General features: G+C 58.8%; 64 protein-coding genes, 4 tRNA genes and 2 pseudogenes. 25 read left to right on the forward strand and 45 right to left on the reverse strand.

Annotated features, from left to right (window positions below; translation table 11 throughout):
* Nucleotides 1–279: 279 nt before the first annotated feature.
* From JSY17_RS17075 to JSY17_RS17090, 5 genes and pseudogenes are all read left to right on the forward strand, one after another.
* Nucleotides 280–1726: pseudogene (locus tag JSY17_RS17075) on the forward strand (ATP-binding protein); the annotation flags it as partial.
* A 62-nt stretch (nucleotides 1727–1788) separates the two neighbouring features.
* Nucleotides 1789–2178 (forward strand): annotated as a pseudogene (locus JSY17_RS26090) (response regulator); the annotation flags it as partial.
* A gap of 225 nt (nucleotides 2179–2403) precedes the next feature.
* Entirely contained in the window at nucleotides 2404–2919 is a 516-nt protein-coding gene (gene fabA / locus JSY17_RS17080) for a 3-hydroxyacyl-[acyl-carrier-protein] dehydratase FabA (RefSeq protein WP_117164269.1), read from the forward strand.
* A gap of 10 nt (nucleotides 2920–2929) precedes the next feature.
* Nucleotides 2930–4150 carry a beta-ketoacyl-ACP synthase I gene (gene fabB, locus JSY17_RS17085; protein ID WP_122371221.1) on the forward strand — a complete coding sequence of 407 codons (1221 nt, stop codon included), beginning with the start codon at nucleotides 2930–2932 and terminating at the stop codon, nucleotides 4148–4150.
* Nucleotides 4151–4248: 98 nt separating this feature from the next.
* Nucleotides 4249–5103: a pirin family protein gene (locus JSY17_RS17090; protein WP_122371220.1), complete on the forward strand. Its 855-nt coding sequence runs from the start codon at nucleotides 4249–4251 to the stop codon at nucleotides 5101–5103.
* A 69-nt stretch (nucleotides 5104–5172) separates the two neighbouring features.
* Here JSY17_RS17090 and JSY17_RS17095 read toward each other — a convergent pair whose 3' ends face one another.
* Together JSY17_RS17095 and htpG are read right to left on the reverse strand one after the other, a co-directional pair.
* Nucleotides 5173–5901 (reverse strand): dienelactone hydrolase family protein, encoded by a 729-nt coding sequence (locus JSY17_RS17095; RefSeq protein WP_206402509.1) that lies wholly within the window; start codon nucleotides 5899–5901, stop codon nucleotides 5173–5175.
* An 82-nt stretch (nucleotides 5902–5983) separates the two neighbouring features.
* Nucleotides 5984–7891: a molecular chaperone HtpG gene (htpG, locus tag JSY17_RS17100; RefSeq protein WP_117186864.1), complete on the reverse strand. Its 1908-nt coding sequence runs from the start codon at nucleotides 7889–7891 to the stop codon at nucleotides 5984–5986.
* 365 nt (nucleotides 7892–8256) lie between these two features.
* Between htpG and JSY17_RS17105 the strand changes: the two genes are divergently transcribed.
* Entirely contained in the window at nucleotides 8257–8514 is a 258-nt protein-coding gene (locus tag JSY17_RS17105) for a hypothetical protein (RefSeq protein ID WP_117164265.1), read from the forward strand.
* A gap of 108 nt (nucleotides 8515–8622) precedes the next feature.
* On the opposite strand, the gene brnQ is transcribed toward JSY17_RS17105, so the two are convergent.
* The 10 genes from brnQ to sdhC form a co-directional block, all read right to left on the reverse strand.
* Entirely contained in the window at nucleotides 8623–9936 is a 1314-nt protein-coding gene (gene brnQ / locus JSY17_RS17110) for a branched-chain amino acid transport system II carrier protein (RefSeq protein ID WP_206402510.1), read from the reverse strand.
* Between the two features lie 434 nt (nucleotides 9937–10370).
* Nucleotides 10371–11255 (reverse strand): succinate--CoA ligase subunit alpha, encoded by an 885-nt coding sequence (gene sucD / locus JSY17_RS17115; protein ID WP_025260628.1) that lies wholly within the window; start codon nucleotides 11253–11255, stop codon nucleotides 10371–10373.
* Nucleotides 11255–12421: an ADP-forming succinate--CoA ligase subunit beta gene (sucC, locus tag JSY17_RS17120; protein ID WP_117164263.1), complete on the reverse strand. Its 1167-nt coding sequence runs from the start codon at nucleotides 12419–12421 to the stop codon at nucleotides 11255–11257. Before sucC ends, sucD begins: the two co-directional genes overlap by 1 nt.
* Before the next feature lie 208 nt (nucleotides 12422–12629).
* Nucleotides 12630–14066, reverse strand: coding sequence for a dihydrolipoyl dehydrogenase (gene lpdA, locus JSY17_RS17125; protein ID WP_117164262.1), 1437 nt, complete (start codon nucleotides 14064–14066; stop codon nucleotides 12630–12632).
* A gap of 171 nt (nucleotides 14067–14237) precedes the next feature.
* Nucleotides 14238–15467 (reverse strand): 2-oxoglutarate dehydrogenase complex dihydrolipoyllysine-residue succinyltransferase, encoded by a 1230-nt coding sequence (gene odhB, locus JSY17_RS17130; protein WP_206402512.1) that lies wholly within the window; start codon nucleotides 15465–15467, stop codon nucleotides 14238–14240.
* A 41-nt stretch (nucleotides 15468–15508) separates the two neighbouring features.
* Nucleotides 15509–18340: a 2-oxoglutarate dehydrogenase E1 component gene (locus tag JSY17_RS17135; protein WP_117164260.1), complete on the reverse strand. Its 2832-nt coding sequence runs from the start codon at nucleotides 18338–18340 to the stop codon at nucleotides 15509–15511.
* 259 nt (nucleotides 18341–18599) lie between these two features.
* Nucleotides 18600–19304 (reverse strand): succinate dehydrogenase iron-sulfur subunit, encoded by a 705-nt coding sequence (locus JSY17_RS17140; RefSeq protein ID WP_117164259.1) that lies wholly within the window; start codon nucleotides 19302–19304, stop codon nucleotides 18600–18602.
* Between the two features lie 11 nt (nucleotides 19305–19315).
* Complete coding sequence (gene sdhA / locus JSY17_RS17145) at nucleotides 19316–21088, reverse strand: succinate dehydrogenase flavoprotein subunit (protein WP_117164258.1); 1773 nt, start codon at nucleotides 21086–21088, stop codon at nucleotides 19316–19318.
* A gap of 3 nt (nucleotides 21089–21091) precedes the next feature.
* Nucleotides 21092–21460 carry a succinate dehydrogenase, hydrophobic membrane anchor protein gene (gene sdhD, locus JSY17_RS17150; RefSeq protein ID WP_117164257.1) on the reverse strand — a complete coding sequence of 123 codons (369 nt, stop codon included), beginning with the start codon at nucleotides 21458–21460 and terminating at the stop codon, nucleotides 21092–21094.
* On the reverse strand, nucleotides 21454–21828 hold the full coding sequence (gene sdhC / locus JSY17_RS17155) for a succinate dehydrogenase, cytochrome b556 subunit (RefSeq protein WP_025260636.1): 375 nt from the start codon (nucleotides 21826–21828) through the stop codon (nucleotides 21454–21456). The genes sdhD and sdhC overlap by 7 nt, the downstream gene beginning before the upstream one ends.
* A gap of 365 nt (nucleotides 21829–22193) precedes the next feature.
* Here sdhC and gltA point away from each other — a divergent pair, with 365 nt between their 5' ends.
* On the forward strand, nucleotides 22194–23483 hold the full coding sequence (gene gltA, locus JSY17_RS17160) for a citrate synthase (RefSeq protein ID WP_025260637.1): 1290 nt from the start codon (nucleotides 22194–22196) through the stop codon (nucleotides 23481–23483).
* Nucleotides 23484–23547: 64 nt separating this feature from the next.
* On the opposite strand, the gene JSY17_RS17165 is transcribed toward gltA, so the two are convergent.
* The 9 genes from JSY17_RS17165 to JSY17_RS17205 form a co-directional block, all read right to left on the reverse strand.
* Entirely contained in the window at nucleotides 23548–24153 is a 606-nt protein-coding gene (locus JSY17_RS17165; RefSeq protein ID WP_117182475.1) for an START domain-containing protein, read from the reverse strand.
* Between the two features lie 60 nt (nucleotides 24154–24213).
* A complete protein-coding gene (locus JSY17_RS17170; protein ID WP_117182473.1) occupies nucleotides 24214–24471 on the reverse strand; it encodes a YkgJ family cysteine cluster protein in 258 nt (85 codons plus the stop codon).
* A gap of 90 nt (nucleotides 24472–24561) precedes the next feature.
* Complete coding sequence (locus JSY17_RS17175; RefSeq protein ID WP_232849517.1) at nucleotides 24562–25254, reverse strand: translation initiation factor 2; 693 nt, start codon at nucleotides 25252–25254, stop codon at nucleotides 24562–24564.
* Between the two features lie 76 nt (nucleotides 25255–25330).
* A complete protein-coding gene (locus tag JSY17_RS17180; protein ID WP_117182472.1) occupies nucleotides 25331–26770 on the reverse strand; it encodes an aminotransferase-like domain-containing protein in 1440 nt (479 codons plus the stop codon).
* A 219-nt stretch (nucleotides 26771–26989) separates the two neighbouring features.
* Nucleotides 26990–27805, reverse strand: a complete 816-nt coding sequence (locus JSY17_RS17185) for an OmpA family protein (protein ID WP_117164254.1) — start codon at nucleotides 27803–27805, stop codon at nucleotides 26990–26992.
* Complete coding sequence (locus JSY17_RS17190) at nucleotides 27802–28155, reverse strand: DUF4398 domain-containing protein (protein ID WP_117164317.1); 354 nt, start codon at nucleotides 28153–28155, stop codon at nucleotides 27802–27804. The genes JSY17_RS17185 and JSY17_RS17190 overlap by 4 nt, the downstream gene beginning before the upstream one ends.
* A gap of 11 nt (nucleotides 28156–28166) precedes the next feature.
* Nucleotides 28167–28997, reverse strand: a complete 831-nt coding sequence (locus JSY17_RS17195; RefSeq protein WP_117182470.1) for a substrate-binding periplasmic protein — start codon at nucleotides 28995–28997, stop codon at nucleotides 28167–28169.
* 104 nt (nucleotides 28998–29101) lie between these two features.
* Nucleotides 29102–30031, reverse strand: coding sequence for an electron transfer flavoprotein subunit alpha/FixB family protein (locus JSY17_RS17200; RefSeq protein ID WP_206402513.1), 930 nt, complete (start codon nucleotides 30029–30031; stop codon nucleotides 29102–29104).
* Entirely contained in the window at nucleotides 30032–30781 is a 750-nt protein-coding gene (locus tag JSY17_RS17205; RefSeq protein WP_122371212.1) for an electron transfer flavoprotein subunit beta/FixA family protein, read from the reverse strand.
* A 518-nt stretch (nucleotides 30782–31299) separates the two neighbouring features.
* Here JSY17_RS17205 and JSY17_RS17210 point away from each other — a divergent pair.
* Nucleotides 31300–32955: an electron transfer flavoprotein-ubiquinone oxidoreductase gene (locus JSY17_RS17210; RefSeq protein ID WP_206402514.1), complete on the forward strand. Its 1656-nt coding sequence runs from the start codon at nucleotides 31300–31302 to the stop codon at nucleotides 32953–32955.
* A 66-nt stretch (nucleotides 32956–33021) separates the two neighbouring features.
* Here JSY17_RS17210 and JSY17_RS17215 read toward each other — a convergent pair whose 3' ends face one another.
* Nucleotides 33022–33927, reverse strand: coding sequence for an AraC family transcriptional regulator (locus JSY17_RS17215; RefSeq protein ID WP_206402515.1), 906 nt, complete (start codon nucleotides 33925–33927; stop codon nucleotides 33022–33024).
* A 177-nt stretch (nucleotides 33928–34104) separates the two neighbouring features.
* Here JSY17_RS17215 and JSY17_RS17220 point away from each other — a divergent pair, with 177 nt between their 5' ends.
* A complete protein-coding gene (locus JSY17_RS17220; RefSeq protein ID WP_117182458.1) occupies nucleotides 34105–35157 on the forward strand; it encodes an NAD(P)-dependent alcohol dehydrogenase in 1053 nt (350 codons plus the stop codon).
* 91 nt (nucleotides 35158–35248) lie between these two features.
* Here the strand turns inward: JSY17_RS17220 and JSY17_RS17225 are convergent, their stop codons facing one another.
* Nucleotides 35249–36058 carry an IclR family transcriptional regulator gene (locus tag JSY17_RS17225; RefSeq protein ID WP_117182456.1) on the reverse strand — a complete coding sequence of 270 codons (810 nt, stop codon included), beginning with the start codon at nucleotides 36056–36058 and terminating at the stop codon, nucleotides 35249–35251.
* A gap of 300 nt (nucleotides 36059–36358) precedes the next feature.
* Here JSY17_RS17225 and JSY17_RS17230 point away from each other — a divergent pair, with 300 nt between their 5' ends.
* Together JSY17_RS17230 and JSY17_RS17235 are read left to right on the forward strand one after the other, a co-directional pair.
* Nucleotides 36359–41233, forward strand: coding sequence for a PAS domain S-box protein (locus tag JSY17_RS17230; RefSeq protein WP_206402516.1), 4875 nt, complete (start codon nucleotides 36359–36361; stop codon nucleotides 41231–41233).
* Entirely contained in the window at nucleotides 41230–42168 is a 939-nt protein-coding gene (locus JSY17_RS17235; RefSeq protein WP_206402517.1) for a diguanylate cyclase, read from the forward strand. Before JSY17_RS17230 ends, JSY17_RS17235 begins: the two co-directional genes overlap by 4 nt.
* A 57-nt stretch (nucleotides 42169–42225) precedes the next feature.
* Here the strand turns inward: JSY17_RS17235 and JSY17_RS17240 are convergent, their stop codons facing one another.
* The 9 genes from JSY17_RS17240 to leuC all read right to left on the reverse strand — a co-directional run bounded on the left by JSY17_RS17240 (nucleotide 42226) and on the right by leuC (nucleotide 51924).
* On the reverse strand, nucleotides 42226–43536 hold the full coding sequence (locus tag JSY17_RS17240) for an MFS transporter (RefSeq protein ID WP_117164238.1): 1311 nt from the start codon (nucleotides 43534–43536) through the stop codon (nucleotides 42226–42228).
* Nucleotides 43537–43628: 92 nt separating this feature from the next.
* Nucleotides 43629–44777: a galactonate dehydratase gene (gene dgoD / locus JSY17_RS17245; RefSeq protein WP_117186840.1), complete on the reverse strand. Its 1149-nt coding sequence runs from the start codon at nucleotides 44775–44777 to the stop codon at nucleotides 43629–43631.
* Nucleotides 44778–44825: 48 nt separating this feature from the next.
* Nucleotides 44826–45452, reverse strand: a complete 627-nt coding sequence (locus tag JSY17_RS17250) for a 2-dehydro-3-deoxy-6-phosphogalactonate aldolase (RefSeq protein ID WP_206402518.1) — start codon at nucleotides 45450–45452, stop codon at nucleotides 44826–44828.
* A gap of 1 nt (nucleotide 45453) precedes the next feature.
* Nucleotides 45454–46458 (reverse strand): 2-dehydro-3-deoxygalactonokinase, encoded by a 1005-nt coding sequence (locus JSY17_RS17255; protein WP_206402520.1) that lies wholly within the window; start codon nucleotides 46456–46458, stop codon nucleotides 45454–45456.
* A 202-nt stretch (nucleotides 46459–46660) separates the two neighbouring features.
* Nucleotides 46661–47773: an aspartate-semialdehyde dehydrogenase gene (gene asd, locus JSY17_RS17260; protein WP_117164234.1), complete on the reverse strand. Its 1113-nt coding sequence runs from the start codon at nucleotides 47771–47773 to the stop codon at nucleotides 46661–46663.
* A gap of 75 nt (nucleotides 47774–47848) precedes the next feature.
* A complete protein-coding gene (gene leuB / locus JSY17_RS17265) occupies nucleotides 47849–48931 on the reverse strand; it encodes a 3-isopropylmalate dehydrogenase (RefSeq protein ID WP_095066920.1) in 1083 nt (360 codons plus the stop codon).
* 68 nt (nucleotides 48932–48999) lie between these two features.
* Nucleotides 49000–49764, reverse strand: coding sequence for a class I SAM-dependent methyltransferase (locus JSY17_RS17270; protein ID WP_117182443.1), 765 nt, complete (start codon nucleotides 49762–49764; stop codon nucleotides 49000–49002).
* Between the two features lie 83 nt (nucleotides 49765–49847).
* Entirely contained in the window at nucleotides 49848–50489 is a 642-nt protein-coding gene (gene leuD, locus JSY17_RS17275; RefSeq protein WP_122371206.1) for a 3-isopropylmalate dehydratase small subunit, read from the reverse strand.
* Between the two features lie 10 nt (nucleotides 50490–50499).
* Complete coding sequence (gene leuC, locus JSY17_RS17280) at nucleotides 50500–51924, reverse strand: 3-isopropylmalate dehydratase large subunit (RefSeq protein WP_117164231.1); 1425 nt, start codon at nucleotides 51922–51924, stop codon at nucleotides 50500–50502.
* Between the two features lie 148 nt (nucleotides 51925–52072).
* Here leuC and JSY17_RS17285 point away from each other — a divergent pair, with 148 nt between their 5' ends.
* Both JSY17_RS17285 and JSY17_RS17290 read left to right on the forward strand, forming a co-directional pair.
* On the forward strand, nucleotides 52073–52942 hold the full coding sequence (locus JSY17_RS17285) for a LysR family transcriptional regulator (protein ID WP_117164230.1): 870 nt from the start codon (nucleotides 52073–52075) through the stop codon (nucleotides 52940–52942).
* Nucleotides 52943–53048: 106 nt separating this feature from the next.
* Nucleotides 53049–55223 carry a putative bifunctional diguanylate cyclase/phosphodiesterase gene (locus JSY17_RS17290; RefSeq protein WP_122371205.1) on the forward strand — a complete coding sequence of 725 codons (2175 nt, stop codon included), beginning with the start codon at nucleotides 53049–53051 and terminating at the stop codon, nucleotides 55221–55223.
* Nucleotides 55224–55265: 42 nt separating this feature from the next.
* Here JSY17_RS17290 and JSY17_RS17295 read toward each other — a convergent pair whose 3' ends face one another.
* From JSY17_RS17295 to uvrB, 10 genes are all read right to left on the reverse strand, one after another.
* Nucleotides 55266–55709 carry an Hsp20 family protein gene (locus JSY17_RS17295; protein ID WP_025260662.1) on the reverse strand — a complete coding sequence of 148 codons (444 nt, stop codon included), beginning with the start codon at nucleotides 55707–55709 and terminating at the stop codon, nucleotides 55266–55268.
* Nucleotides 55710–55820: 111 nt separating this feature from the next.
* Nucleotides 55821–56780: a tRNA dihydrouridine synthase gene (locus JSY17_RS17300; protein ID WP_122371204.1), complete on the reverse strand. Its 960-nt coding sequence runs from the start codon at nucleotides 56778–56780 to the stop codon at nucleotides 55821–55823.
* Between the two features lie 28 nt (nucleotides 56781–56808).
* Nucleotides 56809–57267 carry an acyl-CoA thioesterase gene (locus JSY17_RS17305; protein WP_117164227.1) on the reverse strand — a complete coding sequence of 153 codons (459 nt, stop codon included), beginning with the start codon at nucleotides 57265–57267 and terminating at the stop codon, nucleotides 56809–56811.
* A 48-nt stretch (nucleotides 57268–57315) separates the two neighbouring features.
* Nucleotides 57316–57855 (reverse strand): TetR/AcrR family transcriptional regulator, encoded by a 540-nt coding sequence (locus JSY17_RS17310; RefSeq protein ID WP_201013972.1) that lies wholly within the window; start codon nucleotides 57853–57855, stop codon nucleotides 57316–57318.
* Nucleotides 57856–58050: 195 nt separating this feature from the next.
* Nucleotides 58051–58126, reverse strand: a tRNA-Glu gene (locus tag JSY17_RS17315).
* Between the two features lie 45 nt (nucleotides 58127–58171).
* Nucleotides 58172–58247: transfer RNA gene (locus JSY17_RS17320), tRNA-Ala, on the reverse strand.
* Nucleotides 58248–58299: 52 nt separating this feature from the next.
* Nucleotides 58300–58375 (reverse strand) — tRNA-Glu (locus JSY17_RS17325).
* Nucleotides 58376–58459: 84 nt separating this feature from the next.
* A tRNA-Ala gene (locus tag JSY17_RS17330) sits at nucleotides 58460–58535 on the reverse strand.
* A gap of 179 nt (nucleotides 58536–58714) precedes the next feature.
* Nucleotides 58715–60196 (reverse strand): glutamate--tRNA ligase, encoded by a 1482-nt coding sequence (gene gltX / locus JSY17_RS17335; protein ID WP_206402521.1) that lies wholly within the window; start codon nucleotides 60194–60196, stop codon nucleotides 58715–58717.
* A 150-nt stretch (nucleotides 60197–60346) separates the two neighbouring features.
* Nucleotides 60347–62362 carry an excinuclease ABC subunit UvrB gene (gene uvrB, locus JSY17_RS17340; RefSeq protein ID WP_117164224.1) on the reverse strand — a complete coding sequence of 672 codons (2016 nt, stop codon included), beginning with the start codon at nucleotides 62360–62362 and terminating at the stop codon, nucleotides 60347–60349.
* A gap of 356 nt (nucleotides 62363–62718) precedes the next feature.
* On the opposite strand from uvrB, the gene JSY17_RS17345 reads away from it, so the two are divergent.
* The 6 genes from JSY17_RS17345 (at nucleotide 62719) to JSY17_RS17370 (ending at nucleotide 70332) form a co-directional block, all read left to right on the forward strand.
* The gene (locus tag JSY17_RS17345) at nucleotides 62719–63915 is read left to right on the forward strand and encodes an amino acid aminotransferase (RefSeq protein WP_122371203.1); all 1197 of its coding nucleotides are present in this window, start codon (nucleotides 62719–62721) and stop codon (nucleotides 63913–63915) included.
* 190 nt (nucleotides 63916–64105) lie between these two features.
* Nucleotides 64106–64522, forward strand: coding sequence for a hypothetical protein (locus JSY17_RS17350; protein ID WP_117186848.1), 417 nt, complete (start codon nucleotides 64106–64108; stop codon nucleotides 64520–64522).
* Between the two features lie 134 nt (nucleotides 64523–64656).
* Entirely contained in the window at nucleotides 64657–65661 is a 1005-nt protein-coding gene (locus JSY17_RS17355) for a nucleoside hydrolase (RefSeq protein ID WP_206402523.1), read from the forward strand.
* A 131-nt stretch (nucleotides 65662–65792) separates the two neighbouring features.
* Complete coding sequence (locus tag JSY17_RS17360; RefSeq protein ID WP_117186850.1) at nucleotides 65793–66965, forward strand: efflux RND transporter periplasmic adaptor subunit; 1173 nt, start codon at nucleotides 65793–65795, stop codon at nucleotides 66963–66965.
* On the forward strand, nucleotides 66966–68933 hold the full coding sequence (locus JSY17_RS17365; RefSeq protein ID WP_117186851.1) for a MacB family efflux pump subunit: 1968 nt from the start codon (nucleotides 66966–66968) through the stop codon (nucleotides 68931–68933). It begins immediately after the preceding gene.
* A 7-nt stretch (nucleotides 68934–68940) separates the two neighbouring features.
* The gene (locus tag JSY17_RS17370) at nucleotides 68941–70332 is read left to right on the forward strand and encodes an efflux transporter outer membrane subunit (protein WP_201012162.1); all 1392 of its coding nucleotides are present in this window, start codon (nucleotides 68941–68943) and stop codon (nucleotides 70330–70332) included.
* Between the two features lie 126 nt (nucleotides 70333–70458).
* Here the strand turns inward: JSY17_RS17370 and pvdP are convergent, their stop codons facing one another.
* On the reverse strand, nucleotides 70459–72102 hold the full coding sequence (gene pvdP, locus JSY17_RS17375) for a pyoverdine maturation tyrosinase PvdP (protein ID WP_122370626.1): 1644 nt from the start codon (nucleotides 72100–72102) through the stop codon (nucleotides 70459–70461).
* Between the two features lie 180 nt (nucleotides 72103–72282).
* Between pvdP and pvdM the strand changes: the two genes are divergently transcribed.
* From pvdM to JSY17_RS17405, 6 genes are all read left to right on the forward strand, one after another.
* On the forward strand, nucleotides 72283–73626 hold the full coding sequence (gene pvdM, locus JSY17_RS17380; protein WP_117164216.1) for a pyoverdine-tailoring dipeptidase-like protein PvdM: 1344 nt from the start codon (nucleotides 72283–72285) through the stop codon (nucleotides 73624–73626).
* 42 nt (nucleotides 73627–73668) lie between these two features.
* Entirely contained in the window at nucleotides 73669–74949 is a 1281-nt protein-coding gene (gene pvdN, locus JSY17_RS17385) for a pyoverdine-tailoring periplasmic protein PvdN (RefSeq protein ID WP_201012164.1), read from the forward strand.
* 41 nt (nucleotides 74950–74990) lie between these two features.
* The gene (pvdO, locus tag JSY17_RS17390) at nucleotides 74991–75851 is read left to right on the forward strand and encodes a dihydropyoverdine dehydrogenase (RefSeq protein WP_122370629.1); all 861 of its coding nucleotides are present in this window, start codon (nucleotides 74991–74993) and stop codon (nucleotides 75849–75851) included.
* Between the two features lie 160 nt (nucleotides 75852–76011).
* On the forward strand, nucleotides 76012–77676 hold the full coding sequence (locus JSY17_RS17395; RefSeq protein ID WP_206402524.1) for a cyclic peptide export ABC transporter: 1665 nt from the start codon (nucleotides 76012–76014) through the stop codon (nucleotides 77674–77676).
* 307 nt (nucleotides 77677–77983) lie between these two features.
* The gene (locus JSY17_RS17400; protein ID WP_232849512.1) at nucleotides 77984–80422 is read left to right on the forward strand and encodes a TonB-dependent siderophore receptor; all 2439 of its coding nucleotides are present in this window, start codon (nucleotides 77984–77986) and stop codon (nucleotides 80420–80422) included.
* 310 nt (nucleotides 80423–80732) lie between these two features.
* Nucleotides 80733–83057, forward strand: a complete 2325-nt coding sequence (locus JSY17_RS17405) for a TonB-dependent siderophore receptor (RefSeq protein WP_232849520.1) — start codon at nucleotides 80733–80735, stop codon at nucleotides 83055–83057.
* Nucleotides 83058–83174: 117 nt separating this feature from the next.
* On the opposite strand, the gene JSY17_RS17410 is transcribed toward JSY17_RS17405, so the two are convergent.
* Nucleotides 83175–91811: a non-ribosomal peptide synthetase gene (locus JSY17_RS17410; RefSeq protein ID WP_206402526.1), complete on the reverse strand. Its 8637-nt coding sequence runs from the start codon at nucleotides 91809–91811 to the stop codon at nucleotides 83175–83177.
* Nucleotide 91812: 1 nt separating this feature from the next.
* A partial coding sequence (locus JSY17_RS17415) for a non-ribosomal peptide synthetase (protein ID WP_206402527.1) occupies nucleotides 91813–95547 on the reverse strand: 3735 nt, incomplete at its 5' end.

Here is a 95547-nt window from a genome sequence, read left to right on the forward strand (position 1 = left end):
CAGGGCCATTCAACTGGCGATGACGCATTATACGGAGCGTTGACGCATCGGCCAGCGGCAAACGCTCCCCCCATGGACCTGAGCGCATTGCAGTCACACAAGTTCCATGGAAATTGCCGTCATCTCGGTTAACATGCGCCGATGCAGCATGGATTATCGTGGCAAACGGCTTTGACGCTGTGCCGATGCAAATGCTATGACCCGAACCACAGAGCGCAGAAGCATGGACGCCACACTCCACTTCCTGGATTGCCACACGGCCCAGAAGGCACGCAGCCAATGAAACTGCGTCACTGGGATATTCATACCCGCACCCAGATCATAAGCCTGGGCCCGGCACTGATCCTGACACTGCTGCTGGTCAGCTTCTTCACTTTCGTGCGGATTCAGGACCTGCGTCAGGAACTCAATCATATCGGGCAACTGATCGCCAACCAGTTGGCACCAGCGTCGGAAACCGGGGTCATTCTAGGGGATATCGAAACCCTCAAGAGCCTGATGCGGGCGACCCTGTCCATGCCCAACGTCCGCTATGTGGAAATCCAGGACAGCAACAACAATGTGCTGATCTACATCGAACAGCCACACCAGAGCGCCAACCACTCGCTGCAGACGGAAACCTTCCAGGCCCCCATCCACTCGCAACATGCGAGTGTGAATCACAATATCGCGACCTCGGGAGGCTATCTGGGCCGAGTACTGGTGGGCATGTCCAGCGAGGCGTTCAGCCAGCGCCAGCAGGAAATCCTGCTCAAGGCCGGCATACTGGCGCTGTTCGCGCTTCTGTTTACCTTTCTGCTGGCCAGGCGTCTGGCCCTGAGCCTGTCGCAACCGATCAGCGACATGGGCGAAGCGCTCAAGGCCATTCAACAAGGCGACTACCATACACCCCTGCCCGTCAGCGACGATGCCGAGCTGGGAGCCCTGGCCAGACACATCAACAATCTGGCCTCGAACCTGGACAAGGCCAGTACCGAGCAGCAGCGCTCCATGGCTCAGTTGATCCAGACCCGGGAGGAAGCCGAACAGGCCAACCGGGCCAAATCCGACTTTCTGGCGATGATGAGCCATGAACTGCGCACCCCCATGAATGGCGTGCTGGGCATGCTGCAATTACTGGAAACCACCCGCATGACTGACGAGCAGGCCGAATACGCGGCGCTGGCTACCGAGTCTACCGAACACCTGCTGCGGGTCATCAATGACATTCTCGACTTCTCCCGTATCGAACGCGATGCCCTGCAGATCGAAGGCATCACCTTCAATCTGGCCGAACTGGTCAACGCCTCGATCCAGGCCTTCATCCACAGCGCCCAGCAACGCAATCTGCTGCTGGAACGACAGATACAACCGGGCCTGGAGTCGCTGAACGTAGTGGGCGATCCCACCCGTATCCGCCAGATTCTGGTCAACCTGATCGGCAATGCCCTGAAGTTCACAGAAGTGGGCAGCGTGCGCATAGAAGTGGGCTGGGAAGACCTGGACAACGATCAGGTACGCTTCATATGCACCGTACGCGACAGCGGAATCGGCATTCATGCGGATCGGCTGGAGTCCATGTTCGATGCCTTCAAGCAGGCCGACAGTTCCATTTCCCGGCGCTATGGCGGCACCGGGCTGGGCCTGCCGATTGCCCGCACGCTTGCCGAGCGCATGGGCGGCACCCTGCATGCACAGAGCGAAGAAGGCATCGGCTCCATCTTTACTTTGCAGATCCCGCTGCCGTTATGCAGCATGACGGCCGCAACCAAGGCGCAGCCACTGCCGGGTATCGAGTCCTGCAACCGGGAACGCTGTGTATTGCTGGTCGAGGACAACCCGGTCAACCGTACCGTGGTCACGGCCATGCTGCACAACATGGGCTGCAAGGTGGATGTCGCGCTCGACGGCGCACAGGCCGTCATCAAGGCTGCCGCAGGAAATTACGCGCTGATTCTCATGGATTGCCGACTGCCGGTCATGGATGGCTATGAAGCAACCCGCAGAATCCGGCAACTTTCGGGGCTGGGCGAGTTGCCGATCATCGCTCTGACGGCTAATGTCCTGCAGGGTGATCGTGACGCCTGTTTACAGGCGGGCATGAACGACTATCTGGCAAAACCCTTCAAACATGCTGATTTACAGCAGATTTTGCAGCGTTGGCTATCCTTTCGAGCGGCTGCGACTGGCGATAAATGATAAATTGCGGCAGTCTTGGGGATCGGACCGCCCAATGATATCGGTCGAATGACGTATTTCAGTGCACAGGTGTACTTTGATTTTCCCTTGCGCTGTGACTTTCACTTCAACGCAACAGTCTATGAGTAGGCTGCCGGACAGAGTCCTGGCGAATTAGTCCGCCAGGACTGGCGATAGGGCCAGTGGCGCCCCATCTTGCCGCACAAAGATTATTGAGGAGCTCGCATGACCAAACAACACGCCTTTACCCGGGAAGACCTGCTGCGCTGCAGTCGCGGCGAGCTGTTCGGACCAGGTAACGCGCAACTGCCCGCCCCCAACATGCTGATGGTTGATCGCATCACCCACATCAGCGAGGAAGGCGGCAAGTACGGCAAAGGTGAATTGGTCGCCGAGCTGGATATCAATCCAGACCTGTGGTTCTTCGCCTGTCACTTCGAAGGCGACCCGGTCATGCCAGGCTGCCTGGGCCTCGATGCCATGTGGCAGCTGGTAGGTTTCTTCCTGGGCTGGCAGGGTCTGCCAGGCCGTGGCCGTGCACTGGGCTCGGGCGAAGTGAAGTTCTTCGGCCAGGTCCTGCCGAGCGCCAGCAAGGTCACCTATAACATTCAGATCAAGCGCGTCCTCAAAGGCAAGCTGAACCTGGCCATTGCCGATGGTTCGGTGACTGTCGACGGCCGCGAGATCTACACCGCCGAAGGCCTGCGGGTCGGCGTCTTCACTTCCACTGAAAACTTCTAAGGGTAATCGCATGCGCCGCGTCGTTATCACTGGTCTGGGCATTGTTTCCTGCTTGGGCAATGACAAAGAGACCGTCACCGCCAACCTGCGTGCCAACCGCCCTGGCATCCGGTTCAATCCGGAATATGCCGAAATGGGTCTGCGCAGCCAGGTTTCCGGCTCCATCGACCTCAACCTCGAAGAACTGATCGATCGCAAGATCTTCCGTTTCGTCGGCCACGCGGCAGCCTATGCCTACCTGGCGATGAAAGACGCCATTGCCGACTCCGGCCTGAGCGAAGAACAGGTTTCCAACGTGCGCACCGGCCTGATCGCCGGCAGCGGCGGCGCTTCCACTCTGAACCAGATGGAAGCACTGGACACCCTGCGCGAAAAAGGCGTCAAGCGCGTCGGTCCATATCGCGTCACCCGGACCATGGGCAGCACCGTTTCGGCGTGCCTGGCCACTCCGTTCAAGATCAAGGGCGTGAACTATTCCATCTCGTCCGCCTGCGCCACCAGCGCCCACTGCATCGGTAACGCAGTCGAGCAGATCCAGCTGGGCAAGCAGGACATCGTCTTTGCTGGCGGCGGTGAAGAAGAGCACTGGACCCAGTCTTTCCTTTTCGACGCCATGGGCGCTCTGTCCACCCAGTACAACGAAACCCCGGAAAAGGCCTCCCGCGCCTACGACGCCAAGCGTGACGGTTTCGTCATTGCCGGCGGTGGCGGCATGGTAGTTGTCGAAGAGCTGGAACACGCTCTGGCACGTGGCGCCAAGATCTACGCTGAAATCGTCGGCTACGGCGCGACTTCCGATGGCTACGACATGGTCGCTCCAAGCGGTGAAGGCGCTATCCGCTGCATGCAGATGGCTCTGTCCACCGTTGACGGCAAGATCGACTACCTCAACACCCACGGCACCTCGACTCCGGTCGGCGACGCCAAGGAAATGGAAGGTGTTCGCGAAGTCTTCGGCACCGACGCTCCAGCCATCAGCTCGACCAAGAGCCTGTCCGGTCACTCCCTGGGTGCTGCCGGCGTGCATGAAGCCATCTACTGCCTGCTGATGATGGAAAACAACTTCATTGCCGGTTCCGCCAACATCGACGAACTGGACCCGGTTGTCGCCGACATGCCGATCCTGCTCAAGACTCGCGAAGATGCCAAGCTCGACCTGGTCATGAGCAACAGCTTCGGCTTTGGTGGCACCAACGCCACACTGGTCATGAAACGCTGGCAGGGCAAGTAATACGCCCATCGCCACGTAATAGAGAAGGCGCCTTTCGAGGCGCCTTTTTCATGTCTGCGATATGCTTGGGCATTGCCCCGACTGCAGAGACAAGCCACATGCTCACTATCAAACCACGCGCCGAAGACGTGGAAGGACAACCGATCCTGCGCCCCCTGCCCTCGGCAAAATGCAGAAACGTCGGCCCCTTCGTGTTTTTCGATCACATGCTGGAAAACGAGTATGCGCCGGGCACGGGCATGGATATTCGCCAGCATCCGCACATCGGCCTGTCGACCCTGACCTACCTGCTTGAAGGCCAGCTACAGCACAAGGACAGCCTGGGCAGCGACCAGTTGGTCGGCCCCGGCGACGTCAGCTGGATGACCTCCGGCAGCGCCATCGCCCATATCGAACGCACCCCCTCCTCCCTGATGGCCAGCGGCTCGCGCCTGCATGGCCTGCAGGTCTGGCTGGCTTCTCCAAGAGAACACGAACAGGGAAATGGTCATTATGGCTACTACCCGGCACAGAGCCTGCCATGCAGCGAAGCGCAGGGAATCCGCATTCGCATGATCGCAGGCAACGGTTTCTGCCTGACCTCGCCTGTAGCGGTGCAGTCCCCCACCCTGTACGCCGAATTGCATCTGCAGAATGCCACAACCCTGCGCATCCCCACCGAACATGAAGAACGGGCACTTTACGTGCTGGAAGGTGAAGCATCGCTGGATGGCGAACCGGTCACACCTCGCAGTCTGGTGGTGCTGGAACCAGGCACTGAAATGAACCTCTGCGCAGAAAGCGACTGCCATGCGGTACTGATAGGAGGCGCACCACTGGACGGCCCACGTCGCATGAACTGGAATTTCGTGGCCAGCGACAAGGCCCTGATAGAACAGGCAAAAACTCGTTGGGCAAGCGGAGACTGGCCGACCGTGCCGGGGGAAGTTGGCAGGATTGAACTGCCTGGATGAACTTCGCGACTGAAGTGGCTCCCATTCAATGGGTAGAAGCGAATTCAGTCGCGAAAGGCCCTTTACGACTTAACCGAACACTTCACCCAACAGGTTATGCATGGCAGTAAACGCACGCCTCGATACTTTTGCGTCGTACATCATCATGCCCGGCACATTGGCGCCCGGATCGGTGAACGAGTGGAACGCGCCGCCGTAGCTCAGCAACTGCCAATCCACACCCGCGGCATTCATTTCGTCTTCGAACGCTGGCAATTGCTCTTTGGGCACCAACGGGTCGGAAGCGCCGTGCAGGACCAGTACCGCTCCCTTGATGTTGTTCGCATCGGCAGGGTTCGGGGTGTCCAGGGTGCCATGGAAAGAGATGGCGGCTTTCAGTTCTGCACCGGTACGCGCCAGCTCAAGGGAGCAGCAGCCGCCAAAGCAGAAACCGAAAGTTGCGATCCGGCTCGTATCCAGCGACACATCGCCCTGGTCCAGCAATTGATCGAGAGCGGCCTGCATGCGCTTGCGCAGCAAGGCGCGGTCATTCTTGAGGGGGGTCATGGCGGCGCCCGCCTCGTCATTGTTGGACGGACGAATGCTCTGGCCATACAGGTCGGCCAGCAATACGACATAACCCTGTTCGGCAACCGACCTGGCGATGGCTTCAGCGCCCTGACTGACGCCCATCCAGTTGGGTGCCATCAATAATCCCGGACGCGCAGAGCTTGCAGCTGCGTCGTATACCAGACGGCTCTCATAAGGCTGTCCATCGATCTGATAGACCACGGAACGGACAGTAATAGTGCTGCTCATTGCTGACTCCTGCTCATTGAAGGGAAGTGATAAACCGTAAAATCAGAAAACCCGCCGAAGCGGGTTTTCTTTCAACCGGTGATCAAACCGACAGTTCGACCAGCAACTTGTTCAGACGGCGCACGTAGGCAGCCGGATCTTTCAAGCTGTCGCCAGCGGCCAATGCCGCCTGATCGAACAGGATGTGCGACAGGTCGCCGAAGCGCTCTTCGCTCTGCTCTTGATCGAGCTTGCCGATCAGAGGATGAGACGGGTTGAACTCGAAGATAGGCTTGGAATCCGGGACCTTCTGGCCACTGGCTTCCAGGATCTGACGCATCTGCAGACCCAGATCCTGCTCACCGATGGCCAGAATCGCCGGAGAATCGGTCAGGCGATGGGAAACCCGGACTTCGCTCACAGACTCGCCAAGCGCAGTCTTGAGGCGCTCGATCAGGCCCTCCTTCTCCTTGGCGATCTCTTCCTGAGCCTTCTTGTCCTCTTCGGAATCAAGCTTGCCCAGATCCAGATCGCCACGCGCTACATCGACAAAACCCTTGCCATCGAAATCGCTCAGGTAGCTCATCAGCCACTCGTCGATACGATCGGTCAGCAGCAGCACTTCGATGCCTTTCTTGCGGAAGACTTCCAGGTGCGGGCTGTTCTTGACCTGAGCGTAGGACTCACCGGTGAGGTAGTAAATCTTGTCCTGACCTTCCTTGGCGCGAGCCAGGTATTCGGCCAGGGAAACGCTCTGCTCGCCGCTGTCGTCGCTGGTAGAGGCGAAGCGCAGCAAGCCGGCGATTTTTTCCTTGTTGGCGAAGTCTTCTGCCGGGCCTTCTTTCAGCACCTGGCCAAAGTTCTTCCAGAAGCCCTTGTATTGCTCAGGCTCGTTCTTGGCCAGTTTTTCCAGCATGTCCAGCACGCGCTTGGTCAGCGCGGACTTCATCGAATCGATGATCGGGTCTTTCTGCAGGATTTCACGGGATACGTTCAGCGACAGGTCATTGGAGTCGACCACGCCCTTGATGAAACGCAGGTACAGCGGCAGGAAGGACTCGGCCTGATCCATGACAAACACGCGCTGCACGTACAGCTTCAGGCCGCGAGGCGCTTCACGCTGGTACAGATCGAACGGCGCACGCCCGGGGACATACAGCAGCGAGGTGTATTCCAGCTTGCCTTCGACCTTGTTGTGGCTCCAGCTCAGCGGATTCTCGTAGTCGTGAGCAACGTGCTTGTAGAACTCCTGATATTCCTCGTCCTTCACATCAGTGCGCGAACGGGTCCAGAGTGCACTGGCACGGTTGACGGTTTCCCACTCCAGCTCGGGAGCCTCTTCGCCTTCGGCAGCCGGAGCCTGCTCTTTGGGCAGCTCGATCGGCAAGGCGATATGGTCGGAATACTTCTTGATGATATTGCGCAGACGATAACCATCGGCGAACTCGTCTTCACCGTTCTTCAGGTGCAGGACGATACGGGTACCGCGCTCGGCCTTCTCGATGGTAGCGACTTCAAACTCGCCCTCGCCCCTTGAGGACCAGTGCACGCCCTCACCTGCTGGCAGACCGGCACGACGGCTGAACACTTCGACCTTATCGGCAACGATGAATGCCGAGTAGAAACCCACACCGAACTGACCGATCAGGTGCGAATCCTTCTTCTGGTCGCCCGACAGGTTTTTCATGAAATCTGCGGTACCGGATTTGGCGATGGTACCCAGATGGGTAATCACATCGTCACGGCTCATACCGATGCCGTTGTCTTCGAGAGTGACGGTCTTGGCGTCCTTGTCGAAGGTGACGCGAATCTTCAGCTCGGAGCCACCTTCCAGCAGCTCAGGCTTGGACAGGGCTTCAAAGCGCAGCTTGTCGACCGCGTCGGAGGCGTTGGAAATCAATTCGCGAAGGAATATTTCCTTGTTTGAATACAGCGAATGGATCATGAGGTGCAGCAGTTGCTTTACCTCGGTCTGGAAGCCCAGGGTTTCCTTTTGAGTTTCCACACTCATGGTCATCAAACTCCAAGTGGATGATATAAGCCACCACGTCCAGACTCAGGCCTGTGTGGCAGCGGGTAGTCATCAAAGTGGGGGCTGGGACCTGGATTTCAAGAGCGCAAAAATATCCGGCGCAATTCTTTGCCGAAAAGCTCGTAGCAAAAAACTGAAGCCAAGGTGCGCACCACCTGCACAACGCCCCGTTGTTTCATGGCCAAGACGGATATTCCATGAACGCAATCCCGAGTCGTCGACGGTGAACTCATACCTGTAAGGATGAAGGAACAGGCGCATTGGATATTCCGATAATCCGTTGGAACTTAACTTACAGGCCCGTGCTCTGAGGCAAGTAGTTAATCAATAAGGAGAAATACCCCATGCGTAAATCTTTAGCCTATGCCTTGATGCTTTCTGCCACATTGGGTCTTGCTGCCTGCGACAAGAAATCCGAAAACACCCAGCAAGAAGCCAACAAGGCAGCTCAACAATCCCAGGAGTCCATGGAGAAGGCTCAGGAAAAAGTGAATGATGCGGCCAAGGAAAGCCAGGAAGCTGCTCAGAAGAATGCGGAAGCCGCACAACAGCGCGCCGCTGAAGCTCCTGCTCCGGCGCCAGAGACAGCGCCAGCCAAATAAGCCACGCCCGAGGGTCTCCGTAAAAACAATAAAGCCCGTTATTCAACGGGCTTTATTTTGTCCAGCTGTAAAACAGCTATTACAGCAGCGTATCAACTCATTACAGCATCATGCCAACGCTTCGCTGCGCTTGCCGGCGATGCGATCGAATACTACAGCACCGAACAGGGTAATCACCGAAGGCACCAGCCAGGCCAGCCCCTGCTCGCTCAGCGGCAGATTAGCCAGTACACCCGGCAGATACTCGGCAAGTCCGGCACCCTTCACGGCATCGATAATGCCGAACAGCAGGGAAACCAGCATGACCGGCGCGATGACCCGCCCCTGACTGTTCCACAGCCCTTTGCAGAAGCTCAGACCGACCAGCACGATGCACGGTGGATAGATCGCCGTGAGAACCGGAATCGAGAACTGGATCAGATTGGTCAGGCCAAGGTTGGACACCAACAGGGAAAACAGCGCCAGGATGATGACCAGCGCCTTGTAGGACAGCGGCACAATACGGCTGAAATACTCGGCACAGGCACAGGTCAGGCCCACAGCAGTCACCAGGCAGGCCAACGAAATCAGCACCGCCAGAAAACCACTGCCCAGCGAGCCCGAGGTGTGTTGCACATAAGCATGCAGCACCGCCGCGCCATTGCTCGCCCCTGCCGCGACTGCATGGCTGCCGGAACCCAGGCGGAACAGACTGATGTACACCAGCGCCAGACCCACGCCCGCGATAAGACCGGCAATGATTGCATAGCGGGTAATCAGACGTGGTGACTCGACGCCTCGCGAGCGAATGGCATTGACGATGACGATACCGAACACCAGCGCCCCGAGCGTATCCATGGTCAGGTAGCCATTGATGAAGCCTTGGGAAAAGGGTGCAGCCACATAAGCTGCCTCGGCAGGACCGACATCACCGGCTGGCAGCATGAAGGCTGCAACACCGAGCACCGCCAGAGCAATGATTTTCAAAGGGCCCAGGAAACGGCCAACGGTATCCAGCAAACGCCCTGGGTACATGGAAACCCAGAACACCACCAGGAAATAGACCAGGCTGTAGAGGAACAGCGCCAGCGGGCTCTCCCCTGTCAGCGGGGCCAGACCGACTTCAAACGACACAGTGGCGGTACGCGGAGTCGCGAAGAGCGGACCGACGGCCAGATAACAGACCGCCGCCAGAATGCCGCCAGCGACCTTGCCGATAGGGCTGCTCAGGTCGTCCATCGCACCGCCGACCTTGGCCAGGGCAATAACGGTGACGACCGGCAAGCCTACAGCGGTAACCAGAAAGCCCAGCGCTGCCATCCACACATGGTGTCCGGCATGCAGGCCTACGATAGGCGGGAAGATGATGTTACCAGCGCCCACAAACAGGGCGAATGTCATGAAACCCAGTGCCAGGATGTCCTGGCCTTTCAACACTTTCATCGAGGGAAACCACACTGCCAAATCAGGATTAAAAGAGAGGATTCCCGAGGGTCAGGGAAGCAATGCCCACCCTTTTAAGGCTGGCAATAAAGCGCCAGGTTTCCTTGTGGGAAACGGACGACGCGAAAGGTTGCTAGCCTAACGAAACGCCCGATAAAACGCACTAGAAAAGAGCGCAGGAGCGACGAGACGCACTTGAATGTAGCGATTTACTATTCATTCGTGCATGAAACTCGCGAAAAGATGGATGCTCCGACAAACAGCCAAGAGTAGTGCCGAGTAATTGAGATCACATTGTGGGAGGCAGCTTGCTGGCGACCTCACGCTGGGAATACTGCCTCGCAGACAAGTCCGCTCCCACAAAGTGGCGCCCCAAACGCACAAAGGCCACCCGAAGGTGGCCTTTGCTGAAGCATCAATCAGTCAGCCGGAGCTTACTTCTTGACTTCCCAACCAGTCAGCTCAGCCAGGGCTTTGCCGATGTCTGCCAGGGAACGTACGGTTTTCACGCCAGCGTCTTGCAGAGCAGCGAATTTCTCGTCTGCAGTGCCTTTACCGCCGGAGATGATTGCACCTGCGTGGCCCATGCGCTTGCCCGGAGGAGCAGTCACACCAGCGATGTAGGAAACAACCGGCTTGGTCACGTTAGCCTTGATGTAGGCAGCCGCTTCTTCTTCAGCCGAACCGCCGATCTCACCGATCATGACGATCGCTTCGGTCTTCGGATCTTCCTGGAACAGTTTCAGGATGTCGATGAAGTTGGAGCCAGGGATCGGGTCACCACCGATACCGACGCAGGTGGACTGACCGAAACCGGCGTCAGTGGTCTGCTTGACCGCTTCGTAGGTCAGGGTGCCGGAACGCGACACGATACCGACCTTGCCTGGCAAGTGGATGTGACCTGGCATGATGCCGATCTTGCACTCGCCCGGAGTGATGACGCCTGGGCAGTTAGGGCCGATCAGGACCACACCCAGCTCGTCGCACTTGACCTTGGCTTCCAGCATGTCGATGGTAGGAATGCCTTCGGTGATGCAGACGATCAGCTTGATACCGCCGAAAGCTGCTTCAAGGATGGAGTCCTTGCAGAAAGGAGCCGGAACGTAGATGACCGATGCGTCAGCGCCGGTAGCCGCTACAGCTTCTTTCACGGTGTTGAACACTGGCAGGTTCAGGTGAGTGGTGCCACCTTTGCCTGGAGTCACGCCGCCAACCATTTTGGTGCCGTAGGCAATGGCTTGCTCGGAGTGGAAGGTACCTTGCGAACCAGTGAAACCCTGGCAGATAACCTTGGTGTCTTTATTGATCAGAACGCTCATTACTTGCCCTCCGCAGCTTTGACAACTTGTTGAGCAGCGTCGGTCAGGCTGGTAGCCGCGATGATGTTCAAACCGCTTTCTGCCAGTACTTTAGCGCCCAGCTCAGCGTTGTTGCCTTCAAGGCGAACAACAACCGGGATTTTAACGCCGACTTCTTTCACTGCACCGATGATGCCTTCGGCAATCATGTCGCAACGAACGATGCCGCCGAAGATGTTGACCAGTACTGCTGCGACATTGGTGTCGGACAGAATGATCTTGAACGCTTCGGTAACGCGCTCTTTGGTAGCACCGCCGCCGACGTCCAGGAAGTTGGCTGGCTTGCCGCCATGCAGGTTGACGATGTCCATGGTACCCATGGCCAGACCGGCACCGTTGACCATGCAGCCGATGTTGCCTTCCAGCGCTACGTAGTTCAGTTCGAACTTGGCAGCGTGCGCTTCGCGCGGATCATCCTGGGATGGATCGTGGAAAGCCTTCAGCTTTGGCTGACGGTACATGGCGTTGGCGTCGATGTTGATCTTGGCATCCAGGCAGTGCAGATCGCCGTCAGCCTTGATTACCAGCGGGTTCACTTCCAGCAGGGCCAGATCGTGATCCTGGAACAGCTTGGCCAGACCGGTGAAGATCTTGGCGAACTGGGCAACCTGTTTGCCTTCCAGACCCAGCTGGAAAGCCAGCTCGCGACCCTGGAATGGCTGAGCGCCAACCAGTGGATCGATAGTAGCCTTGAGAATCTTTTCAGGAGTGTCGTGAGCGATCTTCTCGATGTCCACGCCACCTTCGGTGGAAGCCATGAACACGATACGACGGCTGGAACGATCGACTACAGCGCCCAGGTACAGCTCTTTGGCGATGTCAGTGCAGGATTCGACCAGGATCTTGGTCACTGGTTGACCGTTGGCGTCGGTCTGGTAAGTCACCAGACGCTTGCCCAGCCACTGCTGTGCGAACGCTGCTGCGTCCTCTTTGCTGCGAACCAGCTTGACGCCGCCCGCTTTACCGCGACCACCAGCGTGAACCTGGGCCTTGACGACCCACTCGGTACCACCAATCTTGTCGCAAGCTTCTGCTGCTGCTTCCGGGGTGTCTACTGCGAAGCCTTTGGATACTGGCAGGCCGTATTCAGCGAACAGCTGCTTACCCTGATACTCGTGAAGATTCATGCTTATTACCGTCTTCGTTTAGGTACTGCGCATTCGGTGCTGCACATTCATTGTGCCGCACCACCTGTGACCGCTACTCCCGGATGGCTCCAGAGTGTCATTCAACACACCTGAAGCCGCCTGAGAGGTCGAGTCCGGCGGACTTTCCGCGGTGAGTCTTGCTCGCAAGGCTCACGACGGGCAGTCCGTCGTGGTTTCTCTTGTTGTCTTAACGCTTTTTGCGGTTCTGGATGTGGATGGCACCGCCATTCACCGCCAGGGCCGCTTCGTGAAGCGATTCGGACAGGGTCGGGTGCGAGAAGACCATCATGCCGATGTCTTCTGCACTGCTACCGAATTCCATTGCAATCGCGCCTTGCTGAACCAGCTCGGCAGCGCTTGGGCCAATGACATGCACGCCCAGTACGCGGTCGGTCTTGGCATCGGCGATGACCTTGACGAAACCGCCAGTGTCGTTGGCGGCCAAGGCACGACCACTGGCTGCGAACGGGAAGGTGCCGACATTGACTTCAACGCCTTCGCTCTTCAGGGTCTGCTCGGTTTTACCAACCCACGCGATTTCCGGGTGAGTGTAGATAACCGAAGGAATCAGATTGTAGTTCATCTGAGCCTTGTGGCCCTTGATGCGCTCGACAACCATGATGCCCTCTTCCGAGGCTTTATGCGCCAGCATCAGACCACGAACCACGTCACCGATGGCGTAAACGCCCGGTACGCTGGTGGTGCAGTAGTCGTCGACGTAGATGAAGCCACGCTCATCCAGGTCCACGCCACTGTCGGCAGCCAGCAGGTCGGTGGTCACAGGGCGACGACCGACGGCAACGATCAGACGATCGAAAGTGATGGTCTGCTCGCCGGTTGCGTCGGTGTAGCTGACCACAACTTCTTCGCCATCGACCTTGGAGCCGGTCACGCGAGCACCCAGCTTGATATCCAGGCCCTGCTTGGTGAAGGTTTTCAGCGCTTCCTTGGAAACGGCTTCGTCAGCAGCAGGGATGAACTTGTCCAGAGCTTCCAGAACGGTTACCTGAGCGCCCAGACGAGCCCATACCGAGCCCAGTTCCAGACCGATGACGCCAGCGCCGATCACGCCCAGACGCTTTGGTACGGCCTGGAATTCCAGAGCACCGGTGGAGTCGACGATGACTTTCTGGTCGACCGGAGCCGGCGGAATGTCGATCGGACGCGAGCCGGAAGCCAGGATCACGTGCTCGGCTTCGATGATTTCAACGGTGCCATCAGCAGCAGTCAGCTCGACTTTCTTGCCGGCCAGCAGTTTGCCGTGGCCTTGCAGAGTGGTCACGCCGTTAGCCTTGAACAGGCTGGAAACGCCGCCAGTCAGGTTCTTGACGATGGTGGTCTTGCGGCCAACCATCGCAGGAACGTCAATGGATACTTCCGAAGTCGAAATACCGTGAACGCCGAAGGCGTTCTTGGCTTCGTAGAACTTCCAGGAGCTGTCCAGCAGAGCCTTGGAAGGAATGCAACCAACGTTCAGGCAGGTACCGCCCAAGGCCAGTTTGCCTTCCTTGTCCTGATACTTCTCGATGCAGGCAGTCTTGAAACCAAGTTGCGCAGCCTTGATGGCGGCAACATAACCGCCAGGGCCTGCGCCAATCACTACCACGTCGAATTTCTGGGACATAAAAAAGATTCCTTTTTAGCTGCGAGCTTCAAGCTGCAAGGCACAAGCCGATCTGCATTGTTCTGCAGAACAGGCTTGCAGCCTGTTAATTAGATGCAACATACCGCCCCAGGCTGCAGGTCGTTGCGCTTCTGTCTCGAAGCTTGCGACTTGCAGCTTGAGGCTGCGCCATCAAATATCCAGCAGCAGACGAGCCGGATCTTCCAGCAGGTTCTTGATGGTAACGAGGAAGGTTACCGCTTCTTTACCGTCGATCAAACGGTGATCGTACGACAGAGCCAGATACATCATCGGACGAATCACGACCTGACCATTGACCGCCATAGGACGCTGCAGAATGTTGTGCATGCCCAGAATTGCGGCTTGTGGCGGGTTCACGATCGGCGTCGACATCATCGAACCGAAGGTACCACCGTTGGTGATGGTGAAGGTACCGCCGGTCATCTCGTCCAGGGACAGCTTGCCGTCACGAGCCTTCTTGCCGAAGGTGGCGATGCCGCCTTCGATTTCAGCCAGGCTCATCAGCTCGGCGTTACGCAGAACCGGTACGACCAGGCCACGATCGCTGGAAACGGCAACACCGATGTCGGAGTAACCGTGGTAAACGATGTCGTTGCCGTCGATCGAAGCGTTGACTGCCGGGAAGCGCTTCAGCGCTTCGGTAGCGGCCTTGACGAAGAACGACATGAAGCCCAGGCGCACGCCATTGTGGGACTTCTCGAACAGATCCTTGTACTTGGCACGCAGCGCCATGACTTCGGTCATGTCCACTTCGTTGAACGTGGTCAGCATCGCCATGTTCGACTGAGCTTCGACCAGACGCTTGGCAACGGTGGCACGTACGCGAGTCATCGGTACACGCTTCTCGACGCGATCGCCGGCAGCCAGTACAGGAGCGGCAGGTGCCGCGGCAGCAGGCTTGGCAGCAGGAGCAGCAGCCGGTGCGGATTTCTTGGCTTCTACAGCGGCAACCACGTCTTCCTTGGTTACGCGACCGTCCTTGCCAGTGCCTTTGACGCTGGCCAGGTTGATGCCGTTTTCTTCAGCCAGCTTGCGAGCGGCAGGAGCTGCGATTGCATCTTCGTCAGCAGCCGATGCAGCAGCCTGGGCCGGTGCAGCAGCAGGTGCCGCGGCAGCAGGCGCAGGAGCGGCAGATGCGGTAGCGCCGGCATCCAGAGTTGCAACCACTTCGTTGGACAGGACGATGTCGCCCTCGCCTTTCACGATCGATGCCAGCACGCCGTCTGCTTCGGCCAGGACTTCAAGTACAACCTTGTCAGTCTCGATATCGACCAGCAGCTCGTCACGTTTTACCGCTTCGCCCGGTTGCTTGTGCCACTTGGAAATGGTGCCGTCGGCAACGGATTCCGGGAAAGAGGGGGCTTTGATCTCGATAGCCATTATCTGTAATTCCTTAATTCGGTTTCTAATGCTCGAAGGCGTTAAACAGTGAAGGCATCTTGCAGGAGTTTTTCCTGCTGCTCGGCATGCATCGAAGCATAACCACAGGCTGGAGCGGCAGAAGCGTCACGACCGGCATACTCGAGAACGAGGCTGCGGTTATGGTTGCTCATGCTGCGACGCAAGTGGTGTTGACTGCTGTACCAGGCACCCTGGTTCATCGGCTCTTCCTGACACCACACTACATTCTGCAGGTTGGTGTAAGGCGCGATCGCTTCCATGAGATCATCTTCAGGGAACGGATACAGCTGTTCGATACGTACGATTGCGATGTCTTCGCGGCCTTCGGCACGGCGTTTTTCCAGCAGGTCGTAGTAGACCTTGCCGCCACACAGAACCAGACGGGTCACCTTGGCCGGATCGAGAGCATCGACTTCCGGGATCACGGTCTGGAACGAGCCTTCGGCCAGTTCTTCCAGAGTCGAGACCGCCAGTTTGTGGCGCAGCAGCGACTTCGGCGTCAGCACGATCAGCGGCTTGCGCAGCGGACGAATGACCTGACGACGCAACAGGTGGTAGATCTGCGCCGGAGTAGTCGGGACACATACCTGGATGTTGTGCTCGGCACACAGTTGCAGATAACGCTCGAGACGTGCCGACGAGTGCTCAGGCCCCTGCCCTTCATAACCGTGAGGCAGCAGCATGGTCAGACCGCACAGACGGCCCCACTTGTGCTCGCCGCTGGTGATGAACTGGTCGATGACCACTTGCGCGCCGTTGGCGAAGTCGCCGAACTGGGCTTCCCAGATGACCAGAGCGTTAGGCTCGGTGGTCGAGTAGCCGTATTCGTAAGCCAGTACCGCTTCTTCGGAGAGGAACGAGTCGTACAGGTCGAAACGCGGCTGACCGGCGAACAGGTTCTTCAGAGGAATGTAGGTACTTGCGTCTTTCTGGTTGTGCAGCACGGCATGACGGTGCGAGAACGTACCGCGACCGATGTCCTGACCCGTCATGCGGATCGGGTGACCTTCGAAAGCCAGGGTCGCGTACGCCATGGTTTCGGCGTAACCCCAGTTGATCGGCAGGCCGCCGGCTTGCATCTTCTGACGGTCTTCGTAGATCTTCTGGACCTGACGCTGAACGACGAAGCCTTCTGGCAGCTCCATCAGCTTGGCAGACAGTTCCTGCAAGGTCTTGAGGTCGAAACGGGTGTCGTGACGCGCAGTCCAGGCATGGCCCAGATAAGGACGCCAGTCGACGAACAGCTCCTTGTTCGGCTCCTTGACCAGACTCTTCACAACATGCAGACCGTTATCCAGCGCATTGCGATAATCATCGACCTTGGCCTGGACACGCTCTTCAGTGAGAACACCGGCCTTGATCAACTGCTCGGCGTACAACTCACGGGTCGTGCGCTGCTTGGTGATCTGCTGGTACATCAAAGGCTGGGTGCCGCTAGGCTCGTCCGCTTCGTTGTGACCGCGACGACGGTAGCAGACCAGATCGATCACGATGTCACGCTTGAACTGCATGCGGTAATCGATAGCCAGCTGGGTCACGAACACCACGGCTTCCGGGTCATCGCCATTCACATGGAGAATCGGAGCCTGGATCATCTTGGCAACGTCGGTCGCGTACTCGGTGGAACGCGAGTCCAGCGGGTTGCTGATGGTGAAACCAACCTGGTTGTTGATAACGATATGGATGGTACCGCCAGTCTTGAAGCCGCGGGTCTGCGACATCTGGAAGGTTTCCATGACCACGCCCTGACCTGCGAACGCAGCGTCACCGTGGAGGGAAATCGGCAGAACCTTGTCACCGTTCGGATCGTTGCGACGATCCTGACGCGCACGCACGGACCCCTCGACCACCGGAGAAACGATTTCCAGGTGAGACGGGTTGAATGCCATGGCCAGGTGGACTTCACCACCTGCGGTCATTACGTTGGAAGAGAAACCCTGGTGATATTTGACGTCACCGGAGCCCAGCTCCACTTTCTTCTTGCCTTCGAACTCGTCGAACAGCTCGCGCGGGTTCTTGCCGAAGGTGTTGACCAGCACGTTCAGACGGCCACGGTGGGCCATGCCGATCACGACTTCCTTGGTACCGTAGGAACCGGAGCGCTGAATCAGTTCGTCCAGCATCGGAATCAGGCTTTCGCCGCCTTCCAGACCAAAGCGTTTGGTGCCCGGGTATTTGGTACCCAGGTATTTTTCCAGACCTTCAGCTGCCGTGACACGCTCAAGCAGGTGGCTCTGGATTTCAGCAGAGAACGCAGGACGGCCACGTACGCTTTCAAGACGCTGCATGAACCAGTTGCGCTGCTCGGAATCAACGATGTGCGTGAACTCCGAACCGATGGTGCGACAATATGTCTGCTGCAACGCTTCGTGAATTTCGCGTAGGCTCGCTTCCTCTTTGCCGATGAACAGGTCGCCGGCACGGAAAGTCGTATCAAGATCGGCATTGGTCAAGCCGTAGTGATTGATCGACAGATCGGCCGGAGCAGGACGCTGCCACAGGCCCAGCGGATCGAGCTGGGCAACCTGATGGCCGCGCATACGATATGCCTGGATCAGTCGCAATACTTCAACTTGCTTCTTCTCGTGCTCGCTGCTCACGCTCCCGGCAGATACCGGCTGGGCGCGGCGCTGGTTTTTGGCCAGCAACACGAAATGATCGCGAATCGTGGAATGCGATACATCGGTGGCAGAGTTGCCGTCTGCTGGCAACTTCTGAAAGTAGGTGCGCCATTCTTCTGGCACAGCGTTAGGGTCGTGCAGGTAGAGCTCATAAAGCTCTTCCACATAGGCAGCGTTACCACCGGATAGGTGGGCACTGTTCCACATGCGCTGCATCACGCTTTCTTGCATGCTTGGTCACCCTCGGTAAGGGGACACCACCGGCGAAGACGCCATAGCAAACATGAAACAGTCGTGTGCAGCGACCATATCAAGTCACTAAGGATCACGCAGATAGCCCGGGTACCAGCCCGGATGCCCCTGCTGGTCTCATTTCTTCAAAATAAGAGCGGCAGCCTTGCGAGCCACTGCTCAGGTTAAAGCCACGACGCCGGTTGAAGCCTGCGCCGCGGCTACTTTACGTGCAACGGTGTTACGGTACAGCGATAAATCAGACGCCGCTTTGCAGAAGCATGTTGCGTACGTGACCGATTGCCTTGGTCGGGTTGAGACCTTTAGGGCAAACGTTCACGCAGTTCATGATCCCGCGGCAGCGGAACACACTGAACGGGTCATCAAGCGAAGCCAGACGCTCGGAAGTCCGGGTGTCACGGCTGTCAGCCAGGAAGCGATAGGCTTGCAGCAGAGCAGCCGGGCCCAGGAACTTGTCCGGGTTCCACCAGAAGGACGGGCAGGAAGTCGAGCAGCAAGCGCACAGAATACACTCGTACAGACCATCCAGCTTCTCGCGCTCTTCCGGGCTCTGCAGACGCTCGATGGCCGGAGCCGGAGTGTCATTCTGCAGGAAAGGCTTCACCTTCTCGTATTGCTTGTAGAAGATGCTCATATCGACTACCAAGTCACGAATAACCGGCAAACCAGGCAGTGGACGCACGACCAGCTTGTTATTCTTGACCACGGACGACAGTGGAGTGATGCAGGCAAGACCGTTCTTGCCGTTGATGTTCATGCCATCGGAACCACACACGCCTTCACGGCAGGAGCGACGGTACGAGAAACCTTCATCCTGTTCCTTGACCAGGGCCAGTACGTCAAGAACCATCAGGTCCTTGCCGCCGGTATCAACCTGGAACTCCTGCATGAACGGCGCTGCGTCCTGATCAGGGTTGTAACGATAAACACTGACTTGCAACATATCGGTCACCCTTAATAAGTCCGAACCTTGGGTTCAAAAGTCGGAACAGTTTTTGGCGAGAAGTTCACGTCACGCTTGGCTACGCGCTTTTCACCCGGGAAGTACAGGGTGTGGCACAGCCAGTTATCGTCATCGCGATCTTCAAAGTCTTCACGGGCGTGGGCGCCGCGCGATTCCTTACGATGTTCTGCTGCAATCGCCGTGGCTTCGGCAACTTCCAGCAGGTTTTGCAGTTCAAGCGCTTCGATACGGGCAGTGTTGAATGCCTGGCTCTTGTCGTTGATCTTGACGTTGGCGATGCGCTCGCGCAGACCAGCCAACTGGGCAATCCCCTTCTGCATGTATTCGCCGGTACGGAATACACCGAAGTAGTTCTGCATGCAGCTTTGCAGCTCTTTACGCAGCGAAGCGACGTCTTCACCGGTGGTACGCTCGTTGAGGCCGGACAGACGCGCCAGGGCAGCGTCGACATCGGACTCGGAGGCACGACGGTAGTCGACACCTTCACGCAGGCTCTGCTCCAGGTGCAGACCGGCAGCGCGACCGAAGACCACCAGGTCGAGCAGCGAGTTACCGCCCAGACGGTTGGCGCCATGCACGGATACGCAAGCCACTTCACCTACAGCGAACAGACCCGGAACGATCTTGTCGGCGCCGGTGGCATCCTGGGTGATCGCCTGACCATGAATGTTGGTGGCGATGCCACCCATCATGTAGTGGCAGGTCGGAACGACCGGGATCGGAGCCAGAGCAGGATCGACGTGGGCGAAAGTCTTGGACAGCTCCATGATGCCCGGCAGACGGCTGTGCAACACTTCTTCGCCCAGGTGATCGAGCTTGAGCATCACGTGATCGCCATCCGGACCACAACCGTTACCGGCGATGATCTCTTTGACCATGGAACGGGCAACAACGTCACGACCGGCAAGGTCCTTGGCGTTCGGAGCATAACGCTCCATGAAACGCTCGCCATGCTTGTTGATCAGGTAACCACCTTCACCACGGCAGCCTTCGGTGACCAGTACACCTGCGCCGGCAATACCGGTCGGGTGGAACTGCCACATTTCGATGTCCTGAACAGGAACACCGGCACGCAGGGCCATGCCCACACCGTCGCCGGTGTTGATCAGGGCGTTGGTGGTGGAAGAGTAGATACGACCTGCACCGCCGGTGGCCAGTACGGTTGCATTGGCGCGGATGTAGGAGGTTTCGCCTGTTTCGATGCAGATAGCGATGATGCCGACAAAGGCGCCATCCTGGTTCTTCACCAGATCCACTGCATAGTATTCGTTCAGGAATACGGTGCCAGCCTTCAGGTTGGCCTGATACAGGGTGTGCAGCAGAGCATGACCGGTACGGTCGGCAGCAGCACAGGTACGTGCAGCCTGACCGCCTTTACCGAAGTCCTTGGACTGACCACCGAAAGGACGCTGGTAAATGCGGCCCTGCTCGGTGCGGGAGAACGGCAAGCCCATGTGCTCGAGCTCGAAGACTGCTTCCGGACCTACGGAACACATGTATTCGATAGCGTCCTGGTCACCGATGTAGTCGGAGCCTTTGACGGTATCGTACATGTGCCAGCGCCAGTCATCGTTCGGGTCGGCCGAAGCGATGGCGCAGGTGATGCCGCCCTGTGCGGATACGGTATGCGAGCGAGTCGGGAATACCTTGGTGACAACAGCGGTCTTGTGACCACCCTGGGCCAGCTGCAAGGCAGCGCGCATGCCAGCGCCGCCGCCACCGATGATGATGGCGTCGAAGGAAAGTGTATTTGTGTTAGCCATGAATCAGATACCCCAAAGAATCTGCACGCCCCAGACGAAGTAAGCGAACATCGCAACGCCGCAGACTGCCTGGAAGAGAAAACGTACTGCAGTCGCGGACTTGCCCATCGCCATCGGCGTCAGGTAGTCGGTCGCGATGGTCCACATGCCGACCCAGGCGTGAGCGCCCAGGGCAACGAAGGCCAGCAGACTGAAGATACGCATTCCGTTGTGCGAGAACAGCTCGTGCCACTGGGCATAGGTCAGGCCAGGGTGAGCGACGAGGTAGCCGATCAGGAAAATGAAATAAGCCGCGAGGACGACCGCTGAAACGCGCTGCGCCATCCAGTCATAGAGGCCCGAACGCGACAGGTTAGTGACGTTAGTTACCATATCCATACTCCTGCCAGGATGATCACCACCACGGAGACGGCGATAACGATTTTCGAGCCCAGTTTCCCGCCTTCCAGCGTTTCACCGACACCCGCGTCCATGATCAGGTGGCGAACACCGGCCACCAGGTGATACAGCAGGGCAGACAGCAGCGCCCAGATTACAAACTTGGCCAGCGGGCTGGTCAGACACGCTTTCACTTCACCGAAGGTCTCTTCGGAAGCCAGCGACTTGTCCATTGCATAAAGCATGATTGCAATGCCGACAAAGAGGATGACACCGGAGATACGGTGAAGGATGGACGTGTAAGCAGTGACTGGGAGCTTGATGGTCCTTAGGTCTAGATTTACAGGTCGTTGGCTTTTCACGGCTTTTTTTTCACACTGAAGAGCCCCTAACAATCAGGGCAAGTTGTTGGGAAGTGCACTGGTCAGGTACCCACCACCCAGGAAGTGACAACCCCCTTTAAAACGGGCCCAAAAGCCCTTGGCGGTCGGACGCCGAGTATAGACAGTTAGGCAACTAATGACAACGCGCAGACTTGCAGCAAATAGCGGATTGCGCAGATTGAATAAAAGGCGTAAACGGCTGCAATGGCTTGAAGAAACATCAACATAAAGGCCTTGCGGAACACGACTTTAGGCAAATTGACTTTAGAATTTATCTAACTATAGTGGTGCGGGCCCTGCGTGGGGGGCCTGTCTGATGATTTGAAGCATAAATAGGAGGCCACATGGCTGACAAAAAAGCGCAGTTGATCATCGAGGGCACAGCCCCCGTCGAGCTGCCTATACTGACCGGCACCGTGGGTCCTGACGTGATCGACGTGCGCGGACTGACCGCCACCGGCCGCTTCACATTCGACCCTGGCTTCATGTCGACCGCCTCTTGCGAGTCGAAGATCACCTACATTGATGGTGACAATGGCATTCTGCTGCACCGCGGTTATCCGATCGAGCAACTGGCCGAACAGTCCGATTATCTGGAAACCTGCTACCTTCTGCTCAACGGCGAATTGCCGACCAGCGAACAGAAAGCCCAGTTCGTTGCCGTGGTCAAGAACCACACCATGGTTCACGAACAGCTGAAGAGCTTCTTCAACGGCTTCCGCCGCGACGCCCACCCGATGGCTGTCATGTGCGGCGTGGTTGGTGCCCTGTCCGCGTTCTACCACGACTCGCTGGACATCAATAACCCGCAACACCGCGAAATTTCTGCAGTGCGCCTGGTCGCCAAGATGCCGACCCTGGCAGCGATGGTTTACAAGTACTCCATGGGCCAACCCATGATGTACCCGCGTAACGACCTCAGCTACGCCGAAAACTTCCTGCACATGATGTTCAACACCCCTTGCGAGATCAAACCGATCAGCCCGGTTCTGGCCAAGGCAATGGACAAGATCTTCATCCTGCATGCCGACCACGAGCAGAACGCTTCGACCTCCACCGTGCGCATGGCCGGCTCGTCGGGTGCAAACCCGTTCGCCTGTATCGCAGCCGGTATCGCGGCACTCTGGGGCCCGGCTCACGGCGGTGCCAACGAAGCCGTACTGACCATGCTCGATGAAATCGGCGATGTCTCCAACATCGACAAGTTCATCGCCAAGGCCAAGGACAAGAACGACCCGTTCAAGCTGATGGGCTTCGGTCATCGCGTCTACAAGAACCGCGACCCACGCGCCACGGTCATGAAAAAGACCTGTGACGAAGTACTTCGCGAGCTGGGCATCACCAACGACCCGCAACTCGAACTGGCCATGCGCCTGGAAGAGATCGCCCTGACCGATCCGTACTTCATCGAGCGCTCGCTGTACCCGAACGTCGACTTCTACTCGGGCATCATCCTCAAGGCCATCGGCATTCCGACCAGCATGTTCACCGTAATCTTCGCCCTGGCGCGGACTGTCGGCTGGATCTCGCACTGGAAAGAAATGCTCTCCAGCCCGTACAAGATTGGCCGCCCACGCCAGCTGTACACCGGCAACGTGACACGCGACATCGTCCCGCTGGAAGATCGCAAGTAAGCGACCTGCCAATGAAAAGGGCTGCCAATGGCAGCCCTTTTTTATTGTGCAATCAAACGAGAATCTATTTCTGCGACCGGTCTCTAAGCGCTTTCAGGGTATTGAACGGCGCATCCACAACGAACTTGTTGGCCACCCAGGACGGCACACTGCCGCCCGGATCGGTATGCACCTGATAGGTGACTTCCGTCTGATTCGGCCCCTTGGGCACCAGCTTCCAGAAACCCTTGACCTCGGCAACACGCACAAAGCCCTTTTCTTCGGGCAGATAGTCTGGCTGCTCATCGATATGGCGCGTCAGGCTGCCATCGGCACCCTCCTCGCTGGTAATCAACAGAATCGAGTCACGAGGCGTTACAGGCCATGGCGTATTGAACCGGGTGTAGGTCCAGGCCTTGTTGCCTTCATGCTTGAGCAGCTTCTGTGACTGGCATTCATGAATCCAGGCGCAAGCCCCCACGACATCCTCTTGCAGGGCGCGCAGCCTGGCCACACTGGCATTGATGGTCGTCACACCGCGATAAGCCTTGTATTTGGAGCCCGGCACATCACTCAGAGATACCTTGATCCCCTCCTCGTCCTTGGCCACCTGCCAATCCTCAGCCTGGGCCACACCTGCCAGCAACACAGTCAACCCACAGACAACAGCCATGCGATGCAGCGTATTCATTGTTTATTCCTTGTTGTTGATATTCTGATAAAGCAATTCCGCCCAACGACACCCTTCAGTTCATGCAACCGCCGTAGCCTTTTCCCACCAGCCAATCAGACGAATAGCATCAGCCTGATCGACACCGCAAACATCTTCCGCCGCCTTGAACTGACTGCACACAGCAGGTCGCTCAGCCTTGCCAAACAGACCGCAGAGCAACTCAATGGACAAATGCAGACAACGCTCACCCGCTGGCTTGCCGTGCGGCATGCCTGGAATGGGAGAAGTAATAGACGGAGCGATGCAACACGCACCACAACCGGAGCGGCAGTCCATGACCAGGCACCTTTGCTGAATATGAAAAAAGAAGATTTTAGCGGCTAAAACGGACGTTTCAAAATGCCATATCAGATGAGAAACAGGGCCTTACTGCTTGAATTTGAAATCCAGCGCAGCCCCTTCGATATCGCGCCGACTTTCGTTGCGCATTTGCAGCTGCATTTCGTTGCTCAGCAAGCGCCCATTCAGCTCAAAAGGACTCGGATCGGACGATGAACCCTTGTTGCCAAACATCTGTGGAAGCAGAGGCTTGCGCTTGGCCGTGATGATATTGGCAGGAGGAGAAAGCTCTTTGACCATTTCCGGCGGCAGGCTCAGGTCAAGCTTGGGCTGCGGCAGTCGAACATCCTTGACCGGAGTCTTGGCCGCCTTGCTCTTTTCACGCTTGGCAGCAGCAGCGACGGCCTTCTCCTTGACGGGAGCGGCCTTGACCGCAGGGGCCTTTGCAGCGTCGGACCGGACCTGTCCAGGCTTGGATTCAGGCGTTTTAGCGCTCGAAACAGGACGCGGCGGCGTTACCTCGCCTTTACCCGCAACCACAGGAACAACCGGTACACCGGGCTTCAACTCATGCACTGGCTCGGAAGGTCTGGTCGGCACAGAATCTCCAGCGGCAGCCGCAGCTGGTTGCACAGCGGGAGCAACAGGTGCAGCCACACCTGCCTCAACCTTCGGCTTTGGAATCGGCGCGTCCTGAGAGTCACAAGCACTCAACAACACCACGACGAATAATCCGAGACAACGAAACGTATTATTCATAAAAGTAAATGGCTGAAACATAAAGATCACATGCTGTCCCTTTGAGGCACACCTGACAAGACAAGAGTTCCAGCGATCGGATAAAAAGCACAGCCGATCAATAAGCTGGCACCGTTTCCTGACACAATTGCTTGGCCAGCATCCCCAGCGTCATCAACGCACGCTCCGCCTCACGATTCCAGGGCATGCCACAGTTCAGCCGAATGCAGTGATTGAACTGTTCTGTATTACTGAAAATAAGGCCTGGCGCGATACTGATCCCCTGCTCCAGCGCCCTCACATGCAACTCCTGAGTATTGACGCGCCCCGGCAGGCTGACCCAGAGAATAAAACCACCGGCCGGACGACTCATCTGCGTCCCCTCGGGAAAGAACTGCTGCACCGCCAACTGGAAAGCACTCAGATTCTTGCGATATTCCAGGCGAATAAAACGCAAATGCCGGTCATATCCGCCGTTTTCCAGATAAGCCGCAATCGCCATCTGCGTGACGCTACAGGCCGAATGAGTGCTGAAAGTCTGCAGGCGCTGGATTTCCGCCTGATATTTCCCGGCAATCATCCAGCCGATACGCACACCTGGCGACAAAGTCTTGGAAAAACTGGAGCAATAAATCACTCGCCCCAGGCGATCGAAGGCCTTCAAGGCCTTGGTACGCCCTACTTCAAACATCAGCTCGCCATACACATCGTCTTCGACGATCTGGATATCAAAATCCGACGCCAGTCGCAGCAGGTTCTTCTGCCGCTCTTCCGGCATGGTTCCACCCAGCGGATTGCTCAAGCGCGCGGTGAGCACCAAAGCCTTGATCGACCATTGGTTGGCCGCCAGTTGCAAAGCCTCGAGGCTGATGCCCGTCGATGGGTCACTTGGAATCTCGATGACCTTGAGCCCCAGAAGATCCGCCAGTTGCAACAGACCGTAATAGGCCGGCGACTCGGCCGCGATCAGGTCGCCGGGTTGGGTCAGCACCCGCAAGGCCATTTGCAGGGCATCGACACAACCGTGGGTAATCACCACTTCATAGGGATCGACAACGACACCCGCATCGCGCATGCGGATAGCAACCTGCCTGCGCAATGGTTCGAAACCGGGGCTGAACATGTAGCTGAATGCGCGCGGGCTGTGAAAACGCGTCACCTTGGCCAGTTGCTGATGCAGGGCGCGTACCGGCAGATAATCCACATGCGGCACGGCGGCACCGAGTGCAAATACCCCTTCGCGGCGCGACTCTTCCAGCACCTGCTGGATGATGCTGCTACGGGTCACCAGACCTGGACGTTCCACCCGCGCAATATCCGGCGTCGACGCCGTCAGTGCAGGCGTCTGATGCACGTAATAGCCAGACTGAGGACGAGCCCGGATCAGACCCTGATCCTCCAGATTCGCGTAGGCCTGCAATACCGTTGCATGGCTGACATTGAGCTGCGAGCTCATTTTGCGGACCGATGGCACACGTTCGCCGGGCTGATAGACACCACGCCGGATGTCTTCCGCCAACTGCTGAGCGATGCGCTGATAAAGCAAAAGATTGGTCATGACACAGCCTCGAACCGACCCGCAATTTGTTTTTGTAGGGGAGATAATAGCCTAAAGACCGGAACAGTCAGAAAGTGTACGGGGACAGTTTATCTTCAGGCCCATCATTGTGCGCTCTGACAAAAAATATTGTCAGGCAAAGATGCCAAATTCACGGCTTTTCAAGCCAAAAAAAGCCCGAGGCCGTTTCCGACGTCGGGCTTTTTTGGCAGATTTTTCTTAACGTGCAGCGCCTAGCTGACCCTTGTCGTCGGAAAAGACGATTTCCACCCGACGATTCTGTGCTCGCCCACGCTCGGAAGCGTTCACATCGACCGGATATTGCTGACCATAGCCCTCGACCTGGATGCGTTTGTCGTCCACCCCGAGATCGATCAGCACGTCGGCAACCGATTGCGCACGATCCCGGGACAGTTTCAGGTTTTCCTGCCGGTCCCCGGTACTGTCGGTATAGCCTTCAATCCTTACCGTGCGGCGAGGGTTGAGCAGCAGAAACTGTACGACCTTGAGCACCGTGCGATTGGCAGAGCTTTTCAGCTCGGCATGACCCGGATCGAACAGCACATCGCCCAGCGTCATGACCAGACCACGGTCCGTCTGGGTTGTCGCCAGGCTGAGGATCTGATCTTCCAGCCATTTGCCATGCTGCTGCGCGCTGGCCAGCTTGGCTTCGCGCAACGCCAGTTGCAGACGCTGACGCTCCATCTCCAGCCTGGCCAGTTGCTCCTGAGCCAGCAGCAGATTGCTGTGCTCGCGGGCAATCTCGCTGTATCGGGTACTCAGATAGGCGTAATGACTGACATCGGCACCGCTGCCCAGATAACTCGACAGGCGTTCCGCCCGCGCCAGCGACTCACCGGAACGAATCACGTCCTTGGGCGCACTGCGCAGTACATCCGGGTCTTCTTTCACTTTCTGGAAATCTGTACCGGCCTGACGCAGAGCCTGCTCACTGTCCTGATGACTGGCGCAACCAGACAGTCCTGCCAAACCCAGCAAAACACATCCACTCAATACACGGGCAGCACGGTTCATTGAGCCTCCCCCAACTGTTTGCGCAGACGATTGAGACGAACATTCAACTGATTGATCTGCTCCTGACTTTTCAGGGTCAACACCCGCGCCTCGGCCAGACGCGCATCAAGCTCGGCACGCTCGGCATTCATACGTGCATCCTTGTAGGATTTATCGGCCATATCGGCACGCGCCTGCTCAAATGCGGATTGCGCAGTGACCAGTTCGGGCTGCTCATCGGTAGCGCCGACAGCCTTGGCCTGCTCCAGAGCCTGCTCGGTCAGCTTGAACTGTTCGATCGGGGCCGGATCATTGGCACAACCGGCCAACGTGGCGATGGCCACGAATGCAATTAAAGGGCGAATACTCACAAAAAACATTCCTACTTGTTTGGGGCGCTGGTGCTGACAGGTTGCAGCAACTGGGCTTTCCACACGTCCAGATTGCGCTGGATGGCTTGACCTGCAAGGCCAGAAGCCGCCGATTCTGTCATCTTTTTCACCAGCTGTCCGCGCAACCATGGATCGTTGCAGGCCGAATTCATCGACAAAGCCAGGTACAGGCCCGGTTTATCAAGGGGCTCAGGCTCAGCGACCAGATCGGACGACAAGCCCAGCGTCTGCATCATGACCATGCCTGAATATCGTCCAGCCAGCACATATTCGACCTGCCCCAATGCCAGCTTCTGAAAGGCCAGGGTCAGATTGGGCAAGCGCTCCAGCGTCAGATGCTCCTTCACGGTCGCATCGAACGACTGGGTCAGACGGGTTCTTTCAGAGATAGCACCCGACCGCCCATGCAGGTCCGCCAGGGACTTGAAAGGCAAGGCATGATCGTGACGGGTCCAGACCAGGATTTCATTGTGCGTGACAGGCGGCTGGATATAGTCGAACGAATCCACCAGAGCCTGATTCAATGGTGCATCGATCAGGATATCCATGCGGCCGGTACGCACTTCCTCCAGCGCCTGGCTGCGCTTGCCCGCGTATAGAAACTCGACATCCAGCCCCAGAGAATCGGCCGCCTGCCTGAGCAGATCGGCATTGGCCCCCATCAAATGCCTTGGGTCCTGCGGATCGCGCCACAGGTAAGGCGGCGCATCCGGGCTGCCGGTAACGATCAGTCGCTCGCATTTGCCCGCCGCAGAAACAAGCGACGGCAACACAAGCAGCCCCAGAAGAAGCGAAGACACATACAACCTTGGCTGCCCCATGGATAATCCTTTTTCGACACAACAAAAAACCCGTTCACTCAGGCCACGCGCCCTGTCAGGGACAGGAGTGCACAGCCGGATTGAACGGGTTCTCGAAAGCCGGTTTAGACCAGCTTTTCCAGCTCAGGCACAGCTTCGAACAGATCCGCAACCAGACCGTAATCGGCTACCTGGAAGATCGGAGCCTCTTCGTCCTTGTTGATCGCCACGATCACTTTGGAGTCCTTCATACCGGCCAGATGCTGGATCGCGCCGGAAATACCCACCGCGATATACAGCTGAGGCGCAACGATCTTGCCGGTCTGTCCGACCTGCATGTCGTTGGGTACGAAACCGGCATCGACCGCAGCACGGGATGCGCCCACCGCAGCACCCAGTTTATCCGCCAGGGCGTACAGGTGCTTGAAGTTGTCGCCGTTCTGCATGCCGCGACCGCCGGAAACGACGATCTTGGCAGCGGTCAGTTCCGGACGATCGGACTTGGCCAGCTCTTCACCGACAAAGGACGATTTGCCAGCATCATGAGCAGCGGAAACCGCTTCGACCTCAGCCGAACCACCTTCTGCGGCTACCGGATCGAAACCGGTTGCACGAACGGTAATGACCTTGATCGACGCGCTCGATTGCACGGTGGCAATGGCGTTACCGGCGTAGATCGGACGCTTGAAGGTGTCAGCCGATTCGACCGAAACGATTTCGGAGATCTGGTCCACATCCAGTTGCGCTGCAACGCGGGGCAGAATGTTTTTACCGTTGGAAGTCGCGGCCGCCAGGATATGGCTGTAGCCGGTTGCCAACTCGACGACCAGCGGCGCAACGTTTTCCGGCAACTGATGCGCATAGGCAGCATTGTCGGCAACCAGCACTTTGGCAACGCCAGCGATTTTGGCAGCATCTGCGGCGACAGCACTGATGCCGGAACCGGCCACCAGGACATTGATATCGCCACCGATCTTCTGGGCAGCGGCAATGGTGTTCAGCGTGGCAGGCGCCACAGCTGCATTGTCATGTTCAGCGATAACCAGGATCGTCATTTAGATTACCTTCGCTTCGGTTTTCAGTTTTTCGACCAGTTCGGCCACCGACTTCACCTTGATACCGGCGCTACGTGCTGCCGGTGCTTCGACCTTCACTGTCTTGTTGGTCGAAACCGTGGAGACGCCCAGAGCATCCGGGGTCAGGGTTTCAAGCGGCTTTTTCTTGGCCTTCATGATGTTGGGCAGCGACGCATAGCGAGGCTCGTTCAGACGCAGATCCGTGGTCACGATAGCCGGCAGGCTCAGGGATACGGTTTGCAGACCGCCGTCGATTTCGCGAGTCACGGCAACCTTGTCGCCCGACACTTCGACCTTGGAAGCAAAGGTGCCTTGCGGGTAACCGCTCAGGGCAGCCAGCATCTGGCCAGTCTGATTGTTATCGCTGTCGATGGCCTGTTTGCCCAGGATCACCAGTTGTGGCTGCTCCTTGTCGACAACAGCCTTGAGCAGCTTGGCGACAGCCAGAGAAGTCAGGTCCTCGGCGGACTCGACCAGCACGGCACGGTCGGCACCCAGCGCCAGAGCGGTACGCAGTTGCTCCTGGGCTGTGGTCGGGCCGATGGTGACCACGACGATTTCGCTCGCAACGCCCTTTTCTTTCAGGCGGACAGCCTCTTCCACGGCAATTTCGCAGAAGGGGTTCATGGACATTTTGACGTTGGCAAGATCGACGCCGGAGTTGTCCGCCTTGACGCGAACCTTGACGTTGTAGTCGACCACTCGTTTGACAGCTACAAGAACCTTCATGGATTCCTCACTCTCCGGTGAAAAGAAAGTCGCCCGGCATGGCCAGACGATCGATAGGTGTGTCCTCAACAAGCAATCGTTCAGTGCAGGCATCGGGGCTGCTTATCAGAACAGCCGCCAAAAAACCGTATATAAGGCCAGATCACACCCATCAAGCGCCTCCAGGGTGTGTAAAATGCGCCGCGCGCGATGGCCGGACTGCCTGCACTACGCTCACCCGATACCTTTTCGGAGGTTTCATTGAACCTCGCTTCAGCCTACGGCGAGCGCAAAACCGCCCGTATCTTGACCGCAACGCCTTTTCCGGTCAATACGACAGATCGGCCAGTCCTGAGTCTCGCGTCTTTGATTTATCAGGCCTGCGGCCAATTCAAACAAACGTTTGTATTGGACCTGCAAAGTGGTGTAGATATAATGCGCTCCTTGAAAAAGACGGGCAGGCATCACATGCCTCCGCACGTCGGCCTGTACGCTTCATATAAAAAAATACCGTGAGCCTTGAGAGTAGGAGATAGCCTGTGGAACGCGAATACATGGAATTCGACGTCGTCATCGTCGGAGCCGGCCCTTCCGGGCTTTCTGCCGCGTGCCGCCTCAAACAGAAGGCAGCCGAAGCGGGCCAGGAACTCAGCGTCTGCGTGGTGGAAAAAGGCTCCGAAGTCGGCGCACACATTCTGTCCGGCGCGGTATTCGAACCTCGCGCCCTGAACGAGCTCTTCCCGAACTGGCAGGAACTTGGCGCGCCACTCAACACGCCGGTCAAGCGTGACGACATCTATATGCTGCGCAGCGCCGAAAAGTCCGTGAAAGTGCCAGACCTGTTCGTGCCCAAGACCATGCACAACCAGGGCAACTACATCATTTCCCTGGGTAACCTGTGTCGCTGGCTCGCCCAGCAGGCCGAAAACCTGGGTGTCGAGATCTATCCGGGCTTTGCTGCCCAGGAAGCCCTGATCGACGAAAACGGCGTGGTACGCGGGATCATCACCGGCGACCTGGGGGTTGATCGCGAAGGCAATCCGAAAGAAGGCCTGTACACCCCGGGTATGGAGTTGCGCGGCAAGTACACGCTGTTCGCCGAAGGCTGCCGTGGCCATATCGGCAAGCAACTGATCAAACGCTTCAATCTCGACAGCGAAGCCGATGCCCAGCATTACGGCATCGGCCTCAAGGAAATCTGGGAAGTCGATCCGGCGAAGCATGAACAAGGCCTGGTGGTGCATACCGCTGGCTGGCCGCTGGACGACGAGAACATGGGCGGTTCCTTCCTGTATCACCTGGAAAACAACCAGGTGGTGGTCGGCCTGATCGTCGATCTGTCCTACAGCAACCCATATCTGTCGCCTTTCGACGAATTCCAGCGTTACAAGCACCATCCGGTCATCAAGCAGTATCTGGAAGGCGGCAAACGCATCAGCTACGGTGCCCGTGCGATCTGCAAGGGCGGCCTGAACTCGCTGCCGAAAATGGTTTTTGCGGGCGGCGCACTGATCGGTTGCGATCTGGGTACCCTGAACTTCGCCAAGATCAAGGGCAGCCACACCGCCATGAAGTCCGGCATGCTCGCTGCCGAGTCGGTGGCCGACGCCCTGCTCGCTGGCAAGGAAGGCGGCGATGTGCTGAACACCTACGTCGACGCATTCAAGGCCAGCTGGCTGCATGAAGAGCTGTTCGCCAGCCGTAACTTCGGCGCGGCGCTGCACAAGTACGGCACGGTCATGGGCGGTGCCTTCAACTTCATCGACCAGAACATTTTCGGCGGCAAGATCCCGTTCACCCTGCACGACACCAAGCCGGACTACGCCTGCCTCAAGCTGGCAGCCGACTCGAAGAAGATCGACTACCCGAAACCCGACGGCAAGCTCAGCTTCGACAAGCTCAGCTCGGTCTTCCTCTCCAGCACCAACCATGAAGAGGAACAACCTTGCCACCTGAAGCTGGCCGATCCGAGCATTCCGATCACCAGCAACCTGCCCCTCTACGACGAACCTGCGCAGCGCTACTGCCCGGCCGGCGTCTATGAAGTGATTACTCAGGAAGATGGCGAGAAACGCTTCCAGATCAACGCCCAGAACTGCGTGCACTGCAAGACCTGCGACATCAAGGACCCTGCGCAGAACATCACCTGGGTGGCACCGGAAGGGGCTGGCGGGCCTACTTACCCGAATATGTAGGGAACAACAAGCGGCAAGTTTTAAGCTGCAAGCTGCAAGAGAAAGCCCCTTCGGGGGCTTTTTTGTTTAGGCGGGGATACGCAGATAGCTGCTTTCTTCTACGGGATTGCGCTCGAAGTAGCGTTTGTATTCGCGACTGAATTGAGACGTGCTCTGGTAGCCGACGCTGTGCGCGACCTGGGCCACGCCCATTCCCTGGGCAACCAGCATATGCTGGGCCTTGAGCAGGCGCAGGCGCTTGAGGTACTGCACTGGCGACAATAAGGTGCTGCGCTTGAAGTGCTCGTGGAAGGTCGAAGCGCTCATGTTTGCCTGTCGCGCCAGGATGTCGATATTCAATGGCTCGGCATAATGGCTGTGCAGATACGCCAGAGACGCTGCGACACGGGCGAAATGGCTCTGCTGCGCAACCAATGCCCGCAATACACCCGCCTGTGGACCGCGCAGTGCCGCATACAGCACTTCCCTCAGTCGTGATTGCCCCATGACATGACAATCCAGCGGATCATGCAGGCAGCGCAACAACCGCTCCACACTCTCGCGCATCGGGGCATCCAGCACCGCCGACGTCATGGACTCAGGCGTCTGCGCCTCGATGGCGTGATCGGGCACCGGCCCCATCAACTGCACCAACTCACCCAGCACTACCCGGTCAATCGCCACCGAGACGCCCAGCAACGGAGCCTCAGGCGTGGCAAAGGTTTCACACATGAAAGGCACGGAAAGCGCCTGCACCAGGTAATGTCCGGCACCGTAATCCAGCGTGCGCGCCCCCAGACTGGCCAGCTTGCCGCCCTGAGCGACGATCATCAGGCTCGGCTCATAAATCTGCGGGCTGCTGGCCACATACTCATAAGCCGAGACCACCTTGACCTCCGGCAGCAGCGTCGGCATGAAACCGGGGCGCGTGGCCAAGGGCTTTATCAGGGAAACGAGGGTGGCATTGGTATCGGCAGGATGAGGGAGTGACATGGAGCACCGGGTAGAGAATCAGACATGTGCATCATCGCAGATATCAGCCTTTCAGCCATCTCCGATAGCCATTTTTCGGAGGAATAGGCATGACTCGCGGAGGAATGCTCATAGCCCTCGACGCCCCGTACCAGGAAAATAGCCAGCACTATCCACCCTTGATCTGCGAGGAACAACATGTACACAGCCATCGGTTACGCCGCCCAGTCAGCCACCGCTCCCCTCGCCCCCATGACCTTTGAACGTCGCAGCCTGCGCGCCAACGACGTTGCCATCGAAATCCTCTACTGCGGCGTCTGCCACTCCGACATTCACCAGGCCCGCAACGAATGGGGTATTGCCGTCTACCCGCTGATGCCGGGCCACGAAATCGTCGGCAAGGTCACAGCTACCGGCCCGCAAGCAGGCAAATACAAAGTGGGCGATCTGGTGGGCGTCGGCTGCATGGTCGACTCCTGCCAACAGTGCTCGGCCTGTCAGGCAAATCTGGAGCAGTACTGCCTGGAAGGCCCGACCATGACCTACGCCACCCCTGACCGCGTGGACGGCAGCAACACCATGGGCGGCTATTCCAACAGCATTGTGGTGCGCGAGGAGTTCGTGGTCAGCATCCCGGAAAAACTCGACCTGGCGGCTGCAGCACCCATTCTCTGTGCCGGTATCACCACTTACTCGCCGCTCAAGCACTACGGCGTCAAGGCGGGCGACAAGGTCGGGATTCTCGGCATGGGCGGTCTGGGCCATATGGGTATCAAGTTCGCCAAGGCTATGGGCGCCGAAGTCACCCTCTTCACCCGCTCGGCATCAAAAGCCCAGGAAGCCCGTCGCCAGGGTGCGGATCATGTGATCGTCTCCACCGACGCCGAACAGATGAAAGCCGCCGCCGGTCGCTTCGACTTCCTGCTGGACACCATTCCGGTACAACACGACCTGAACCCCTACCTGGAAACCCTGAGCTTTGACGGCGTGCATATTCTGGTCGGCCTGATCGAGCCGGTAGAACCGCCCATCCACGCCGCCCATCTGGTCATGAAGCGTCGTGTGATTGCCGGTTCGCTGATCGGCGGGATCGCAGAAACCCAGGAGGTTCTGGACTTCTGCGCAGCAAACGACATTACCTGCGATATCGAAATGCTCGATATCCGCAATATCAACGAGGCCTACGAGCGCATGCTCGCGGGTGACGTGAAATACCGTTTCGTGATCGATATGGCGACTCTGAAAGCATAAATCGACATAAATCACTTTGTGGGAGGCAGCTTGCTGGCGAAAAGACCCAGCAAGCTGCCTCCCATAAGTTTTGTTTGTACCTTAAACACACTTACCCACCCAGCTCCGCCGAAAGCCTTGCCGCCGCTTCCTTGATGACCGGCACCAGATCGGCCATTTTCTCCAGCGGCATGTACGGCACGGTACTGGCAATACTGATCGCCGCAACAATCTGCTTGCCCGCATCGCGAACCGGTGCCGCCACGCAGCGAATCGATGGTTCGTTGTCCTCCAGATCGAACGCATAGCCTCCCTGCACATACTCTTGTCTGCGCTGACGTAGCTGCTCCCAGGTCTGCTGCTCGTGAGTCGGCCACTGCGGGTTCTTTCCGGCAACCGGCAGGCTGATTTCATACAGCCTTTGCCACTCCTGCTCCTGGCTATCCAACAGCAACGCCTTGCCAATGCCCGTACGTACCAACGGCATGCGGTGTCCTACCCGGGAACGCATCTCAGGACCATTGCGGCCAGGGTTCTTGTGCAGGTAAAGCACGTCGTCAGCGTCGCGAATCGCCAGATGCACAGTGTCGCCCGTCAGTTCCGACAATTCGTCCAGATAAGGCCGGGCCAGAATCGCCAATGGCACCTCTTCCCGAGCCTGGAAACCCAGCTCGATCAACTTGGGACCCAGCAGATAACCCACCTGAGGCAGCACCCGCAGATATCGCTCATCCACCAGGCAACTGACCAGGCGATGGGTCGTGCTGCGGGTGGTGCCGATCAGGCTGGAAATCGCTTTCAGGTCGCGGGCACCGCTGGCCACGGCCTGCACCACCGCCAGACCACGCAACAGGGTCTGAGTCCCGGTCGGCGCGGAGTCCTTGCCTGTATTGCTCACAGGCGAGTGTGGATCATTGTGCATATCAGCCCTTATAGATCGGAAAGCTGACGGCATTATCCCCATCAGCTCTCGTGCATGCCAGTCACCCGCCTTCGACACAGGCTGACAGTTTTCGCAACAAGACTGGCTTTCATTGGCCATGTGGTGCTTATCGCCGGGATAAAGGAGAAGACTCTCAGCTGAACGCCAGATTTTTCATACAAAGGAGAGGACAGGCGGCAGGATAAAAGAATGCGAACTATGCTCAAGGCAAAATGGAAAGCAGAAAGCCCCCATTACCGCAGAGTCGCATGACAGGTCATTCGCGAATGGACACGCCCAGTGGTCAAGAACCTGAGTATTCCCCGGCTGCGCCCTTCTCTCTACCTTACACTCGCAGTCGGCATCACCGTGTCGCTGCTGAGTGCCTGGGTGGTAGACATACAAAACAGAAAATACCTCCTCACACGCCTGAACAACGAAGCAGAAAACCTTGCACAAGCAACAGTGGAAAGAGTCGATCTCTACCAGTACGGACTTCGCGGGGTCCGGGGCGTAATCCTTACTGCCGGTGAAAACATAAGCCGCGATCTATTTTACCGCTACAGCCAGACCCGAGATATCAACAAGGAGTTTCCCGGTGCTCGCGGGTTCGGATTCATTCGCCGTGTGCCCGTCGAAGATCAGGCGTCCTTTCTGGCAAAAGCTCGAGCAGACGACAGACAAGACTTCAATATCAGAGAACTCTCGCCCAATACAGGCGAGCGATATGTCATTCAGTACATAGAGCCCGTTGATCGAAACTTATCCGCGATAGGACTGGACATAGCATCGCAAGACACTCGCCGCCAGGCTGCCCTGAGCGCGATGAAAACAGGAAATACAACCCTCAGTGGCCCCATTACTCTGGTTCAGGAGTCAGGAAAACCACAGCAATCGTTTCTGATACTTCTTCCCATCTATGAAGAAGGTCAAACACCAGAGGGTGAAAAAAACCGCGAAAGGCATTGCATAGGCTGGAGTTATGCCCCGCTCCTCATGTCCGAAGTATTGGCCGGACTGACCATCGACCCACAAAAACTGGCCATTACTCTCAATGACATCACCGAGAGTAATGACTCATCGCCCTTTTACACGACCGACAACCTCACCCATGAAACACCCGACGAGATCGAAGTCGAGAAAACAATCCAGCTATATGGCCGCACCTGGAAACTGACTACCGCTGCTCACCCTGCCTTTGCCAGCAGTCTGAACCTGACTTCACCGCGCTCGGTCATGGTGAGCGGGCTGTTGATCAGCGCCTTGCTGGCATTGTTAGTCAGCCTGATGGAAACGGCATCCATCAGGCGCAGACAGTTTTCCAATCAGCAGGCACGGATAAGCGCCATCGTTGAAAGTTCGACCGATGCAATTATCGGCAAGGATCTTCAAGGAAGGGTTACAAGCTGGAATCATGGTGCAGAAATCATGTTCGGCTACTCCTCCAGGGAGGCCATAGGTAAAACCATCCGGGAACTGGTAACGCCGGACACACTTGCTCAGGAAGAAACGGAAATATTATCCAGAATATCGGGGGGTGATCGCTTTACCAATCACCACACCATACGACGACATAAAGACGGTCACCTCATTGATGTATCCGTCAGCGTATCCCCCATATTTGCTCCCGATGGCTCAGTAGCTGGTGCCTCCAAAACCGTACGAAACATTTCCGGGCAGAAAGCTGCCGAAGCCAGGATTCATGAACTGAATGCCGATCTGGAGCGCCAGGTATCCGAGCGGACCATCGAACTGGAAAATCTCAATGTGCTGCTGGGCAGTATTCTTGAATCGGCTTCGGAAATATCGGTTGTCGTCACCGACACACAAGGCATCGTAAAAATCTTCAATCACGGTGCCCAGAACATGCTGGGTTATAGCGCAGATGAAGTCGTCGATCGCATGACTCCTGGCCTTTTCCATCTGGAATCGGAGGTGCTCGAAAGGCAAGCCGAACTGTCCGCTCAATTTCACAAACCCATCGAAGGCATTCGAACCTTTGTTGAGGTTGCAGAACAGCAAGGGTCGGAGACCCGCGAATGGACTTATGTACGCAAGGATGCATCCCACATTACCGTTTCATTATCGGTCACGGTGGTTCGCAATCTTGACGGCACCATTGCCGGTTATCTGGGCATTGCCACAGATATCACTTCACGCAAAGCCTTTGAAAAGGAACTGGCCAGCAGTCTGGCAACCACTCGTGCCATTCTCGCCACCGCAGTCAACCCGGTCATCACCCTGGATGGCGAGGGTATGTTGAAAACCTACAACCCTGCGGCCGAACGTGCATTCGGATATGGCGGTAACGAACTGGAAGCTATCCATGCAATCGACTTGATGCCCAAGCTGTTTGAGGAACAGGGCCCCGCTTCTACCAGTGAGTTTCTCAGTCGGCTATGTATCGAAAACTACAACTCCGGTCAGGAAGTTGAAGTATTGAGAAAGGATGGCAGTTCATACCCGGCGCAAATGAGCCTGGGGATCATGGACTCATCCGAAGAACCCATGTTCGTGGCAATCGTAGCGGACCTTACCGAACAACGACGACAGCGCGACGAAATCCTCGCAGCTCACGACCATACGACACTGGCGGCAGAAGTTGCCAATCTGGGGATCTGGAACTGGGATCTGGTCAAGGCGCACCTTGAATTCAACGACCAGATGTACAAGCTCTATGCGCTGCCACATGACCTGCAGAACGGCGCGCTGAAATATGAGCACTGGAGAAACCGAGTCCACCCCGACGATATCGAAGAAACCGAACGCAAACTCAATAACGCCATACTGGGTATCGGCGTCTACGACCCGATATTCCGTGCCCTTCTACCCAATGGCGAAATTCGTTTCATCCAGGCCGCAGCGCGTGTTCATTACGATGCCACAGGCACGGCAACGCGCATAACCGGCATCAATCTCGACATAACCGAAGAGCGAAGGCTTCAAACCTCGCTGCGCGAAGCCAAGGATCTGGCAGACGCCGCAAGCGCGGCCAAGTCATCGTTCCTGGCCAATATGAGCCATGAAATCCGCACCCCCATGAATGCCGTGCTGGGCATGCTGCATCTGGTCAAGCAGACCGATCTCAATGTGCGCCAGCACGATTACGTCAGCAAAGCCCATTCGGCGGCAACATCATTATTGGGCCTGCTCAACGACATCCTGGATTACTCCAAGGTCGAGAGCGGAAAACTGATTCTGGATATCCATGCCTTTGAAGTGGATTCGCTGTTGCAGGAACTCTCGACCGTGCTGTCCGGCAATCAGGATGGCAAGGATGTCGAGGTCCTTTATGACCTGGATTACAACATTCCGGGCGTCCTGATCGGAGACCGGATGAGACTGCAGCAGATTCTCATCAATCTTGCAGGCAATGCGTTGAAGTTCACCCATCAGGGTCAGGTAACCATCGGTATCAAAGAGGTGCTCAGAAAACCTGAAAGCATTCGCTTGTGCATCTCGGTCAAGGACACAGGGATCGGTATAAGCGAGGCACAGCAAAAGATTATCTTTGATGGCTTTACACAAGCAGAAGCCTCTATTTCTCGCAGGTTCGGAGGTACAGGGCTTGGGCTGGTCATTTCAAGACGCCTGGTCGAATTGATGGGAGGAAAATTGCAGGTCGACAGCACGCTGGGACAAGGAAGCTGTTTCTGGTTCGAGATTGAACTGGTGATTGACAGCAATAACTCCCTGATAGATCTGTGCGGCCCCCTCAAGGAAACCCTGAATATTCTGATCGTGGACGACAATCAGGAATCTGCTGTTTCATTGACCCAGATGATTACCGCACTTGGGTGGCAAGCCGATTGTGTCAACAGCGGAAGCAAGGCTGTGGCGCAAGTACGCAATGCCCAATCAAAGAACAGGCATTACGACATTGTGCTGATGGACTGGCAAATGCCGGAACTTGACGGGCTGGAAACCGCACAGATCATTCAAGGCATGACGGATAAGCCCCGAATCATAATGATTACGGCCTTCGGTCGCGAAGTATTGGCCCAGGAACAGAATAATCTGACGTCTGTTTTTTCTGATGTTCTGACGAAACCCGTCACCCCCTCCCAACTGTCAGGGGCCATCACCCGGTCACTCGGAACCTCTGCAGCAAACCCGCCTCCCGCCAGCGACAGAAAGAAAAAGAACAAGAGGCTCGAAGGCGTCCGTGTACTGGTGGTGGAAGACAACTTTCTGAATCGCCAGGTCGCCTCCGAATTGCTCGCTGCCGAGGGCGCTATCGTCGCAATGGCAGAAGGTGGACTGGAAGGCGTTCAAGCTGTATTGCAGTCCAGACATCCTTTTGATGCAGTCCTGATGGATATGCAAATGCCTGACATCGACGGGCTGGAAGCAACCCGCAGAATCCGCGAAGACCAGAGATTTACCACACTCCCCATTCTGGCGATGACCGCCAATGTAACCCGTGACGATCAAGTGGCATGCCTGAAAGCCGGCATGAATGACCATATAGCCAAGCCCATAGATAACGAGCGTCTGGTTTCATGCCTGCTGAGCCATATTTCGGGCGTTGCCCCGCCCCTTCGTGACGAGCCCGTGTCTGCTCGCTCATCCGGCTCGGCCGTGGAGGAGAAAGAACATATTCTGGCGCGATTCGGTAATAACACCTCACTTATCAGGCAGGTTCTGAGCAGTTTCCTGACCAACACGGAAACTCAATTAACGGCTCTGGAAACAGCACTGGCCGACCAGAACCGCCCTTCTATCCTTAACCTTCTGCACACGCTCAAGGGCAGCGCATCGACCATGGGAGCAAAATCGCTTTCCGAACTGGCAGCTTCATCGGAAAAACTATTGAAATCCGGCCCGCCAGACGATGCAGTCCATGGGATATCGCAAATCGATATCCCGACATTTCGTAAAGCACTTCACGAAAACGAACAGGCCCTGCAAGCCATGTTCCACGAAACAGAAAGTCGTCCTGCCGCCCTTGTTGCGACATCGGATACCGAAGGCTGGGAAACCCGGCTGAAAACACTCAGGGAATTACTCTGCGCTGGAAACCTCGACGTCCTTGAGCAGGCCGATACGCTTACCCGGGGAATTCCCTATATGGACAAGTCTCAACTTCAGTTGCTGCTTCAACGAATAAACGAGCTCGACTTTCGCTCAGCGCTGAACATTCTCGATGACCACAGCCGGAAACCGGAAGAATGAATTTCACTCATGACGTGTGGGGGCCCGGGATCACTGCCAGGCCCAAGATTCTTATTGTCGATGACCAGGCAAGCAACATTCTGATTCTCAGAGAAATATTTCGAGAGTCCTGCGACATCATCATGGCGACCGACGGGCAGCAAGCGCTGATGTTGTCTGCAACTCAACTTCCTGACCTCGTATTGCTGGATGTCGTCATGGAAGGGACCGATGGACATGAAGTCTGTCGCCAGATGAAAGACTCGCCACTGACGCAACACATCCCCATCATTTTCGTAACAGCCAACAGAGATGAACTCGATGAAGTCAAGGGCTTCGAATTAGGGGCCGTAGACTTTATAACCAAACCCATCAATCCAACGATCGTCAGAGCCCGAGTCATTACTCACCTGACCCTCAAGCTGCAAAGCGACCTGCTCAGGCGCAGCGCATTTACCGATGGCCTGACGGGGGTTTCCAACAGAAGAAAGTTTGATGAAATGCTCGAACAATGCTGGCGTCAGAGTGACCGTAACGGCACTCCCCTGTCCCTTATAATGATCGATGTCGACTACTTCAAACTTTACAACGACCGGTACGGCCATCAGGCAGGCGACCAGTGCCTGAAATCCATTGCTCAATCCTTGTCCGGGCTGATCCGGCGTCCTTTCGATCTGCTGGCACGTTATGGAGGAGAAGAGTTCGTCTGCATCCTGCCCCATACGGATATTTCAGGGGCCGTCAATGTAGCCGAAACCATGAAAGACGCTGTAGATGCCTTGGAGATGGAACACCTGGGTTCCGATATCGGCCAGAAGGTCACCATTTCCCTCGGGGTTGCCAGCACTGTTGCGACGCCCACTGGCACACAGGATGCCTTTTTGCGGGAAGCAGACAATCAGTTGTACATGGCCAAGAAGTCCGGCCGTCATCAGGTGGCAGCCGCCGGGCTCTGAAGCCACCGGAACAGCCCCGAGAAAAGCTGGCAGTGCCAGCCTTTCCGCAGGCCGTTATCACAACTCGATGCGTTCCACCTTGCCCACCAGCAGGATGTAGGACAGCGCGCCAATCAGCGCCAGCACAGCGATGTAGGTGATGGCAGGCGCAAAGGAATCACCCGACGCCAGAAAGCCGATCACGATCGGTGTGGCAATCGCCGCCAGGTTACCGATGAAATTGAAGGTGCCACCGGTCAGCCCCAGCAGACGTGCCGGAGCCAGCGTCGAAACCAGCGACCAGGTGATCGACGCCAGACCATTGCCGAAGAACGCCAGCGCCAGGAACGCAATCACCAGCGGCGTGGAGTCCACGTAGTTGGCACCGATGATCGAGGTGGAAATCAGCAGACCGGCAATGATCGGCAACTTGCGCGCCAGACCCACACTATGGCCGCGCCGGATCAGCCAGTCCGAGAAAAACCCCGAGCAGAGTACGCCGACAAAAGCCGCCAGAAACGGCAAGGACGCCAGCAGTCCGGACTTGATGAAATCCATACCGCGATACTTGACCAGATAGGTGGGGAACCAGGTCAGGAAGAACCAGAGGGTCGAATTGAGGCAGAACTGCCCCAGATAAATGCCCCACAGCTTGCGCTGACTCAGCACCACACCCAGATCCTGCCAACTGAAGCCACGCTTCTGCTTTTCGGTATCGACCTGGATATCCACCAGACCTCCGCCTTCGCGGATCAGGTCGATCTCTTCCTTGTTGATGCCTTTGAAATCACGCGGCTCGCGATACACCGCATACCAGATCACGGCCCAGAGTATGCCGACACCACCGGTGACGACAAACACCATATGCCAGCCGTAATGGGCTTGCAGCCAGGCCAGGACCGGAGTCAGGAACGCCAGGCCGACAAACTGCCCCGACGTATAGAAACCGATGGCCGTGGCCCGCTCGCGCTCGGGAAACCAGGAGGTGACCACGCGACTGTTGATCGGGTAGGCAGGCGCTTCCAGCGCACCGACGGCCATGCGCAGCACGAACAGCGCAATGAAACTCGCGGCAAAGCCCAGCATGACGGTCGCAATCGACCATAGCAGCAGCGCGGCGGTGTAAAGAATACGCGGCGGAACACGATCCACCAGCCAGCCGCCGGGGAGCTGCATGGCCGCATAAGTCCAGCCGAAAGCCGAGAAAATCAGACCGACATGCACCGGGTCGATACCCAGTTCGCTGGTCAGAGCCGGCGCAGCGATGGACAGGTTGCTGCGGTCCAGATAATTGATCACCACCGTGATGAACAGCAGCACCATGATGAAGAAACGCTTGCGAGTAGGCGTGACTAAAGATGCCGCCCCTTCGAGAGTGCGGGTTTGCATGAAGATTGCCCCTTGTTGGATTTATGTGAGGACTGCGTTCTGCAATGCCTGATCGTGCAGCGCCAGAGGCTGCACGATCCTTCAGATCGCCATCACCATTCGGCAAAGCTGCCGTCGGCATGGCGCCAGATCGGGTTGCGCCAGCGGTGGCCGATGGCAGCACGCTCCTTGACGTACTCTTCATTGATCTCGATGCCCAGGCCCGGTCCGTTGGGGATCTTCACCATGCCCTTGTCGTAGTCGAACACCTCGGGGTGCTTCACATAGTCCAGCAGGTCGTTGCTCTCGTTGTAGTGAATGCCCAGGCTCTGCTCTTGAATGAAGGCGTTGTAGCAGGCTGCATCCAGCTGCAGGCAGGCCGCCAGCGCAATCGGCCCCAGCGGGCAATGCAGCGCCAGCGCCACGTCGTAGGCTTCGGCCATATTGGCGATCTTGCGGGTTTCGGTGATGCCACCGGCATGCGAGGCATCCGGCTGGATGATATCGACATAGCCTTCGCTCAGAACCCGCTTGAAGTCCCAACGCGAGAACAGCCGCTCACCCAGGGCAATGGGCGTGCTGGTCAGGGGTGCCAGTTCCTTGAGCGCCTCGTAGTTCTCGCTGAGGACCGGCTCTTCGATAAACATCAGCTTGAAGGGGTCCAGTTCCTTCATCAGCACCTTGGCCATGGGCTTGTGGACCCGGCCATGAAAGTCCACGCCAATGCCGACATTCGGCCCGACTGCGTCGCGTACCGCAGCCACGTTGGCCAGCGCCAGATCGACCTTGTCGAAGGTGTCGAGAAACTGCAGCTCTTCGGTGCCGTTCATTTTCACGGCGGTAAAGCCACGCCCCACTGCTTCCTTGGCAGCACGAGCGGTATCGGCGGGCCGATCGCCGCCGATCCAGGAATACACGCGGATCTTGTCCCGTACCTGACCACCCAGCAGATCGCTGACCGAAACGCCCAGGGCCTTGCCCTTGATATCCCACAGCGCCTGGTCGATACCGGCCAGCGCACTCATGTGCACCGCGCCACCACGATAGAAACCGCCGCGGTACAGCACCGTCCAGATATCCTCGATATTGCGCGGGTCCTTGCCGATCAGATAATCGGAAAGCTCCTCCACCGCTGCGGCGACAGTATGGGCGCGACCTTCGACAACCGGCTCGCCCCAGCCGACGACGCCGTCATCGGTTTCGACTTTCAGAAAGCACCAGCGTGGCGGAACGATAAAGGTCGTGAGCTTGGTGATTTTCATGTGTGCAATTTCTCTTATAGGTATGGGAAGAAGCGCTGGGTGCGCCGGTCAGTTGGAAGTCAGTTCACGCCAGGCGCTGACATAAGCCTTGGCGCGCTGCTCGACATCCGCCACGCTCATGCCTGGCTTGAACAGCCCGGAACCCAAGCCAAAGCCTTTGACGCCGGCATCGAGGAAGTCCTTCATGTTCTGCGGCGTGATACCGCCCACCGGCAGCAGCACCGTGCCCGCTGGCAGCACCGCCAGCCAGGCCTTTACCACCGCTGGGGACATCTGCTCGGCAGGAAACAGCTTGAGCACATCGGCACCTTCGGCCAGGGCGTCAAAGGCTTCGGTGGGCGTGGCGACGCCCGGCGACAGAAACAATCCGGCCGCCTTGGCCGCGCGCAGGACCTTGGGGTCACTGTGCGGCATGACAATGACCTGACCGCCCGCCTCCTTGACCTGAACGACCTGCTCCGCGGTCAGCACGGTTCCCGCACCGACCAGACAGTCGGCAGGCAGGTACTGACGCAGCAGGGTGATGCTGTCATAGGGCTGCGGCGAGTTGAGGGGCACCTCGATCACCCGGAAACCGGCCTGATACAAGACCTCTCCAATGGCTGGCGCTTCTTCGGGACGCAGGCCGCGCAGAATCGCGACCAGTCCGTTTTCCTGCAGAGCTTGTTTGAGCATTTCACACCTCATGGGAATCTGTTGAAGACCCGGACGCGATCAGGTCAGCCTGAACGGCCACTTGCCACAGGCCCCGCTCGGTCGCCTGGGCGGCCGTCGTCACCTGCTCGAAACCGCACGCCGCAAGGCCACGTGTGTAACGCGCACAAAGCGACTCGCTACCGATCAGAATGACGGCAGGCAGTTGCTTGAACGTTTCTTGCTGGATTCGTGTCAGGGCTTCCAGTTCATGGCCGATGAGCAGACCGGACAGATAGTCAGGCTGGGCGCTGGCATCGAGCTGGCCGGTCAACCCCAGGGTTCGGGAACTGAAAATGGTCGAGAGCAGACCGGATGCCCCCTCATGCGACAGAGCGATGGACAGCCCGCAGTCGAATGCACTGGTATCGAAGGTTTCGCCCGGGCGCATGGTGCGACCGAGAATGGTATGGCCGCACAAGGCGGCGTACACCTCGCCGGTCATGAAGGTATCGAAATGGACAATGCAGCCTTCCACCACATGCACCCATTTGGAGTGGCTGCCGGGAAGACCGATCAACAGTGGCCGGCAGGTCGCCGCCTCGTCGAGCGAAGCCAGTACACCGAGCACCTGGGTTTCTTCGCCGCGCATCACATTGGGCAGCGTTGAGCGCTGCAAGACGCCGGGAATGATATGGATATCAACACCCCGCAGACTGCGCACGCTCTGCAGGGCTGCGCTCAACTCACTGACGCTGGCCGGGGTTTCCCGGTATACGGCTTCGCGCCAGCCCTGGGCACTGCCCACCATGCCACAGGCAATCACCGGCAGATCCGGTTGTGCATCGAGCCAGTCGCCACAGGCCTGATCGAAAGCCAGCTCAAAGCCATCGCTACACAATGCGCCCGCAATCAGCCGCGGCGTATCCGGCAACTGCATGATGCCTGCGCTCAAGGAGCGCTGTTCCAGGACCTGACCGTGTTCGCCAAGTCGATAAGCACGAAGTGAGGTTGTTCCCCAATCGAGCGCGATCAATTGCGCTGCCATCGCTTCACCTGTTGTTTTTTTAAAAGTGAGTGCGAGGCGGACTATAAACCCTGCCCGAATAAAATCTCAATATATAAATTACAATCCCATATTATGGGATTTTATTTTCAATCTTCGAGAGTTACCCAAACCCTCAACCCAATAAAAAACCCGCGACCTTTGCAGGACGCGGGTTTTCATGTTGCCAGGCCCAGGCCGGGTATCAACGCTCCAGCAGGATCCGCAGCATGCGACGCAACGGCTCGGCCGCACCCCACAGCAACTGGTCGCCTACAGTGAAAGCGCCCAGGTATTGCGAACCCATGTTCAGCTTGCGCAGACGCCCCACCGGAACGCTCATGGTGCCGGTTACAGCGGTCGGGCTCAGTTCCTGGATGCTGGCTTCACGATGGTTCGGGACCAGCTTGACCCATGGGTTGTGCTGACTGATCAAACCTTCGATGTCCGCAATTGGCACATCCTTGTTCAGTTTGATGGTCAGTGCCTGGCTGTGGCAGCGCATGGCACCGATCCGAACGCAGATGCCGTCCACCGGAATCGGGCTCTTGAAGCGACCCAGAATCTTGTTGGTCTCGGCCTGGCCTTTCCACTCTTCACGGCTCTGACCGTTCGGCAATTCCTTGTCGATCCAGGGGATCAGGCTGCCAGCCAGTGGCACACCGAAGTTCTCGGTCGGGAAGGCTTCGCCGCGCATGGCTTCAGCGACCTTGCGGTCGATGTCGAGGATGGCGCTGGCCGGGTTGGCCAGGTCATCGGCGACCGACGAATGGACAGTGCCCATCTGCTTGATCAGCTCACGCATGTTCTGCGCGCCGGCACCGGATGCCGCCTGATAGGTCATGGCGTTCATCCATTCCACCAGACCGGCCTCGAACAGACCGCCCAGGCCCATCAGCATCAGGCTGACGGTGCAGTTGCCGCCGATGTAGTTCTTGGTGCCCGCGTCCAGTTGCTGGTCGATGACCTTGCGGTTCACAGGGTCCAGCACGATCACGGCATCGTCCTGCATGCGCAGGCTGGAGGCCGCGTCGATCCAGTAACCCTGCCAGCCGGCTTCGCGCAGCTTGGGGAACACCTCGTTGGTGTAGTCGCCGCCCTGGCAGGTCAGAACCACGTCGAGAGTTTTCAGTTCTTCGATGCTGTAGGCATCCTTCAGAGGCGCAACATCCTTGCCTACCGACGGAGCCTGGCCACCGACATTGGAGGTAGTGAAGAACACGGGCTCAATGAGATCGAAGTCCTGCTCTTCCCGCATCCGTTGCATGAGCACGGAACCCACCATGCCACGCCAACCGATCAGACCTACACGTTTCATCGCAACTACACCTTGAATAAAAGTGGGACCGCTGCCGCACATGTGTCATGCACAGCGAGCAGCGGGCCAGAGAGATTACAGATTCCGCAGCGCGGCGACTACTGCGTCGCCCATTTCCTGCGTACCGACTTTCACATTACCGGCCGACCAGATGTCACCGGTACGCAAGCCCTGATCCAGAACCAGACTGACAGCCTGTTCAATGGCATCAGCGGCAGCGGTCAGGTTGAAGCTGTAACGCAACATCATCGATACCGACAGGATGGTCGCCAACGGGTTGGCAATGCCCTGACCGGCAATATCCGGTGCCGAACCGTGGCAAGGCTCGTACATGCCCTTGTTGTGGGCATCCAGCGAGGCCGACGGCAGCATGCCGATGGAACCGGTCAGCATCGAAGCTTCGTCGGAAAGAATATCGCCGAACATGTTGTCGGTCACTATCACGTCGAACTGCTTGGGCGCACGTACCAGTTGCATGGCGGCGTTGTCGACGTACATGTGGCTCAGTTCGACTTCAGGGTAGTCCTTGGCAACCTGCTCCACCACTTCGCGCCACAATTGGCTGGAAGCCAGTACGTTGGCCTTGTCCACCGAACACAGCTTCTTGCCGCGCACCATGGCCATGTCGAAACCAACCCGCGCAATACGGCGAATCTCGCTCTCGCTGTAAGGCAGGGTGTCGTAGGACTGACGCTCGCCGTTTTCCAGCTCGCGGGTGCCACGTGGCGCGCCGAAGTAGATGCCGCCGGTCAGTTCACGAACGATGAGGATGTCCAGGCCTGCAACGATTTCCGGCTTCAGGCTCGAAGCATCGGCCAGTTGCGGGTAAAGAATCGCCGGACGCAGGTTGCCGAACAGGCCCAGTTGCGAACGAATCTTCAGCAGACCGCGCTCGGGACGAATGTCACGCTCGATCGTGTCCCACTTCGGGCCACCCACGGCACCCAGCAACACTGCATCGGCAGCGCGGGCACGGTCCAGGGTCTCGTCGGCCAGCGGCACGCCATGCTTGTCGATGGCGGCACCGCCGATCACATCGTGGGTCAGCTCGAAGCCCAGTTGATACTTCTCATTGGCCACTTCCAGCACCTTGACCGCTTCGGTCATGATTTCCGGACCAATGCCATCACCTGGGAGAATCAGAATCTGCTTGCTCATAACATCCTCAATTTTGTGCATCGGTGCCTCGAACAGCACCTGTCTATAACGCTTGATACGGCAAAAACCTATCGCTGCGCCCAGAGCACCAGTACATCGGTGCTGAACGAGCCATCGTCGGCAATCTCGAAATACTCGCGAACCTCGGCACCCATGGCTTGCTGCAAGTCACGAATCGCAACACGCAACGACTGCGGTGTACGCATGCGCTCGACCCATGAGGTGTACTCCAGATGCAGGCGCTGACGCGCATGACTGCGCGTGAACAAACCGGCATCGCTGACATGATGTAACCACTCGGCAGCCGAGTAATCCCGCACATGGCTGGTGTCACGCAACACTTCCACCGTTTGCAGGTAGGTATCCAGCAACGGACTGCCCGGTGACATGACATCGATGAAAGCAGCCACGCCACCCGGCTTCAGAACCCGTCGCACTTCACGCAGGGCCAGCGCCAGATCGCTCCAGTGATGGGCCGAGTAGCGGCTGAACACGAAGTCGAACTCGCCATCCTGGAAAGGCAGATGCTCGGCCGCACCACGAACGGTGCGAATGTTGTCCAACCCTTTCTCGGCAGCGGCAGCACTTACCACGTCCAGCATCTGCTGCGAGAGGTCGTAAGCTACCACTTCGCCAACCGCCGGGGCGACATTAAAACTCACGTGTCCCCCTCCACACCCCAGATCCAGCACCCGCGCCTCGCCATGCCCGGCCACTTCGGCCTGCAATAGCGCGAACTCGGCACCTTGAGCATGCACGGCGCTGTTCAGATAGGCAGAAGCCTGTTCACCGAACTGGCGTTGTACGACTTGAGTGTGGGCAGAGCGGGTCATGTCGGTTTCCTTGCCTGGCAGGTGTTCGAGAATGAATTCGCTCCTGCGGGTATGCCGGAAGCGAATTCATTTGCTATCAAAGATCAGCCGCGAAACAACCACGGCTGACTGGCGCGGTGCTTGCTCTCGAAGGCAGCGATGGCATCGCTGTCCACCAGAGTCAGGCCGATATCGTCCAGGCCATTGAGCAGGCAGTGCTTGCGGAAGGCGTCGATCTCGAAGCTCAGGACCTTGCCGTCGGGACGGGTGACGGTCTGCGCCTGCAGATCGATGCTCAACTGGTAGCCCGGCGTGGCTTCTACCTGCTGGAACAGTTGATCGACTTCGTCTTCGGCCAGAATGATCGGCAGCAGGCCGTTCTTGAAGCTGTTGTTGAAGAAGATATCGGCATAGCTCGGCGCGATGATTGCGCAGAAGCCATATTCTTCCAGCGCCCATGGCGCGTGCTCACGGCTGGAGCCGCAACCGAAGTTCTCGCGGGCCAGCAACACACTGGCACCTTGATAACGGTCATGGTTAAGTACGAAATCAGTGTTCAGAGGACGCTTGGAGTTGTCCTGATAAGGCTGGCCCACATCCAGGTAACGCCACTCATCGAACAGATTCGGGCCAAAACCCGTGCGCTTGATCGACTTGAGAAACTGTTTCGGGATGATCTGGTCGGTGTCGACGTTGGCACGATCCAGAGGAGCGACAAGGCCGTTGTGCTGGGTAAACGCTTTCATGCTGGGCTCCTTAGTGCTGGATCAAATCACGGACATCGATGAAACGACCGTTGACCGCTGCCGCTGCCGCCATCGCCGGACTGACCAGGTGAGTACGACCACCGGCCCCCTGACGCCCCTCGAAGTTGCGGTTCGAGGTGGAAGCGCAATGTTCGCCGGAACCCAGGCGATCCGGGTTCATGGCCAGACACATCGAGCAGCCCGGCTCACGCCATTCGAAACCGGCTTCGATGAAGATCTTGTCCAGACCTTCCTTCTCGGCCTGCTCCTTGATCAGCCCCGAACCCGGAACCACGATGGCCTGCTTGACGGTCGCAGCCACCTTGCGGCCCTTGGCGACATCGGCAGCGGCGCGCAGGTCTTCGATACGCGAGTTGGTGCAGGAACCGATGAACACACGATCCAGCTGGATATCTGTGATCGGCTGATTGGCCTTGAGGCCCATGTACTTCAAGGCACGCTCGATGGAGCCGCGCTTGACCAGATCGGCTTCCTGGGCAGGATCGGGCACGTTCTGATCGACGGCCAGCACCATTTCAGGGGAAGTGCCCCAGCTGACCTGCGGTTTGATCTGCGCGGCATCCAGCTCGACCACGGTGTCGAACACCGCATCCGGGTCGGAAACCAGGTCTTTCCAGGCCTCGACAGCCAGGTCCCACTCTGCGCCCTTGGGCGAGAACGGACGGCCTTTTACGTATTCGATGGTCTTCTCATCGGTGGCCACCATGCCGACGCGAGCGCCCGCCTCGATGGACATGTTGCAGATGGTCATGCGGCCTTCGATGGACAGGTCGCGAATCGCGCTGCCGGCGAACTCGATGGCATAACCGTTGCCGCCCGCCGTACCGATCTTGCCGATGACCGCCAGCACGATGTCCTTGGCAGTAACGCCAAACGGCAACTGACCTTCGACCGACACCAGCATGTTCTTCATTTTCTTGGCGACCAGACACTGGGTCGCGAGCACGTGCTCGACCTCGGAAGTGCCGATACCGTGGGCCAGCGCACCGAAAGCACCGTGGGTCGAAGTGTGGGAATCGCCACAGACGACGCTCATGCCCGGCAAGGTAGCGCCCTGCTCCGGGCCGACCACGTGAACGATGCCCTGACGCGGGTCGTTCATCTTGAACTCGGTAATGCCGTATTCGTCGCAGTTGTCGTCCAGAGTCTGGACCTGCAAGCGAGAGACCTGATCCTCAATGGCACCGATTCCGCCCTTGCGCTCCGGCGTGGTCGGCACGTTGTGGTCAGGGGTCGCAATGATGGAGTCGATCCGCCATGGCTTGCGCCCGGCCAGACGCAGGCCCTCAAAGGCCTGGGGCGAGGTCACTTCGTGAATGATATGGCGGTCAATGTAGATCAGCGCCGAACCATCGTCGCGCTGTTTGACCAAATGCGAATCCCAGAGCTTGTCGTAGAGCGTTTTGCCGGCCATCGGACGTACTTCCTCATCAGCTTCTTTCTATGCCTTGGGCAATCGGACATCGATGACCCCTTGGCTTGTGCGGACAATGCTATGAAATATGCTTAAATAACTCAAATTCATAATTTTTATGCTTTGGATAACCAACTGGAATCCGACCATGGATCTCGCCAACCTCAACGCCTTTATCGCCATTGCCGAAACCGGCAGCTTCTCGGGAGCCGGTGAACAGCTGCATCTGACCCAGCCAGCCATCAGCAAACGCATCGCCGGTCTTGAGCAACAATTGAATGTGCGGCTGTTCGATCGCCTGGGTCGGGAAGTCAGCCTGACCGAGGCTGGCCGCGCCCTTCTGCCCCGCGCCTACCAGATTCTCAATGTGCTGGATGACACCCGCCGGGCGCTGACCAACCTCACCGGCGAAGTGACCGGCCGTCTGACTCTGGCCACCAGTCATCACATCGGCCTGCATCGTTTGCCACCGATCCTGCGGGAATACACTCGCGCCTACCCCGAGGTGGCGCTGGACATTCAATTCCTGGACTCAGAGGTGGCTTATGAAGAAATTCTCCATGGGCGCGCAGAACTGGCGGTCATTACCCTCGCCCCCGATCCTCACACCCTGGTGCGTGCCGTACCGGTCTGGGATGACCCTCTGGACTTCGTCGCAGCGCCGGAACACCCGCTGACCAACAGTGGCCCGATGAAACTCGAGGACATCGTGCGCTACCCGGCCGTATTCCCCGGCGGCAACACCTTTACCCACCACATCGTCAGCGGCCTGTGCGAGGCTCAGGGCCTCAAGCCGAATATCGCCATGAGCACCAACTATATGGAAACCATCAAAATGATGGTCTCCATCGGTCTGGCCTGGAGCGTACTGCCACGCACCATGCTCGATGAACAGGTGGCACGCATTCCATTGCCAGGCGTACAACTCAATCGCCAGCTAGGCTACATCCTGCACACCGAACGGACGCTCTCGAATGCCGCCAAGGCATTCATGGCACTCCTCGATGCACAGGCCTGACGACCGGCCGCTTATTTCCAAGACAGAACATCAGAACCCTGATATACGGGTTACATGATGCAGATCGATCGTTTTACAGGCTTTATTCATAAAGGCTCGTGATCACATGTCCATCCCAGTAGATAGCTTCTCCCCGACGCACATCGGTGCGGAACAAACGCTCAAGGAACTGCGCGACCGTCTGGAGATGGCTCTGGGGGCAGCTCAGATGGGAACCTGGGACTGGCACATTCCCAGCGACATGCTGCATGCATCGGCGCAGGCAGCCCAGTTGCACGGAATGCCGGCACAGCCTTTCCATGACACCCTGCATGTCTTTTTCGCCGACGTTCCTGTCGAAGAGCGCAACCGCATGCGCCAGGCTTACAACGCCGCGCTCGACAATAAGGACGACAGCTTCCAGATCACTTACCGGCTGCAACTGAAAAATGGCGCGCCCCGCCTGCTCGAAGGCCGCGCCCGCCTGTATCGGGATGAAAACGGCGCTCCTCTGAAACTGTCGGGCACCCTGCTGGACATCACCCAACAGCATGCGCGCTCGGCGCTGCTGGCCAGCGAAGAGAAATTCGCCAAGGCGTTTCACTCAAGCCCGGACTCGATCACCATCACCGAACTGGAGTCCGGTCATTATGTAGAGGTCAATGACGGATTCTGCCGTCTGACCGGCTTTACCAGCCAGGAAGTCCTGGGGCGTACCGCTCTTGAAGCAGGTCTCGGGGTCGAGCCGGAACAACTCAGGCAACTGACCGATCAATTGCGCACGACAGGCAAGATCCATCATCTGGAAATGTCCGGACGCCACAAGAATGGCACGCCGCTCGTTCTGGATATTTCCGCCGAACTCATCACCCTGAATGAAACCGCCTGCCTGCTGGTTACCGCCCGGGACATCAGTGAACTGAAACACGCACAGGCACAGGCACAGCATCTGGCCTATCACGACCCACTGACCAATCTGCCCAACCGGGCCATGCTGATGGAAAGGCTCAGCCAGCAGCTCACCCAACTCAAGCAGGACAACCTGCGCGGTGCCCTGCTGTTTCTGGACCTTGACCACTTCAAGAATATCAACGACTCACTGGGCCACCCGATGGGCGACGCCGTGCTGAGCATCGTCACTGCCCGCCTTGAAGCCAGCGTGCGCCTGGAAGACACCGTTGCGCGCCTGGGCGGCGATGAATTTGTGGTGCTGATCGGCGGCCTTGAAGGCTCACGGCATGAAGTAGCCACTCAGGTACAGGAACTGGCCGACAACCTGCGCAAGCTGCTGGCAGAACCCATGTTCATTGACCGGCAGCGCCTGCAGGTAACGCCCAGCATCGGTATTGCCCTGATACCCGATCACGGCTCCAACCCCGCCGATATCCTCAAGCGCGCCGATATTGCGCTGTATCGCGCCAAGGACTCGGGGCGCAATGCCGCCCAGCTGTTCCATCGCTCCATGCAGAAAGCCGCCAGCCAGCGGCTGCGCATGGAAAACGACCTGCGCATGTCCCTGACCCGCAACGAACTGCATCTGTATTACCAGGCTCAGGTCAACACCCAGAGCGACAGGATCATTGGCGCGGAGGCCTTGCTGCGCTGGCAGCATCCCGATTACGGCCTGCTAGCACCTACGCAGTTCATTCAGATCCTCGAAGAAAGCGGGATGATTCTGGAAATCGGTGGCTGGGCACTTGAAGAGGCCTGCAAGGTTGGAGGCAAGTTATTGCAACAAGGCCTGCTCCCGCTGAACGAATTCCTGCTGGGCGTGAATATCAGTCCGCGCCAGTTCCGCCAGACCGACTTTGTCGAGCAAGTGGAAAGCTGTCTGAAGCGCCATCGCCTGCCACCCACCATGCTCAAGCTGGAAATCACCGAAGGCATTGTCATCCAGAATCTGGACGACACCATCGCCAAGATGCTGCGTCTGAAAAAGATCGGCGTCAGCTTTGCCATGGATGATTTCGGCACCGGCTATTCGTCCCTGACCTATCTCAAACGCCTGCCGGTAGACGTCCTGAAGATCGATCAGTCGTTCGTGCATGAGGCCGCTACCGACGCCAACGATGCCGAGATCGTTCGCGCCATCGTGGGCATGGCCAAGAGTCTCAACCTCAATGTCATCGCCGAAGGTGTGGAAACCGTGGAACAACTGGCGTTTCTCGAGCAGTTGGACTGCCACACCTATCAGGGTTATCTGTTCAGCGAGCCTCTGCCCTCTGCCGAGTTCGAAGCCCTGCTGTGCCTGGAAAAAGGCTTGCCTGAAAACAACGTGCGCCCCCTGCTCGCGCAGGAATAGAAAAAGGGAAGGCATCCATGGATGCCTTCCCCTGATCGGAAATCAATGCTGCAGAACTTTCTGCTGATTGATCGGGATGCGCTTTGGCTTGGCCTCTTCCGGCACCAGCCGGATCAGATCGATATTCAGAAGACCGTGGGACAGGCTGGCATTCTTGACTTCGATATGGTCCGCCAGGCGGAAGGACAGCTTGAACTCGCGCCGGGTAATACCCTGATGCAGATAGGTAATGCCTTCGACCTCATCACCGCGCTTGCCGGCACTGACGGTCAGCACACCGTTTTCGATCTGCAATTCAAAATCTTCTTCCTGCATGCCGGCCGCCGCAATCACGATGCGATAGTGATCGTCGGAGTGCTTTTCCACGTTATAGGGTGGATAGCTGCTGGTCGAATCATTCCGGGCCACGGACTCGAACAAGTCATTGAAACGGTCGAAGCCCACTGAATGGCGAAAGAGTGGGGCCAAAGAGAATGCAGTTGCCATGATGGTTCTCCTTAATCAGTGAGACGGTAGTCATGCGATCCGTATCCGGGATCGCTTAACCACCAAATTAAGGTCGGCTCTGCAGATTTCAAGAGTCGTTTTTTACAGCGTTTACGACCGTTCGTCGGGTGAAAAACCGATCAAGGCACTGATCCGCTCGCAGTCCGTTTCGCGGCGCAAGGTATCGAACATGACCACGGCCTCGGGGTAACTTTTGGTCAGCAGCACCAGCCATTGCTTGAGGCGCCCCGGTGCCTGGACCAGGGTCATCTTGGCCAGGCAATCCTTCCAGAAGGTGCGCAGCATGGGCTGCAACTCGGCCCAGGTCATCTCGACGACCTCTTCGCCCGCATTCGCTGCCGCGATCTGCCGGGCCAGATCCGGGCGCGCCACCAGCCCGCGACCGATCATGATGTCACGCGCACCACAGATCTCCTTGCAGCGCCGCCAGTCATCCACAGTCCAGATTTCGCCATTGGCAACCACCGGGACCTTGACCACTTCCTGAATCCTGGCAATCCACTCCCAATGCGCAGGCGGCTTGTAGCCATCGACCTTGGTCCGGGCATGCACCACGATACGCTCGGCACCGCCATCCACCAGGGCCCGGGCGCAATCCAGAGCGCCGTCGGTATTCTCGTAGCCCAGACGCATCTTGGCCGTGACCGGAATCCCCTTGGGCACGGCGCGTCGCACATGGCTGACGATGGAATGCAGCAGTTCAGGCTCCCTGAGCAGAATTGCACCGCCACGGGAGCGGTTGACGGTCTTGGCCGGGCAACCGAAATTCAGGTCCAGTACCGGCGCACCCAACTCACAGGCAAACGCGGCATTTTCTGCCAGACAGACCGGGTCCGAACCCAGCAATTGCAGATGCAAGGGTACGCCTGCGGCTGTTTTCGCATCGGTATGCAGCTCGGAAGCCAGCTTGTAGAAATAGGCGGCAGGCATGACCCGCTCGGTCACCCGGATGAACTCGGTCACGCACCAGTCAACGCCGCCGACACGGGTCAGCACATTGCGCAGGATGTCGTCGACCAGCCCCTCCATGGGCGCCAAGGCAATTTGCATGGATCACACTCGAAAAAAGTCCGGCAGTTTACTGCCCGACGCCGGGATTGGGAATGTCGTCCGACAAGGCGCAGCCATAACCTTCGATAAATTCGCTCGGCATGCGCTTCGGCTTGCCACTGGACAGTTCGATACAGACAAAAGTGGTCCGGGCGCGCAGCAGGGTCACACCGTCCACCGGGCGCTTGAGCTGAAAGCAGCGGGTCATTTTCAGGCGCTTGTCCCAGTCGACAATCCAGGTAGCCAGTTGCAGTTCGTCATCTTCGTAGGCGCTGGCCAGATAATCGATCTCATGCCGCACCACCGCCATGGCCCGGTCCAGACGCCGATACTCGCTCAGGTCCAGCCCCAGATGCTGGGAATGCCGCCAGGCGCAGCGCTCCAGCCAGGAGACATACACCGCATTATTGGCGTGCCCCAGACCATCGATATCGTCCGCTGCCACATTGAGGTCGATCACAAAAGGCGTTGCCCGATCCCAGACCATATTTGCTCCTGTTGTCGTGAAGAGGACTCATGTCCGCAGGAGGTCAGTCTAAACCACCGCCGACTTGGCTGCCCTCAGCACACGATCCGACAACTCGCCAGAACCCAGCGCACGAGCCAGCACCAGGCCGCCCACCATCAATGCGAGGTCAGCCAGAACCTTGTCCGCCTCTTCCGGGGTCGAGGACAGTTGCGCCACCATCAACTCCACATGCTCGGCCAATGAAGCCTGAAAGCCTTCCGGCAGGCGCGGCATATCCCCTGCCGTGGAAGGCAGCGGACAAGCCTCCTCAGTGGCATCGCGGTGCCTGCGCGAAAGATAAAACGCTGCCAGCAGGGCGCGCCTTTCATCACAGGGAAGCTGTTCGTCGAGTTGCGCAATGAAAGATCTTCGCTGCTTCAGCAACCGCTCGAAGGCCTCGAGCATCAGCGACTCCTTGCTGTCGAAGTGAGCATAGAAACCACCCACCGTCAGCCCCGCAGCGCTCATGATCTCACTGACACTCGGCTGTTCCGGGCCACGACTGATGAGAGCCGCACTGGCAGCATCGAGAATCCGCTCACGAGTTTGCGCTTTTTTGTCTGTCATGCCGACCTCCAGAAATTACGCAGATAATATTATTCGCATAATCCTGAATGACAAGCGCAACGCGGCCCATCTGCACAGACAGAACAATTGAGCGAGAAAGGAGTTACAGCGAAACGGGCAAAATTAAAAAGGCCCAAAAAACAAAAGGGCCATTCAATAATCGAATGACCCTTGGTCTCGCAGAGCGAGAAATCGTGGCGTCCCCTAGGGGACTCGAACCCCTGTTACCGCCGTGAAAGGGCGGTGTCCTAGGCCACTAGACGAAGGGGACGCAAAACCTTCGAGCAGATTCGCTATCAGCGAACCCTGGCAAAATTGGTGGAGCTAAGCGGGATCGAACCGCTGACCTCCTGCATGCCATGCAGGCGCTCTCCCAGCTGAGCTATAGCCCCAGATTTATCGCCTCGCGGCGGAGATCAACCTTGCGGCATCACTCTTTGAAAATGGCGTCCCCTAGGGGACTCGAACCCCTGTTACCGCCGTGAAAGGGCGGTGTCCTAGGCCACTAGACGAAGGGGACAAAACCTTCTTCGTACATGACAGGCGCTGGTACCTGTCATCGTACTGCTTCAAGGCAATGTAGCCGACCTTGAAACTCTTTGTTTGGTGGAGCTAAGCGGGATCGAACCGCTGACCTCTTGCATGCCATGCAAGCGCTCTCCCAGCTGAGCTATAGCCCCACATCAGTGGACGGGGCGCATGTTAAGCGTGAGTCGCTAACCTGTCAAATTTATTTTCAACATTTTTGAAAATTTTTCGTCGACATAACAAACACTTAACGCTTCACCCCCGTAAAACCGAGGTCGAACCGACCACTGTGCCCCCCTGCCCTGCGAGCGCACAGTGATCCTTCACTGCATCAGGCTATGGCAGCCAGCAGCTTTTCCCATTCCTTGTTTTCTTTCTTGGAAACGCCACCGAGCAGATCGACGGCCTGACGCAGGCGGAAACGGGTCAGGTCCGGCCCGAGGATTTCCATCGCATCGAGCACGGAGACAGAGCTGGCCTGCCCGGTGATCGCCGCAAACATCAACGGCATGGCATCACGCAGCTTCAGTTCCAGATGATCGACCACCGCTTGTATGCAGCCGGTAATCGGATCTTTCTCCCACTGACGCAGGGATTCGAGCTTCCACAGGATCAACTGCATCAACTGGCGGACCTGATCGCCCGACAGTTTCTTGTGTTCGAACAGCTTCACGTCCGGCGTCACGTCACCCGCGAAGAAGAAGCTGGCCAACGGAGCGATCTGGCTGAAGGTTTCGACGCGGCCCTGAACATGAGGCGCGATCTTCATCAGGTACTCGGGATTGAGCGCCCAGTTCTGCACCCGTGCAGCGAACTCTTCGACCGGCAACTCGCGCAGCCACTGGCCATTGAGCCAGGACAGCTTCTCGATATCGAATATCGGACCGCCCAGGGAGACGCGGGACAGATCGAAGTTATCGACCATTTCCTGCAGCGAGAACTTCTCGCGCTCGTCCGGCATCGACCAGCCCATGCGCCCCAGGTAGTTGAGCATGGCCTCGGGCATGAAGCCCATGCGCTCGTAGAAGGTCACGGAAGTCGGGTTCTTGCGCTTGGACAGCTTGCTCTTGTCGGGGTTACGCAGCAGCGGCATGTAGCACAGTTGCGGCTTGTCCCAGCCGAAGTATTCGTAGAGCAGGATCAGTTTAGGCGCGGACGGCAGCCACTCTTCGCCACGCAGCACATGGGTGATCCCCATCAGGTGGTCATCCACCACGTTGGCCAGGAAGTAAGTCGGCAGACCGTCGGTCTTCATCAGGACCTGCATGTCCATGCGATCCCACGGGATCTCCACCTCGCCACGCAGGATGTCCGGTACGACGCAAACGCCCTCGGTCGGCACTTTCATGCGGATGACGTGCGGCTCGCCTGCATCCAGGCGACGCTGTACTTCCTCTTTGGAAAGCAGCAGAGCGCGGCCGTCATAGCGTGGAGTCTCGCCCCTGGCCATCTGCTCGGCGCGCATCTGGTCCAGCTCTTCGGCGGTGCAGAAGCACGGGAAGGCATGACCGAGATCGACCAGTTGCTGAGCGTACTTGCGATAGATATCGCCCCGCTCGCTCTGGCGATACGGACCATGCGGGCCGCCCACATCCGGACCTTCGCTCCACTCGATGCCCAGCCAGCGCAATGCATCGAAAATCTGCTGCTCGGACTCGCGGGTCGAACGCAACTGATCGGTATCTTCGATACGCAGGATGAACTCACCACCGTGCTGCTTGGCAAAGCAGTAATTGAAAAGCGCGATGTAGGCGGTGCCGACGTGAGGATCGCCAGTAGGTGATGGCGCAATGCGAGTGCGAACGGTGGTCATGAAAAATTCCGAAATAGATCGATCAAGCACGGAATCTTAACAGGCGCTCCAGCGCGGGTAAAAGCTTCGCGGGCAAGCCCCCACCCACGAAACTGGCACAAGGCTGAAGTGGAAGGGGCCTTGACCGCGACATGCCCCCCCAATAGCCCATCAAACCGCCAGCAACCGCTCCCGCAGCTTGGCGATCTCGTCGCGCATCTGCGCCGCGGCCTCGAACTCCAGATCGCGGGCCAACTGGTACATTTTCTCTTCCAGTTGACGAATGCGTTTGGTGATTTCGCTGGGCGAGCGCAATTCGTTTTCGTAGCGGGCATTTTCCTCGGCAGCCTTGGCCATGCCCTTGCGCTTCTTGCTGCGCGCACCCGGCACAGTCGCGCCTTCCATGATATCCGCCACATCCTTGACCACCCCCTTGGGCGTGATGCCATGGGCGACGTTATGGGCGATCTGCTTTTCACGACGCCGCTCGGTCTCGCCAATGGCCCGTTCCATGGAGCCGGTCATGCGATCGGCATAGAGAATCGCCCGGCCATTGAGGTTACGCGCAGCCCGACCGATGGTCTGGATCAGCGAACGTTCGGAACGCAGGAAACCTTCCTTGTCGGCATCCAGAATCGCCACCAGCGACACTTCGGGCATGTCCAGGCCTTCGCGCAGCAGGTTGATCCCCACCAGCACATCAAAGACGCCGAGACGCAGGTCACGGATAATCTCGACCCGCTCCACGGTGTCGACGTCCGAGTGCAGATAACGGACCCGCACCCCATGGTCGCCCAGATAATCAGTCAGATCCTCGGCCATGCGCTTGGTCAGGGTCGTGACCAGCACCCGCTCCTCCAGCGCCACACGCTTGTTGATTTCCGACAGCAGATCATCGACCTGGGTCAGCGCCGGACGGATCTCGACCTGCGGGTCCACCAGCCCTGTCGGGCGCACCACCTGTTCGATGACGCGCCCGGAGTGATCGGCCTCGTAAGGCCCGGGTGTCGCGGAAACGAAAATGGTCTGCGGACTGACCGCCTCCCACTCGTCGAAACGCATGGGCCGGTTGTCCAGTGCCGATGGCAGGCGGAAACCATACTCCACCAGGGTTTCCTTGCGCGAACGGTCACCTTTGTACATCGCACCGACCTGCGGCACGCTGACGTGGGATTCGTCGATCACCAGCAAGGCGTCAGGCGGCAGATAGTCGTAAAGCGTGGGCGGCGGCGCACCCGCCGGGCGACCCGAGAGGTAGCGCGAGTAGTTTTCGATACCGTTGCAGTAACCCAGCTCCAGCATCATTTCCAGATCGAAACGTGTCCGTTGCTCAAGGCGCTGGGCTTCCAGCAGCTTATTGTGGGTGCGCATGTACTCCAGGCGCTCCTGCAACTCGACCTTGATGCCCTCCATCGCTTCGAGCAGCGTCTCGCGGGGCGTTACATAGTGACTCTTGGGGTAAAAGGTGAAACGCGGCAGCTTGCGGATCACCTCCCCCGTCAGCGGATCGAAGGCCGACAGGCTTTCCACCTCATCGTCGAACAGTTCGACGCGGATCGCTTCCAGATCGGACTCGGCCGGGTAGATATCGATCACATCGCCACGCACCCTAAAGGTCGCACGGGCGAAATCCATGTCGTTGCGGGTGTACTGCAGGTCCGCCAGACGACGCAGCAAGGCCCGCTGGTCGAGTTTGTCGCCACGATCGATATGCAAGACCATGCGCAGGTAGGTTTCCGGGCTGCCCAGACCGTAGATGCAGGACACCGTGGTGACGATAATCGCGTCCTTGCGCTCCAGCAGGGCCTTGGTCGCTGACAGCCGCATCTGCTCGATATGGTCGTTGATCGAAGCATCCTTCTCGATGAAGGTATCCGACGACGGCACATAGGCTTCGGGCTGATAGTAGTCGTAATAAGAGACGAAATACTCCACCGCGTTGTTCGGGAAGAATGCCTTGAACTCGCCATACAACTGGGCCGCCAGGGTCTTGTTCGGTGCCAGCACCAGAGTCGGGCGCTGTACCTGGGCAATGACGTTGGCGATGCTGAAGGTCTTGCCCGAGCCGGTCACACCCAGCAGGGTCTGGTGCGCCAGACCTGCCTCGATCCCCTCCACCATCAGGCGGATGGCCTCGGGCTGATCGCCGGCTGGCTCAAAACGGGTGACGAGTTGAAACTCGGACATGACCTACCTCTTGATTCGTTTACGCCAAGGGTTCGTCTGCGCAGGCCATACCCGCAAAAACGAAATCACCGCCAACGCCCGATCCCGCCGGGAAAGACGTGCAGTGTTTGAAGTGATGCACTGTAGATGGAGCCATATACTCGTCTTTCAAGTCATGGATTGCATCACCGATTGGCGGTCGGTCAGACGAACGTCGTCCCCGGAGCCGGAAAAACCTCGAAAAAACCTGTCACAGCCTGTCGCTCCCCGGCCTGATGCTCTTTATACTGACTCCCCGTTTGTGCACCGCTCTGGCGCATTGTGTTGGAGCATGCACTGCACTCCCCTTCACCCTTCATTCAGAGCTGCCGCAAACAATGAGCCTGTTCTCCGCTGTCGAAATGGCGCCCCGCGATCCGATCCTGGGTATCAACGAAGCATTCAACGCCGACACCCGCACCAACAAGGTCAACCTTGGAGTGGGCGTCTACTGTGACGAAGACGGGCGCATTCCACTGCTGCGCGCAGTTGCCGAAGCCGAGAAGATTCGCGTGGCACAACACGCACCTCGCGGCTATCTGCCAATCGACGGTATCTCGGCCTACGATCTGGCCGTACAGAAACTGCTGCTGGGCGCCGACTCGCCATTGATCGCCTCGGGCCGCGTGCTGACCACCCAGTCCGTCGGTGGTACTGGCGCTCTGAAAATCGGTGCAGACTTCCTCAAGCGCCTGCTGCCCGATGCAGTAGTGGCCATCAGCGATCCAAGCTGGGAAAACCACCGCGCCCTGTTTGAAGCGGCGGGCTTCCCGGTCCAGGACTACCGCTACTACGATGCCCCGACCCACGACGTGAATCGTGCCGGCATGCTGGAAGACCTGCAGAACCTGCCGAACGGCTCCATCGTTGTGCTGCACGCCTGCTGCCACAACCCGACCGGTGTCGACCTGACCCTGGACGACTGGAAAAAGGTTCTGGAAGTGGTAAAAGCCAAGGGCCACGTACCCTTCCTGGACATGGCTTATCAAGGTTTCGGCAAAGGTATCGACGAAGATGCACTGGCTGTGCGCCTGTTCGCAGACTCGGGCCTGACCTTCTTTGCCTCCAGCTCGTTCTCCAAGTCCCTGTCGCTGTACGGCGAGCGTGTCGGCGCCCTGTCGATCATCACCGAATCGAAGGAAGAAACCGCCCGCGTCCTGTCCCAGGTCAAGCGCGTGATCCGCACCAACTACTCCAACCCGCCGACCCACGGCGCAATCATCTCTGCCGCAGTCCTCAACGACCCGGCCCTGCGTGCCATGTGGGAAGAAGAACTGGGCGAGATGCGCGTCCGTATCCACGGCATGCGCAAAGCCATGGTGGAACGTCTGGCCGATAACCCGGCCGGTCAGGACTTCAGCTTCGTTGGCCGTCAGTGCGGCATGTTCTCCTACTCGGGCCTGACCGCCGAACAGGCCCAGCGCCTGCGCAGCGAGTTCGGTATCTACGCACTGGATACCGGTCGTATCTGCGTGGCAGCTCTGAACCAGAAGAACATCGACGCAGTATGTGACGCGATCAAGCAAGTGCTGTAATTCATCGCGACCAATGAAAGGGAGGCCAGGCACATGTCTGGCCTCCCTTTTTCATGCCTGCGATAAAAACACCTCAAGTTATCTCCAGGCACGCCGCTAAATCTTCCGTGGTTTTCCGGATGAAAACCCACATGGACATGCAGACGACATCGGCTGCATCAGGATGTATTCAGGACAACACGGAGATTACATGAAGTTCAAATCTTTCAAACTCCCCCTCACCGCAGCCGCTCTGGCACTTTCGCTGAGCCCTCTGGCATCGATGGCCGCAGTCATTGAAGTCACCATGCAGAACAACACGCCAAAGACCTTGACGCTTGTTTCTTCGACCGGCGGTTTTCCTTCCGTACTGACACCTTTTCAGACCGTCACCTTCATCGCGCCATCGGGCTTCAGCAGCAGCGATGTGCGGGCCGATTATTCAAGCGGCCAGGTCACCGGCGGATGCAAGTTCCAGGCAGGCCACACCGAATACTCAAGCGGCCCGCAATACACCAGCAGCGCGACTGGCTATGGCCAGGTATCATCCGGTTTCTGCTATGAATACGTTACCAAGAAGTGGTCGAAGCCTTACAACTACAAAATCCATTTCATGATGTCGCAGTAAATATCGACCAACGTCGACAAGTACAACAAGGGAAGCAGGCACCAGTCTGACTTCCCTTTTTCATAGATATGCACCTGTATCACCGCAACGCTTTCACCATAAAAAACAACACAACAACCCGACGGCAGAGCACCATGAAAAAGAAAGTCATCATTGATTCGGATATGGGCTGGGACGACGTTCTATCGATCTCCTATCTGATGAAAGACCCCACTGTTGAAATCATTGGCTTGACCGTTACCGGTTGCGGCGAAACCAATCTGGGCTGGGGCATGATCATTGCCCAGCACTTGCTGGCCATCGGCAACAAACAGAACACACCGATTGCAAGAGGCACGGAAACGCCACTGAAATACGAGAACAAGTTCCCTCAGGACTTCAAGAGCGACATGAATGACATCATGGGCCTGATCGGAAGCCTGAACCCTGTGGAACTGCCTGTCATTTCTCCGCTGCCGGCCTGGGAATTTCTGTATGAAACCGTGAAAAACAGCAAGGACAAGATCACCATCCTGTCCCTGGGCGGCTTCACCAACATCGCCAGGATGCTGGAGCTCTGCAAACAGCCAGGCGACATCGCGATGATCGAAGAAATCTACGCCATGGCCGGCGCGGTGTATGTCGACGGTAACGTGGCCGGGCTCAGCACCGCCAAACCCGAGTGGAACCAGGGCAGCCTCTACAGCAGCAACTACTACGCCGAATGGAACGTCTTTGTGGATGCCGTCGCGGCCAACAATGTATTCCAGTCACAGATCCCGATCACTCTGGTGCCACTGGACGTCTGCAATCAGGTCATTCTGGACCCCAGCTATTCGGAAAAGATCAAGGCTCAGGACCCTGTGGCGACCCTGGTGCGCCAGGTGCTTGAAACCAAATCCGGCAGCCATGCCGAAGGCGGACTGCCGGTTCCGATCTTCGATCCGCTGGCGACCATGCTCATGGCCGGTGGCATCCCGTCCACCAGGACCGATGAGCAGTTTCTGTCCGTAGAAACGCAGCAGTCCGAGCAAGACAACCACTGCGGAAAGATCAAGGTTGAAACCAGCGGGTCGCGGAAAATCGCCTTTGTTCAGGGCGTTTCCCAAATGGCCTTCAGTGAAAACTTCGCCAGGGTCATCAATGGCCCGTTGAACTGAATGAAAAAAGAGCCTGATCAAGCATCAGGCTCTTTCCTCGACGTAAATTCCCGCCCGCGTTCCTCGTTTAATGGACAGTTCCCGTGGCCGTCGCCTGCCGACGGGCTGAATTCTCCAAGCAGGAACCCTGCATGAAACGCTCTCGACACCCTGGACGCGCCGTCCTTCTGGCGCTGTGCATGTTTCCGGTCATTGCCGTGTGTGCCTGGCAAATCATGCCTTCGGGCAACAACGATGCAGCCACCGCCCTCGTCACCCGCAGCGATATCCAAAGCAGCGTGACCGCATTGGGCACTCTGCAACCGCGCAGCTATGTGGATGTGGGCTCCCAGGCCACCGGCCAGATCATGAAGATCCACGCGCAGGTCGGGGATCAGGTCAAGGAAGGTCAACTGCTGGTGGAGATCGATCCGTCCACGCAAAAGGCCCGGCTCGATGCCGCCCGCTACGCCATTGAAAACCTCAAGGCCCAGTTGCAGGAGCAGCGTGCCCTGCATGAGCTGGCGCAGCAAAAACAGCAACGCCAGCGCAGTCTGGCAGCCGGAGGCGCCACCCGCGCCGAAGATGTACAAGCCGCCGAATCCGAGTTTCGCGCCACCCAGGCACGGGTCGACATGTTCAAGGCACAGATTCTCCAGGCCCAGGCCAGTTTGCGCAGTGACGAAGCCGCACTGGGCTACACCCGCATCTATGCGCCGATGTCCGGGACCGTGGTGGCACTGGATGCACGGGAAGGCCAGACCCTCAATGCCCAGCAGCAGACACCGCTGATCCTGCGCATCGCCCGGCTCTCGCCCATGACCGTCTGGGCCGAAGTGTCCGAGGCCGATATCGGCCATGTCAAACCCGGCATGAACGCCTACTTCACCACCCTGAGTGGCGGCACACGACGCTGGAACAGCACGGTACGGCAGATTCTTCCGGTACCGCCCAAGCCGCTGGAGCAGGCCAATCAGGGTGGCGGCAGCCCGAGCAGTTCAGGCAAGAGCGGCAGCGGTCGCGTGGTGCTCTATACCGTACTGCTGGATGTCGACAACGCCGACCAGGCACTGATGGCGGAAATGACCGCGCAGATCTTCTTTGTTGCCAACAGCGCCCAAAACACCCTGACCGCCCCGCTTGCCGCCCTCAAAAGCGGACCGCAGGCCGACCTGCAGACGGCACGAGTCGTCACCGCCAGCGGCGACATACAGAACCGCGAGGTTCGTACCGGAATCAGCGACCGCCTGCGCGTGCAGATTCTCGAAGGGCTGAATGAAGGCGATCGGCTGTTGATCGGCCCGGCCATCGGCAGCGGAGGCTGAATGCAGACGCCACTGATCGACCTGCGGGATATCCGCAAATCCTACGGGGGTGGCGACAGCCCGCTGGTCAACGTGCTGCGGGGCATAGATCTGTCGATCCATGCCGGAGAGTTCGTGGCGATTGTCGGTGCCTCCGGCTCGGGCAAATCGACCCTGATGAATATCCTCGGCTGCCTCGACCGCCCCAGCAGCGGGCACTACCTGTTCGCCGGGGAAGATGTGGCCGGACTGGACAGCGATGAACTGGCCTGGCTGCGGCGCGAAGCCTTTGGCTTCGTGTTTCAGGGCTATCACCTGATTCCGTCCGGCTCGGCGCAGGAAAACGTCGAGATGCCGGCCATCTACGCCGGAACGCCCGCCGCAGAGCGTCACGCCCGCGCCGCTGCCCTGCTCGACCGCCTGGGGCTGGCCTCGCGCACCGGCAACCGTCCGCACCAGCTCTCCGGCGGTCAGCAGCAACGGGTTTCCATTGCCCGCGCACTGATGAACGGCGGGCATATCATTCTCGCCGACGAACCCACCGGCGCACTGGACAGCCACAGCGGTGCAGAAGTCATGACTCTGCTGGACGAACTGGCCAGCCAGGGGCATGTGGTGATTCTGATCACTCACGACCGGGAGGTCGCCGCCCGCGCCCGGCGCGTCATCGAAGTCAGTGACGGCCTGATCGTCAGCGACACGGCCTCCGGCAAGCCGCCAGCCCCGACCAATCCTGCCGCCCTCCAGGCCGTTGACCTGCGCCAGCGCCTGACCGAAGGCAGCACCCGCAATGGAGCCTGGAAAGGCGAACTGCTCGATGCCATCCAGGCCGCGTGGCGGGTGATGTGGATCAACCGGTTCCGCACGGCGCTGACCTTGCTGGGCATCGTGATCGGCGTCGCCTCGGTGGTGGTCATGCTGGCCGTGGGCGAAGGCAGCAAACGCCAGGTCATGGCGCAGATGTCGTCCTTCGGCTCCAACATCATCTACCTCAACGGCAAGTCCCCCAGCCCGCGTACACCCAAAGGCATCATCACGCTGGAGGAAGTGGCCGCCCTGGGCGAGCTGCCGGAAGTCAAAATGATCATGCCGGTCAATGGCGGACAGGCAGGCGTACGCTTTGGCAACCTCGATCACTCCAGCTACGTGGGCGGCAACGACACGCATTTTCCGGCCATCTTCAACTGGCCGGTCGTCGAAGGCAGTTACTTCACCGAAGCCGACGAGAGAAACGCCGCAGCCGTGGCCGTGATCGGGCACAAGGTCCGGCAAAAGCTGTTCAAGGACATGGCCAGTCCCATCGGCCAGTACATTCTCATCGAGAACGTGCCTTTCCAGGTGGTAGGCGTCCTGCAGGAAAAAGGCGCCAGTTCCGGCGACCTGGACAGCGACAACCGCATTGCCATTCCCTACTCCTCGGCCAGCATCCGCCTGTTCGGCACCCAGAACCCGGAATACATCGCCATTGCTACCCGGGATGCCGGCAAGGTCAAGGAAGCCGAGCGCTCTATCCATGACCTGATGCAGCGCCTGCACAACGGCAAGAACGATTACGAACTGACCAACAACGCCGCAATGATCCAGGCCGAAGCACGAACCCAGAACACCCTGTCGCTGATGCTCGGCTCCATTGCCGCCATCTCGCTGCTGGTGGGCGGTATCGGCGTGATGAACATCATGCTGATGACCGTGCGCGAACGGACCCGGGAAATCGGTATCCGCATGGCCACCGGCGCACGCCAGGGCGACATCCTGCGCCAGTTTCTCACCGAAGCCGTGATGCTCTCGGTGGTGGGCGGGCTGGCCGGTATCGTGCTGGCCCTTGGCATGGGCGCAGCGCTGCTGCTGGGCAAGATCGCCGTGGCGTTTTCACTGTTTGCCGTTGCCGGGGCTTTCGCCTGTGCAGTGGTAACCGGCGTGGTCTTCGGTTTCATGCCTGCCCGCAAAGCTGCCCGGCTCGATCCGGTTGCAGCCCTTACCAGCGAATGATCTATCAATGAAGCCAACCCTCACCCTGCTGACCACCTGCCTGCTGCTGGCGGCCTGCAATACTTCTGCCCCCTCCATCGACAGCGGCATCCAGCCACCGCCGAGCTGGGCGTTCGCCCAAAGCGCGGCCCTGCAGCGCAGCGATGCCCAATGGTGGAAGCAATTTGGCAGCCCGGACCTGAATCGCCTTATCGAACAGGCCCGGGTGAATAGCCATGAAGTTGCCGCCGCCATGGCCAGAGTGCGTCAGGCTCAAGCCACGGCGATCATCGCCGGAGCCCCCACTCGCCCTGAAATCACCTACGACATCCGCGGCGAACGGAACAAGTTCCTGCACAACAGCGACCGCAAGGCCAGGCCTTCGGATGACAACAATACCGATGCCTTTACCACCAGCCTGAGAGCCAGCTACGAAGTCGATTTCTGGGGTGGTGTCTCTGCTGCTCGCGACAGTGCGCTGCAAACGCTGAAAGCCAGCGAATTCGACAGAGCCACGGTGGAACTGACCTTGCTCAGCAGCGTGGCAGACCGCTATGCACAAACCCTGTCGGCCACCGAGCAGAGCCATATCGCCGAACTGAACCTGACCAATGCGCAAAACGTGCTGCGTCTGGTGCAGACCCGCTACGAATCGGGCTCCGCAACGGCACTGGAACTGGCTCAGCAGAAGAATCTGGTCGCGACTCAGCAACGCGAGCTACCGCGCATTCAGCAACTGGCCAATGAACAGCGCATCACCCTCGCCGCCCTGCTCGGCCAGCCGGTACAGCATCTGGAACTGGGAAATCAGGATTTCGAAACCCTGAGCTGGCCACAGATCGGCACAGGGCTGCCCAGCGAACTGCTGACCCGCCGTCCCGACATCGCCAAGGCCGAAGCCGAACTGGCTGCCGCTCAGGCCGACGTCACCGTTGCCCGCGCCGCCCTGCTGCCGAAGCTGACCCTGAGCGCTACCGTGGGCACCGAAGTGGTCCGGGCCGAAGACTGGTTGCGCGCGCCTTTCAGCAGCCTGGCTGCCGGCCTGACCGGGCCGATCTTCAATAACGGACGCCTGAGCGCAGAGCGCGACAAGGCCACGGCCCGCCAGGAGGAACTGCTGGAAACCTACCGCGGGGCCATCATCAACAGCTTCGCCGATGTGGAAAAAGCCCTGAACAGCATCAGCGGCCTGGACCAGCAAAGGTACTGGCACGACGAAGAACTCAAACAGGCCCAGACTGCTTTCCGCATTGCCCAGAGCCGTTACGAAGCCGGTGCCGAAGATTTGCTGACCGTACTGGAAACCCAGCGCACGCTGTATCAGGCCCAGGATGTGAGCGTGCAGCTTCGGCTGTCGAGGGTCCAGGCGAGCATTGCGCTGTACAAGGCGTTGGGTGGCGGCTGGTCACAGACCCTGTAGAAGGCAGCTTGCTGGCGACTTCACGTACGACGCAGAATATCTGCCGATTTCAGGCCTTTTTCGCCAGCAAGCTGCCTCCCACAAGTGCTGAAACATGCTCCTGCAGGCATCGATGAAATGGGGGAGTCACAATCCCCCAAGCCATTTATCCGGCAGCAGATTCCTCGCATACCAGGGCCGGCGCGGCACACGGCGCAGGAGGTTGCCGAGCTTGTCATCCGCCGCAAAGGTGATGCGCAATGCCAGCTTCATGACCTCCGGGTCCATCTCCATGGTAGTGCCGGCATTCAGGCCCGGCGTGGTGCTGCATCCATGGGTCTGCGGACCCAGCCATGGATCACTGATCTCGACCCAGCGGCCCGGCGCGAACCAGGGCACGCCATTGACTTCAAGACGGCTCACCTCTCCAGGATGAAAACGCTCATGAGCCCGGAACCAGTCGTCGATCCGATCATCGATCCAGCCATGGAACATCCAGAACACCGGATGCACATGGGAAGAGAACGGGTCGGCGAGAAAGTCGTTTTCCGGCTCGAACCAGCGGGCCGCGAAGTCCGACGAATCACGGGCCATGGGCACCGGCTCGCCGTTTGAAGGGTCCCGCGCAACAGACGCCCAGCGCATATGCAGCCAGTCATGCAGTTCCAGCTCGACCTGGGAACCGAACTGTCCGAGGGTCAGCGTCGACAGGAAACGCGGATCCCGGTACTGGGACTCCCATACCTGAAAATGCGTGCTGTATGTTTCGGCGCTTTTGATATCACTGACCAACTGGCTGTATTCCGCATCGCCATTGGCCTGCCAGGGCGGTGGCAACGCGCAGCCATCGTGATTATCGAAGTAACGGGCAAATCCCTGGCGATCCCGCTCCAGCTCCGGCTGCGGCAAGGGAAAGCGCGGCCAGGAAGGCAATTCCTGAAACTGCCGGGCCTGGATCAGCATGTGCCGATGCATGTAGAAGAAGTCGATGCCCGAACCGTTGCGGTCCTTGCGATCCCCACGGGCATCACGCTCCCTGTCTCGCGGACCGGGCTGCCAGCCGATACCGCGCAGCGCATTGCGCTTGTCTTCGGGCAGGCGATGCCACTTGTCGCGGCTGGCATGCCAGAGCTGGTGAAACAGACGATGCTCCTTGGAAACCAGCCAGGCCAGGAACGGAGGCGTCAGACCGATGCGATCCCGGGCTTCGGGAAACATCTGTTTGGTGGCAATAAAGCGGTTCTCCAGCTCGGGCAGGGCCAGCGGACGGTCCAGACGCTCGATGCGCCCGCTCAAGGTGCCACTGCCCGCGTTGCCAAAACTGCCCCAGACTTCATCCAGCACCATGCTGAATTCATAGTCCGGCGCGTCGCTTTGCGGGCTGTTATCGAGATGTCCGTCAATGACCCGGAAATACAGCTTCGAGGCGTCGGCAGAACGCAGGTCGCCGATAACCCGGAAACGCGGCTCGCCCTCTCCCCGCAGACGCTCTGCGGTGTCGATATAACCCCGCAGGCCACGGCCACGCGGGGCAATGTCGAGAAACATTTCCAGGCCCTGAAGTGGCGCACCGCTCAACCCGGCATCACGTCCCTCGAAGCGGATCGTCCATATCCCGCGCAGCTTGTCGGCCAGCCGCTGGGTGGCGGTATCGGCCGGCGCAGCTGTCGCCTCCCCCGGTGTAACGGGCTCTTCGACGCGAGTCAGTTCGCGATGTGCGTAATAAGCAGCCGGTACCGCTGCCCCGGTGAGCGCCAGACCCGCTATAAACCCTCGTCGAGAAATCGTCATTGCACTACCTGTTGCCCCAAAACGGCGTTTATCCAAGCAATGACGTAGCATCGATACAGAAATTTAGGGCCAGGACCGCGAACTGCATCAGCGTTAAATTTTTCCGCCATCCGCTCGTTCTCCCCAGATAGCAAAGGCCCTTGTGCCTGCTTCTGAACGGCGAACCTGAAAGAGATGGCAATGACAAAACCGCGTTGGAAAAAGGCTCTTTTCATTGGCCTGCCCCTGGCTCTGGCAATCAGTGCCGGTGCAGGCTGGCTGGCCTGGAATTACTGGTCGCCATCGGGTTACCCGGTCAAGGTGATGAAACAGGCCGAAGAGCTGCAGGAACGGATCATTTCCTTCGACAGCCACATCACTGTGCCTCTGAAGTTCGGCAGCGAGCGCAACGAAGCGGACAAGGACGGCTCCGGGCAATTCGATCTGGTGAAGACTGCACGCGGACGTTTGTCGGGTGCGGCACTGACGGTGTTCGGCTGGCCGGAAATCTGGAACGGCCCCAATGCGCCTCACCGCCCGACCCCGGGTTTTGTCGATGAAGCACGCCATCAGCAGGAAGTGCGCTACAAGATCATCACCGGCATGGTCCGCGACTTCCCCAATCAGGTCGGCATCGCCTACACCCCGGATGACATGCGCCGCCTGCATGGCGAAGGCAAGTTTGCGATTTTCATCAGCATGCTCAACGCCTATCCACTGGGCAACGACATCAACCTGCTGGACCAGTGGACGGCACGCGGCATGCGCATGTTCGGCTTCAGTTATGTGGGCAATAACAGCTGGGCCGACTCCTCAAGGCCTCTGCCGTTCTTCAATGATTCCCAGGACCCGCTGGGCGGTCTGTCAGATATCGGCAAGCAGGCCGTACATCGCCTGAACGATCTGGGCGTGATCATCGACGTCTCGCAGATGTCGACCAAGGGCCTGGAACAGGTCAGCCAGTTGAGCCGCACGCCCATGGTCGCTTCGCACTCCGCACCACGGGCGCTGGTGGATATTCCCCGCAACCTGAGCGACGAAGAACTGCAGATCATCAAGCGCAGCGGTGGCGTGGTACAGGTCGTGGCCTTCCCGGCCTATCTGAAACCCCTGACCCAGAAGACTCAGGACAAGCTCAACAAGCTGCGCAAGGACTTTGACCTGCCGCCACTGCCGAACCTGGCCATGGCCCTGATGCCCGGCGACGCCATCATTACCGTCTGGCCCGAGCAACGTTTCGGCGCTTACGCCAGCAAGCTGTACGCCATTCTCGAAGAAGAGCCCAAAGCCACCGTCAAGGATTTCGTCAATGCAATCGACTACACGGTGAAGAAGATCGGCATCGATCACGTGGGCATCAGCTCCGACTTCAACGATGGCGGCGGCGTTGACGGCTTCAAGGATGTCAGCGAAATCCGCAACGTGACCGCCGAATTGATCGAACGCGGTTATGCCGAGGCCGACATTGCCAAGCTCTGGGGCGGCAACTTCCTGCGGGTCTGGGAACAGGTACAGAAATCGGCCAGACCGGTAGCCCACCAATGAACTTCCTGCACTTGCACACCGACATTCCAGGTATGGCCGCTCATGACTGACCGCAGAACCTTTCTCAAGCAGGCCGGACTGCTCGCCGCCGCCCTGCCCATGGGCGCCAGCCTGATGCCTTCGGCCATGGCCGCCAGCAGCGGACAGGCACCGAAAGACAAATGGAGCACTTTGCGCGGGCTGTTCGATCAGGACCCGGATTACATCCACTTCGCCAACTTCCTGATCACCTCGCACCCAAGACCGGTGCGTGAGGCCATCGAGCAGCACCGGGCCGCTATCGACCGCAACCCTGGCCTGGCCATGGACTGGGACCTCCAGGAAATCGCCCGCCGCGAAAACGCGGTGCGCGAGTGGGCCGGCAAGTATTTCAATGCAAAGTCCGGCCAGATCGCTCTGACCGGCAGCACGACGGAAGGCCTGGCGATTATCTATGGCGGTATTCATGTACGGCCGGATCAGGAAATCCTCACCACCGAGCATGAGCACTTCTGCACGCGCAATATCCTCAACTCGCGCCACAAGAGAGAAGGCACCCAGGTTCGCAAGATCCGTCTGTTCAAGGATTCCAGCACGGTTTCGAGCGACGAGATCATCGGCAATATCGCCCGCAGCATTCGTCCCGAAACCCGTGTACTGGGCATGACCTGGGTGCAATCGGGCAGCGGTGTCAAACTGCCCGTTGGCGAGATCGGCGCACTGGTCCAGGAGCACAACCGCAACCGGGACGACAAGGACCGCATTCTCTATGTAATCGATGGCGTTCACGGCTTTGGGGTCGAAGATGTGGACTTCCCCAGCATGAACTGCGATTTCTTTGTCGCCGGGACCCACAAATGGATGTTCGGCCCACGGGGCACCGGCATCATCTGCGCCCGCTCGGAGCAATTGAAGGATGTCACCCCGCTGATCCCGAGTTTTTCCGAAGCCATCAGTTTCGGCACCATCATGACCCCCGGTGGCTATCACTCATTCGAGTACCGCTGGGCAGCAGACAAGGCTTTCGAACTGCACCTGCAACTGGGCAAAGCCGATGTTCAGGCGCGCATTCATCAGCTCAACACCTACATCAAGCAGCGCCTGAAAGAACAACCGGGCATCGAGCTGGTCACGCCCATGGCACCCGAACTGTCATCAGGATTCAGCTTCTTCAGGGTCAAGGACCGCAATAGCGACGATGTCGCCGCCTGGCTGATGAAAAACCGGGTGGTGGTGGATGCCGTGGATCGCGATATCGGCCCCGTCGTGCGCACCGCTCCGGGCCTGCTCAACAACGAGGCCGAGATAGACCGCTTCCTGGCCGTCCTCGGTCAGCGCCCATGACGCTCTTCCCCCGTTTCCAGCTTTCTGCCTCGAGGCCCGTTATGAACAAGATACTGCCCACACTGTCCCTCACCGCCCTGCTGGGTGCGCTGTTACCTGCAGCCGCCATGGCCGACACGCCCGAACCGGGCAAGGTGTTCAAGGATTGCAAGGACTGTCCGGAAATGGTCGTGCTGCCTGCCGGGACCTTCACCATGGGCGCGCCCGAATCCGAACTCGGTCGCCAGCCCGACGAAGGCCCGCTGCATGAAGTGACTTTCGCCAAGCCCTTCGCCATCAGCCAGTTTCAGGTCCTGAGCGGCGAGTGGAAGGCCTATATCAAAAGCACCGGCTACAAGATGCCCGATGGCGATACCCGTCCGGGCCGCGAGTGCAAGGCCGGCCAGCCGCGCTATCCCTTGACCGACCGTCAGCCTGCAGTGTGCATGGACTGGAACGAAGCCAAGGCCTATACCGCCTGGCTGTCGAAGAAGACCGGCAAATCCTACCGACTGGTCAGCGAGGCCGAGCGCGAGTATGCAGCCCGTGGCGGCAGCACCGGGCCGTTCCCCTTCCCCATGGATGAAGGCAAGCAATACAGCATCGCAAAACATGCCAACACCTATGGCCCGGAAGACGGTTTCAGCGTCACGGCCCCGGCTGGCAGCTACAGCCCCAATGACTTCGGCATCTATGACGCCCACGGCAATGTTTACGAGTGGACCGCCGATTGCGAAACCAGCAATTACAACGGCGCGCCCACCGATGGCAGCGCATGGCTGGCCGGTGATTGCAGCTGGAAGATGATTCGCGGCAACGACTGGACCGAAGCGCCGATCTTCTCCCGCTCCGGCAACCGCAACAGCCGCAAGCCCGATGTGCGCGGCGACTGGCTGGGCTTTCGGGTCGCCCGCGAACTCTGACGCTTTCACAACGCAATCCCGATCAGAGAAGGTCAATGAAGCACTGTGTGGGAGGCAGCTTGCTGGCGACTTTTTCGCCAGCAAGCTGCCTCCCACAGGTTTTGCTTGTGCCTTGACTGATCGGCATTACCGCTACAACGGACCATAACGAGACAAGAGCATGACGCCCAAATCAGAAAGCCTCGCCCGGGAAACCCTGAGGATCCTCAAGCCATTCTGGTGGCTGGTGGCTCTCTCGACGGTGCTGGGGGTTGTCAGCGGCCTGAGCGTGACCGCCCTGCTGGCTACCATCAACAACGCGATGAACATGGCAGGCGGACCTGACACCCACACCGCGCTGCTGTTCGCCGGCCTGTGCGTGCTGACCCTGGCCTGCTCCACCGTCTCGAACCTGTCGACCAACTATGTCGGCCAGCGCGTGGTCGCCAACCTGCGTCGCGAACTGGCCGCCAAGGTGCTGGTCGCGCCTATCGAGCAACTGGAACGCTACCGTTCGCATCGTCTGATTCCGGTGCTGCTCAATGACGTGAACACCCTCAGCACCTTCGCGCTGTCCATTGCGCCGATGGTGATTTCGTTCACCGTCACCCTGGGCTGCCTGACTTATCTGGCCCTGCTGTCGTGGCAGATCCTGGCGCTGACGGTACTGACCGTGATCCTGGGCACCGGCGCGCAGTATCTGGCTCATCATTTCGGCACCCGCAGCATCATCGCGGCGCGCAATGGCGAAGACGAGCTACAAAAGCACTATCAGGCCCTGTCGTCCGGCGCCAAGGAGCTGCGCATCCAGCGCAAGCGCCGTCAGCACATGCTCGACCAGCAGATCCATGGCGCCACCGAGCGCATCTGCCGATCCAACGTGCGCGCCGCCAACATTTTCGTCAGCGCAGAAACCTTCGGCTCGATGCTGTTCTTCGCGGTCATCGGCATTGCCATTGCCTTCCAGGCGCTGTGGCCGAGCACCGAAAAGACCGTGCTGGGCGGTTTCGTGCTGGTCATGCTGTATATGAAAGGCCCGCTGGAACGCCTGATCACGGCACTGCCGGGCATCAGTCGTGCACAGATCGCCATGCGCCGCATTGCCGAGCTGTCGTGGAAGTTCTCCAGCCCCGAGCCGCACCTGCTGGTCAGCGACCGCCCCAACACCCTGGCGAACATGCAGACCCTGGAACTGCATCAGTTGCGCTATGACTATCCGCCGGTGGAAGGCAGCGAGTCCTTCCATCTCGGCCCGGTCAACCTGAGCATCAAACAGGGGGATATCGTGTTCATCGTCGGCGAGAACGGTTGCGGCAAGACCACCCTGATCAAACTGCTGCTGGGCCTGTACAAGCCGCAGCAAGGCGAGATCCGCCTCAACGGCAAGGCAGTCACGGCGCAAGAGCTGGACGATTATCGCCAGTTGTTCACCACCATCTTCGCCGACTACTACCTGTTCGACGAGCCGCTGCAAGGCGAAGCCCGCCTGCCTGCCGATGCGGGCAAGTACCTGGAGCGCCTGGATATTGCCCATAAGGTCAGCATTCGCGATGGCGCATTCACCACCACCGACCTGTCCACCGGCCAACGCAAGCGCCTTGCCCTGATCAACGCCTGGCTGGACGAGCGTCAGGTGCTGGTGTTCGACGAATGGGCAGCCGATCAGGACCCGGCTTTCCGCCGCGTGTTCTATACCGAGCTGTTGCCCGAACTCAAACAGCAAGGCAAGACCATCATCGTCATCTCCCACGACGACCGGTATTTCCCGATTGCCGATCAACTGGTGCGCATGCAGGCCGGCAAGATCGAAGTGGAGCAGGTACAAGCCCAACCGGTATCCGCCTGAATACAGCCGGTTATCGATGATATGGCCCCGCCCGGCTCAGACCGCGAGCGGGGCTTCTTTTTGCCCATGGGCCAGCCACCTCGCCACCACCGATAGCCTTGCGCCATCTTTTTCAGGGCAAATGTGAAAAATTCATTAAATAACCGAGAGCCATTTTCGTTCTCTTTAACAGCACACCTGCGCGGGCATCTGCAGTCAGCCTGGCTCCCAGTAAAAAGTCGAACAGCCTCTGCCCTGATTCGCCTCCGGACAGGCCTGAACGACGCTCTTTATCTCCCTGCCAATACCAACTAGAAAGAGCCACTCCATGTACACACCGTCACGACTCACCCCTCTCAGCAAGGCCTTGTTGATCAGCCGGATGTTTCGCCCAGGACCTGCCATGGCAGCAATCGGTCTGGCGCTCAGCATGCCCATGGCCGCTCAGGTACAGGCCCAGGAAATCGAGTTCAACATCCCGGCTCAACCGCTGAGCAGTGCCCTGAGTCAACTGGAACGTCAGGGCAGTCTGCGCGTGGCCTACAGCCCGGCGGATGTACAAGGCAAGACCAGCGGTGCAGTACAGGGCAAGTTCACTCCGGCACAGGCAGCGGGGAAACTGCTGGCCGGAGCAGGCCTGACCTACAGCCTGCAAGGCAATGCCCTGACCCTGAGTGCGCAGGATACATCGACAGCCATCAATCTGGCTCCGACCGCGATTGACTCCCAGTATCTGGGCACCACCACTGACGGCACGGGCTCCTACACCACCGGTGCCACCACTATCGGCAAGGGTGCGGCGCAATCGCTGCGGGAAACGCCTCAGTCGGTGAGCGTCATGACCCGTCAGGTCATGGACGACAATAATCTCACCAGCCTGAGCGAAGTGCTGGAAGACACCCCCGGCATCAGCTTCCAGTACCGCAACTTCGGTGGCCACGTATACACATCCCGTGGTTTCTCGCTACTGGCGGAAAGCTTTCTGGTCGATGGCATTGGCGGTCAGGGCTACCAGATCACCGGCTGGATGCAGCCGGATATGGCGATCTATGACCGAGTGGAAGTGCTGCGCGGTGCTTCGGGCCTGCTAGTGGGCGCCGGTCAACCCGGTGGTGCGGTGAATCTGGTACGCAAGCGTCCGACCGCCGAGAACAAATTCTCGATCACCACCCGCGCCGGTTCATGGGATCAGTACCGTGTCGATCTGGATGGCAGCGGCAAGCTCAACGATTCGGGCACCGTCCGGGGTCGAATGGTGGCCGCCTATGAAGACAATGGCTCGTATCTGGATAACCGCAACAGCCGCACGCCCCTGCTGTACGGCATCCTCGAAGCCGACGTGACCGACGACACCACACTGACCATGAGCCTGCGTCGTCAGGAAAAGGTCATCAACGGTTATTCGATCTACGGCCTGCCACGCTACAGCAACGGACAGTCGCTGGACTTGTCGCGCTCGACGAACCTGGCTCCGAAATGGAACCGCCTCGAAACCGACATGACCGAGGCTTTCTTCGAAGTCGAGCATCGCTTCAACGACAACTGGCTCAACAAGACCTCCCTGACCTACTCCGAAGGTGGATTCGATCAGGTCATTGCCTATGCGCAAGGAGCCATTAACCCGACAACGCTGACCGGCTCCACTTTCCGCAGAACCCTGTTCCGTAACGATGAAGTCAACAGCCTGGGCCTGAACAGCCAGCTGGAAGGCAAGTTCGACGCCTTCGGCCTGTCCCATCAGGTCACTTTGGGGGCCGACTGGTCGAGGCAGAGAGCCGACACCAAGAGTGTCTCTCCAACAATGGGTTCTGCAGTCAATGTCTTTGATGTCGACACCAGCTCACTTGCAAAACCGGCACGTCCGGCCTGGACAAGCGATTACGTCTCGACCGAAGAGCGGGCAGGTCTCTACGCCAATACCCGTATCCACCTGAGCGAGCCGTTGAGCCTGGTTCTGGGCGGACGCCTCAGTTGGTTCGAGTATGACTACAACGCCAAATATGGCCCGGCCCTTTCGTATAACTCCAAACAGACTCAGGAATTTACACCTTTCGCCGGCCTGATCTACGACATCAACGAAAACTGGTCCTGGTACGCCAGCTATGCGGATATATTCACTCCGCAAGCCGCTTACAGGCAGGTCGGCGGCACCCCACTGGATCCAGCCGTGGGTTCCAACTATGAAACCGGCATCAAGGGCGAACTGTTCGACAAGCGCATGAATCTGTCGATGGCCCTGTTCTATATCAAGCAGAAAGATGTTGCCTACGAGGATCTTTCAGCCACGGACCCATGCCCGGGCGGCTCTGACAACACCTGCTACATCCAGGGCGGCATCAAGCGCAGCAAAGGTATCGATATCGAAGCCAGCGGCGAAGTACTGCCAGGCCTGCAGGTCTTTGGCGGCTACACCTTCAACCAGTTGGCAAACAGTTCCGATATGGAAGTGGCCTACGAGACGCCGAAGCATATGCTGCGCCTCAATACCAGCTACAACCTGCCGGGAGCCTGGAACCGCCTGACTCTGGGTGCCGGGGTATCGGCGGACTCCGGCTACAAAGTACCGTCCGATGACCGACTGGGCGTTGCAGGCCGGGCCATCTGGGATGCACGCGCCGCCTGGAAGATCGACGAGCACTGGACCGTCGCACTCAATGCCGAGAACCTGTTTGATCGCAAGTACTACACCACCGCCGTGGCACTGGATCGCTCCAACTTATACGGCGAACCACGCAGCTACGTCCTGACCCTGCGCGGCGACTTCTGATCCTGCGCAGAATCTGCAGATAAACCGATCCGCAGGACAGCAAAAAAAGACCAGGGGGCAACCTCTGGTCTTTTTTATTGAAAAATCACTAAATAAATTCCCGCTTCATTCGTATCGATTCTTTATCAATCACGCAGAAAAACGTCCGCCACAGAATGACCAGAGGCAGTGCCCCATACGGTTGTATGGTTTACCCTGCGTTACCGATATAAGAGCCATCAGAATGCAATCAAGCACCCGCCCTCCACTGCCTGTCCGCCTGCTGTTTCAGCCCAGGCCTGCGATAAGAGTGGTGGGTCTTGCGCTGCTGATGGCATTCAAGGGTGAAGCCCTGGCTCAGGAAATCGAGTTCGATATCCCCGCCCAGCCCCTGAACAGCGCACTGAATGAACTGGGGCGTCAGGGTGATCTGCAAGTGCTGTACAACCCGGACGATATCAAGGGCAAAAGCAGCCGGGCCGTGCGTGGCAGGTTCACCCCCGAACAGGCAGCCCGCAACCTGCTCGATCAGGCCAGAGTGCCTTACAACTTCGAGAACAACACCCTGACGCTGACCGCCGTTGTGCCTGCGGTCAGCCTCAAGCCCCTGTCGATCCAGGCGCCACCGTCAGGCCTGATTACCGAAGACTCGGGTTCCTACACCACGTCTGCGGTGAGCATCACCAAAAGCACTCAATCCCTGCGTGAAATTCCGCAATCGGTCAGCGTCGTGACCCGCCAGTTGATGAACGACAAGAACCTCTACAGCCTGGAAGACGTGATGGCCCAGGCAACCGGTGTCACCTTTTCCCAGCGCAACTTCGGCTCCCATGTGTTCAGCTCCCGGGGCTTTGCCATGGAAGACGAGAGCTACACCATCGATGGGATTTCGGGCCAGGGCTACAGCGTGACCGGCTGGATGACGCCCGACATGGAAATCTACGACCATGTGGAAATCCTGCGGGGCGCTGCCGGGCTGCTGATCGGCGCAGGCAACCCCGGCGGCACGGTCAATCTTGTGCGTAAGCGCCCGACCGCCATACCGCAGTTTTCGATCACCACCCGTACCGGCACCTGGGACAACAACCGGGTGGATCTGGACGGCAGCAGCAAGCTGAACGATTCGGGCAGCATCCGTGGCCGCTTCGTGGCGTCCTATGCCGACCGTGACTACTTTATCGATGGCCTCAGCAAATCCGCCCCGCTGCTGTACGGCATCCTCGAAGCCGACCTGAATGACGACACCACCCTGGCTGTGGGCGTGCGTCGTCAGGAGGCCGACATCAAGGGGTTCACCATCTTCGGTCTGCCCCGCTACAGCGATGGCAGTGCCATAGACCTGCCGCGCTCGACTTCTCTGGCTCAGGACTGGAACCGTCACCAGACCCGAACGGACGAAGTGTTCACGGAGCTGGATCATCACTTCAGCGAAAGCTGGTCCGGCACCCTGTCCGCCACTCACTCAACGGGTTCGTTCGAACAGAAAGTGGCCTACGCCCAGGGTGCCATCGATCCGGCGACATTGACGGGCTCGCGCATCGCCCGGACCCTGTTCCGCTCCGACCAATTGCACAGCAACGGGTTCGACGCACACATGGACGGTCATTTCGAAGCGTTTGGCCTGGAACACCAGTTGACTTTCGGCGGCAACTGGTCGGAACAGACACGCAAGTCCAGACAAGCCAATGTCACCTCCAACCAGCCCATCGATGTATTCGCCCCCGATAGCCATCTGATTGCCGAACCGGACCGACCCGAGTGGACCTCCATTACCGACTTCAGTGACAAACGCTACGGCACCTACGCCAATCTGCGCCTGCATCTGTCGCAGTCGTTGAGCCTGGTCATGGGCGGCCGCCTCAGTTGGTATGACTACCAGACCCAGACGGCGGGCGTCACTCGAAAATCCATAGAGGAACATGAGCTCACGCCCTTTATAGGCACGATCTACGACCTCAACCCGGACTGGTCCCTGTACGCCAGCTACACCGATATCTTCCTGCCGCAAAGCGTCTACCGGGATGCTGCCGGCAACCTGCTGAAGCCGGCCATCGGCGCAAACTACGAAACCGGCATCAAAGGCGAACTCTTCGATCAGCGCCTGAACCTTTCCTTTGCGATGTTTTACGTCAAGCAGAAGGATGTGGCTGTGGAAGACAACGCCAACCCTGGCGAGTGTCTGGTGAACGATATCTACGGAACCTGCTACCTGAACGGCAACATCCGCCGCAGCAAAGGCTTTGAAATGGAAGCCAGCGGCGAACCCCTGCCCGGCCTGCAGACCGTGGCAGGCTACACCTTCAACATGACCCGCGGCAGTGACGGCCAGTCCATTTCGGCAGAAACACCCCGGCATCTGTTTCGCATGAGCGGCAACTACACGCTGCCCGGCGCCTGGAATCGCCTGACCCTCGGCGCAGGCGTATCGGCCCAGAGCGGCTATTCGGAAATCGAATCATCGGCAGAAATCAGAAACCCCGGCCGCGCCATCTGGGATGCCAGAGCCTCCTGGAAAATCGACGAGAACTGGAGCCTGGCCCTCAACGGCAACAACCTGCTGGATCGCAAGTATTACAAGGCGACCGGGGATATTGATCGGGGCAACTACTACGGCGACCCGCGCAATTATATGCTGACCTTGCGCGGGGAGTTTTAGGGGCCGCCGGAGGCGGCAGCGCAAGCTACAAGCTACAAGCTACAAGCTACAAGCTACAAGCTACAAGCTACAAGCTTTTGACTTGAAGCTTGCAGCTTGCGGCTTGCGGCTTGCGGCTCAAAACTTAAGCCGCTCTACAACCGAGTCCAAAAACGCCTCCCCAATCACAATATTGTCGTGCCGTTCCTGGATTGTGGTCGAGGAGCGCAGTCCGTTTACCGAGCACTGTTCTGTTACCACAGCCTGTGCCTTGAGGATCTGGTCCGGTTCGCGGCTCTGCCCTGCCCACCAGCAGTCCACTTTCACCTCCAGTTTCTTGAGGGTGAAGGCTTCGGCCAGTACGGCGTTGGCATGCAGCAGTTTGTAGCCGGTTTCGATTTCGTCCTGAATGGCGATGTCCTGGAAAACGTTGCGCAGGCTTTCGACGCCGATACCGGCATCCAGGGCAACCTGTTCGATCACCCGGTCGGCGATTTCACGCTCGTCCTTGAGCGATAGCCTGGCGCTTGCGATCAACTCCATGACACGCTCACGGGCCAGCCCCGGCACGAAAGCCACCAGACTCTGGATCAGGCTCTGGAACAGGTTCTGGAACAGGTTCTGGTCCTGATTCTGCGCCCGGACTTCCGGGTCTTCCTCGATCCAGCTCAGACCTGCCGAAGCCGGCAGCATCGAATCCACCAGCGCCAGGAAACTCACCTTGTCACCCTCATGCTCCAGAATATGAGCGACATCGATGGCCAGGGCTCCGCCCAGGGACCAGCCCAGCAGGTTGTAAGGCCCGACAGGCTGGGTGAGCCTGATCTGCTCGACAAAGTAATCGACCATTTCCTCCCATGACCTGTCGAACCAGCCCGGCACCACATAAGCCTTGTTGACCAGGCCATACACCGGCCTGTCTTCACTCAGCCGGCCTGCCAGCGGGTAATAGGAGTAGGTGCCGCCACCACCGGGCGGCAGGCAGAACAACGGGGTCTTGTCAGACTGGCTGTTGTTCATGCGGATCACCGCCGACTTGACCTTGGCCTCGCCTGCCCGCAGGAAGTCCGCCAGTTCACCCAGGGTCTGCATCAGCAGGAAATCATGCAGTTTGATGGAGATATCGAACGTTTCGCGAATCCTGCCCGCCAGGGACACTGCCAGCAGCGAGTGACCGCCCAGGGCAAAGAAGTTGTCGTTGAGGCCCACACGTTCGACTTTCAGGGCATCTGCCCAGAGAGCGGCAAGGCGTTCTTCCAGTTCGGTACGCGGCGCGACATAGCCTTGCTGCAACTGACTGGCATCCGGCTTTGGCAGGGCCTTGCGGTCCAGCTTGCCGTTGGCGGTCAGTGGCATGACGTCAACGGCCACAAAGTGCGTCGGCACCATGTAATCCGGTAGCAACGCTTTGAGGTAAGTCCTCAGTTCATTCGCATCCTGCGCCTTGTCGTTCGCCACCCAATAGGCCACAAGCTGTTTGCCGCTCGGGCCATCGATGTCGATCACATGGGCTTCGCGCACGCCCGGATGCTCATTGAGGCGCGCCTCGATTTCACCCAGTTCGATGCGCAACCCGCGAATCTTGACCTGATGGTCGATCCGTCCTGCGTAGTCGATCACCCCGTCACCGCCGTAACGTGCCAGATCGCCAGTGCGATAAAGACGACCGCCCTCCGTCGAGAATGGATCTGGCACGAAGCGTTCGGCAGTCAGCGCAGCACGCTGATGGTAACCCCGCGCCAGCCCCACACCGCCCAGATACAACTCGGCCGCAGCCCCACGGGCGGCCGGCAGCAGGCCGTCATCGAGAATATGTGTCTTGAGATTATCGATAGGCCGACCGATCGGCACGCTCAGGGTATCGTCCGGCGTGCAGGTCCAATGGGTCACATCGATGGCGGCTTCGGTCGGACCATACAGATTGAACAACCCGGCTTGCGGCAGACGCTTGAGTACCTGGGACGCCAGGTCCGCAGGCAGAGCCTCGCCACTGCACACCACACGGCGCAGGCTGTGGCAGCTTTCCACCTGCTCATGGGTCATGAAGGCCTGGAGCATGGAAGGGACAAAGTGCAGTGTCGTGACCTTGTGCTGAACGATGGTCTGCACCAGACGCTCGGGATCTCGATGATCGCCCGGCATGGCGATAGCCAGACGTGCGCCGGTGAGCAGAGGCCAGAAGAATTCCCAGACCGACACGTCGAAGCTGAACGGCGTCTTCTGCAATACGGTGTCGCTGGCATCCAGCCCGTAGGCTTTCTGCATCCAGTGCAGACGGTTGACCAGGGCCAGATGGCTGTTGCCCGCCCCCTTGGGCTTGCCCGTTGAGCCTGAGGTGTAGATCACATACGCCAGGTTGTGCGGATGGGTGCGGCAGACAGGGTTGTCCTGGCTGTAAACCTCCAGCCAGTCGCCTTCCTGATCCAGGCACAAGGTTTGTACATGCTCGGGCACCGGCAGGCCTTGCAGCAGCGACGTCTGGGTCAGCAACAGGCCAATGCCGCTGTCATCGAGCATATAGGCCAGTCGATCCTGCGGATAATCCGGATCCAGCGGCACATAGGCGCCACCCGCCTTGAGAATCGCCAGCAAGCCGACGACCAACTCAAGACTGCGCTCGATGCAGATCCCCACCAGCGCATCGGGGCCGATACCCGACTCACGCAGTTTGTGGGCCAACTGGTTGGCGCGGGCGTTGAGTTGCCCGTAGCTCATCTGCTGATTGTCGAAAGCCAGTGCCGGGGCATCAGGGGTTGCCAGTACCTGGGCTTCGATCAGGGTTTGAACGCACTGCTCGCCCGGGAACCCGGCAGAGGTAGCGTTCCATTCCCGCAGAATCTGGTGCTGCTCCCGTTCATTGAGCAACGACAGCTCGCCGATGGCGGCAGCCGGGTCACGAACCAGGGCCTCAAGCAGGTGCTGGAAGTGGCTGGCCAGTTGCGTCACCACATCTTCGCTGAAGTGCTGACGGGAGTAGCTCAGGCGCAGGGAAAGCGTTTCGCCCAGATTCACCACCAGCGTCAGCGGATAATGAGTCTGCTCTTGGTTGATCAGGCCACTGAAGGCCAGACCGTCCGGCGCAGCCTGTTGCAGGGCTTCGGACACCGGGTAGTTCTCGAACACCAGAATGTTGTCGAACAACGCTTCGCCACCGCTGCCTGCCAGACGCTGGATTTCGTACAACGGTGTGTGTTCGTACTCGCGCAGGGCAATATTCTTGCCCTGCACCTGCTGCACCCAGTCCGCCACCGACTGCTCGGGACGCGGGCTGGCGATCACCGGCAAGGTGTTGATGAACAGACCAAGTTGTTCTTCGACACCCGGCAAGTCTGCCGGACGTCCTGCCACGGTCGCACCGAAGGTCACGCTGGACTGTCCGGTGTAGCGTTGCAACAGCAACAGCCAGGCCGATTGCACCAGGGTGTTGAGGGTCACACGCTGCTCGCGGGCAAAATCACTCAAGCGCTGGGTGCTGACCGCATCGATCAACTGGAAATAATCGCCATGGCCCTGCCCGTCGGCACTGGACTTGAGCGCCTGAACCAGACGGGTCGGCTCATCCAGCTCGGCCACCTGTTCAGTCCAGAAACGTTCGCTGGCCTGGGCATCCTGGCGTTGCAACCACTCGATGTAATCGCGATAACGGCTGCCCTTTTGTGGCAGCGGCTGACCGCTGTAACGTTGCAGCACTTCGCCCAGCAGACGCGAACTGCTCCAGCCATCCATAAGGATGTGGTGGCTGGTGTAGATCAGGTGATGAGTGTTGGCTCCGGTACGCAAGACCGCCAGACGCAACAGCGGTCCCTGGGTCAGATCGAAGCCCTTCTGCCGATCGGCCTGCGCCCAGTCATCCAGCCACGCCGCCTGCTGATTGCGAGCATCCAGTTCGACAAAGGGCACCGTCACGTGACGCTGCACCACTTGCAGCGAGTGCTCCAGATGGCTGACAAAGCCACTGCGCAGCACTTCATGGGCATCCACCGTGGCCTGCCATGCCGCCCGGAAGCGCTCGACATCGAGCCCGGTTACATCGACGCGCATCTGGTTGATGTAATTGCCCGCCTCTTCCTCGAACAGGGTATGGAACAGCATGCCTTGCTGCATTGGCGACAGCGGATAGATGTCTTCGATGTCACGGGGATTGATCGACAGGCGACCCAGTTGTTTCTGGCTCAAACGGGCCAGCGGGAAGTCGGACGGTGTTACCCCGGCACCGCCTTCGGTGGTGCAGTGAGCGATCAGTTGCTGCAACTCTCCGGCATACTCATCGGCCAGACGTTGCACGGTATCGGCCTCGAACACCGCCGAGCTGAAGCTCCAGCTCAGCCGCAACTCACCGTTGTAGACCTGACCATTGATGCTGATCGGAGCCGACAGCGGTGCTTCGCGGCTCTGGGATGCGCCACTGCTGTCACCCGACGGCACGAGCAGCGCATCACTGGCATCGAAACTGCCATCGAACTGACCCAGATAGTTGAAGACGATGCTGCCCTGAGCCAGTTGTTGCAGGCTCTGGCGTACAGGTTCTGCGCCGAGATAACGCAACACGCCGTAACCGATGCCCTTGTTGGGGATGGCGCGCAGTTGCTCCTTGATCGACATGATCGAATCGGCAACGGTTGCCTGTGCCGTGAGCTTCACCGGATAAAGGCTGCTGAACCAGCCGACGGTACGGCTCAGATCGATATCGTCGAACAGGTCTTCACGGCCATGGCCTTCCAGCCTGATCAAGGTATCGGGCTGGCCGGTCCAGCGGCTGATCACACGGGCCAGCGCGGTGAGCAACAGGTCATTGACCTGTGTGCGATAGGCAGCCGGTGCGTCTTGCAGCAGTTGCCGAGTCAGCTCGCTGTTCAAATGAGTGGTCACGGAAGTCGCATGTTTCTGCTGCTGGCCACCGTCCGGATGATCGCTCGGCAAGGCATCGCTGACGCCCTGCAACTGCGTCTGCCAGTAAGCCAGCTCCGACTCCAGCGCCGGGCTTTGGGCGTAAGCATGCAACTGCTCGGCCCAGGCCTTGAGGGAACTGGTCTTGGCCGGCAGTGCCAGGGCCTTGCCGGTGTTCAAGGCAACGTAAGCCTGTTGCAGGTCTTCCAGCAACACACGCCACGACACACCGTCCACCACCAGGTGATGGATCACCAGCAGCAGACGCTGCTCACCTTCCGGCAGGCTCACCAGCACCGCACGCAGCAGCGGGCCGTTCTTCAGGTCCAGGCTGCGCTGGGCTTCATCGGCCAGTTCGGTCAGGCGCGAGATATCGTCCAGCTCATGCACCCACAGCAGATCGCGGGTGGACAGCGGCCCGAAGCTCGCCTGCCACTGGCCGTCCTGTCGGGCAAAGCCCAGGCGCAGGGCATCGTGCTGCTCGATCAGCGCCTGCAAGGCCGCCAGCAGGTGACTGGCCTCCAGCGGGCGGTTGGGCTTGAGCATCACCGACTGGTTCCAGTGATGGCGCTCGGGAATGTTCATTTCGAAGAAGCGCGCCTGAATCGGCAGCAACGGCAAACTGCCGCTCACCTGTTCGACGACTGCTGCGGGTTTCTTCTGAATCAGCTTGGCCACCGTCGCCAACTGGGCGATGGTCTGTTTCTCGAACAGTTGCTTGGGGCTCAGCTTGAGGCCCTGGCGCTTGGCACGGGCGATGATCTGCAGGCTGAGGATCGAGTCGCCGCCCAGCTCGAAGAAGTTGTCGGTGGTGCCGACTTTCTCCAGCTTGAGCACATCGGCCCAGACGGCGGCGAGCTTTTCCTCGATCTCGCCTACCGGTGCGGTGTAGCGCTGTTTGATCACGCCCGGCTTGGGCAAGGCGCGCTTGTCCAGCTTGCCGTTGGCGGTCAGTGGCAGACGCTCCAGCACCACGAACTGCGCAGGCACCAGGTATTCCGGCAGGCTGGCGGTCAGTTGCTCGCGCAGGGTGTCGACCGAAAGCGAAGTGCCCGCAGCAGGCACGCAATACGCCACCAGTTGCAGACGGGATTCATCGCTTTCCAGCGGCAGGGCCAGCACCACCGCTTCGGCCACGCCATCCAGCGCTTGCAGCACCTGACCGACCTCTCCCGGCTCGACCCGATAGCCGCGAATCTTCACCTGATCGTCGGCGCGCCCCAGATACTCCAGCAGACCATCAACCCGGCGCGCACGGTCACCGGCGCGGTACAGACGTTCGCCATCGCCTTCAGGGTCCGGCACAAAGCGCTCGGCGGTCATGGCGGCACGGCCCAGATAGCCCTGGGCCAGACCACGGCCTCCCAGGTACAACTCACCGGCCACCCGTTCGGCCATGGGGTTGAGCCAGGCATCCAGCACCCGTGCCTTGCCATTGGCCAGAGGTTGTCCCACCGGCACATTGCGGCAGGCATCCAGTCGTTCCTGCACCTCATGGGTCAGGATGCCCACCGTGGTTTCGGTCGGACCGTAGTGGTTGACGATCCGGCAACCCGGCTTGAGGCTTCTGATCTGTTCGATCAAGGCCCAGGAGCTGGCCTCGCCGCCCAGAATCAGCATCTGGCTCGGCAGCACATCGGACGATCTTGCGGCCTGCAACAGGCCCTGCAGATGGCTCGGCACGATCTTCAGCACTTCCACCTGATGCTCGGCCATATACGCGGCGAAACCATCGGGATCGAAAGCCTGTTCATGGGACAGCAGATGCAGTTGACGACCGGAGGCCAGGGCACCGAACAACAGGGTATGACCCAGGTCGGCGGCCACGGTGGAAACCATGGCCATGCTCGCATCGGCGCTCAGGGAAAGACGCTGGAGCACGCCTTGCAGATAGTTGGCCAGCGCACCATGGCTGATGACCACACCCTTGGGCTGGCCGGTGGAACCCGAGGTGTAGATGATGTAGGCCGCCTGCTCCGGCTGCACGTGAATATTCAGCGGACTCGTATCGATATCGGCCCACAGGCTGGCGTCATAGGCCAGCACCGGGCAGACACCCAGACCGGCAGCCTTGTCGTCACCACGGGCATGAATCAGCAGCACCGCGCCGCTGTCTCTGGCCAGTTGCTGCAAGCGTTCGGCCGGTTGCGCGGTATCCAGCGGCAGGTACACCGCACCCAGTTTCAGCACGGCCAGCAGGCTCACCACCCACTCCAGCGAACGGTCCTGACACAGCGCCACGGTCATGCCCGCGGCAATGCCTTCGCCCTGCAGATAACGGGCGAACTGGCTGGAGCGCTGTTCCAGCTCGGCATAACTCAGCACCTGCTGCCCCATCCGCAGTGCTGGCTTGCCCTGCCCGGCTTGCAGGCCTTTTTGCCACAGACTCAGGAAGTCGGAACTGTCGAAATTGCAGTCCTGTGAAGCAAGCGGAGCGGCAACAGCCAGCGGGTGATCCGCCAGACGCGCGCCGGAGTGCGCCACCAGCGCTTCCAGCACCTCCTGCAACGATGCCGCGATACGCTCGATGGTCGAGGCTTCGAACAGATCGGTGGCGTAGGTGAAGTAGCCGCGCAATCCCGACGGGGTATCGGTGAAGTCATAGGCCAGATCGAAACGGGCATCACCGCCGCCCACCGGAAATTCGGCCACCGTCAGCCCGGCCACGGCCGTACCGCTATCGCCTTGGTCACCGGCAAACACATGCTGGTTGATCTTGAACTGGAACAGCGGGTTGTGACCCAGATTGCGTTCGGGCGCCAAGGCATCCACCAGATGCTCGAACGGCAGTTCCTGATGGGACTGAGCGCCCATCACCACGTTTTTCACCTGATCCAGCAGCTCGACAAAGGTCTGGCGTTCATCCACCTGAATGCGCAGCACCTGGGTATTGATGAAGAAGCCGATCAGGCCTTCAAGCTCGCGTCGGGTACGCCCGGCATTCGGCGCGCCGATGCGGATATCGGTCTGACCGCTGTAGCGCGACAGCACCACCGACAGCGCAGCCAGGGTCAGCATGAAGACCGTCTGGCCGTTGTTGCGCGCCAGGGTCTTGAGTTGTGTGGACAGCTTTTCCGGCAGATCGGCGCGCACAATGGCACCGCGATAACTCGGCTGAACCGGCCGTTCATGGTCCAGCGGCAACTCCAGCAATGGATGCTCGGTGCCCAGTTGCTGCTTCCAGTATTCCAGCTGGCGCTCGCCCTCCCCGGCTTCCAGCCAGGCACGCTGCCAGATGGCGTAGTCGGCGTATTGAATCGTCAGCGGCGGCAGTTGCGCCGTCAGACCGGCGACCTGCGCCTGATAGAGCTGAACGAACTCGCGAATCAGCAACTCTCCCGACCAGCCATCGGACACCACATGATGCATGCACACCGTCAGCACATGTTCGGCGTCGTTCAGGCGGAACAGCTTCACCCGCAGCAGGGTGCCGCTCAGCAGGTCGAAAGGCGTCTGCAGCTCGGCTTTTACCTGCGCCTCGATATCGTCGGCACTGGCCTGGGCGACTTCCAGCGCCACACTCGCCTGCTCAAGAACTTCCTGATGAAACTCGCCCTCCACCGATACGAACCGGGTCCGCAGGGTTTCATGGCGCTGTACCAGCAGCTCAAGGGCCTGCGCCAGGGCGCGCTCGTCCAGCGGGCCATTCAGGCGCACGGCCAGCGGCACGTTGTAGGCGATATTGCCCGGCTCCAGTTGCCAGAGGAACAGCATGCGCTGCTGGGCATAGGACAACGGGATACGTTGCAGATCATGGCGAGTCACCGCGATGGGCAACAGCCTGAAGCTCTGCCCGGTCTCGCTCATTTTGGCGAGAATCTGGCGGCGCTGCTCCACGGGCAGGCCGACGAAACGCTGGGCAATACGTTCTGCTGCGGACTTTTCCATGTCAGATACCCGCCATTTCATTCATCATTTTTTCGATATCGGACAAGCCGTCCTCGGTCAGCGACAAGCCGCTGCTCTGCAATGCCTGGATAAAGTCGTTCAATTGCGGTTTCTCGAAAACAAGGCGCAAGGGCACGTCGATCCCCAGGCCCGAATGGATTCTGGAAATGAGCTGGGCCGCCAGCAGCGAATGCCCGCCCAGCTCGAAGAAATCGTCGGTCAGGCCGACACGCTCGACCTTCAGTACCTGCGCCCAGATATCGGCGATCTGTTGTTCCTGTCCGGCGGACGGCGCGACATAACTGCGCTGCAACTGGCTGGCATCAGGCTTGGGCAGCGCCTTGCGATCCAGCTTGCCGTTGGGGGTCAGCGGCATCTGCTGCAAGCGGACGAAGTGGCTCGGCACCATGTAATCCGGCAAGCCGGCGCGCAAATGCGTCTTGAGCAGGTCACGCAGCGCATCGAAGTCCTGCGCCCCATCGACTGCGACCAGATAGGCCACCAGTTGCTTGCCTGCCGGGCCATCGATATCGATGACTGTGGCTTCGTGAACGCTTGGGTGTTCCTGCAGGCGGGCTTCGATTTCGCCCAGCTCGATCCGGAAACCGCGGATCTTCACCTGATGGTCCAGACGCCCGACATACTCGATCACCCCGTCGGCGTGATAGCGCGTCAGATCCCCGGTGCGATACAGCCGCGAACCCGGCGGACCGAACGGATCGGGAATAAAGCGCTCGGCAGTCAGCGCGGCACGCTGGTGATAACCCCGCGCCAGACCGTCGCCACCGATCAGCAGTTCACCGCGGGTGCCGATCGGCAACACGTTGAGATCGTCGCTGACGATGTGCAGGCGGGTATTGGCCAGAGGCCGACCCAGCCAGATATCGTCACTGCGGGTCAGGTAATGGCGCGCCGACCAGATGGTGGTTTCAGTCGGACCGTAGACGTTCCAGACATGCCCGGCCTGCTCGATCAGGCGCTGGGCCAGTTCGACGCTCAAGGCCTCACCGCCGCACAGCACGGTCTTGCCCTGCAAGGCTCCGGCCGGCGCGCTGTCCAGCAGCATCCGCCAGGTGGACGGCGTAGCCTGGATCACGCTGACAGCCTGCTGTTCGATCACCGCCAGCAAGGCGTGCGGGTCCTTGTTTTCATCGGGATGCAACAGGACCACCGAAGCGCCGCGTATCAGCGGCAGATACAACTCCAGCCCGGCAATATCGAATGACAGCGAGGTCAGGGACAGGACCTTGTCTGCGGCATTCAACCCCGGCTGGTCGGCCATGCTGTGCAGGAAGTTGACCAGTGCCTGATGGCCGATGGTCACGCCTTTCGGCTGCCCCGTGGAACCCGAGGTGTAGATCACATACGCCAGATTTTGCGCCTGCGCCGGATTGACCGGGTTTTCGTCGCTGCAGCCTTGCAGCCAGTCACCGGCCTGATCGAGGCACAGGCTCCGGACACCGGCAGGAACCGGCAGACGTTCGCGCAGCGCTGTCTGGGTCAGCAGCAATTGCAGGCCGCTGTCCTCGATCATGTAGGCCAGACGATCCTGAGGGAAATCCGGGTCCAGCGGCACATAGGCGCCGCCTGCCTTGAGAATCGCCAGCAGACCGACCACCTGCTCCAGGCTGCGTTGCACCGCGACACCCACCAGCACATCCGGGCCGACACCCAGCTCGCGAAGTTTGTGGGCCAGTTGATTGGCGCGGCGGTTGAGCTGGCGATAGGTCAGCTGTTCGCTGCCCAGGGTCACTGCCAGGGCATCCGGGGTAGCCTGAACCTGAGCTTCGATCAGCGCAGGCAGGCACTGCTCGCTCGGGTAAGCGGCTGCACTGTCGTTCCAGCCCTGCAGAATCTGCTGACGCTCGGCTTCACTCTGCATCTGCAGTTCGCTGACCCGTTGGCGGGTATTGCTGCAGATGGCTTTCAGCAATGTCAGCCAGTGTTCGGCCATGCGCTCGATGGTTGTGCCATCGAACAGGGCCGTGGCGTAGGTCAGGCCCGCGCTCAGACCCTCTGCATGTTCTGTGGTCCCAAGGCTCAGGTCGAACTGGGCCGCATGGCTGTCCGACTCAAGACTCTGGATACTCAGCCCGGACAACTCGCGAACCCCGGCACCGGCCTGGGTCTGGTGATTGAACATCACCTGGAACAACGGACTGTGGCTCAGGCTGCGCTGCGGCTGCAAGGCTTCCACCAGTTGCTCGAAAGGCAGTTCCTGATGGGCCTGGGCCTGCAAGGCGGTCTGTCTGACCTGCTGCAACAGTTCACTGAAAGTGGTGTGCAGATCGAACTCGGCACGCAGTACCTGAGTGTTGACGAAGAAACCGATCAAGCCTTCGGTCTCGGCACGGGTACGGTTGGCAATCGGTACGCCGACCCGGATATCGTTCTGCCCCGAATGGCGATGCAGCAGGCTCTGGAAAGAGGCCAGCAGCAACATGAACAGCGTCACGCCTTCCTGACGTGCCACGTCTCTGAGGCTGTCCACCAGATCACGCTCCAGCTCAAGGCCCAGACGGGCACCGGCATGGCTCTGCACCGCTGGTCGTGGCCGGTCCGCAGGCAACTCCAGAATCGGCTGCTGATCGCCCAGTTGTTCTGTCCAGTAGCTCAGTTGCCGGGCCTGTTCGCCGGCTTCCATCCAGGTGCGCTGCCAGAGGGCGTAATCGGCGTACTGAATCGCCAGTTCACCCAGATCGACTTCACGCCCCTGGCTGTAGCCTTCGTACAGACGCACCAGCTCATCGACCATGATCGGCATCGACCAGCCATCGGAGACGATATGGTGCTGGGTCAGTACCAGCACATGCCGGTTTTCGCCCAGATTCAACAGCTTGACCCGCAACAGCGGCCCCTGCTCCAGATCGAAGGGACGCTGCACTTCCTGCTGCACACAGACTTCCAGTGTCTGGCCGGCTGACACCTGCTCGACAGGTAGTGTGAAAACCGACGCCGGATGAACAACCTGCTCTGCCTGCTCACCGTTCTGGCGGAAGGTCGTGCGCAGGGTTTCATGACGGGCAATCAGGGCGGTGAAGCTCTGCTCCAGCGCATCGATATCCAGCGAACCGTTCAGACGCAGGACAACCGGCATGTTGTACGCGGTGCTCTGCGGTTCAAGCTGCCAGAGGAACCACTGGCGCTGCTGGGCATAGGACAGGCCCAGCGGCTGAGTGCGGTCGGCCTTGATGAAGCCCGGAGCCTGACTGACCTGGCCCTGCGCTGCCGTCTGGGCGAAACCGGCCAGACCCCGAGCTTCGAACAGGTTGCGCAACGACAGTTCGAGGTTAAGTTGCTGGCGAATCCGGGAAATCACCTGAGTCGCCAGCAGCGAATGACCGCCCAGCTCGAAGAAATTGTCGTGCAAACCGACCCGCTCGACTTTCAGCACGTCTGCCCAGATCGCCGCCAGTTGCTGCTCCAGCTCGCTTTGCGGGGCCACATAGCCGTTCTGCAACTGGCTGGCATCCGGCTTGGGCAGGGCCTTACGGTCTAGCTTGCCGTTACCGGTCAGCGGCATGGCGTCCAGCATCACGAAATGGGTCGGCACCATGTAATCCGGCAGATGGGCCTTGAGTTCGGCTTTCAGCTCTTCACGCAGGGTCTGCTGATCAGCGCCTGAATCCTTCGGCACCAGATAGGCCGCCAGTTGGCCATCCAGCGCCAGCACGATCACTTCCCGAACACTGGCCTGGGCCTGCAGGCGTGCCTCGATTTCACCCAGCTCGATGCG

It is taken from the genome of Pseudomonas capsici, assembly GCF_017165765.1.
GTDB lineage: Bacteria > Pseudomonadota > Gammaproteobacteria > Pseudomonadales > Pseudomonadaceae > Aquipseudomonas > Aquipseudomonas capsici.

Bases quoted from the DNA above. Each gene is read 5' to 3' on its own strand.
- fabA (WP_117164269.1), top strand. From the start codon at position 2,404: ATGACCAAACAACACGCCTTTACCCGGGAAGACCTGCTGCGCTGCAGT.
- fabB (WP_122371221.1), top strand. From the start codon at position 2,930: ATGCGCCGCGTCGTTATCACTGGTCTGGGCATTGTTTCCTGCTTGGGC.
- JSY17_RS17090 (WP_122371220.1), top strand. From the start codon at position 4,249: ATGCTCACTATCAAACCACGCGCCGAAGACGTGGAAGGACAACCGATC.
- JSY17_RS17095 (WP_206402509.1), bottom strand. From the start codon at position 5,901: ATGAGCAGCACTATTACTGTCCGTTCCGTGGTCTATCAGATCGATGGA.
- htpG (WP_117186864.1), bottom strand. From the start codon at position 7,891: ATGAGTGTGGAAACTCAAAAGGAAACCCTGGGCTTCCAGACCGAGGTA.
- JSY17_RS17105 (WP_117164265.1), top strand. From the start codon at position 8,257: ATGCGTAAATCTTTAGCCTATGCCTTGATGCTTTCTGCCACATTGGGT.
- brnQ (WP_206402510.1), bottom strand. From the start codon at position 9,936: ATGAAAGTGTTGAAAGGCCAGGACATCCTGGCACTGGGTTTCATGACA.
- sucD (WP_025260628.1), bottom strand. From the start codon at position 11,255: ATGAGCGTTCTGATCAATAAAGACACCAAGGTTATCTGCCAGGGTTTC.
- sucC (WP_117164263.1), bottom strand. From the start codon at position 12,421: ATGAATCTTCACGAGTATCAGGGTAAGCAGCTGTTCGCTGAATACGGC.
- lpdA (WP_117164262.1), bottom strand. From the start codon at position 14,066: ATGTCCCAGAAATTCGACGTGGTAGTGATTGGCGCAGGCCCTGGCGGT.
- odhB (WP_206402512.1), bottom strand. From the start codon at position 15,467: ATGGCTATCGAGATCAAAGCCCCCTCTTTCCCGGAATCCGTTGCCGAC.
- JSY17_RS17135 (WP_117164260.1), bottom strand. From the start codon at position 18,340: ATGCAAGAAAGCGTGATGCAGCGCATGTGGAACAGTGCCCACCTATCC.
- JSY17_RS17140 (WP_117164259.1), bottom strand. From the start codon at position 19,304: ATGTTGCAAGTCAGTGTTTATCGTTACAACCCTGATCAGGACGCAGCG.
- sdhA (WP_117164258.1), bottom strand. From the start codon at position 21,088: ATGGCTAACACAAATACACTTTCCTTCGACGCCATCATCATCGGTGGC.
- sdhD (WP_117164257.1), bottom strand. From the start codon at position 21,460: ATGGTAACTAACGTCACTAACCTGTCGCGTTCGGGCCTCTATGACTGG.
- gltA (WP_025260637.1), top strand. From the start codon at position 22,194: ATGGCTGACAAAAAAGCGCAGTTGATCATCGAGGGCACAGCCCCCGTC.
- JSY17_RS17165 (WP_117182475.1), bottom strand. From the start codon at position 24,153: ATGAATACGCTGCATCGCATGGCTGTTGTCTGTGGGTTGACTGTGTTG.
- JSY17_RS17170 (WP_117182473.1), bottom strand. From the start codon at position 24,471: ATGGACTGCCGCTCCGGTTGTGGTGCGTGTTGCATCGCTCCGTCTATT.
- JSY17_RS17175 (WP_232849517.1), bottom strand. From the start codon at position 25,254: ATGTTTCAGCCATTTACTTTTATGAATAATACGTTTCGTTGTCTCGGA.
- JSY17_RS17180 (WP_117182472.1), bottom strand. From the start codon at position 26,770: ATGACCAATCTTTTGCTTTATCAGCGCATCGCTCAGCAGTTGGCGGAA.
- JSY17_RS17185 (WP_117164254.1), bottom strand. From the start codon at position 27,805: ATGAACCGTGCTGCCCGTGTATTGAGTGGATGTGTTTTGCTGGGTTTG.
- JSY17_RS17195 (WP_117182470.1), bottom strand. From the start codon at position 28,997: ATGGGGCAGCCAAGGTTGTATGTGTCTTCGCTTCTTCTGGGGCTGCTT.
- JSY17_RS17200 (WP_206402513.1), bottom strand. From the start codon at position 30,031: ATGACGATCCTGGTTATCGCTGAACATGACAATGCAGCTGTGGCGCCT.
- JSY17_RS17205 (WP_122371212.1), bottom strand. From the start codon at position 30,781: ATGAAGGTTCTTGTAGCTGTCAAACGAGTGGTCGACTACAACGTCAAG.
- JSY17_RS17215 (WP_206402515.1), bottom strand. From the start codon at position 33,927: ATGTCACTCCCTCATCCTGCCGATACCAATGCCACCCTCGTTTCCCTG.
- JSY17_RS17220 (WP_117182458.1), top strand. From the start codon at position 34,105: ATGTACACAGCCATCGGTTACGCCGCCCAGTCAGCCACCGCTCCCCTC.
- JSY17_RS17225 (WP_117182456.1), bottom strand. From the start codon at position 36,058: ATGCACAATGATCCACACTCGCCTGTGAGCAATACAGGCAAGGACTCC.
- JSY17_RS17235 (WP_206402517.1), top strand. From the start codon at position 41,230: ATGAATTTCACTCATGACGTGTGGGGGCCCGGGATCACTGCCAGGCCC.
- JSY17_RS17240 (WP_117164238.1), bottom strand. From the start codon at position 43,536: ATGCAAACCCGCACTCTCGAAGGGGCGGCATCTTTAGTCACGCCTACT.
- dgoD (WP_117186840.1), bottom strand. From the start codon at position 44,777: ATGAAAATCACCAAGCTCACGACCTTTATCGTTCCGCCACGCTGGTGC.
- JSY17_RS17250 (WP_206402518.1), bottom strand. From the start codon at position 45,452: ATGCTCAAACAAGCTCTGCAGGAAAACGGACTGGTCGCGATTCTGCGC.
- JSY17_RS17255 (WP_206402520.1), bottom strand. From the start codon at position 46,458: ATGGCAGCGCAATTGATCGCGCTCGATTGGGGAACAACCTCACTTCGT.
- asd (WP_117164234.1), bottom strand. From the start codon at position 47,773: ATGAAACGTGTAGGTCTGATCGGTTGGCGTGGCATGGTGGGTTCCGTG.
- leuB (WP_095066920.1), bottom strand. From the start codon at position 48,931: ATGAGCAAGCAGATTCTGATTCTCCCAGGTGATGGCATTGGTCCGGAA.
- JSY17_RS17270 (WP_117182443.1), bottom strand. From the start codon at position 49,764: ATGACCCGCTCTGCCCACACTCAAGTCGTACAACGCCAGTTCGGTGAA.
- leuD (WP_122371206.1), bottom strand. From the start codon at position 50,489: ATGAAAGCGTTTACCCAGCACAACGGCCTTGTCGCTCCTCTGGATCGT.
- leuC (WP_117164231.1), bottom strand. From the start codon at position 51,924: ATGGCCGGCAAAACGCTCTACGACAAGCTCTGGGATTCGCATTTGGTC.
- JSY17_RS17285 (WP_117164230.1), top strand. From the start codon at position 52,073: ATGGATCTCGCCAACCTCAACGCCTTTATCGCCATTGCCGAAACCGGC.
- JSY17_RS17290 (WP_122371205.1), top strand. From the start codon at position 53,049: ATGTCCATCCCAGTAGATAGCTTCTCCCCGACGCACATCGGTGCGGAA.
- JSY17_RS17295 (WP_025260662.1), bottom strand. From the start codon at position 55,709: ATGGCAACTGCATTCTCTTTGGCCCCACTCTTTCGCCATTCAGTGGGC.
- JSY17_RS17300 (WP_122371204.1), bottom strand. From the start codon at position 56,780: ATGCAAATTGCCTTGGCGCCCATGGAGGGGCTGGTCGACGACATCCTG.
- JSY17_RS17305 (WP_117164227.1), bottom strand. From the start codon at position 57,267: ATGGTCTGGGATCGGGCAACGCCTTTTGTGATCGACCTCAATGTGGCA.
- JSY17_RS17310 (WP_201013972.1), bottom strand. From the start codon at position 57,855: ATGACAGACAAAAAAGCGCAAACTCGTGAGCGGATTCTCGATGCTGCC.
- gltX (WP_206402521.1), bottom strand. From the start codon at position 60,196: ATGACCACCGTTCGCACTCGCATTGCGCCATCACCTACTGGCGATCCT.
- uvrB (WP_117164224.1), bottom strand. From the start codon at position 62,362: ATGTCCGAGTTTCAACTCGTCACCCGTTTTGAGCCAGCCGGCGATCAG.
- JSY17_RS17345 (WP_122371203.1), top strand. From the start codon at position 62,719: ATGAGCCTGTTCTCCGCTGTCGAAATGGCGCCCCGCGATCCGATCCTG.
- JSY17_RS17350 (WP_117186848.1), top strand. From the start codon at position 64,106: ATGAAGTTCAAATCTTTCAAACTCCCCCTCACCGCAGCCGCTCTGGCA.
- JSY17_RS17355 (WP_206402523.1), top strand. From the start codon at position 64,657: ATGAAAAAGAAAGTCATCATTGATTCGGATATGGGCTGGGACGACGTT.
- JSY17_RS17360 (WP_117186850.1), top strand. From the start codon at position 65,793: ATGAAACGCTCTCGACACCCTGGACGCGCCGTCCTTCTGGCGCTGTGC.
- JSY17_RS17365 (WP_117186851.1), top strand. From the start codon at position 66,966: ATGCAGACGCCACTGATCGACCTGCGGGATATCCGCAAATCCTACGGG.
- JSY17_RS17370 (WP_201012162.1), top strand. From the start codon at position 68,941: ATGAAGCCAACCCTCACCCTGCTGACCACCTGCCTGCTGCTGGCGGCC.
- pvdP (WP_122370626.1), bottom strand. From the start codon at position 72,102: ATGACGATTTCTCGACGAGGGTTTATAGCGGGTCTGGCGCTCACCGGG.
- pvdM (WP_117164216.1), top strand. From the start codon at position 72,283: ATGACAAAACCGCGTTGGAAAAAGGCTCTTTTCATTGGCCTGCCCCTG.
- pvdN (WP_201012164.1), top strand. From the start codon at position 73,669: ATGACTGACCGCAGAACCTTTCTCAAGCAGGCCGGACTGCTCGCCGCC.
- pvdO (WP_122370629.1), top strand. From the start codon at position 74,991: ATGAACAAGATACTGCCCACACTGTCCCTCACCGCCCTGCTGGGTGCG.
- JSY17_RS17395 (WP_206402524.1), top strand. From the start codon at position 76,012: ATGACGCCCAAATCAGAAAGCCTCGCCCGGGAAACCCTGAGGATCCTC.
- JSY17_RS17400 (WP_232849512.1), top strand. From the start codon at position 77,984: ATGTACACACCGTCACGACTCACCCCTCTCAGCAAGGCCTTGTTGATC.
- JSY17_RS17405 (WP_232849520.1), top strand. From the start codon at position 80,733: ATGGCATTCAAGGGTGAAGCCCTGGCTCAGGAAATCGAGTTCGATATC.
- JSY17_RS17410 (WP_206402526.1), bottom strand. From the start codon at position 91,811: ATGGAAAAGTCCGCAGCAGAACGTATTGCCCAGCGTTTCGTCGGCCTG.